At 36.7% G+C, this 115,343-nt stretch carries 118 protein-coding genes, 1 pseudogene and 1 riboswitch (1 of these 120 cut by a window edge); of the genes and pseudogenes, 70 read left to right on the top strand and 49 right to left on the bottom strand.

The genetic code is table 11. The features are described from left to right. A protein-coding gene (locus BMY13_RS13820) for a DUF421 domain-containing protein (protein WP_092505255.1) crosses the window boundary here: on the top strand, window positions 1–316 show its end. The gene continues 548 nt to the left of window position 1, outside the view; the window shows 316 of its 864 coding nt (coding positions 549–864); its start codon lies off the left edge, out of view; it ends in the stop codon at window positions 314–316. Between the two features lie 83 nt (window positions 317–399). Here the strand turns inward: BMY13_RS13820 and BMY13_RS13815 are convergent, their stop codons facing one another. Continuing rightward, window positions 400–1,986, bottom strand: a complete 1,587-nt coding sequence (locus BMY13_RS13815) for a peptide chain release factor 3 (RefSeq protein WP_092505253.1) — start codon at window positions 1,984–1,986, stop codon at window positions 400–402. Between the two features lie 327 nt (window positions 1,987–2,313). Between BMY13_RS13815 and BMY13_RS13810 the strand changes: the two genes are divergently transcribed. The 3 genes from BMY13_RS13810 (at window position 2,314) to sdhB (ending at window position 5,212) form a co-directional block, all read left to right on the top strand. Then, window positions 2,314–2,562, top strand: a complete 249-nt coding sequence (locus BMY13_RS13810) for an AMP-binding enzyme (protein ID WP_139184824.1) — start codon at window positions 2,314–2,316, stop codon at window positions 2,560–2,562. Between the two features lie 452 nt (window positions 2,563–3,014). Next, the gene (locus BMY13_RS13805; RefSeq protein WP_092505251.1) at window positions 3,015–4,313 is read left to right on the top strand and encodes a Zn-dependent hydrolase; all 1,299 of its coding nucleotides are present in this window, start codon (window positions 3,015–3,017) and stop codon (window positions 4,311–4,313) included. Between the two features lie 152 nt (window positions 4,314–4,465). Next, entirely contained in the window at window positions 4,466–5,212 is a 747-nt protein-coding gene (gene sdhB / locus BMY13_RS13800) for a succinate dehydrogenase iron-sulfur subunit (protein ID WP_092493205.1), read from the top strand. A 71-nt stretch (window positions 5,213–5,283) separates the two neighbouring features. Here sdhB and BMY13_RS19540 read toward each other — a convergent pair whose 3' ends face one another. Beyond that, window positions 5,284–5,451, bottom strand: coding sequence for a hypothetical protein (locus BMY13_RS19540; RefSeq protein ID WP_175476809.1), 168 nt, complete (start codon window positions 5,449–5,451; stop codon window positions 5,284–5,286). A gap of 209 nt (window positions 5,452–5,660) precedes the next feature. Between BMY13_RS19540 and BMY13_RS13795 the strand changes: the two genes are divergently transcribed. Then, window positions 5,661–6,110: a YndM family protein gene (locus BMY13_RS13795; RefSeq protein ID WP_092493204.1), complete on the top strand. Its 450-nt coding sequence runs from the start codon at window positions 5,661–5,663 to the stop codon at window positions 6,108–6,110. A gap of 208 nt (window positions 6,111–6,318) precedes the next feature. Here BMY13_RS13795 and BMY13_RS19780 read toward each other — a convergent pair whose 3' ends face one another. From BMY13_RS19780 to BMY13_RS13765, 7 genes are all read right to left on the bottom strand, one after another. Then, window positions 6,319–6,708 (bottom strand): YetF domain-containing protein, encoded by a 390-nt coding sequence (locus BMY13_RS19780; RefSeq protein ID WP_245736109.1) that lies wholly within the window; start codon window positions 6,706–6,708, stop codon window positions 6,319–6,321. Between the two features lie 20 nt (window positions 6,709–6,728). Further along, on the bottom strand, window positions 6,729–6,944 hold the full coding sequence (locus BMY13_RS19775) for a hypothetical protein (protein ID WP_245736108.1): 216 nt from the start codon (window positions 6,942–6,944) through the stop codon (window positions 6,729–6,731). A 35-nt stretch (window positions 6,945–6,979) separates the two neighbouring features. Then, complete coding sequence (locus BMY13_RS13785) at window positions 6,980–7,261, bottom strand: DUF3231 family protein (protein WP_245736112.1); 282 nt, start codon at window positions 7,259–7,261, stop codon at window positions 6,980–6,982. Continuing rightward, window positions 7,218–7,790 carry a DUF3231 family protein gene (locus tag BMY13_RS13780; protein ID WP_092505247.1) on the bottom strand — a complete coding sequence of 191 codons (573 nt, stop codon included), beginning with the start codon at window positions 7,788–7,790 and terminating at the stop codon, window positions 7,218–7,220. The genes BMY13_RS13785 and BMY13_RS13780 overlap by 44 nt, the downstream gene beginning before the upstream one ends. 66 nt (window positions 7,791–7,856) lie before the next feature. Beyond that, window positions 7,857–8,303, bottom strand: coding sequence for a CBO0543 family protein (locus tag BMY13_RS19955; protein WP_092493199.1), 447 nt, complete (start codon window positions 8,301–8,303; stop codon window positions 7,857–7,859). A gap of 23 nt (window positions 8,304–8,326) precedes the next feature. Continuing rightward, on the bottom strand, window positions 8,327–8,803 hold the full coding sequence (locus BMY13_RS13770; protein WP_092505245.1) for a hypothetical protein: 477 nt from the start codon (window positions 8,801–8,803) through the stop codon (window positions 8,327–8,329). Between the two features lie 4 nt (window positions 8,804–8,807). Next, window positions 8,808–9,353, bottom strand: coding sequence for a hypothetical protein (locus BMY13_RS13765; RefSeq protein WP_342729136.1), 546 nt, complete (start codon window positions 9,351–9,353; stop codon window positions 8,808–8,810). Window positions 9,354–9,737: 384 nt separating this feature from the next. On the opposite strand from BMY13_RS13765, the gene BMY13_RS13760 reads away from it, so the two are divergent. The 7 genes and pseudogenes from BMY13_RS13760 to BMY13_RS13735 all read left to right on the top strand — a co-directional run bounded on the left by BMY13_RS13760 (window position 9,738) and on the right by BMY13_RS13735 (window position 15,366). Then, entirely contained in the window at window positions 9,738–10,250 is a 513-nt protein-coding gene (locus BMY13_RS13760; protein WP_092493196.1) for a DUF3231 family protein, read from the top strand. A 26-nt stretch (window positions 10,251–10,276) separates the two neighbouring features. Then, a pseudogene (locus tag BMY13_RS13755) lies at window positions 10,277–10,447 on the top strand (DUF4025 domain-containing protein); the annotation flags it as partial. Between the two features lie 941 nt (window positions 10,448–11,388). Beyond that, window positions 11,389–11,949 (top strand): flavin reductase family protein, encoded by a 561-nt coding sequence (locus BMY13_RS13750; RefSeq protein ID WP_092505241.1) that lies wholly within the window; start codon window positions 11,389–11,391, stop codon window positions 11,947–11,949. A gap of 28 nt (window positions 11,950–11,977) precedes the next feature. Further along, the gene (locus BMY13_RS19535; RefSeq protein WP_175476808.1) at window positions 11,978–12,136 is read left to right on the top strand and encodes a hypothetical protein; all 159 of its coding nucleotides are present in this window, start codon (window positions 11,978–11,980) and stop codon (window positions 12,134–12,136) included. A gap of 120 nt (window positions 12,137–12,256) precedes the next feature. Next, window positions 12,257–13,162 (top strand): DoxX-like family protein, encoded by a 906-nt coding sequence (locus tag BMY13_RS13745; protein ID WP_092505239.1) that lies wholly within the window; start codon window positions 12,257–12,259, stop codon window positions 13,160–13,162. A 10-nt stretch (window positions 13,163–13,172) separates the two neighbouring features. Continuing rightward, complete coding sequence (locus BMY13_RS13740; RefSeq protein ID WP_245736107.1) at window positions 13,173–13,787, top strand: DUF4166 domain-containing protein; 615 nt, start codon at window positions 13,173–13,175, stop codon at window positions 13,785–13,787. Next, entirely contained in the window at window positions 13,774–15,366 is a 1,593-nt protein-coding gene (locus tag BMY13_RS13735) for a YndJ family protein (protein WP_175476807.1), read from the top strand. The genes BMY13_RS13740 and BMY13_RS13735 overlap by 14 nt, the downstream gene beginning before the upstream one ends. A gap of 80 nt (window positions 15,367–15,446) precedes the next feature. Here the strand turns inward: BMY13_RS13735 and BMY13_RS13730 are convergent, their stop codons facing one another. After that, window positions 15,447–16,151 (bottom strand): DUF421 domain-containing protein, encoded by a 705-nt coding sequence (locus BMY13_RS13730; RefSeq protein WP_092493191.1) that lies wholly within the window; start codon window positions 16,149–16,151, stop codon window positions 15,447–15,449. Between the two features lie 520 nt (window positions 16,152–16,671). On the opposite strand from BMY13_RS13730, the gene BMY13_RS13725 reads away from it, so the two are divergent. Both BMY13_RS13725 and dacB read left to right on the top strand, forming a co-directional pair. Next, a complete protein-coding gene (locus BMY13_RS13725) occupies window positions 16,672–17,883 on the top strand; it encodes a S8 family peptidase (RefSeq protein WP_092505235.1) in 1,212 nt (403 codons plus the stop codon). Window positions 17,884–18,183: 300 nt separating this feature from the next. Continuing rightward, complete coding sequence (dacB, locus tag BMY13_RS13720) at window positions 18,184–19,659, top strand: D-alanyl-D-alanine carboxypeptidase/D-alanyl-D-alanine endopeptidase (protein WP_092505233.1); 1,476 nt, start codon at window positions 18,184–18,186, stop codon at window positions 19,657–19,659. Between the two features lie 52 nt (window positions 19,660–19,711). Here the strand turns inward: dacB and BMY13_RS13715 are convergent, their stop codons facing one another. Continuing rightward, entirely contained in the window at window positions 19,712–19,996 is a 285-nt protein-coding gene (locus BMY13_RS13715) for a hypothetical protein (protein WP_092493187.1), read from the bottom strand. A 213-nt stretch (window positions 19,997–20,209) separates the two neighbouring features. On the opposite strand from BMY13_RS13715, the gene BMY13_RS13710 reads away from it, so the two are divergent. The 5 genes from BMY13_RS13710 (at window position 20,210) to BMY13_RS13690 (ending at window position 26,066) form a co-directional block, all read left to right on the top strand. Beyond that, the gene (locus tag BMY13_RS13710; protein ID WP_092505231.1) at window positions 20,210–21,673 is read left to right on the top strand and encodes a spore germination protein; all 1,464 of its coding nucleotides are present in this window, start codon (window positions 20,210–20,212) and stop codon (window positions 21,671–21,673) included. Window positions 21,674–21,684: 11 nt separating this feature from the next. Beyond that, the gene (locus BMY13_RS13705; RefSeq protein ID WP_092505229.1) at window positions 21,685–22,773 is read left to right on the top strand and encodes a GerAB/ArcD/ProY family transporter; all 1,089 of its coding nucleotides are present in this window, start codon (window positions 21,685–21,687) and stop codon (window positions 22,771–22,773) included. Next, complete coding sequence (locus BMY13_RS13700; protein ID WP_092505227.1) at window positions 22,763–23,833, top strand: Ger(x)C family spore germination protein; 1,071 nt, start codon at window positions 22,763–22,765, stop codon at window positions 23,831–23,833. Before BMY13_RS13705 ends, BMY13_RS13700 begins: the two co-directional genes overlap by 11 nt. Window positions 23,834–23,906: 73 nt before the next feature. Continuing rightward, window positions 23,907–25,040: a zinc-dependent alcohol dehydrogenase gene (locus BMY13_RS13695; RefSeq protein ID WP_092493180.1), complete on the top strand. Its 1,134-nt coding sequence runs from the start codon at window positions 23,907–23,909 to the stop codon at window positions 25,038–25,040. Window positions 25,041–25,334: 294 nt separating this feature from the next. Continuing rightward, a complete protein-coding gene (locus tag BMY13_RS13690; protein ID WP_092505225.1) occupies window positions 25,335–26,066 on the top strand; it encodes an SDR family oxidoreductase in 732 nt (243 codons plus the stop codon). A gap of 96 nt (window positions 26,067–26,162) precedes the next feature. Here BMY13_RS13690 and BMY13_RS13685 read toward each other — a convergent pair whose 3' ends face one another. Beyond that, a complete protein-coding gene (locus BMY13_RS13685) occupies window positions 26,163–26,603 on the bottom strand; it encodes an SgcJ/EcaC family oxidoreductase (RefSeq protein ID WP_092505223.1) in 441 nt (146 codons plus the stop codon). A 2-nt stretch (window positions 26,604–26,605) separates the two neighbouring features. Beyond that, complete coding sequence (locus tag BMY13_RS13680) at window positions 26,606–27,265, bottom strand: DNA-3-methyladenine glycosylase family protein (protein ID WP_092505221.1); 660 nt, start codon at window positions 27,263–27,265, stop codon at window positions 26,606–26,608. A 191-nt stretch (window positions 27,266–27,456) separates the two neighbouring features. On the opposite strand from BMY13_RS13680, the gene BMY13_RS13675 reads away from it, so the two are divergent. The 3 genes from BMY13_RS13675 to BMY13_RS13665 all read left to right on the top strand — a co-directional run bounded on the left by BMY13_RS13675 (window position 27,457) and on the right by BMY13_RS13665 (window position 30,171). Further along, on the top strand, window positions 27,457–28,665 hold the full coding sequence (locus BMY13_RS13675; protein ID WP_092505219.1) for an NAD(P)/FAD-dependent oxidoreductase: 1,209 nt from the start codon (window positions 27,457–27,459) through the stop codon (window positions 28,663–28,665). A gap of 349 nt (window positions 28,666–29,014) precedes the next feature. Further along, on the top strand, window positions 29,015–29,266 hold the full coding sequence (locus BMY13_RS13670) for a hypothetical protein (protein ID WP_092493174.1): 252 nt from the start codon (window positions 29,015–29,017) through the stop codon (window positions 29,264–29,266). Between the two features lie 80 nt (window positions 29,267–29,346). Then, window positions 29,347–30,171: a VanW family protein gene (locus BMY13_RS13665; RefSeq protein WP_245736106.1), complete on the top strand. Its 825-nt coding sequence runs from the start codon at window positions 29,347–29,349 to the stop codon at window positions 30,169–30,171. Here the strand turns inward: BMY13_RS13665 and BMY13_RS13660 are convergent. Beyond that, window positions 30,166–30,516, bottom strand: a complete 351-nt coding sequence (locus BMY13_RS13660; protein ID WP_175476806.1) for a DCC1-like thiol-disulfide oxidoreductase family protein — start codon at window positions 30,514–30,516, stop codon at window positions 30,166–30,168. The genes BMY13_RS13665 and BMY13_RS13660 overlap by 6 nt on opposite strands. Before the next feature lie 239 nt (window positions 30,517–30,755). On the opposite strand from BMY13_RS13660, the gene BMY13_RS13655 reads away from it, so the two are divergent. From BMY13_RS13655 to BMY13_RS13640, 4 genes are all read left to right on the top strand, one after another. Beyond that, window positions 30,756–31,859 carry a tetratricopeptide repeat protein gene (locus BMY13_RS13655; protein ID WP_092505214.1) on the top strand — a complete coding sequence of 368 codons (1,104 nt, stop codon included), beginning with the start codon at window positions 30,756–30,758 and terminating at the stop codon, window positions 31,857–31,859. A gap of 86 nt (window positions 31,860–31,945) precedes the next feature. Then, window positions 31,946–32,539, top strand: a complete 594-nt coding sequence (locus BMY13_RS13650) for a nitroreductase family protein (protein WP_139184823.1) — start codon at window positions 31,946–31,948, stop codon at window positions 32,537–32,539. A gap of 13 nt (window positions 32,540–32,552) precedes the next feature. Then, on the top strand, window positions 32,553–33,545 hold the full coding sequence (locus BMY13_RS13645) for an ABC transporter substrate-binding protein (protein WP_092505210.1): 993 nt from the start codon (window positions 32,553–32,555) through the stop codon (window positions 33,543–33,545). Window positions 33,546–33,549: 4 nt separating this feature from the next. Then, window positions 33,550–35,574, top strand: coding sequence for an iron ABC transporter permease (locus tag BMY13_RS13640; protein WP_092505208.1), 2,025 nt, complete (start codon window positions 33,550–33,552; stop codon window positions 35,572–35,574). 101 nt (window positions 35,575–35,675) lie between these two features. Here the strand turns inward: BMY13_RS13640 and BMY13_RS13635 are convergent, their stop codons facing one another. Both BMY13_RS13635 and BMY13_RS13630 read right to left on the bottom strand, forming a co-directional pair. Beyond that, window positions 35,676–37,619, bottom strand: a complete 1,944-nt coding sequence (locus BMY13_RS13635; protein ID WP_092505206.1) for an aconitate hydratase — start codon at window positions 37,617–37,619, stop codon at window positions 35,676–35,678. 202 nt (window positions 37,620–37,821) lie between these two features. Then, the gene (locus BMY13_RS13630; protein WP_092493165.1) at window positions 37,822–38,358 is read right to left on the bottom strand and encodes a YceI family protein; all 537 of its coding nucleotides are present in this window, start codon (window positions 38,356–38,358) and stop codon (window positions 37,822–37,824) included. A 190-nt stretch (window positions 38,359–38,548) separates the two neighbouring features. On the opposite strand from BMY13_RS13630, the gene BMY13_RS13625 reads away from it, so the two are divergent. From BMY13_RS13625 to BMY13_RS13560, 14 genes are all read left to right on the top strand, one after another. After that, on the top strand, window positions 38,549–39,004 hold the full coding sequence (locus tag BMY13_RS13625) for a DUF6884 domain-containing protein (protein WP_092493164.1): 456 nt from the start codon (window positions 38,549–38,551) through the stop codon (window positions 39,002–39,004). Window positions 39,005–39,025: 21 nt separating this feature from the next. After that, window positions 39,026–39,349, top strand: a complete 324-nt coding sequence (locus BMY13_RS13620; protein WP_092505204.1) for a hypothetical protein — start codon at window positions 39,026–39,028, stop codon at window positions 39,347–39,349. A gap of 188 nt (window positions 39,350–39,537) precedes the next feature. Next, complete coding sequence (locus BMY13_RS13615; RefSeq protein WP_092493161.1) at window positions 39,538–39,786, top strand: phage holin; 249 nt, start codon at window positions 39,538–39,540, stop codon at window positions 39,784–39,786. Then, a complete protein-coding gene (locus BMY13_RS13610; RefSeq protein WP_092505200.1) occupies window positions 39,787–40,599 on the top strand; it encodes an N-acetylmuramoyl-L-alanine amidase family protein in 813 nt (270 codons plus the stop codon). Window positions 40,600–40,679: 80 nt separating this feature from the next. Next, a riboswitch (TPP riboswitch) is annotated at window positions 40,680–40,785 on the top strand. 93 nt (window positions 40,786–40,878) lie between these two features. Further along, window positions 40,879–41,454: an energy-coupled thiamine transporter ThiT gene (gene thiT, locus BMY13_RS13605; protein ID WP_092493159.1), complete on the top strand. Its 576-nt coding sequence runs from the start codon at window positions 40,879–40,881 to the stop codon at window positions 41,452–41,454. 295 nt (window positions 41,455–41,749) lie between these two features. After that, window positions 41,750–43,171, top strand: coding sequence for a hypothetical protein (locus tag BMY13_RS13600; RefSeq protein WP_092493158.1), 1,422 nt, complete (start codon window positions 41,750–41,752; stop codon window positions 43,169–43,171). A gap of 126 nt (window positions 43,172–43,297) precedes the next feature. Beyond that, complete coding sequence (locus BMY13_RS13595; RefSeq protein ID WP_092505198.1) at window positions 43,298–44,677, top strand: Glu/Leu/Phe/Val family dehydrogenase; 1,380 nt, start codon at window positions 43,298–43,300, stop codon at window positions 44,675–44,677. A 634-nt stretch (window positions 44,678–45,311) separates the two neighbouring features. Further along, on the top strand, window positions 45,312–46,130 hold the full coding sequence (fdhD, locus tag BMY13_RS13590; RefSeq protein WP_092505196.1) for a formate dehydrogenase accessory sulfurtransferase FdhD: 819 nt from the start codon (window positions 45,312–45,314) through the stop codon (window positions 46,128–46,130). A 1-nt stretch (window position 46,131) separates the two neighbouring features. After that, complete coding sequence (gene fdhF, locus BMY13_RS13585) at window positions 46,132–49,083, top strand: formate dehydrogenase subunit alpha (protein WP_092505194.1); 2,952 nt, start codon at window positions 46,132–46,134, stop codon at window positions 49,081–49,083. After that, on the top strand, window positions 49,076–49,543 hold the full coding sequence (locus BMY13_RS13580; protein ID WP_092505192.1) for a helical membrane plugin domain-containing protein: 468 nt from the start codon (window positions 49,076–49,078) through the stop codon (window positions 49,541–49,543). Before fdhF ends, BMY13_RS13580 begins: the two co-directional genes overlap by 8 nt. A 200-nt stretch (window positions 49,544–49,743) precedes the next feature. Further along, window positions 49,744–51,492 (top strand): carbon starvation CstA family protein, encoded by a 1,749-nt coding sequence (locus BMY13_RS13575; RefSeq protein WP_092493153.1) that lies wholly within the window; start codon window positions 49,744–49,746, stop codon window positions 51,490–51,492. Between the two features lie 51 nt (window positions 51,493–51,543). Further along, entirely contained in the window at window positions 51,544–51,822 is a 279-nt protein-coding gene (locus BMY13_RS13570; protein WP_483887702.1) for a cory-CC-star protein, read from the top strand. A gap of 246 nt (window positions 51,823–52,068) precedes the next feature. Beyond that, window positions 52,069–53,001 (top strand): ArsA family ATPase, encoded by a 933-nt coding sequence (locus BMY13_RS13565; RefSeq protein WP_092493152.1) that lies wholly within the window; start codon window positions 52,069–52,071, stop codon window positions 52,999–53,001. A 6-nt stretch (window positions 53,002–53,007) separates the two neighbouring features. Next, window positions 53,008–53,991 carry a zinc-binding dehydrogenase gene (locus tag BMY13_RS13560; protein WP_092493151.1) on the top strand — a complete coding sequence of 328 codons (984 nt, stop codon included), beginning with the start codon at window positions 53,008–53,010 and terminating at the stop codon, window positions 53,989–53,991. Between the two features lie 489 nt (window positions 53,992–54,480). Here BMY13_RS13560 and BMY13_RS13555 read toward each other — a convergent pair whose 3' ends face one another. The 7 genes from BMY13_RS13555 to BMY13_RS13525 all read right to left on the bottom strand — a co-directional run bounded on the left by BMY13_RS13555 (window position 54,481) and on the right by BMY13_RS13525 (window position 58,163). Continuing rightward, window positions 54,481–55,341, bottom strand: a complete 861-nt coding sequence (locus tag BMY13_RS13555; protein WP_092505190.1) for a DUF421 domain-containing protein — start codon at window positions 55,339–55,341, stop codon at window positions 54,481–54,483. A 12-nt stretch (window positions 55,342–55,353) separates the two neighbouring features. Beyond that, window positions 55,354–55,557, bottom strand: coding sequence for a DUF1657 domain-containing protein (locus tag BMY13_RS13550; protein ID WP_092493149.1), 204 nt, complete (start codon window positions 55,555–55,557; stop codon window positions 55,354–55,356). 8 nt (window positions 55,558–55,565) lie between these two features. Next, window positions 55,566–55,916 (bottom strand): stage V sporulation protein AE, encoded by a 351-nt coding sequence (gene spoVAE / locus BMY13_RS13545; RefSeq protein WP_092493148.1) that lies wholly within the window; start codon window positions 55,914–55,916, stop codon window positions 55,566–55,568. Continuing rightward, window positions 55,913–56,929 (bottom strand): stage V sporulation protein AD, encoded by a 1,017-nt coding sequence (spoVAD, locus tag BMY13_RS13540; RefSeq protein WP_092505188.1) that lies wholly within the window; start codon window positions 56,927–56,929, stop codon window positions 55,913–55,915. The genes spoVAE and spoVAD overlap by 4 nt, the downstream gene beginning before the upstream one ends. After that, complete coding sequence (gene spoVAC / locus BMY13_RS13535) at window positions 56,929–57,408, bottom strand: stage V sporulation protein AC (RefSeq protein ID WP_092493250.1); 480 nt, start codon at window positions 57,406–57,408, stop codon at window positions 56,929–56,931. The genes spoVAD and spoVAC overlap by 1 nt, the downstream gene beginning before the upstream one ends. 19 nt (window positions 57,409–57,427) lie before the next feature. Then, on the bottom strand, window positions 57,428–57,895 hold the full coding sequence (locus tag BMY13_RS13530) for a YhcN/YlaJ family sporulation lipoprotein (RefSeq protein ID WP_092493145.1): 468 nt from the start codon (window positions 57,893–57,895) through the stop codon (window positions 57,428–57,430). Window positions 57,896–57,956: 61 nt separating this feature from the next. Beyond that, window positions 57,957–58,163: a DUF1657 domain-containing protein gene (locus BMY13_RS13525; RefSeq protein WP_092493144.1), complete on the bottom strand. Its 207-nt coding sequence runs from the start codon at window positions 58,161–58,163 to the stop codon at window positions 57,957–57,959. 171 nt (window positions 58,164–58,334) lie between these two features. Here BMY13_RS13525 and BMY13_RS13520 point away from each other — a divergent pair, with 171 nt between their 5' ends. After that, window positions 58,335–58,778 (top strand): hypothetical protein, encoded by a 444-nt coding sequence (locus BMY13_RS13520; RefSeq protein WP_092493142.1) that lies wholly within the window; start codon window positions 58,335–58,337, stop codon window positions 58,776–58,778. Between the two features lie 188 nt (window positions 58,779–58,966). Here the strand turns inward: BMY13_RS13520 and nfsA are convergent, their stop codons facing one another. The 3 genes from nfsA to BMY13_RS19530 all read right to left on the bottom strand — a co-directional run bounded on the left by nfsA (window position 58,967) and on the right by BMY13_RS19530 (window position 60,775). Beyond that, window positions 58,967–59,716, bottom strand: coding sequence for an oxygen-insensitive NADPH nitroreductase (nfsA, locus tag BMY13_RS13515; protein WP_092505186.1), 750 nt, complete (start codon window positions 59,714–59,716; stop codon window positions 58,967–58,969). A gap of 13 nt (window positions 59,717–59,729) precedes the next feature. Continuing rightward, window positions 59,730–60,452 (bottom strand): hypothetical protein, encoded by a 723-nt coding sequence (locus BMY13_RS13510; protein ID WP_092493139.1) that lies wholly within the window; start codon window positions 60,450–60,452, stop codon window positions 59,730–59,732. A 170-nt stretch (window positions 60,453–60,622) separates the two neighbouring features. After that, complete coding sequence (locus BMY13_RS19530) at window positions 60,623–60,775, bottom strand: hypothetical protein (protein ID WP_175476805.1); 153 nt, start codon at window positions 60,773–60,775, stop codon at window positions 60,623–60,625. A gap of 572 nt (window positions 60,776–61,347) precedes the next feature. Between BMY13_RS19530 and BMY13_RS13505 the strand changes: the two genes are divergently transcribed. The 5 genes from BMY13_RS13505 (at window position 61,348) to BMY13_RS13485 (ending at window position 67,658) form a co-directional block, all read left to right on the top strand. Then, entirely contained in the window at window positions 61,348–62,610 is a 1,263-nt protein-coding gene (locus BMY13_RS13505; RefSeq protein ID WP_092505184.1) for a molybdopterin molybdotransferase MoeA, read from the top strand. A gap of 22 nt (window positions 62,611–62,632) precedes the next feature. Continuing rightward, complete coding sequence (gene moaA, locus BMY13_RS13500; RefSeq protein WP_092493136.1) at window positions 62,633–63,655, top strand: GTP 3',8-cyclase MoaA; 1,023 nt, start codon at window positions 62,633–62,635, stop codon at window positions 63,653–63,655. A gap of 17 nt (window positions 63,656–63,672) precedes the next feature. Beyond that, window positions 63,673–64,083, top strand: a complete 411-nt coding sequence (locus BMY13_RS13495; RefSeq protein WP_092505182.1) for a YwpF-like family protein — start codon at window positions 63,673–63,675, stop codon at window positions 64,081–64,083. Between the two features lie 227 nt (window positions 64,084–64,310). Then, window positions 64,311–65,675, top strand: coding sequence for a TrkH family potassium uptake protein (locus BMY13_RS13490; protein WP_092493134.1), 1,365 nt, complete (start codon window positions 64,311–64,313; stop codon window positions 65,673–65,675). Window positions 65,676–65,705: 30 nt separating this feature from the next. Beyond that, a complete protein-coding gene (locus BMY13_RS13485; RefSeq protein ID WP_092493132.1) occupies window positions 65,706–67,658 on the top strand; it encodes a sensor domain-containing protein in 1,953 nt (650 codons plus the stop codon). Window positions 67,659–67,702: 44 nt separating this feature from the next. Here BMY13_RS13485 and BMY13_RS13480 read toward each other — a convergent pair whose 3' ends face one another. The 5 genes from BMY13_RS13480 to BMY13_RS13460 form a co-directional block, all read right to left on the bottom strand. Next, window positions 67,703–67,807 (bottom strand): YjcZ family sporulation protein, encoded by a 105-nt coding sequence (locus tag BMY13_RS13480; RefSeq protein ID WP_092493131.1) that lies wholly within the window; start codon window positions 67,805–67,807, stop codon window positions 67,703–67,705. A 99-nt stretch (window positions 67,808–67,906) separates the two neighbouring features. Then, the gene (locus BMY13_RS13475) at window positions 67,907–69,049 is read right to left on the bottom strand and encodes a S1C family serine protease (RefSeq protein ID WP_175476804.1); all 1,143 of its coding nucleotides are present in this window, start codon (window positions 69,047–69,049) and stop codon (window positions 67,907–67,909) included. Window positions 69,050–69,077: 28 nt separating this feature from the next. Next, window positions 69,078–70,259 carry a zinc ribbon domain-containing protein gene (locus tag BMY13_RS13470; protein WP_245736105.1) on the bottom strand — a complete coding sequence of 394 codons (1,182 nt, stop codon included), beginning with the start codon at window positions 70,257–70,259 and terminating at the stop codon, window positions 69,078–69,080. A 281-nt stretch (window positions 70,260–70,540) separates the two neighbouring features. After that, a complete protein-coding gene (lepB, locus tag BMY13_RS13465; protein WP_092493129.1) occupies window positions 70,541–71,065 on the bottom strand; it encodes a signal peptidase I in 525 nt (174 codons plus the stop codon). Between the two features lie 75 nt (window positions 71,066–71,140). Then, complete coding sequence (locus tag BMY13_RS13460) at window positions 71,141–71,494, bottom strand: PilZ domain-containing protein (RefSeq protein ID WP_175476803.1); 354 nt, start codon at window positions 71,492–71,494, stop codon at window positions 71,141–71,143. Window positions 71,495–71,650: 156 nt separating this feature from the next. Here BMY13_RS13460 and BMY13_RS13455 point away from each other — a divergent pair, with 156 nt between their 5' ends. Continuing rightward, entirely contained in the window at window positions 71,651–71,830 is a 180-nt protein-coding gene (locus tag BMY13_RS13455; protein ID WP_092493126.1) for an aspartyl-phosphate phosphatase Spo0E family protein, read from the top strand. 12 nt (window positions 71,831–71,842) lie between these two features. Here BMY13_RS13455 and BMY13_RS13450 read toward each other — a convergent pair whose 3' ends face one another. Then, complete coding sequence (locus BMY13_RS13450) at window positions 71,843–73,009, bottom strand: aminotransferase A (protein WP_092493125.1); 1,167 nt, start codon at window positions 73,007–73,009, stop codon at window positions 71,843–71,845. A gap of 111 nt (window positions 73,010–73,120) precedes the next feature. Here BMY13_RS13450 and BMY13_RS13445 point away from each other — a divergent pair, with 111 nt between their 5' ends. Continuing rightward, entirely contained in the window at window positions 73,121–73,282 is a 162-nt protein-coding gene (locus tag BMY13_RS13445; RefSeq protein ID WP_092493124.1) for an FbpB family small basic protein, read from the top strand. A 221-nt stretch (window positions 73,283–73,503) separates the two neighbouring features. On the opposite strand, the gene ric is transcribed toward BMY13_RS13445, so the two are convergent. The 5 genes from ric to BMY13_RS13420 form a co-directional block, all read right to left on the bottom strand. Next, a complete protein-coding gene (ric, locus tag BMY13_RS13440; protein ID WP_092505176.1) occupies window positions 73,504–74,196 on the bottom strand; it encodes an iron-sulfur cluster repair di-iron protein in 693 nt (230 codons plus the stop codon). Between the two features lie 78 nt (window positions 74,197–74,274). Beyond that, window positions 74,275–75,165, bottom strand: a complete 891-nt coding sequence (locus BMY13_RS13435) for a DMT family transporter (protein ID WP_092505174.1) — start codon at window positions 75,163–75,165, stop codon at window positions 74,275–74,277. A 702-nt stretch (window positions 75,166–75,867) separates the two neighbouring features. Further along, complete coding sequence (locus tag BMY13_RS13430; RefSeq protein ID WP_092493120.1) at window positions 75,868–76,350, bottom strand: YkyB family protein; 483 nt, start codon at window positions 76,348–76,350, stop codon at window positions 75,868–75,870. Between the two features lie 244 nt (window positions 76,351–76,594). Next, entirely contained in the window at window positions 76,595–77,170 is a 576-nt protein-coding gene (locus tag BMY13_RS13425; protein WP_092505172.1) for an SCO family protein, read from the bottom strand. Between the two features lie 122 nt (window positions 77,171–77,292). Continuing rightward, entirely contained in the window at window positions 77,293–78,141 is an 849-nt protein-coding gene (locus BMY13_RS13420) for a metallophosphoesterase (protein ID WP_092493118.1), read from the bottom strand. A 654-nt stretch (window positions 78,142–78,795) separates the two neighbouring features. On the opposite strand from BMY13_RS13420, the gene fadH reads away from it, so the two are divergent. After that, complete coding sequence (gene fadH, locus BMY13_RS13410) at window positions 78,796–79,563, top strand: 2,4-dienoyl-CoA reductase (protein WP_092493116.1); 768 nt, start codon at window positions 78,796–78,798, stop codon at window positions 79,561–79,563. An 86-nt stretch (window positions 79,564–79,649) separates the two neighbouring features. Here the strand turns inward: fadH and trhA are convergent, their stop codons facing one another. Next, window positions 79,650–80,285, bottom strand: coding sequence for a PAQR family membrane homeostasis protein TrhA (trhA, locus tag BMY13_RS13405; RefSeq protein WP_092505170.1), 636 nt, complete (start codon window positions 80,283–80,285; stop codon window positions 79,650–79,652). A 302-nt stretch (window positions 80,286–80,587) separates the two neighbouring features. Between trhA and cbpB the strand changes: the two genes are divergently transcribed. The 5 genes from cbpB to BMY13_RS13380 all read left to right on the top strand — a co-directional run bounded on the left by cbpB (window position 80,588) and on the right by BMY13_RS13380 (window position 85,056). Then, complete coding sequence (gene cbpB, locus BMY13_RS13400) at window positions 80,588–81,034, top strand: cyclic-di-AMP-binding protein CbpB (protein WP_092505168.1); 447 nt, start codon at window positions 80,588–80,590, stop codon at window positions 81,032–81,034. Between the two features lie 115 nt (window positions 81,035–81,149). Further along, window positions 81,150–82,610, top strand: a complete 1,461-nt coding sequence (locus BMY13_RS13395; protein WP_245736104.1) for an MDR family MFS transporter — start codon at window positions 81,150–81,152, stop codon at window positions 82,608–82,610. A gap of 272 nt (window positions 82,611–82,882) precedes the next feature. After that, entirely contained in the window at window positions 82,883–83,602 is a 720-nt protein-coding gene (dapD, locus tag BMY13_RS13390) for a 2,3,4,5-tetrahydropyridine-2,6-dicarboxylate N-acetyltransferase (RefSeq protein WP_092493111.1), read from the top strand. A 14-nt stretch (window positions 83,603–83,616) separates the two neighbouring features. Further along, window positions 83,617–84,732: an N-acetyldiaminopimelate deacetylase gene (locus tag BMY13_RS13385; RefSeq protein WP_092505164.1), complete on the top strand. Its 1,116-nt coding sequence runs from the start codon at window positions 83,617–83,619 to the stop codon at window positions 84,730–84,732. 72 nt (window positions 84,733–84,804) lie between these two features. Beyond that, window positions 84,805–85,056: a YkuS family protein gene (locus tag BMY13_RS13380; protein WP_092493109.1), complete on the top strand. Its 252-nt coding sequence runs from the start codon at window positions 84,805–84,807 to the stop codon at window positions 85,054–85,056. A 181-nt stretch (window positions 85,057–85,237) separates the two neighbouring features. On the opposite strand, the gene BMY13_RS13375 is transcribed toward BMY13_RS13380, so the two are convergent. Beyond that, window positions 85,238–86,056, bottom strand: coding sequence for a mechanosensitive ion channel family protein (locus tag BMY13_RS13375; protein ID WP_092505162.1), 819 nt, complete (start codon window positions 86,054–86,056; stop codon window positions 85,238–85,240). 250 nt (window positions 86,057–86,306) lie between these two features. On the opposite strand from BMY13_RS13375, the gene BMY13_RS13370 reads away from it, so the two are divergent. The 4 genes from BMY13_RS13370 (at window position 86,307) to BMY13_RS13355 (ending at window position 91,433) form a co-directional block, all read left to right on the top strand. Further along, window positions 86,307–86,849, top strand: coding sequence for a peroxiredoxin (locus tag BMY13_RS13370; RefSeq protein WP_092493107.1), 543 nt, complete (start codon window positions 86,307–86,309; stop codon window positions 86,847–86,849). Window positions 86,850–86,958: 109 nt separating this feature from the next. After that, window positions 86,959–87,411: a TlpA family protein disulfide reductase gene (locus tag BMY13_RS13365; protein WP_092493106.1), complete on the top strand. Its 453-nt coding sequence runs from the start codon at window positions 86,959–86,961 to the stop codon at window positions 87,409–87,411. 416 nt (window positions 87,412–87,827) lie between these two features. After that, window positions 87,828–89,576: an ABC transporter ATP-binding protein gene (locus BMY13_RS13360; protein ID WP_092505160.1), complete on the top strand. Its 1,749-nt coding sequence runs from the start codon at window positions 87,828–87,830 to the stop codon at window positions 89,574–89,576. Window positions 89,577–89,591: 15 nt separating this feature from the next. Further along, window positions 89,592–91,433 carry an ABC transporter ATP-binding protein gene (locus BMY13_RS13355; RefSeq protein ID WP_092505158.1) on the top strand — a complete coding sequence of 614 codons (1,842 nt, stop codon included), beginning with the start codon at window positions 89,592–89,594 and terminating at the stop codon, window positions 91,431–91,433. Between the two features lie 338 nt (window positions 91,434–91,771). Here the strand turns inward: BMY13_RS13355 and cydC are convergent, their stop codons facing one another. The 4 genes from cydC to BMY13_RS13335 are packed head-to-tail and all read right to left on the bottom strand — an operon-like array spanning window position 91,772 to window position 97,619. Next, entirely contained in the window at window positions 91,772–93,490 is a 1,719-nt protein-coding gene (cydC, locus tag BMY13_RS13350; protein ID WP_092505156.1) for a thiol reductant ABC exporter subunit CydC, read from the bottom strand. Beyond that, complete coding sequence (gene cydD, locus BMY13_RS13345; protein WP_092505154.1) at window positions 93,487–95,220, bottom strand: thiol reductant ABC exporter subunit CydD; 1,734 nt, start codon at window positions 95,218–95,220, stop codon at window positions 93,487–93,489. The genes cydC and cydD overlap by 4 nt, the downstream gene beginning before the upstream one ends. Before the next feature lie 39 nt (window positions 95,221–95,259). Next, window positions 95,260–96,273: a cytochrome d ubiquinol oxidase subunit II gene (locus tag BMY13_RS13340; protein WP_175476802.1), complete on the bottom strand. Its 1,014-nt coding sequence runs from the start codon at window positions 96,271–96,273 to the stop codon at window positions 95,260–95,262. After that, window positions 96,273–97,619, bottom strand: a complete 1,347-nt coding sequence (locus BMY13_RS13335) for a cytochrome ubiquinol oxidase subunit I (protein WP_092493099.1) — start codon at window positions 97,617–97,619, stop codon at window positions 96,273–96,275. Before BMY13_RS13335 ends, BMY13_RS13340 begins: the two co-directional genes overlap by 1 nt. Window positions 97,620–97,928: 309 nt before the next feature. Between BMY13_RS13335 and BMY13_RS13330 the strand changes: the two genes are divergently transcribed. Then, window positions 97,929–98,591 carry a potassium channel family protein gene (locus tag BMY13_RS13330; protein ID WP_092493097.1) on the top strand — a complete coding sequence of 221 codons (663 nt, stop codon included), beginning with the start codon at window positions 97,929–97,931 and terminating at the stop codon, window positions 98,589–98,591. 604 nt (window positions 98,592–99,195) lie between these two features. Here BMY13_RS13330 and rnjA read toward each other — a convergent pair. The 3 genes from rnjA to def form a co-directional block, all read right to left on the bottom strand. Further along, window positions 99,196–100,863 (bottom strand): ribonuclease J1, encoded by a 1,668-nt coding sequence (gene rnjA / locus BMY13_RS13325; protein ID WP_092493096.1) that lies wholly within the window; start codon window positions 100,861–100,863, stop codon window positions 99,196–99,198. 3 nt (window positions 100,864–100,866) lie between these two features. After that, on the bottom strand, window positions 100,867–101,082 hold the full coding sequence (locus tag BMY13_RS13320) for a DNA-dependent RNA polymerase subunit epsilon (RefSeq protein WP_092493095.1): 216 nt from the start codon (window positions 101,080–101,082) through the stop codon (window positions 100,867–100,869). A 584-nt stretch (window positions 101,083–101,666) separates the two neighbouring features. Further along, on the bottom strand, window positions 101,667–102,218 hold the full coding sequence (gene def, locus BMY13_RS13315; protein ID WP_092493094.1) for a peptide deformylase: 552 nt from the start codon (window positions 102,216–102,218) through the stop codon (window positions 101,667–101,669). Between the two features lie 175 nt (window positions 102,219–102,393). Here def and BMY13_RS13310 point away from each other — a divergent pair, with 175 nt between their 5' ends. The 5 genes from BMY13_RS13310 to lpdA all read left to right on the top strand — a co-directional run bounded on the left by BMY13_RS13310 (window position 102,394) and on the right by lpdA (window position 108,309). Continuing rightward, on the top strand, window positions 102,394–103,086 hold the full coding sequence (locus BMY13_RS13310) for a YkyA family protein (protein ID WP_092505150.1): 693 nt from the start codon (window positions 102,394–102,396) through the stop codon (window positions 103,084–103,086). Between the two features lie 412 nt (window positions 103,087–103,498). Next, the gene (pdhA, locus tag BMY13_RS13305; RefSeq protein WP_092493092.1) at window positions 103,499–104,581 is read left to right on the top strand and encodes a pyruvate dehydrogenase (acetyl-transferring) E1 component subunit alpha; all 1,083 of its coding nucleotides are present in this window, start codon (window positions 103,499–103,501) and stop codon (window positions 104,579–104,581) included. Window positions 104,582–104,584: 3 nt separating this feature from the next. Then, on the top strand, window positions 104,585–105,562 hold the full coding sequence (locus BMY13_RS13300; RefSeq protein WP_092493091.1) for an alpha-ketoacid dehydrogenase subunit beta: 978 nt from the start codon (window positions 104,585–104,587) through the stop codon (window positions 105,560–105,562). Window positions 105,563–105,585: 23 nt separating this feature from the next. Then, window positions 105,586–106,899 carry a dihydrolipoamide acetyltransferase family protein gene (locus tag BMY13_RS13295; protein ID WP_092505148.1) on the top strand — a complete coding sequence of 438 codons (1,314 nt, stop codon included), beginning with the start codon at window positions 105,586–105,588 and terminating at the stop codon, window positions 106,897–106,899. A gap of 3 nt (window positions 106,900–106,902) precedes the next feature. Next, window positions 106,903–108,309: a dihydrolipoyl dehydrogenase gene (lpdA, locus tag BMY13_RS13290; RefSeq protein WP_092493089.1), complete on the top strand. Its 1,407-nt coding sequence runs from the start codon at window positions 106,903–106,905 to the stop codon at window positions 108,307–108,309. Window positions 108,310–108,505: 196 nt separating this feature from the next. Here the strand turns inward: lpdA and BMY13_RS13285 are convergent, their stop codons facing one another. Next, window positions 108,506–110,014, bottom strand: a complete 1,509-nt coding sequence (locus BMY13_RS13285) for a glycine betaine uptake BCCT transporter (protein WP_092505146.1) — start codon at window positions 110,012–110,014, stop codon at window positions 108,506–108,508. Window positions 110,015–110,379: 365 nt separating this feature from the next. Here BMY13_RS13285 and BMY13_RS13280 point away from each other — a divergent pair, with 365 nt between their 5' ends. The 4 genes from BMY13_RS13280 (at window position 110,380) to BMY13_RS13265 (ending at window position 112,943) form a co-directional block, all read left to right on the top strand. Next, a complete protein-coding gene (locus BMY13_RS13280; RefSeq protein WP_092505144.1) occupies window positions 110,380–111,240 on the top strand; it encodes a polysaccharide deacetylase family protein in 861 nt (286 codons plus the stop codon). Between the two features lie 157 nt (window positions 111,241–111,397). Further along, window positions 111,398–111,502 carry a GapA-binding peptide SR1P gene (locus BMY13_RS13275; RefSeq protein WP_092493086.1) on the top strand — a complete coding sequence of 35 codons (105 nt, stop codon included), beginning with the start codon at window positions 111,398–111,400 and terminating at the stop codon, window positions 111,500–111,502. A 194-nt stretch (window positions 111,503–111,696) separates the two neighbouring features. Beyond that, window positions 111,697–112,656 carry an NAD(P)H-dependent flavin oxidoreductase gene (locus tag BMY13_RS13270; RefSeq protein ID WP_092505142.1) on the top strand — a complete coding sequence of 320 codons (960 nt, stop codon included), beginning with the start codon at window positions 111,697–111,699 and terminating at the stop codon, window positions 112,654–112,656. 14 nt (window positions 112,657–112,670) lie between these two features. Beyond that, window positions 112,671–112,943: a UPF0223 family protein gene (locus BMY13_RS13265; RefSeq protein ID WP_092493083.1), complete on the top strand. Its 273-nt coding sequence runs from the start codon at window positions 112,671–112,673 to the stop codon at window positions 112,941–112,943. Window positions 112,944–113,055: 112 nt separating this feature from the next. On the opposite strand, the gene BMY13_RS13260 is transcribed toward BMY13_RS13265, so the two are convergent. Next, complete coding sequence (locus BMY13_RS13260) at window positions 113,056–113,673, bottom strand: YktB family protein (protein ID WP_092505140.1); 618 nt, start codon at window positions 113,671–113,673, stop codon at window positions 113,056–113,058. Window positions 113,674–113,881: 208 nt separating this feature from the next. Between BMY13_RS13260 and BMY13_RS13255 the strand changes: the two genes are divergently transcribed. Together BMY13_RS13255 and BMY13_RS13250 are read left to right on the top strand one after the other, a co-directional pair. Further along, entirely contained in the window at window positions 113,882–114,073 is a 192-nt protein-coding gene (locus tag BMY13_RS13255; protein ID WP_092493081.1) for a hypothetical protein, read from the top strand. Between the two features lie 161 nt (window positions 114,074–114,234). Further along, window positions 114,235–115,044, top strand: coding sequence for an inositol monophosphatase family protein (locus BMY13_RS13250; RefSeq protein WP_092493080.1), 810 nt, complete (start codon window positions 114,235–114,237; stop codon window positions 115,042–115,044). 15 nt (window positions 115,045–115,059) lie between these two features. Here BMY13_RS13250 and BMY13_RS19525 read toward each other — a convergent pair whose 3' ends face one another. After that, window positions 115,060–115,230: a DUF5325 family protein gene (locus tag BMY13_RS19525; RefSeq protein ID WP_175476801.1), complete on the bottom strand. Its 171-nt coding sequence runs from the start codon at window positions 115,228–115,230 to the stop codon at window positions 115,060–115,062. Between the last annotated feature and the right edge of the window lie 113 nt (window positions 115,231–115,343).

Raw genomic sequence — 115,343 nt, 5'->3', positions numbered from 1 at the left:
GCTGAATTATCTTGGTTATTCGAAAGAGTGGCTTCTTGGTGAAGTTCTGAAACAAGGTGCTAAAAATTTTAAAAACGTGTTCTTAGCCCAAATTGATTCAAAAGGTAATGTTTATGTTGATTTATATAATGAAGAAGAAAAGGTGACACAAGTTAAACAGAAGCCTCTTCTTTCTGCACAATTGAGAAAAATGCAGGCTGATTTGGAGGGATTTGCAATTCAGACTAACGACCAGAATGCTAAACAAATGTATTACAATCAATCAATAGAACTCCAAGATCTTATTAATAAAATCAATCCATATCTTAAAGAGTAAATCATATAATTAGGTGGTTTTTGTTTTATCTATATAATCAGCCGTTACCAAAGCTAGCTAAGCTCATGGTAACGGCTGATTCTTTAATTAGTTTGATCATATTGATTTACTTCGAATAAATCAATTAATTCCATTTTAGGGTGTTTATCCTTGAACCAGCGTAGAGCAAATTCATTTCTGAATAAAACAATATAATTATCTTCTCGATCTCTAACTAGGATGTTTCGTTCATCAAAAAGTGATTCGTCAACTTGATCAACCTTTAGCCACCTGGGAATACGCTCTCCAATTGACTCTAACTCTACTTCCACATTATATTCATTTTGCATTCTATATTTGAAGACATCATATTGCAATTCACCTACTGCCCCTAGAATATAGGATTCAGTACGATGTCTCTTAAATAATTGAATAGCGCCTTCTTGCACAAGCTGTTCAAGACCTTTTTTAAATTGCTTTGCTTTCATTACGTTTTTAGCTGTTACTTTTTTAAACAATTCTGGAGGGAATTGAGGCAGCTCATCATATTCAAAGTGCTTTTTTCCTTCAATTAACGTGTCACCAATTCGGTAGGCATTCGGATCGTATATCCCTATAATGTCACCAGCATATGCTTCTTCAATTGTACCTCTTGAGGATGCAACAAATTGCTGCGACTGCGCCAGTTTAATCGGCTTATTGGTTCTTGCCAAATTAACACTCATTCCGCGTTCAAATTTACCTGAGCATACTCGTAAAAATGCTATCCTGTCACGGTGGGCGGGATTCATATTTGCTTGTATCTTAAAGACAAATCCTGAGAAATTCGGGTTATCAGGCTGGATGACTCCTTCTGTAGATTTCCTTGGTTTCGGTGCGGGCGCCATGGATATGAATGTATCGAAAAAAGTTTCCACACCAAATGGTGCCAGGGCACTTCCAAAGAATACAGGTGTTTGTTTTCCAGATAAAACAGTCTCTAATGAAAAATTATCTCCTGCTTCATCCAATAATTCAAGCTCATCTTCTGTTGCTTTAAATGTGGAATTAGACACTAGTTCCTGATGTTCAGGTTTATCCAAATCCTCATATGGTATATAGATTTCTTCCTCGTTACCGTTATATTGGACAAATTGATTTTTATGGCGGTCAAAAACTCCTAGAAAACGCTTGCCCATTCCTACAGGCCAGTTCATTGGGTAGGTCTCAATATCTAATACTTCCTCAATTTCTTCTAATAGATCAAATGGTTCTCTTCCTTCACGATCCAGCTTATTGATAAAGGTAAAAATCGGAATTCCACGCATACGACATACTTTAAATAATTTTTTTGTTTGTGCTTCAATCCCTTTTGTTGCATCAATTATCATAACTACACTGTCTACTGCAGTAAGCGTCCGGTACGTATCCTCACTAAAATCTTCGTGTCCAGGGGTGTCTAAAATATTAACCTGATAGCCACCATAGGGAAAATTCATTACACTTGATGTTACCGAAATGCCACGTTGTTTTTCTATTTCCATCCAGTCTGAGGTTGCAAATTTACCAGATTTTTTTGCTTTGACAGTTCCCGCTGAGCGAATTAAATTTCCAAACAAAAGTAACCTTTCCGTTAAAGTTGTTTTCCCGGCATCGGGGTGAGATATAATAGCAAACGTTTTTCGTTTGTTAACTTCATCATATAAACTCATAACAAAATCCCTTTCATTTAAAATTGTCCAATTGTAATTATTATAGTTGTAATCGGGGATTTTTGATTTACATCGGAATAATTCTCCTTTAAATTCTTTCATTTATTGATTATACCATCAAAAGATAGCATGATTACAGCTTTAAAGTCAATGAACACAAAGGTTATTAAGAATAGATATTTTCCGGTGATGACTTGGAATATATTATTAATCTTAGTGATGCGAAGATGTTAATCGTGAGATCGCGCTAAGTATTTGATTATTTTCCGGTGGAGAAAATAATTCTTCCACTGAGGTAGAAGGTGTATATATAAAAATTCGGCTGTTATGGAGACTGCTGTTATCTCAATACCTGATGAAACATGGGGGGAGGTCCCTAAAGCAATTGTAGTGCTGTATTCAAATTCGAATGTGACTGATAAGGAAATTATAAACTATTGCAGGTCTAATATGGCTCATTTTAAAGCACCCAAAGTGGTTGAATTCGTGGAAGCATTATCGAAAACAGCAACAGAGAAATTGCAGAAATACCGCTTAAGGGAAATGTACTGGGAGGGGGCGAAGAAGGTGAATTAGTAAACGTGAGAGGGAGCGCATGTCACTTCATGGTATAAAATGTAATAGTTTTTTTGAAAAATGCCAGGCATCAACGGATGCCTAGCATTATTTTTGTTTTAAAGCTTTACTACGCTGGAGACAAGGTTTGAACATTAGAGGAGGGAAAACTTGCTGACATAATTGTCGTCAAAGGAAATCCGTTAGAGGATATCTATTCACTTGCTGATAATGATAAAGTGCAGGTTGTCTTGAAAAGATGGTAAAGTAGAGAAAAGTATACAGGTTTAAATAATTACTTTTGCATAATGAGCTGGATACTAATCCATGCTTATTTTTGCAGGTAAGAAAGTATTATTACTTTCTTACTGCATAATGCAACAAAGGCTTGCACTCCAAAGCAAAATACGTTTTCATAAGAATCCCTTTAATGAATGCTAAGTTTTCTAACACTTTTTAAAGGAGCTGATACAATGGATACGAATAACTATTTATCGTTAAATGAAAAGCTGCTGAAACAATATAACGTTGAACATAATTATGACGGTGTTCTAGGGGAGCGATTAGCCTATCGATTAAATGAACTGTCACAGATTGGTCTAACGGACGATAATGGATCAGATCGTCCTGGTTTTTCAAAAGAAGAGAAACAGGCTAAAAAATTGGTTTCAAGCTGGATGCAGGAAGCAGGTCTGGATGTACGAGAGGATGGGGCAGGGAATATATTTGGACGACTTGATGGAAAAAATAATGGACTCCCTGCAATTTTATGTGGTTCACATCTTGATAGCGTACCGAATGGTGGGCATTTTGATGGACCGCTTGGAGTATTATCGGCGTTGCAAGTGGTTGAAGCTTGGAATAAAACTGGTTTTAAGCCTGAAAAACCGTTTGAAGTAGTTATTTTTTCGGATGAAGAAGGATCACGTTTTAATGGAGGACTAAATGGTAGTGAAGCATTAATCGGAAGTGCTGATCTACAGAAAAAATTAGAGCTCGTTGATCAAGATGGATTAAGCTTTGAAGAAGTGCTTAACAATGTTGGATTAACAATTGAAGGTTATTCTACGGCTAATCGAAATTTAGATGAGATTGAAATGTTTGTCGAAGTACATATCGAGCAGGGGAAGAGGCTTGAAAACAGGGAGTTACCATGTGGAATTGTCACTGGTATTGCAGGTCCGTGCTGGCTGGAATTAACGTTTACAGGAGAAGCAGGACATGCTGGGAATACACCTATGAACGACCGAAAAGATGCATTGGTAGCAGCAAGTGATTTTATATTTGAAGTAAATAAGCTGCCAGGCCAAATAAGTGATTCAGCAGTAGCAACGGTTGGAAAGCAATTAGTTGAGCCAAATGTCGTGAATGTAATTCCTGGAAAAGTTATTTTATATGTTGATGTCCGGGATATTTTTCTGGAAACAAGGGATCAGTTGGTAGATGAAGTATTGGCTGTATCAAAGAAAATATCCCAAAAACATCAAATTACTGTCGAGCATGAAGAGAAGTTGCGTGTAGAACCAGTTCCAATCGAGGAACAAACACAGAACATTCTTGAACAATCATTCCATGAACAAGGAATTGAGCCATATAAATTACCAAGTGGCGCAGGACATGACGCAATGATTATTGGCGACAAACTTCCCGTCGCAATGCTGTTTGTACAAAGTAAAGATGGTATAAGCCACAACCCTGCAGAGTGGTCTGATTTAAACAATTGCGTACAAACCGTTCATGTATTGAAAAATTTTATAGAAAAACTCCAATAAGTAGCCTATAGATTTTTAATGAAAAGCTCCAATTGACAATCTTGGTTTATCTATTTTGAATTTAAAAATTAAAGAATTAGTTTAAAATAAAGTTTTTTGATTACAATATGTAGAGACTAGAATTGTTGATTTAACTTTAAAGGAGCTTCGATATGGAAAACATTCATGTAATTATTGAGCGACAAGAAGGTCCGAATTCAAAGCCGTATGATGAAGAGTTTATGGTGCCATATAGCCCTAATATGAATATAATTTCGGTCTTAATGTATATTCGGCAAAACCCAGTTAATAAAGATGGGGAAAACACGATTCCAGTACAGTGGGAAATGAGTTGCTTGGAAGAAGTTTGTGGTATATGTTCAATGCTTATAAATGATGTTCCTCGTCAGGCTTGTTCTACCTTGGTCGATAAAATAGAACATCCAATACACTTAAAACCGATGAGTACATTTCCGGTTGTTAGAGATTTGATCATCGATAGAGAAGATATGTTTGATTCGCTTAAAAGAGTAAAAGCATGGATACCCATTGATGGTACATATGATATCGGTCCTGGTCCACGGATGAATGAAAAAAAGCGTGTAATGGCCTATGAGCTTTCAAAATGTTTTACGTGTGGTGTCTGTTTAGAGGCGTGCCCGAATGTAAACGATAAGAGTGAATTTATGGGACCATTTGTTTTTCCTCAAGTTCGACTGAAAAATGCTCATCCTACCGGAGAAATGGATAAAGATGAGCGTATTGAAGGTTTTATCGAGGATGGCGGACTACAAGGCTGCGGAAACTCCCAAAATTGTGTTCAAGTATGTCCTAAGGGTATTCCGATAACCACTTCAATTGGCGCAGTCAACAGGGAAGCTACAATTCAGTCATTCAAAAGCTTCTTCGGTGCAGATTGATTGGAATCTTCAAGAGGATGAACATAGGAAAACCTGTATCTAGAGTGATACAGGTTTTTAATACCATTAATTTAGTTTCGATTGTTGCGGTTGTTTCTGTTATTTCTGTTGTTATTATTGTTGTTGTTATCTAAATCCTCAACAAACTCATTCTCATTAGCAAACTCAACATTGTCAGCATTCTGGTTCCGGTTGTTATTGTTGTTGCGCTTATTGCGACTTTTGTCTCCGTTATCCATAACTAACCTCCTATTTTTAGACTTAAGGTAAAAAGTTACTTCTTGTTGCCGAAGTATAATTTCACCGCAAACCTTATTTTATCCATTTCACTTAAATTAATCCTATTTTTTGGGCAATATAAATATAAAGCTTTTCATGATAATCGTGATATTTTAGATGAATTGACAAACACTAATAAATACAAATTAGGAAAGGTGGTTTTTATTCTATGGATCATTTTAAAGCGTTAGGACTTAAATTTGTCGCTATTTCTATTACAGTTTTCTCGATATTCGGGATATTCTATGATGCCACCCTGTATAATCTGTTTTGGATAAGCTTACTGGTAACAGGGATATCATATTTAATAGGAGATTTATTTATCCTAAGAAAATTCGGCAATGTTACGGCATCCATTGCAGATTTTCCGCTAGCATTTCTGTCATTATGGATCCTGGGAAGTTTGTTTCTAGCAGAAGGAATTCCCATTGTAACTCTTTCTATAATGGTAGCCTTCTTCATCACCTGTTGCGAACCTTTTATACACGGATTTATACAAAATCGTTTTACTGATGGAGATGAACGTGAGGATTCACGACCGTTAAATCAATTACAAACCGAGTTTTCTGAGGAGACGAATGAATATACGATTAAAAGTGAAGAAGATAATGAAAAATAAATTTCATTTCAAACAATGGACATTACAGTTTCCTTCCCAATTTTTAATAGGAAGTACAGGGTAGTAGTTAATGAAGCTCTTACAAATGCAAATGGAAGGGAATATGGCAGAACAGTACTATGCATTGCCAATTAACTATAATACAATGGAATATTTTACTTTAGGCCCAATGACTAGGGCCGATTACATACATTAGTTTTATTATTTGTTAGATAATATCGTCTTTTTTATCGATATAAAGGGTGCCATCTGACTGAACTTCTGCATAAAAGATTTGCGAGAGGTAATTTACGTCAGCATTATTTATTTGTTCTTCCAGCCAATTTCTATCAAGGTTCAATTTAGCCAAGTTTTTAGTATTAACAACACCGTCAGAAATAATTTCTGTTGCTATAGGATAGGGGTTTGGTGTCATGCTTAAAACATTCATATCACCCTTTGTTGCTGGCAGTTTTATCTCTTTTTTCATTACCGATAGTATTCCGCTTGTTTCAAAAATGGCATAGGAAACATCAGACATAGAAAACACATTCTTTTGTCTTAGCAATGCTTTAAGTGCTTCAATATCTAATCTGGTTTTACGAAGTGAATTTTCCATAATTTTACCATCTTTAATAACTATACGGGATTTCCGGTAGTTACTTTGCTTGCGCTTTTCGATTTAATATCAATAAACCAAAAAGGATATATAAAGTCCATCAAACCAATGCCGAAAATGCTGTTCGGTATACTTGGATTTTGACTTGTAGCAAGACTTTTGGCAATGTTACCAATTACAATTGCAGATACAAAATTAACAAATGTTAATATAATTTGTAATAGTAATTTAGGCATATCCCCATATTGTTTACCTGTTCTCAATATAAATATTATTTGCTTTTAGCCATTGGTATTTGATCCAAGAAACCAAATTCTATCATCAAATTAAGTGTGTCTTCGCCATACAACGATACCTCTGCTAATAGACGTGAAAATTCAACACCGATATCTTTTCTCATAATCAAACTTAGCGTTGCACCATACCGAGATACAGTTGATGATATAAAAATCGAAATTTTATATAGCATTAAACGTTCTGAAAAAGGAGAAACTGTACTATCTGTGATTTCACTTTCCCACGTAGGAAGGTTTGGCAGTTCGTCTGCAGTCATTAGTGATTGAAAAATGTCCATGTGTTTCTCTGTAATTTCCTGCAAAGGATTGTTTTTGTACTTTTTCGATACTTCCAGGGACAGGCAGGTGAATTTTTGGCTCGAATAGCCCTTTTTTCTCCATTAGCATGACAAGCTGATTTATTAAGTTTACTAACTTATTTATAACAGTTAGGTAGTAATTGCGTACATCTGAGCGTGTTGCCTCTGACAATGCAATCGTATAAACCGGACCAGCATCTTCTGACAAAATATATTTCACAAATAGAATAACGTTGTCATTATATAGTGCTGGTGCCTTATAAATTAAATCTTCACTTGAAAAGCCTTGAGGCAAAGGATGACCGGACTGATCTAATAAACTCTTCGCTCCACGTACTTGAAAGGAATCAAGGTCAAGGGCATTTTCGAGCCACTCGACTACTTCTGGGTCCTTTGCTGTACCAATAAAGTATCTTGTCACCCCCACAGCCATTGTATTACCGAGATAGGAGTTTTCCCCAGGTGTTAAAACGTTTGTATTCTCCAACAATGTTCCCTCCTATATAGTCATTATGATTAATTTCCCCGCTCATTGATAAATTATTCGAATATGCTAATTCGCTAGATGTTTAAGAAATTTCCTGTTTAGAAACAGCAGAATTAATAGGAAGGGATATATTATGGCAGAATACCAAAGTCGCCATTCATTGTGATAAAAAATATTTACAAACAAAAGTGCAACTTCATATGATAACGCAAATATTGTTGCAATAAGAATATATAATGTTTTAGAGAGGATTCCATGGACTAAAGGGTATAAATTTACAATTATTATATTTACTGCAGGGTAAATACCAAAGGTGAAAATCAAGGTCTTAGAATCGACCCCCTTATCAAAATAGCCATACAAATTATATTTAAGATCAAGGAAAATATCTATGAGAAGATGAAGGACAATAGAAATTAAAATTGTGCCATAAATTTCTATCAATGAAATATTTTTTGGTACTAATATAGCTGCCAGGTTAAAGACGGCCACAGACACAAGTAAAAATATCATTTTGCCACATCCCTTTGTTTTCGTTATTGACTTTGATAGTTGTTATCCAGGACAGCGACACCAAAAGCTAAGTGTTCCCAAAGTAATTTTTCAATTATTTCCACTTGATTTTTATTACAATGAATGATTAGAATAAGTTCAGTTGATTTGTTATTCATTTTTATTCGGTGATTTTGTTTCAGCTTCTGGATAATAAGTTTAATTACAAATCCTAAAACAAAACCTCCTACTGCTCCAAAAATCCCCCATATAATCGGCCCCAATTCCAAATGGAATCCAACGCTCGCCCCAATTACAGCAAAAGCAGTTGCAAAGGCGGTTGCCATATCAAATAAGCTTAATCCGTCCGATTTATGAAGGGTATCAAACAATTTCATTTTTTCCTTTCTGCTGTCGAGGGGGACTGCCAGAATATTCGCCTTAGGGATATCCTCTTTTTCCAAATAAGCAAGCGCTAACTCCAAATAGACTGAATGATCGAAAGTGGCCATTATATACATTTCTTCACTTGCTCCTTTTTATAAGGTTTAAGGGTAAATTAAAATGCTTATTCTGGTATTTCTTTTTTAGGTAAGTTCTCTGTTCACTATCAAATAATTTATTATTTTCTACAGTATTTACGTAGGCATCATAGATAGAGAAAAAATAAACAGAGGGTAAAAACATTAACCACTGAGGATTCAGTATCTCCTTAGCATAATTAATATCTCCTGAAACTAAAAGATCTACACTTTCAAGAACACGTGAAAAATAAACAATGATAATCGTCCAGGTTACAAGGAAAAAAGCTACAACAATTCGGTGGATGTAAACCTGACCAGTTCCTGGCATGAAAAAAGACCACATCACAGCCACCCAGGGTTTTCGTTTATCCAAATAGTTAATCTCCATGGAGGTGATTTTAAAATTTATAAAGTTTGCATTTTCATGCTCAGCAAGTAAATAAACTTTATTTAAATCAATCGATGTCCGGTAACTATCCCATATCCCGTAAATATAGACAGGTATATATAAAAGTATCCATCTGGGTTCCAGAACCTCTTTTGCCATATCAAATTGTCCTCCAAAGGTATATACCATAGATAGATTTAGCTTCGAATTAACGTTAATAACAATTTCCCATATAAATAAGAGAAACCCCCTTAAATATTTGGAAAGTAGAAGATGTCCTAATCCGGGGAAAGCCGCTGACCACCAAGCAATCACATATGGGTTCCTTAAATGGATTTGAGTGGTACCTAATTGGCTTACATATGCTTTATATCGTCTGGCCCTATTTGTGTTTTGGTAATTTTGCAAAATATCCCCTCATTTCCACCACATTAAACGTTATTGTTAACAACTTGTCAGGTTTATATTTATTGTTTTAGTTGAATAGAAATAACGTCTTGAGTAAAACTATCTTTGTAAATAAAATCAAAGGAGTGTATTATTATGGGTATTTTGTCAGGTAATCCAAAGAAACAGCCACTTCACTATGGAGAGGTATTTAGCATGTGGTCATATTTGGTAGTAGCAAAAGGGAATTACGCTGCTTTTCAAACTTATATTAATCACACGGGTGACAAGGATTTAAGACAATTGCTAGAAGAATTAATTCAAGGTATAAAAAAAGAATCTGAAGATATAGAGGAAATTTTGAAAACGAATGGCATCCCGATTCCTCCTTCACCTCCAGAACGCTCTTTAGCTGACCTGGAAGACATTCCTTCAGGTGCAAAGTTTAATGATCAGGAAATAAGCGCAATGGTATCAGCAAGCCTTGCTGCTGGCCTAGTATCCTGCAGTACAATTATGGGCCAATGTACTCGTGAAGATGTTGCAATGCTATTTGGGCAGTACCACATGAACAAAAGTCAAGCGAGTGCAAAGGCACTTCGTCTAAATAAAGAAAAAGGCTGGTTAATGACACCGCCGCTTCATACTGATATACCTAGTCAGCAATAAATAGAGGCAATGGAGGTGCTAAAGTGTCAAAGAAACAGAATAAAGTAAATCCAGAAGAAAGCCGTCGGGTAGCTGAAAAGAATTATGAGCCATCTGATTACAAAGGCAACACGCAAATTGAAAAAGGCTTGGCCGAAACACATGAACAAGCTTCAGATGATTATTTTGAAGGAACACTTGACCAAAAACGTGAATAGAGATTTTATTAATAGTAAAGGAGAATATTTCTATGCAATTAGCATCACATAAGTTACATGATCTAAATAGAATGTTCAAATCTAAATTTACACACGTTTCTAGACAATGCGTTCCTAAACAGTAATCGTCGCGCTTATGAAATATGGCAATACATGACCTAAAAGGGTTTCTACTCATTAGTGGCTGCACCACAAAAGGTAATCCAAACGATAGCTGATATATATTAGCCAGTACAACAGTAAGAGGATTGTAGTCACTTTTCATTTAATTGAAAAGTGACTTTTTATTGTTTCACATCCATTATTCTGAAATAAATTCCATTTAGTATGCCACCTTTTATGCTCGGCAAACGATAGTAGTAATGAACCTTTCTTATTATTACTATCGATTCTCATCTGGTTTAGGTGGCATGGAAATAGTAAAATTGTCTTTTAAAAAGTTCTTCAAGTAATTTTTATTGCTCTATAATTTTAGCAGTTGATATGAACTGCGACACAATGTGGTAATATACTTGAGTGCTATGATACCGCTACGGAAATACACTACGCTTTCCGCGGGCGGCTGGTGAGCCTCACTAAATGATATTAATTGAATCTATGTCGCAGCTTTTCTCTTTTTTGTAATAGAAACAACCTGTTAATTAAAATAAAGAACTAACTGCTTATTGTCTTGTTGCTTCACTCCTATGGTGTTAATATAAATAAAGATTATTACTTAACTTCGAATGATGCGGGGGTGACTGGAAAAGTTTCTAGCATTATTATTACAAGCATATTGTATGTTTTACATACTGGCTATTAATATATTCTAGCGATGTTCTCTCTTTTAATTGTAATCTCGATTATGATATGGGAAGAGGAATGAAAGCTTTTATAAAAGCTGGAGTAAAGCTCAAGAAAGTGTTTTTAACTAAAATAGATACATAGAAAGGGTGGTCACAATGAGGAGAGCTACACCAAAGACGGTCATGCACAGCTATCCTGGTATGGTCGCACTAGTTACGGTAACCCATAATGGAAAAAGTAATATAATGGCTGCTGGATGGCATTCCTATATTTCCTTTGACCCACCGATGTATGGGGTGGCAATTGGGAGAGAACGTTATACATTTGATCTGATTAATGATGCTGGAGAATTTGCAATTAATTTCGTTCCATATGAAAAAGCTGCGTTCATTCAAGAAACAGGGGTATTTACTGGGGAGAATGTAGACAAATTTGACTATGCGAAAATATCATATGATAGCGGAATGACTATCAATGCACCAATTCTTCATGATGCATATGTTGCCTATGAGTGTAAGACAGTTGATATTAATACGTACGGTGATCATGATTGGTTTGTCGGCGATATTACCCAATGTTATCGTGACGATGATTTATTTTTGGAGAATGGACTCCCGGATTTCAGTAAACTTGAAATTCCGCTTTACTTAGGGCGTTCGCAGTATGCGAGGCTAGATCATAAGAGTACTGTTAATACATATACAATAGATAATTAGAATTTCGAATTGGAAGGGGGGAGATTAAATGGAAACATTCGGGCGCGGGTGTTTGTACATAATTATTGGGATTGTAGTACTGTTCTTTCTAGCAATGCTTACACAAAGTCATATTAACATTCCAATATTCCTGGTAATTCCATTAGTTATACTAGCTTTTTGGGTAGCAAGCAGAAAGTCCAATTAAGATTAGAATTCAATAGTTTATTAGGTTAAGCTTAAGTCTCTCGTAAGGGTTTAAGCTTTTCTAAACAGCTATATGTTAAACTGAAACTACTATTAACATGTGCAAGTTGAGGTGAACACTGTGAAAAGAAAACCAATATATGTTGAATTACCCATTGAATCAGAAATGGATAAGTTATGGAATGCAACACAAACTCCTGATCTCCATGAACAGTGGGATCTTCGTTTTTCCTCAATTACCTATCTCCCTAAAAAGGAAAACAAGCCACAGGAATTTACATATAAGACAATTATTGGTCCTGGTCTATCAGTTGAAGGATGGGGAAAAAGTGCTGGCAGTTTTCATGCGAAAGATGGGTCGAGAACATCTTCTTTACATTTTGGAACGGACCAGGTAAGCTCCATTATTCATGAAGGAAGAGGGTATTGGAAGTATATCCCTCAATCAGATTCCTCCATTACATTTTTAACACAATATAATTATAAACCCGGTCTTGGCAGGATTGGTAAATTGATTGATCAATTTATGTTTCGACCACTTATAGGGTGGGGGACTGCGCTTAGTTTTGATGTATTGAAACGATGGCTGGAGCAAGGGGATTCACCATCATCGCAGTATGTGAGGTTTTTTAGTAATTGGATTATTACGCTCCTATTTTCATTCATCTGGCTGTATCATGGGCTTGTTCCAAAAATAATTGGATTGCATCCAGCTGAGATAGGTATGGTCCAAAGTGCTGTACCTATTTCGTATATTCAAGCATCCTGGATTGTTCTAATCGCTGGAATTATCGAAGTAGTATTCGGGTTAGTCTGGCTGGTTTATTCGAAAAAAAGACAATTGTTTCGGTTACAGATTATTATTTATCCCCTGTTAACAGTGGGAGCAATTATCGCACAGCCAAGCAGTGCTGTGGATCCGTTTAATCCGTTAACATTTAACTTAGCATTATTCATTTTGTCTGTAGTGGGGTTTATGTCCAGTAAAAATGTTCCTACTGCAAAAAATTGTAAGCGGAAAAGATAGGGAGATTAAGATGTCCATTTATAAACGTGTTATGGGGAAAGATTTTTATCGGCTTCACCCCATGCTGCAAAAAAGATATGAGATCCAAAGGGGAATGTCCTTTACAGGAACAGGAATGATGGAAAGTATAAAAGGTGGACCGAAATGGCTGTTTCCCTTATTTTGGACAGGTGTGAAGTTTAAGTTACTGTTTCCGGAACATGGGGAGAATATCCCCTTTAAGATTGTAAATACTCCAGAAACTGGCAGGAACGGTGAGGAGCAGATCCGCTGGGAGCGGACATTTTATTTTGGAACGAAGAAAAGGTATTTTAATGCGCTGATGAGTTTAGACTCCGAACGGAATATTATAAAGGACTATCTCGGTGAACCGCACCTATTTTATTCAGACTTATCGCTTGATGTAACCGCAGAGAGAGCCCTGAAAATCACATCGAAGCGGCAGCGCTTGGTACTCGGTCGGCTGGAAATACCATTGCCAACGTTGTTTCAGGGTTTGGCGACAGTTACGGAGAAGTATGTGGAGGAGAAAGATGCATACTCGATACATGTAATAGTTAGAAATCCGTTGATTGGTACATTGTTTTCGTATGAAGGAGAGTTTACTGCCGATGACATTTCGTAACATTGGATTATGTAACATATTAATAGTACTCGTTATTGCTATAATTGGTCCACATCCATGGTATTTTATGATGTTGACGGTAGCTCAATTAATTTACCTTCCGCTAACACTTCATCTGGTAATGGAAAGTGATAATGGGTATATTCCAAGATATCTTCCTTATCTAGCAATACCAGCATTTGCTGCTGTTATTTTTTTGCAAATTACAAATGATACTGCGTGGGATACGATATTTGCGGTAATTTATTTTCTTTTTACATTGTTCATTGCTGGTTATGGATTCAGTCGATTTTTACATAGAGGTTTTATTCATTTGGAGGAATTTCTAATTGATATCGGCCTTATTTATATAGCAATCGGCGGGGGCTGGTTTGTTGCTTATGAAGCCAACATAGATACTGGGTTCTCCCCAATGATGACATGGCTGACAGGTATTCATTTTCACTATTCAGCGTTTTTGTTGCCTGTCTTTACTGGACTGCTTGGCAGGTTATACAAATCAGCATTGTATAGGTTAGCAGGCATAATTGTTATTGTTTCACCAATTATTGTAGCGTTAGGTATTACTTTTTCCACTTCTTTAGAACTGCTATCGGTAATTATTTATATTATTGGTATTTATGGTTTAGTCTACATATCTTTTAAAGCGTCTATTAACTGGCTGAATCGAGCGTCTTATGCTGCGTTAGGTGTGGCGATTATCTTTTCATTAGTATACGCATTTGGTAATGTTACTGGACTGTATACCGTAACAATTAATTTTATGCTTTTATTTCATGGGGTAACTAACTCCATATTGTTTGCAGCAGCAGGGATTATAGGCTGGTATGCCCAGCTTCCTTTTACCAGGATGCAAAGGTTGAGCTTTCCGGTCAGTCGAATAAGAGGGAAGGGGGTCATTGGTGAAGCAATTTTAGCTGACAGAACAGATCATAAGACCTATAAGGGATTAGTAGATGACATGAGCGTGTATGAAGGTGATATAAATACGGATACATTATCACCAGATATCATAGATTTTTATGAAAACACAAATCGATACCGGTTAATTGCTGAAGTGAAATGGCGAGCATGGTTTAAGCCCTTTGCAGCGGTATATCGTTTGATTAGCAGATATGTTAGGCAGGTTAACTTACCATTCTCCAGTAAAAAGGTCGAAATGAGTGGGAATATATTTTCGGTTAAAGATGATGCTGATGGACGAAATGAAGTAAGGGCATGGGTTCGAAAAATAAATAAGGAGACCACTTTTGTAGCATTGTATTCTTCACATGAGGAACTAGGGCGGTCTTATATGAATATAGCCTTACCTTTACCGTACGCTTCAATGGTTGGTGTACTTGAACTTACTCAATATGAGGAGGCACTTCAACTTTCAAGTACAAATAAGGATAATAATTCAGGAATATATTTAACCTTTGGCAAGTATTTATTTCGTTTACCTATTGAAGAACAATTCTATGTTAAGGAGGTAGAGACAGGAATTCTACGAGCACAGCACAATATGTGGATTTTTTCATTGCCTTTTTTAAAAATTAATTATGATATTTATCATCAGGATCTGGTAAAGCACCAATAAGTGCAATTAAGGCACTCGACGTTAAGGATGGTGTATACCCAGTCTTCTAATAATATGATTAATATGTGTTAACAATTTGATCAGTTATACAGAAACACTTTTAGGTTTTTACTCTCATCAATAGTTGCTAAAAGTACGTTGTTTAATGTTACGTTATGAATTGTTGTCAGTTCCTTAATCAGCCATTCCTCATCTTTTCCAGACTTTTTCAGTACTTCATAATCGACTTTACGCTCTTTAACAAGAGTATGAGGAAAATGGAATGGTTTTAGAGGTGGCGTCAGATTCGAATGTGTAAGTGGCTGGTATTGAGGATATAGAAATATAGATATAAATCCACCATGTTCCCACAATGCGAGTGCTACTTTTTGAATATCCTCTGTTTTTTCCTTTCGCAGTTCGGATAAAAGTACGTCTACTGATATCCGTGCCTTCTTCAGGTTTTTATACTTAATTTTTCCGTATTCAATCAGAGGTATTGGGGGAGTATTGAATATCTTTCGTATAGGAGGCCATTTTAAACTCAAAAACACTCCAGATATATATAACGCTACTACAACACTCATTGTTATCATTGATCCCTTAAGTCCTAGTCCTTCGTCTGATAGAGGATGAGCAATAATGTTTCCTATTAGTAATGCAACGACAAAATCGAGAAATCTCAATTGTGAAATCGATCGCTGACCCATGATTTTTGCTATGACAATTAAAAATATAAATCCAACTATAGCTCTTAACGCCCATTGTACTGCGGTAAGTGATTCTTGGCCACTGAAAAAATCCATTACGCTCACACCTTTAACACATTACTAACATAATTAGGATGGCTGTTTTAATCAAAATTATTTATAATTCTTTAGCAGTTTATGAAAGTATTAATCCTTCCTTACCGCATAAGTGTAACTAAGGTTTTCAACATTTAGGCTTGGTAATAAAAGCCAAGTAAGTTTTAAATTGGAGTTCTCACTTGCGCAAATATACTTATGTATTTAATTAACGAATTTTTATTGAAGTCTGCACTAGGTAATATTAACTGAAATTATAATGTCACTTACAATATTTATTTCTAACTACCTTTTTCTATTAAAATATCTAATTATTCTTAGGAAAAATGTTATTCTCAAACCGTTATTCCGAAGAAGTTTTTAGTTTTTATAGAATAGTACATTCCTAAATACAGGAAAGTGTAGGTCAAAAGTTTCCGTTATTCGACAATTTTTGACCCTTATTTCCCAAACCTTTTATAAAGGGTTTCATCTCCTTTTTTCAGAATATATATATAAATCTAAAAAAGGAGGAATAGTAATGAGAATAAAGTTTTTTAGTGGGTTGTTTATTGCGATGCTGCTGGCATTTCCAACATTAGGAAATGCGGAATTGTCTTATCAGAGTAATAAAAGTAATTTAGAAAAAGTGTCATCCATGGAGCAATCAGATGAAATTGGTTCACATGTAAAAGGAGAGGTGATCGTCAAGTTTAAGACTGGTGTAACAGAAAAGGAGCAGAAAAGGTCATTAAAAGGGATGAAGGCGGAAGTGAAACCTGATGAAGATGCCGTTAAATCACCATTTAAAGTCCTGGAAGTCAGAAATGTTGAGGCTGTGGTCAAAGCACTTAACAAAAATCCCAATGTCGAATACGCAGAACCAAATTACAAAATGAGTGCTACCTGGGATCCAAATGACACATACGCAAATCCTAGTTACCAATACGGAATATTTAATACGTATACTAACGATTCATGGGATGTTATCAGGGGAAATAGTGGGCAGGAAGTTGCTATTTTAGATACTGGTGTAGATTATCGTCACGAAGATTTAAATAGCAAAACAATTTTAGGGTATGATTTTGTTCAAAATGATTATAAACCAATGGATAGAAACGGCCATGGTACACATGTAGCTGGTACAGCAGCAGCAGAAACTAATAATGGAATTGGAATTGCTGGTATGGCACCAAATACGTCGATTCTTGCTGTTAGAGTATTAGATGCTAGAGGAAGTGGATCATTGGCAGATATTGCGGATGGAATTATCTATGCTGCTGATTATGGGGCGGAAGTTATCAATCTATCACTCGGCTGTGATTGCGATACGCAAACATTGGAAAATGCAGTTAATTACGCATGGAATAATGGTGCACTGATTGTAGCTGCTGCTGGAAATGATGGTGTTTCGACTACTTTCGAGCCTGCTTCCTATGAAAATGTTATTGCTGTTGGGGCTGTAGATAGTAATAATCAAATTGCTAATTTTTCAAATTATGGTGAATGGGTGGATGTGATGGCACCTGGTGTCGATATCGCATCAACTTATTTGCGTGATGATTATGTTTATATGTCAGGTACTTCGATGGCTTCACCACATGTAGCTGGACTTGCTGGTTTATTGGCAGGTCAGGGAAGAGATAATGACCAGATCCGTGCTGCTATTGAGAATACAGCTGATAACATCAATGGTGCTGGCTATTATTTTGAAGACGGATTAATTAATTCTTACGACGCAGTTAATTATTAGTAGAATAGAAGGAAGTGGAAGCATCGCTCAATTATGCGGTGCTTTTTTTTGGCAGTTAAGAAATTATAAATCCTTTATACTGTATAAGCCCAATAAAAGCTTTCACCATAAAGCTTGGTGATAAGCCGTGTTTTCTAAAAATAATGTAATGTGTATATAATTTCAGAGTCAAGTACATCATTGGGAATAGGCTATTCCCGGGTCAGTTATCGTAAATTTCTTTAAATATAAGGGGCAGAATAAAGGATTCTTTTACATAAAAACAGAAATCATTATTAGGGCAGAAATGAGGTGATAGGAATGACGGTGAAAAATTATAGCTTTGGTATGCTTTTCCTATTCTTATTAGTCTTCATCATAGGGTCTGCTGCAACAGATAAAAAAAATGAACCAGCAAATACAACAGAGGAGGATAATACGATGGCAGAACAGATAGAGAGCTTTATAAAAAGTGAACCGAATTTGAAAGGAGCACTTACTGGAATAAGTATCCGTTCAGCAAAAAATGGGGAGAAAATTTATGATCATATGGGTGATGTCCGTTTGCGACCCGCATCAAACATGAAACTTTTGACAGCTGCATCGGCACTCTCCGTGTTGGGTGAGAATCATACCTTTTCAACTGAGTTGGTTAAGAGTGGATCGATTAATGGTGGTACATTGTCTGGGGATCTTTTTTTAAAGGGAAAAGGTGACCCAACATTATTGCCTGCTGACTTTGATAATTTCGCGAAAAAAATAAGAGAAAGTGGTATCAATGTGATAAAGGGGGATATTGTAGGAGATGATACGTGGTATGATGATGTTCGACTGTCCCCAGATCTGATTTGGAGTGATGAGCATTGGTATTATGGTGCACAAATTTCTGCTTTAACTGCTTCACCAGATAAAGACTACGACGCAGGTACAGTTATTGTTGAGGTGAGTCCCGGTAGTAAAGGGGAAAAACCAGAAATAACTGTTTCACCTGAGACTAACTATATAGAAGTGAAGAATACGGCTTTAACCAGTGAACCAAGCGTGGAAGAGGACTTGACGCTTAAGCGTGTACATGGCGAGAATACCATAACAATTGAGGGGACGATTCCAGCTGAATCTACTACTATTAAAGAGTGGATGACTGTATGGGAACCAACTGGGTATGCGATGGAATTGTTTCAGCTATCACTTCAGAAACAGGGGATAACCTGGGAGGGTAAAGTAAAAACTGGGTCGGCTCCGGATAACGCAGAGGTTCTTTATTCCTATGAATCAATGCCACTTTCTGAGATGCTTGTACCGTTTATGAAGTTAAGTAATAATACGATTGCGGAAATATTGGTCAAAGAAATGGGGAAGGTTGTACACGGTGAAGGAAGTTGGGAGAAAGGGCTGGAAGTGGTTGAAACGGAATTGGCAAAAATGGGAATTAATATTGATACCCTCATGATTCGTGATGGTTCTGGGATATCACATGCTACTTTAATTCCTCCAAATGAGATTTCAAAGTTACTTTATACAGTCCAGAATCAAAGTTGGTTCGATTCATATCTTCATTCATTGCCTATTGCTGGTAAGGGTGACAGGATGACTGTAGGAACATTGCGAAGCCGGATGGAGGATAAAAATATCCAGGCGAAAACCGGAACAATATATGGTGTCAGTACGTTATCAGGGATGGTGGAGAGCGAAAGCGGAGAAAGTCTTATTTTTTCAATTATGCTTAATAACTTGTTGGATGAGGAGGATGGTCCGGAAATTGAGGATAAAATTGTGGAAATTATAGCAAACCAATAATGATGAAGGGAGTCTCCGTTTTATATTGGAGGCTCCCTTATTATTTCTGACATTATTGAGGTTTGTTTTGCTGTGCTTGCTGTGCCTGATTTGCTTGCTGACGAGCCTGCTGCAACTGCTGTTGTGCTTGCTGAGCTTGTGGATCTTGCTGACCAGCAGCACCAGCTTGGGATTGAGCATTTTGAAGACCTTGCTCAGCTTGCTGTAGTTGTTGCTGAGCTTGTTGAAGTTGTTGTGGATCAGCACTAGCAGAAGCTTGCTGTACCGCCTGTTGTGCTTGTTGAGCCTGTTGTACTGCTTGTTGTAATTGTTGCTGCTGTGGATTTTGTTGTGCCATAAATTAAAACCTCCATTAATTTTATTGAGCTTTTTTGTGCTCCGTAAGTATTGTTTAGCAAGTTTCAATAGATTATGTATTTTTTTCAAAAATTTTGTGTGAAAGCTAATTCTGTTTATAAATTACTTACATAAATGTTAACTAAAACAAATGCATAAGAAACCACTTTATTTTTCATACTACCTTGTAGCACTGTTTGAAGAGGATGTTCCTATGAAAAAGAAAGCATCTAAAAGGAAGAAGCAACGAGACTTCGAAAATACATTAGCTGAATTGGTAAAAAAAGATGATTTTATTGATTATCAATTTGAACACAATGACAGTTCTATTTGTCTTGGGTATTTAAAGTCGGCAATTGACACAGAAAAGTTAGAAAAGTACATACTTCCACAAATACAGCAAAATGACTATATTGATTTAAATGAAGTTATTAATGATATTCCTATTACTAAGTCACAATTAATAGATGACCCTAATAAACTACATGAAAAGCTTATTCAAGGCTATGTATTCATTTATATGGAGAATGTGAATCCACAGTATTTACTAGTACCTATTCCACTTATCAAAACACGTCAAGTTGATATCCCAGAAGTAGAATTCAGTGTTGTGGGACCAAAAGAGGCTTTTGTTGAAAATATTGATACAAATTTAAATCTAGTTCGAAAACGGATTGCTGTTCCTGAATTAAACATAGAAAAGATGAAGGTTGGTACAGTAACAAAAACGAAGGTTGCAGTTGTATCTATCGAAGGTATAGCTGACAAAGAAAATGTTAGAACTGTTATTCAGCGGATTAAAGATGTTCAGATGGACCAGGTTATAGATAGTTCTTATATCCAACAGGCGATTACTGATAACCAGAATTCGCCATTCCCTCAATTACTTGATACAGAAAGACCAGACAGAATTGCGGCGGTATTGACGGAAGGGAAAGTGGCTATCTTTGTAGATGGTTCACCACATGTCTTAATCGGCCCAACAACGCTGGTAGAGTTCTTCTCAGCTTTTGAGGATTATTTTCTAAATTGGACGCTTGCATCGGCTTTTCGTCTAATTCGATTATTTGCGGTATTTTTCTCTATTTTAATTACGCCTTTATATGTTGCGGTTCTTACCCATCATTTTGAATTAATACCTAAAACATTGCTGGGAACGTTAGTTAGTTCAAGAACCCAAGTCCCATTTCCTCCAATATTGGAGGCTATCATTCTCGAGTTGACAATTGAATTATTACGTGAGGCTGGGGCAAGGTTGCCTAGTAAAATTGGGCAGACAATTGGTATCGTTGGAGGAATTGTAATTGGAACAGCGTCAGTGGAAGCGGGTCTGACAAGTAATGTTTTGCTGATCATTGTTGCATTGGCAGCATTGGGTTCTTTCACAACTCCTGTCTATCAAATGGGTAACACGATTCGCCTTATCCGATTTCCGTTACTGGTTTTTGCACATATTTACGGGATTCTTGGAGTGGGTATTTGTATTGCATATATTATGGTTCATTTGCTAAAGCTAACATCGTTAGGAAGACCGTTTTTAGAACCAATATTTCCATTTCGATTGACCGATCTAAAAGATGCTTTTATCCGCTTACCTTTTGATAAACAAAATAAGCGTCCTTTTGCAGTAAGACCTGAAAAAGTTTTACGATCTACAAAACAAGACTATGATAAGTAGAGGGGTATGCGATGGTTAAGGTAAAAAATCAAGTGCCGGCACTTATGGTGTTCTTTTTGATATCTGCTGCACAATTAGGTGTTGGGGTCCTTGGTTTTCAAAGTGTTATCAATAAGTATGCTGGTCATGATGCTTGGATATCGGTGATTGTGGCTGGGCTTGGATTTAATATTATCATTTGGATTATGTATAGAATTCTGCAAAATAATGATGGTGCAGAAATCGTTTCCATTCACAAGTTCACATATGGTAAATGGCTTGGGGGTATTCTTTCTTTTATATTTTCTATGTATTTAATATTGACTTCGGTAGTTGTATTGCGAACATATATTGAAATTATTCAGGTTTGGATGTTCCCATATGTGAAAGTGTGGGCGTTGTTATTACTGCTTATACCACTGATTTATTATATTATATCAGGGGAGTTTAGAATTATCGTTGGTGTATGTTTTTTTGGTGTTCTCTATCCTTTCTTTTTGATTTTCACCTTATTCTATCCATTAAAGTATTCTAATCTAACAAATATATTACCAATTCTTGATCACTCCTTTACTGAAATACTGCAGTCTTCATCATTGGCCATTTTCAGTTTCATGGGGGTTAGCACTTTACTCGTTTTTTATCCTTTTATACGTGAGTCCAGAAAATCACAAAAGTTTGCTCATATCGGAAATATATATACGACTTTCTTATATGTATTTATTTGCCTGGTTTCGTACATATATTACAATCAAAGTGAACTGCAATATATTTTATGGGCTACATTAGGTCTATGGAAAATTATTGAGATGCCTTTTCTTGCTCGTTTTGAATACGTTGGTATTGCAACACTGTTTTTTAGCATCCTGCCCAATGTTGCATTATATTTGTGGGCAAGTACTAGATCGCTACACAATTTATTTGGTATTTCCCATAAAAAAATAGCAGTATTTCTACTTGTTATCGTTTATATTGCCTGCATTATTACCGGGGGAAGGGAATTTATATCCTTTATCAATAACATGACAGGTAAAATAGGAGGCATACTTTTATTTGGTTACATTCCAATATTATTTTTGATTAACTTAATTCGCAGAAAGGTGAAGAGAAATGCCTCTTAAATATATTATTTTCTTTACATTTATAGCAGTCAGTATATTTGCGAATTTTGATATGCCCAAGAAGATTATTGATCAAATTCGGATGGCCACGGTTGCAGGATATGATTATGTAGATAAAGAGACCATTCAAGGGACAGTCATATCACCAATGTTTTTACAGAAAAACCAATTAATGGATTCGGTGTATACGGATACATCCTCTATGGTTTATGAAAACAGATTGAAACTGAATGCACAAGCTTCTGAACAGCTTTATAATGGGAAATTGGAAATCGCCTTTTTTAACAAGGAGTTGGCAGAGAACGGACTTAGAGAAACACTTGATTATCTTTTGAGAGACCCTACCATAGGTTCACGTTTATACTTAGGAATAGTGGAGGAATCGGCATATGAACTATTGAACTCTATTGATAGTAGTAAGGGAGCGGGGTTTTATTTATCCGATTTATTCGAACACAATGTTCAACATGGAAACCTACCCGAAACGAATTTAAAAATGTTCTCCTCCGGGCTAGAAAGTAAGACCAGGGATCCATTTTTACCGATGTTAAGTAAGGAAAAAGGATTTCCCAGCATAGAATCTATCGCTTTCTTTAATGATGATACACTTGTTGACAGTATACCAATTGAGGATGCAAATATCTTTAAAATGCTTTATCAAAATTTTAATGACGGACTGTATAATTTAGTCACTGAGAATTACAAGGCATCAATTCAAAATGTTGATTCAACGAGGGATTTCCATGTTAGAGATGAAAAAGGCAGTATAAAAGTTACGATAGATGTTAAATTATCGGGGGTTGTAAGGGAATACACAAAGGGGAACTTAACCAAACGTATTCCCTCTTTTGAAAAAGATTTAGAAAAAGATTTTAAAAAGAAAGCAAATGAACTAATAAAACAATTTCAGGAGTTAAATATTGACCCACTTGGAATTGAAGAACATGTAAGAAGCAGCATTCGAACATACGATAAAAAACAGTTTAAAGCAGAATATCAGACACTTCCTATTGATTTGAAAATAAAATTTAAAGTTACGGAGTCTGGTACAAGAAAGTAATAACGCACATACATTATTGCAATTAGGACATCTTAATGCTTAGTTAAATTTATTTAGCAGAGGTGGACTATCTATGCGAGCAGTAACATATCAAGGAAAGTATTCAATAAGTGTCGAGAAAGTTGCTTTTCCAAAAATTCAGGATCCAGAAGATGTGATTCTAAAAGTCACATCAACAGCTATTTGTGGATCAGACCTACATTTATATCAGGGGAATTTCCCGCTACCTATAGGTTATGTTATTGGGCATGAGCCGATGGGAATTGTTGAAGAAGTTGGCAAAGATGTAACAAAGGTCAAAAAAGGTGACCGTGTAGTAATTCCTTTCACCGTTGCGTGCGGTAGCTGTCCATATTGCGAGAATCATCAGGAATCCCAATGTGATAATGCGAATCCTCATTATGATTCAGGCGGTTATTTTGGATATTCAGAGAAATTCGGCGATTATCCAGGAGGACAGGCGGAATACCTCCGTGTACCATTCGGTAACTATACACCTTACTTAATTCCAGAAGACTGTGAATTGGATGATGACTCGCTGTTATTTTTATCCGATGTTTTACCAACTGCGTACTGGAGTGTGGAGAATGCTGGGGTTAAACGAGGAGATACAGTTGTGGTATTGGGTTGTGGTCCGATCGGATTAATGGCTCAAAAGTTTGCATGGCAAAAAGGGGCATCACGTGTAATTGCAGTTGATCATATCCCATTTCGCCTCCAGCATTCAAAAAAAATAAATCGAACTGAAACATATAATTTTGCTGAATATGATGATATGGGTGAAGAATTGAAAGAGGTAACTCACGGTGGAGCAGATGTTGTTATCGATTGTGTCGGAATGGACGGCAAAAAGTCGCCCCTTGAATTTGTTGAACAAAAGCTTAAACTGCAGGGCGGCACACTTGGACCAATCCAAATAGCAACAAAAGCAGTAAAGAAATGTGGAATCGTTCAGCTCACAGGTGTTTATGGCGGGCTGTATAATATGTTTCCACTGGGTCCGTTTTTTACAAGGAATATTACACTTAAGACAGGTCAGGCACATGCCAGGTCTTATATGGATAAACTATATCATCAGATTGTTCGGGGGGAAATCGATCCTAAAGAGATCATAACGCACCATATGATGCTTGATGATGCTTCAGATGGGTATAAAATGTTTAACGGGAAAGAAGATGACTGCATTAAGGTCGTACTGCGGCCATGATATGTGAGGACTTTTCCGGGATCGAGTATGGTTCCAATGTGTCGAAATTTGTCGGATGGCTGAAGTTCACAGAGATTTCGCCGAAGTTGTCACACATTCGGCTGAAGTTCACAATTTTTCCGCTCAAGTTCACAATTTCCCCGCCGAAGTTCACAATTTTGGGTTAAAAATGAGAGTGGTCGAGTATCGATGATAACTCTCATTTCTTGTCAATGGAACTCTAATCCTAGTCCAAATATTTAGAACTTGCATTTCTAACATGATAAACTCATGAAAGTAAGGGAGGAATTATTCATGACAAAATTATCAGGAAAAACTGCTATTGTAACAGGCGCTAGCAGCGGAATTGGTGCTGCAATTGCAGAACAACTTGCAAGTGAAGGCGCTAATGTAGTACTAGCTGCACGACGTAAGGAGAAGCTGGAGGAGCTTGTAGAATCAATTAATAAAGAGGAGAACGGAAAAGCAATTGCTGTTGAAACCGATGTTGCAAAACAATCAGAAGTTGACACGCTTGCAGAAAAAGCTTCCGAAACCTTTGGCGAAGTAGATATTTATGTTAACAACGCAGGGCTGATGTTAATGTCTACTATTCAAAAAGGACATGTTAATGAATGGGATCAGATGATTGATGTTAATATAAAAGGTGTTCTTTACGGGGTTAACTCGGTTTTACCTAAAATGGTAGAGCGCTCAACAGGGCATCTTGTCAATATTTCTTCAGTGGCAGGACATGAGGTTGCAAAAGTGAATGCAGTTTACAGTGCAACAAAATTTGCTGTACGTGCACTTTCAATGGGCTTGGAAAAAGAACTTGCAAGGACAGGTGTACGTGTAACAAACATTTCACCAGGATCTGTAGCCACTGATCTTGCTTCACATGGAACAGATGAAGATCTTAAAAAGAAAGCCTCCAACTCTGATCGGAAAAAGTTAGAAGCAAATGATATCGCACGTGCCGTAGTATACGCGGTTACACAACCGGATTATGTGAATGTTAATGAAGTAACAGTAAGACCGGTATAGTTAACATAAAGGGAATGCTGAAAGAATCAGCATTCCCTTTAATTTTAGTTCTTTCGAAAAGTTTTTTGCATTTTAATCATCGAAGTTTCTGTAATATCACATTTCAGACTTCAGTTCTTCCGTAATCTCTTGAACCAGATCTGGTCGGCCATGATATTGTGCAGGTGTGTTCTGAAGCAGTTCAATTTTCCATCCCTTTGGCTGCTTTACCGCCACAATTGTCTGATAGGCATTTAATTCAGGATTCAGCTCTGTCTGGCCTGGTGGCACCATACCTACAATTGCGCGTAAGATTGCGGTATCCTCTCCGACAAAACGGACTTCTTTAACCTTCGTTACAAATGGTGGGGTAGGGTGCTCGTTAAATATTGCACTTAGTTGCGAAATCATTTCATCTTGGCCCGACATCAGACTGCCATCAAACCCAATCGATTCACCGGATTCGGTAAACTGTCCTGCCATATCATTGGCATTTCTCGTGTTCCATCCGTCAATCATTTTCTGGTAAAGCGCTTTGATTTCAGTTTTATCATGCATGATTATTCTCCTCCAATATCTTCAATCGAATTATATTTTTTTACTAAATCCAAATGCACAGTTTCCCATAAATAAAATGATGCGATTGTCAGGTGGGGGCTCCAAACCGGCTGTTTTTCGGCTAAAATTTTCCGGCGTTCTGACTTTTCAACTTCATAAAGCCATTTTGCTCCCCGCTGGATACCAATATCATCTAATGCCAGTACATTCATTCGGCCTAGTGAAAAAATAAGGAACATTTCAGCTGTCCATTTTCCGATACCTTTAATGCTTGTCAATTGTTTAATAACCGTCTGATTATCAAGTTTGTGCAGCTTTTGTAAATCAACTTCGTTATGATAAACTTTTTCAGCCAGATCACGTAAATAGATAACTTTTCGTGCTGATAAACCGATTGAACGCAATCGTTGCTCAGATGCTTTAAGAATGGAGGTAGCTGTAATGTTATTTTCCATAAGCGATTCAAGCCTTGTATATATGGCGTTTGCTGCCTGTACCGAAATTTGTTGTCCGATCATCGAACGCACCAATGAGGTGAAAAAGTCGAGGCGCATTACAACTTCGATATCTCCAATAATTTGTATGAGCTTTTTCATTTGCGAATCAGCATTGCATAATTCTTCTACAGATTTGTCATCTTGATAAATTTTAATCTTCTCCATAATCCACCTCCATATAATTATAGAATGATTTTCATCATAATTACAAAGAATACCCGGGTGAACATAGATTTGTTAGCCTATTTACAAAAACTTTGATATTATAGAGGAAGTGGACATAAGGTTTTTCCTGCATTTTATATGATTTTTCGTATGAAATTGCTATTTTACTATTTGAGGAAGGTGGATATTATATGAGTAAACCAAAAATAGTCGTTCTTGGCGCTGGTTATGCTGGGATGATGACGACTAAACGATTAATGCAAAAACTAGGACCAGATAAAGCGGAGATAGTATTAGTAAACAAACATAACTATCACTATCAAACAACCTGGCTTCATGAGGTTGCTGCAGGTACGAGGAATCAGAATCAGGCACGAATGATGATTAGTGATGTAATTAACCCAAATCGTGTAAGTTTAATCTATGATGAAGTTACTGAAGTGAAAAAAGAAGAGAATCGTGTAGTATTGAAAAATAGTGAAGTTTCTTATGACTATCTTGTTATTTCACTCGGTTTTGAAACAAATACATTTGGAATTAAAGGAATGGAAAAGAATGCATTTTCCATTACAGACATCGAATCAAGCCGCATGATTCGCGAACATATTGAGTATCAATTTGCAAAATACAGCACTTCAGTCAAGAAAAATGAAAATGATTTAACAATTCTTGTTGGCGGTGGCGGTTTCACTGGTATCGAATTTGTTGGTGAGCTTGCTGAACAAGTACCGAAGCTTTGCAAAAAGTATGATATTGATCGCAGTAAAGCACGTATTATTAATGTGGAAGCTGCACCAAGAATTTTACCTGGTTTTAATGATGATTTAGTTGCATATGCTAAGAAATCATTAGAAGATCGTGGCGTTGAAATTCGAGAAGGCGCCAAAATCTCCGAATGTAAGAAAAACAGTTTTGTTATTGGAGATGATGGTGAAGAAATTAAAGCTGGAACTATCGTATGGACTGGCGGTGTAACCGGTAATTCAATTCTTGGCAAATCAGGATTTGAAATAACAAAAGGTAAAGTTACCGTTGAATCTGATCTTCGTGCACCGGGAGAAGAAAATATCTTCATTATTGGGGATTGTGCTTGGGTAATGAATAAAGAGGAAGGTCGTCCATTCCCACCAACTGCACAAGCGGCAATGCAGCATGCTGATACATGTGCTACCAATTTAAAAGGTCTAATCCTTAATGAACAATTAGAAAGCTTTACTTTTGATGACAAAGGTACAGTAGCTTCCCTCGGTAAAAGTGACGCGATGGGAACTGTATTCTCTGAGCGCCTACTTTATGGTACACCAGCAACTGCAATGAAAAAAGTTATTGATAATCGTTACTTGTTCTTACTTGGTGGACCTAAACTTATCTTGAAAAAAGGTAAATTACGCATGCTTTAAATAAACGAGGAGGGACATTTTCATGAAAAATGGAACATTATATTTATTATTGATTACATTTGCATCAATTATTGGGTATACGGTAGCAACCCGTAGCCTCGAGGATTCAAGAGATTTTCGATAAAACTAGTCAAAACCATCTTGCTAGAATAGCAGGGTGGTTTTTAGCATCAAAGAAAGCATGAATACTTTCTTACTGTATAAGTGAAACTAAGGCTTAGTCATTAAGACTTGGCGACAAGCTTAGTTTCTAAGTATTGATTGGGGTTGTTTTCTATATCTGTGATGGATATCACTGTTTACATAGTGTTAATCATTTATAGTGTAATTATATAGAGGAGGGCTTTTTGTGAGTATTGAACTTATTATCTTGCTAGTATTTCTTTTTGTTGTTGCGTTGGTTGGAACGTTACTAGTATTTAAACAAGAAGAAAATAAAATGAAACGATATGAAGAAGAAGGGGATACCGTAGAAGATCAGCTGCGTCGATCACATGAATATGAATCATCATCGCTGAAGTCGAATCTTCCCCTACAACTTATAATTTATTCTGTTACGATTATAATTTCACTTGTGGTTTTTGCAATTTATCTCTCTTAATTTGATTATCACAAATACAAGTAGTTTATTTGTTACATGTTTTTATTTATCTATCGAATACTAAGACAGGAGGTGGTTTTTTGATAACCGTTATCTTGTCTTTTTTATTAGCTTCGACTCCTCTAACGATAATTAATGATGAAAACACTGTAGGGGAATTATCGAGGAATGATTTTGCGTTAACCTATGTAGATAGCTTGTTTGTAGACAATCAAAAGCTGGAACTCGAAATGAATATTTTAAGTGAAAAAGTATATGAAAAAGCTACAGATGCAAAACTTAATGATGAAGGTCAAATAGTGCAGGAAAAACCTGGATTGACACTTGACCGTATTAAATTCCGACAGCTTTTTCAGGATTATTTTTATGAGAATAGCAGGGAAGAAATCATTCTTCCGAAACAAAAGGTTTACCCTCGTGTTGATAGTGAATTACTTGCAGAAATCCGTGAAAAGGAAATTGGAAGTTATACTACTTATTTTAAGAAGAATAATAAAGAACGATCACATAATATCTTGCTCGCAGCTGAAGCAATAAATAATCATGTTGTTTTTCCTGGAAAAAGATTTTCTTTTAACAATGTAGTTGGTAAAAGAACGAAGGAAAGAGGCTATAAGCGAGCACCGGTTATAGTGAAAGGTGAACTGGCAGAGGACATTGGCGGGGGGATATGCCAGGTTTCTTCAACGTTGTACAATGCGGTCGAACTGAAAGGTGTCCAGATAATTGAACGGTATTCACACAGCCGAAGCGTCCCATATGTACCGCCAGGACGTGATGCAACAGTTAGCTGGTATGGTCCTGACTTTGTCTTTAAGAATAATTACAGACAACCAATACTGATTCGGGCAACAGCTGATGAAGGGAAAATGATTATCAGGATACTTTCCTCTGAATCACTATGAGTCTATTCTGCATCCGTCATGGTCACATTGATTGACAGGCACAAGCCTTCTATTCCTGGCGATTTTTTTGTAAATAAAGTCACCTAAACCTATCCATTTGAATAGATACATGATAGGCAAAGGAACCCACATAAGCGGTAGTTTCTTAGAGACTTCAATAATAGCATCAAACCCTTCAAACCACCTTTTCTGATGGTATACATGCAGGCTTTCTTCCATTGCTTTTGGGTAATTTTCGATCGTACGGAAGGATTCAAATGAAAGCTGGTTCCTCCAATCTATTTTTTTCCAGAATATTGATGAACTTGTGCACATTTTACAATAGTTATCAAAGTATATAATCATTTTCATACCCCCCTCTAGAAGTTGTTCAAAAAGTCCGATAAAGTTGATGCTTCGAATTTCGACGTGGGCAACTTATAATTCAGTACATCCAGTACAAGTTCGCTACTTCGAATTTTCGCCGCACAGGCCGTTACAAACATAGCCGACTCAATCATTTTCATCCCTTTTACACACACCCCTTTTGCTTTATTTTAACATAAATTTTGGTTAATATTTAGTTATAGAGGGGAGTTTAGGTTATGGATATTTTAAACTTAGAAGAACTTTTTAATGATAATGTGTCAGGTGAACATAAAGAGGATTTAGTTCAGATTTTGGACGAGTTTAAGCGTGGACACTATCCAAATGTTTTGTCCAAGTTAAAAGCGTTACGGGAAAATAATGAATTACATAATGTTCTTGTTAAAAAATTATGGATGGTTGAGGCAATTTGTCATGCGGAAATTGGCGAAAGCAGGGCAGCATCCGAAATTATCTCTAAACTTTATATGGATGACGATAGCGATTTGATGCTACTCGGTGAACTCGCATTTATGTGCGACTATAAATTAGCGCGCAGAATTATGTCTGCTGCCGTTAAACAAATGGAGGAAGAAGAGGAGACAGATCGAATCAAACTTGCACGGGGCTTTTTGGTATTGGCTGAGGTGGAAGAAAAGCTTGAAAAATTTGTTCGCTCTGTGAAGTATTTCCAAAAAGGGCTTGGCTATTTCGAGGAAGGTGATAACCGGGACCAGTATATGATATTGTATATCCATTTTAAAATTGGGATGCTGTATTCGATGCAAAATAAAGGGGAAGAATCTATTTCATACCTAAATAAGGTGATCGAAATGGCAGGTAACGATAATGAGGAGCTTAAGATTAAAAGTCTCGTAAGTATTGCGAAGACATACGGCAGTAAAGATCAAAATAAGCAGGCATACCCGTACTTAGAAGAAGCATTACAGCTTTTACAGGTCTCTTCATTAGTGAATACCATAGCACACGCTGAGGCATTAACAGAGATGGCATATTACTACTTTGACAAATCACAGCTTAATGAGGCGGTTCCGTATTATCAGGATGCAATTGAAAGGTATAATAATTTGCAATTTCCTTCCCATCGACAGTTAGGGATGATTCATATGCAATACGCTTATTGTCTTGAACATAAAAAAGGAAGTAGCATCCAGCATGCAGGGATAAATTACGAAAAGGCAATTGAGCGTCTTGAGCTGACAAAGGACCGTCAGCTGCTGGAAAATGCATTGGCTGATGTAATAGCATTTTTTGATAACACAAACAATACAAAGAAAAAGCGGTACTATGAAAATAAATTTGTAGAAATGGCTAATAGCTAAAAGATTACCTTGACAGGGTTCAGGATACACCGTAGTATTATAGGTGATAATGATAATCTTTATCAATTAGCTAATTTGAAGAGTAGGTGAGAAAGATCGATCTTATTGAACTAATGCGTGGCCGGCGCACGATTCTTGATTACAAAGAAGAAAAGATAGATAGGGATTTACTTACTGAAATATTTGACCATGCTGCATATGCACCGAATCATCACCTAAAGGAACCATGGAGAATTAAAATTTTTGAAGATGAAGCACGTTCTGGTTTTGGTGAAAAGATTGTAGATAGTTACATACGATACGGATATTTAAGTGCACTTTCAGACGAGAAGTTGAAGAAAGCCCGACAAAAGTATAATCAATTTTTCAATTCCGTACCACACCATGCTCTTTTTTATATGGATAAAGAGGATGATGGCGGGTACTTGGATGATGAAAACTATGCTGCGGTTTGTGCATTCATCCAGAATTTTCAGCTAGCTGCCTGGTCAAAAGGAATAGGTACGATGTGGACAGCGAAACCGACACTTTTGGACGAAGTATTTATAAGAGATATTGGTTTATCGCCTAGTGAACATCGACTAATAGCTGTTGTTCAGATTGGGTATCCTAACAAAATCCCACGCAATCGTGGACGAACACCGATACGTAATTCTATCGAGTGGATTCAAACAGAATAAAGGAGCGATTTACATGAAGAAATTAGCCATTTTTATGTTAATTTTAGTATTATCAATTTTAGCTGCATGCAGTGGTAATAGTGATGATGATAATGCGAATGAGGATAATAGTTCAAATGAGGAGCGTAAAGTAAAAATCCAAGATGCATTGGGTGAACAGACAATTGAAGGGTCACCTGAAAAAATAGTAGCACTAGAGTGGTCTTACGCAGAAAATCTGTTGGCGCTAGGAGTTCAGCCAGTTGGTGTTGCCGATTTGGATGGCTTTCATCAATGGGTAAATATCGATAAAGAATTTGATGAGAGTGTTAAAGATGTGGGAACACGCCAGGAACCAAATCTGGAAGCTATTTCCCGATTAAATCCAGACTTAATTATTGCAGTTAAATTTCGTCATGAACAGTATCTTGATAAACTAGAAGAAATTGCTCCAGTTGTTATGTTTGCTCCATATGGTGAAGAAGCTATACAAGACCATTATCAGAACATGGTTGATGAATTGAACACGGTTGCTAAAATAGTTAACAAAGAGGACGAAGCAGAGCAAGCGGTAACGGACCTAAATAACTTTGTCGATGAACAAAAGCAGCGTGTAGCAGACGCAGGGCTGGAAGGCTCGAAATATGTTGCAACACAGGCGTTCACAGCACAAAATACGCCGACAATAAGATTGTTCACCGAGAATTCTATCGTTGCCAAATTAATGAGTAAACTTAGCTTTGAGAATGCTTATTCAACAGATAAAACAGACGTATACGGGTATAGCGAAGTCACAGTGGAAGCACTGCAAAATTTTCAGGAGGATGATCTCCAATTCCTGTATATTGTACAGGAAGAAGATAATATTTTTGAAAATCAGCTTAAAGGAAATCCAGTATGGGAAAATTTAAGCTTTGTCAAAAATGGTAACACCCATCAATTACCAGGTGATACGTGGACATTTGGTGGTGTATTATCAGCAGAAGTTTTAACAAAACAGTTAGTCGATGCTATGGTAAAAGAGTGATTTGATGAATGAGGCATTACGAAAATCTATAATTGCGGTTCTCACCTTTGGGGGTGGAACCGCGCTTTTGTGCATATTAACCTTTATACATATAAATCAGGGAAGTGTATCCATTCCAACAGGTACAATTATTGATTCAATCTTTGCACCGGAAGATACATTACAGCATCATACGATTCGTACTTTACGGCTGCCACGTGCGGTCATGGGCATTATTGCCGGGGGTGCGCTTGCAGTTGCTGGTGTTGTTCTGCAAACAGTGACCAAGAATCCTTTATCATCTGCAAGTACATTAGGAATACATTCCGGGACTTATTTTGCAGTAATCTTTAGTACGGTGTTCTTCCCAGCGGCATTACTGGGAAATGGAATTATTGTCGCGTTTCTAGGCGGTATTTTAACCTTTTTAATTGTGTTTATATTATCAGGTGGTAACAGTGCCACGCCAGTACGCATGGTTTTAGCCGGAATGATTGTGACATTTCTGTTTTCATCCTTGACAAGTTTATTGCAGATTTTTTATGAAAATGAAACAGCGGGGTTATTTTTATGGGGCTCTGGTACGCTTGTTCAAAATGACTGGAGCGGCGTGAATTTTTCTTTACCGTTTGTAGTAATTGGTTTAGTAGTTATTCTGGGATTTACATTCAAAATGGATACACTGACATTAGGTGATGATGTTGCTGTTGCACTGGGCCAAAACGTAAACGTCGTCAAGTTTGTATCGATTATTGCTGCTGTATTACTGACGTCGGTAACAGTAAGTGTTGTCGGGCCCATAGGATTTGTCGGTTTGGTTGCCCCACATATTATAAAGCTTATCGGTTATCGAAAACATTTGCCATTAGTTATAGCCTCGTTTATCTGGGGAGGAAATGTACTGCTGTTTGCTGACGTATTGGCAAGGGTGATTGATCCATCATTTTCGGAACTGCCTGTTGGCGCTATAACTGCACTTATAGGGGCGCCGTGGCTGATTTATTTGGTGTTACGTATGAAGCGGTCAAAGTATGGGGAAGAAAATTCTGCAGTTATGGCTGGGAAAGCAACTATGAGTATGTCTCTGAAGGTTGTTATCCCTTTATTGATTGGTATTATTATCCTTACTATGATCGTAAGTTTGGCATCAGGAAATTATGGGTTTGAACCGGTACTGTTATGGAATACGTTTTTTGGTGAATCAAATGATTTCATGCTTGGTCTGATATTAGATTTACGTTTACCTAGGGCACTCGTGGCGTTGCTTAGTGGAATGGTGCTGGCTGTTAGCGGATTAATTTTTCAAGGTGTATTACGAAATCCATTAGCAGATCCATCTGTTATTGGAATTACTTCCGGAGCTGGCGTTGGGGCATTGCTTACAATGTATGTATTTGGCGTGTCTGCAGTTTGGGTTCCGATTGGAGCAATGGTTGGTTCATTTGTATTTTTTGTATTTGTTATGATTTTGGCGGTTCGCGCACAATTTCAGCCTACCATTCTGGCCCTGCTTGGGATAGGTGTTTCTGCGTTTGGTTCAGCTATTATCCAGATATTAGTTGTTCAGGCTGATATGGGAGTTGCTTCTGCGCTTACGTGGCTATCTGGGACAACCTATGCCAGAGGGTGGTCGGAATTACTTGATTTCCTTATTTGGCCTGTAGTGATTTTGTTCCCATTATTGTTAATGCGAATCCGTGTGCTTGATACATTGTCCTTAGGTGATGATACTGCAAAAGGATTAGGATTAAATATAATGTCTGCACGGTTTCAGCTAGCTCTAATTGCAACATTGTTGGCTGCATTCAGTGTGGCTGCTGTTGGGGCAATCGGATTTGTTGGCTTGATTGCACCACATGCGGCTCGATTACTTGTGGGGCCGTCGAACCAGCGCTTACTGCCAGTTACAATTTTAATCGGTGGTGCACTGCTAGTGATAGCCGATTTATTTAGCCGTACGTTATTAGCTCCAAATGAGATACCCTCAGGGATTCTTGTTGCGATAATTGGTGCACCATACTTCCTGTGGCTGATGAAGAAGCGTGCGTGATGGGAAAGCAGTTTAATATATGGAAAAAGCAAAAGAGTGTGCTCCAAATTAAATTGGGGGCACACTCTTTTGATACTGTGCGGACAGAACTTGCTCTTTTGTTATACTTGCTTTGCTTTTATCCAGTTTATCAGTCCGCCATGCAGGATAATATCTTTTTGGCGTGGTGTTAAATTATGTTCAACTGTAATATCTTCACCATTATCTGCGAGCGTGGCAGTCAATTTATCACCTTCCAAAAGTTGCTGGCGCAGATTCGTGAATTTGAGTACTTCTCCTTTTGATAGCTTATCGTAATCAGCTTCGTTGGTAAATTTCAATGGAAGAATACCAAAGTTTATAAGGTTTTGCCAATGGATTCGAGCATAGTCTTTTACCACGGCAACACGTAATCCGAGATAACGGGGTGCTAATGCAGCATGTTCACGACTGGAACCCTGACCATAGTTATACCCGCCGACTATAGCATGACCGCCGGCATTTTTACTTTCAATTCCTCGATCAACATAAGTTGAATCAACAGATTCAAATGTGAAATTACTGATCTCAGGCAGGTTGCTGCGGTATGGAAGAACACGTGCGCCACCTGCAAGTATTTCATCAGTAGAAATATTATCGCCAACTTTAAGAAGAACTGGAACTTCCAGCTTATCCGGCAGATCACCCATTCCGGGAATGGAAACGATGTTTGATCCTTTTACTAAATCTACTTCTTTTGCTTCTTCAGGTGGGAGTGGTCTATCTAATAGATCCTCTACGTTAGGATCACTTGGTTCACTTACTTCCGGATAGGCAAAATCCATTGTCCTTGGGTCAGTTATTTCACCTGTCAGCGCTGATACGGCAGCAGTCTCTGGGCCACATAAAAATACGCTGTCCTCACTTGTCCCTGACCTGCCAGGGAAATTTCGTGGTGTTGTCCGCAGGCTGTTTCTGCCTGAAGCAGGAGCTTGACCCATGCCTATACACCCGTTACAGCCTGCCTGATGTAATCTGGCACCAGCTTGCAATAGACTGGCAATATGAAATTCTTTTACTAGATTTGTTAGCATTTGTCTTGATGTTGGATTAATATCAAAGGACATTCCATCCGCAATGCGCCGTCCTTTTACGATTTCAGCTGCAACAGCAAAATCACGATAGCCCGGATTTGCTGATGAACCAATATATGATTGATAGATTGGGGTTCCAGCAATATCACTTACTGGCACAACATTCCCTGGACTGGAAGGTTTGGCAATCAACGGTTCCAGTTCTGACAAATTGATTTCATCATAACTATCATAGGTAGCACCATTATCTGCAACCAGCTCTACCCATTCATCTTCGCGGTCTTGCTGGGCTAAAAATCGCTTCACCTCATTGTCTGATGGAAATACAGTAGCAGTTGCACCTAGTTCTGCTCCCATGTTTGCGATGACATGTCGGTCCATAGCAGATAAATTATCGAGGCCTGGTCCGTAATACTCAATAATTTTTCCAACACCGCCCTTAACATCATACCGTCTAAGCATTTCTAAAATTACGTCTTTCGCACTGACCCAATCTGGTAAGTCACCAGTTAATTTCACACCCATTACTTCAGGCATTTTAATATAAAATGGCTCTCCAGTTATTGCCATGGCAACGTCAATTCCACCAGCGCCCATCGCTAGCATTCCCATACAGCCGTTTGCACATGTGTGACTATCTGAACCGAGGAGTGTTTTACCTGGCACAGCAAGTCGCTGCATATGAACTGGGTGACTAACGCCATTTCCAGGACGACTATAGTACAAACCAAATCGTTGTGCTGCACTTTCTAAAAATAAATGGTCATCCGGATTCTTGTTATCAACCTGAATAAGGTTGTGGTCAACGTACTGTGCAGAAGCTTCTGTCTTGGTATAGTCCAATCCCATTGCTTCAAGTTCCAGCATGACCATTGTTCCAGTTGCGTCCTGTGTTAGTGTTTGATCTATGTCAAGACTAATTTCCGATCCTGGTTCCATCTTTCCTGATTTAAGATGGTTTTTAATTAATTTTTGAGCTACATTTAAAGCCATTTCTAATCCTCCTTTTGAATTGTATCCATAGAAGTGTTTACCTCAAATGACGTAAAATAAAACAAGGGAGGTTTGGAGGTTGAGTAATAGTGGAGTGTTTCGACAATGTTCGCTAAAAAACGGGAAGTGACAGGCACCAAAAAAACAGGCACCACTAATAAAAGGATGCCACCTTTTTGGTGACATCCTTTCAGTTTGTTGGTTACGCTTCTTTATGTGCTTCGATTTCGAAGTTAATCTTAATTTCGTCACCAATTAGTACGCCACCAGTTTCTACTGCTGCGTTCCAGGTTAAACCGAAATCTTTACGGCTGATTTTAGTTCCGCCACTAAAGCCAGCAACCGTATTACCACTCATTGGATCTTTACTTTGTCCTTCGAATACTACATCAGCTGTTACAGGATTCGTTGTTCCGCGAATAGTAAGATCACCGGTAACATCATAATTGTTATCCGATTTCTTTTTGATGTCTGTTGCAACAAAAGTTATCTTTGGATGATTCTCAACATCAAAGAAATCTCCTGAACGCAAATGGTCGTCACGATCCTTATTGCGAGTATTAATGCTGCTTGCATCAATTGTTACTTCAATTTTTGAATCTGTTAAATTATCTACATCAGCTTCTATAACAGCATCAAAACTATCAAAGCTACCTTTCGCTTTTGAAATCATCATATGTTTTACTGAAAATCCTAATTCACTGTGTACTGTGTCTACACTCCATGTTGTTCTTGTCATGTAAATCCCTCCATTAATTATTCATTAGTTACTTTATGTAACTTAGTATAGAATAATAAATAGGTATTGTCAAGTAATTTATAAGAAAAATTTTGATTTCAAAATAAGTTTACCCGTATTTTCATATTAATAAACAAATTAACCGTGCTATAATAAACAGTAGAAGTCATAGATTAAGAGGTTGTGAAAAATGAGTCAGTTAAGTATAATTCCATGTGGCAGGAAAAAAGTATGGGATAAAAATCCGAGTTTAGGTGCTGTTCCGGCAAAAGAAGCTTATATTGGCACATTACATAAACTGTGCAGAAATTATGCCGAACAGTTTACCGATAAATGGGTAATACTATCTGCCAAGCATGGTTTTCTGTTCGCAGATGATATTGTTGATGGACAGTATGATGTGACATTTAATCAAAAAAATGACCAAATTATTACATTTGATAGCTTGAGAGAACAAGTTCAAGATAAGAAACTGGATATGTTTGATCAATTGGTTGTTTTAACAGGAAAAAAATATAAACCGGTTATTAATGGGTGTTTTGATGATGGTCTTTCACGGACATTTCCTCTCTCACAATATGGAGGAATTGGTTATATTCTGCAGGCATTAAAGCAATCTCTGGAGAAGAACACACCTATTCACTAATTAGATAGGAGACTAGACATAATGAATCGTGTAGTTTTGATAGCTGTTGTTTTAATAGTATATATGGTATACATCACAATTAAGCATAAGGAGACAATAAAGAAGTTGTCCTTCCCACAGCAATTAGGGGTAGCAATTTCATTCCTTGGTGTTGTTGGAATCGGGTGTTATATCCTTTTCAATAGTGTTCGTTATTTTGATGCTGCTGTATCTAATGATATATTTAGTATGATTATTCAATTTATAATTGCCTTAGTAGTATTGGTCGTAAGTGTACTTACTTTTAGTGCAATTGCTTATAAAATAACGAGTGGTATATTACCAATCCAACGAAAAAGAAAGTAAATAGCAAACGCTGTAGGCTAAATTAGCTTGCAGCGTTTTTTTTTCTTCATTAATGACACTTTTTTCGTTTGAGGTTCGATTATAGGTGTAGAACAGATGATTTTGAATTGTCCCTTACATTAGCCGTTCCTATTTATGAAAAGCTAAAAATACTATAATACTACAAGTCTATGTTAGGAGGTGACATGGTGGATAAAGGTACTGTTGTAAGAACGGCTGCACTTCTTTTGGCACTTGTAAATCAATGCCTTGTTATGTTTGGGAAATCCCCTTTGCCTATAGATAGTGAAATGTTGGAACAAGTAATGTCATTTTCGTTCCTGGCTGTAACATCAATATCCGCTTGGTTCAAAAATAACTATGTAACAAAAACAGGACTGAAACAGAAGGAAGCGATACTAGAAAAAGGTTTAAATGGGAGAAATGGAGGTATTTAAATGAAGCCAGTTTTAATAATTGACCCAGGTCATGGAGGTAAAGATCCAGGCGGCGGATCCAATAAATATTGGGTTGAGAAAGATTTGAATCTAACTATCTCACTCTATCAGTTTCAGCGTTATCAACAGTTAGGAATTCCGGTTGCAATTACACGTCAAAAGGATGTCACTTTATCACCAGCAGAAAGAACGAAGATTGTACGGGAAAGTGGTGCAAAGTATTGTCATTCTAATCATATCAATGCCGGTGGAGGGGATGGTGGTGAGGTTATCCATTCTATCTATGGTGGAGAGGATATGGCAGAAGAGGTAGCTGCTGAATTACAGCATGCAGGTCAAAATATACGCAGGATTTTTACAAGGCCACTGCCAAATGATTGTACTCGCGATTTTTATTATATGAACCGTGATACAGGGGCGGTGATAACAAACATAATTGAGTATGGATTTGCAGATTCACGAGGTGATGATATACGGCAGATTAAGGATGATTGGCAAGTATTAGCAGAATCAGTTGTAAAGGCATTTTGCTCGTATGTTGAATTTCCGTATGAGAGTATTAGGGGTGGCGTAACCCTTAAAAAATACTTGAGTTTGCCACCGGAGGCTTCAACTTGGCGAATTTATCCACTAAATGCATCTCCTGTTAAAGGGAATGAAAAAGGTTTTCTGCGCCCTGAAAAATTTGGAGGATTAACGTACCAGATTTTGGGTACGCCGCAAGCACATGTCTACTTAATTCAAACCCGGGATTTTGGAAAGGTTCAAATCTACGGTCATCCGAATACAGGAGCTAAAGTTTTAACAAAATAAGTTTTCCCTCATAATATGAAACCGTTGTAAATTTCAAATTGATACGTTATAATGCATATAATGAAAAAAGCAGATTAATAGAAGCCTACAGGGGGAGCCGATTGGCTGAGAGTGAACATGATTTATTGTTCTTACCCTTAGAACCTGTTAGTTAGTACTAGCGTAGGGATGGTGGCTTTTTTGATGGAATAAAAAGCAATGTTGTGAGCGGATTCCCCATCAGGAAGCTTCCCCTTGGCATTGCTTTTTTTGTGTTTATTTAAAGGGGAGGTAATCTGAATGAGTTCGAAGCGTACGTTGTTTATGATTGAGGTGGCAATATTTGCTGCCATGGCATTACTGTTAGATATAATACCTTTTTTAAAGTTTTCTATTTGGCCACAAGGTGGATCTGTTTCTTTTGCAATGATCCCAATATTCATTATAGCTTTCCGCTGGGGATTGAAAGGCGGTCTGGTGGCCGGCTTTTTATTAGGAGCTATGCAGGTCGTTATGTCTGGACCAATAATTTTAACACCTGTGCAGGGTTTTCTTGATTATATTGTTGCTTTCACTCTAATAGGAATGGCAGGTATATTTGTTAAACCTGTTCAACACGCTGTCAAAGAAGGAAAAGCGAAGATAAGCTTTTTACTAATTATGTTAGGCGTATTTATTGGTTCTGCACTACGCTTTTTGGCACATTTTACTGCTGGAATTGTGTTCTTTGGACATTATGCACCAGAAGGGCAGGCAGTCTGGTTATATTCTCTACTGTATAGTGGATCTTACATGTTGCCATCTTTTATTATTTGTACAATTCTCGTATTCCTATTATTCTACAAACAGCCTAGAACATTGTTGCGAACTGCATAATAGTTTCGCCCATGGAATTAGCCCTTTAAATAAAAGGGCTAATTTTCTATACTTAAGGTAGAGGTGATTATGATGAAAGAATTAATCGGACAGTGCCAGTCGTGTGGGCAAAACGTTTATTGTGAGGATGGCTTTTTTGACGGTGTTCAAAAAAATGGAAAGTTACTTTGCAATGAATGTGTAAATGAAAAAGAATCAAATTAGGAAATTATAGTTTTAACATTTCAACAAAGTTCTCACCGCTTCCTTTTAAGGTGCATAGGCTATAGCACACTTAAGAAAGGAAGTGTTATCGGTGGAGCTAACGATTTCTCATTGGCTATACGGTTTATTTACACTACTAATTATTTTCACGATGATATTCAGAAAAGGTGTAGTACTTCCTTCGTTACTCGGGACATTTGTGATTGCCTGGGTTTACAATGGAAGCTTGATCGATGGTTTTACCGCAATTTTTAATGCCAATCTTGTTGCAGCAAAAGAACTATTCAGTATATTCCTGATTATTACCTTCATGATGGCTCTGCTTCATTCATTGCGTGATTTAGGTGCCGACCGAAGGATGATTCAGCCAATCCAAAAGGTAATGATAAATGGCCATGTCTCGTTTTTTGTCTTGATTGGGGTTACGTATGTGATTTCATTGTTCTTCTGGCCGACACCAGCTGTACCGCTTATATGCGCATTACTAGTACCTGCTGCGATTCGCTCAGGTCTTCCAGCGTTAACTGCAGCAGTTGCTGTTGCATTGGCTGGGCAAGGAATGGCGCTGTCTTCTGATTATATTGTTCAGGTTGCTCCAAGCTTGTCAGCAAAATCAGCCGGTATTGATGTAAGTCTTGTCGCTGATAAAGCATTAATCCTATCCATAATTACAGGTGTAGCTGCAATAGGATTGGCATATCTCTTTTATCGAAAAACAATCCGTGCAAAAAATAGTGAGCTTAATGAAAAAGAGCTTCAGGCTCTGCAATCAACGCAAGAGTCAACGAATAAAGCGCATTCGGCACATTTAAATATGTGGAGTAAAGTATTTGCAGTGCTTGTTCCTGTAGCTCTTTTGGCAGTAGTAATCTACATGATGTACACAAAACTTCTGTCAGGGCGAATGAGTGGATTCGAAGGTGGAGACGGCGCCGCATTTATTGGTGGAGTTGCTGTTATCCTGCTTTTATTATCGACGGTTGCATTTGGTCGACAACATGCACTTGATTATATTAGTAACCATATTACAGATGGCTTCGTATTTGCTTTCAAGGCAATGGGTCCGGTTATTCCGATTGCGGGGTTCTTTTTCCTTGGCAGTGCAGATTTTTCTGGAAGTATTTTAGGTGTAGACGAAAATACGCCAGGATTACTATTTGATCTTGTTCAATCGACACAGTCCTTTCTGCCACAGAGTGCATTATTTGCAGCATTTAGTGTATTAATTATTGGAATTATTACTGGGCTGGATGGATCAGGATTTTCTGGACTGCCATTGACCGGAGCCCTTGCTGCCTCTCTGGAAAGTACCTCGATTGACTCTGGAACGCTTGCAGCTATTGGTCAAATGGGCTCAATTTGGACTGGTGGAGGAACAATTGTTGCATGGTCCTCTATGATTGCGATTGCCGGATTTTGTGGAGTTTCAGTCATGGATTTAGTTCGGAAAAACTTTATTCCGGTAATACTAGGGTTAATCATTTCAACCGTTTTTGCTGTTTTAATTCTATAAGGACTTGAATAATTGTATATAAACATGTGAATCCTCCAAGTAGAACACTAATATAAGTTTATAGCAAATTCTTATGATACACTTTAATGAATTAGGATAATTTTACTATTGATGGAGGTTTTCAATATGGCAAGCAGTACTTCAAAAATTGTTCAAGAATCGCTAGAAGCTCTGTTGGATGATAAATCATTTTTACCAGAACTGACGGGCAAAACACGTGAGAAGGCATTTACGTCACTGGTATCTATCTTATCTACTCCTAATCATGTCAATAAATCTTTTTTACGAATTGCACTTGAAAATGGCAAGGTAACACGTGTTCCTTCATTCCGAGTTCAGCATAATAATATTCTCGGACCTTATAAGGGAGGAATTCGTTTTCATGAATCAGTGAATGAAGATGAGGTGGCTAACCTTGCATCACTCATGACATTGAAGAATGCGCTCCACGAAGTACCGTTTGGTGGTGGAAAAGGCGGAGTAGTGATTAACCCCAGAGATTATAGTGATAAAGAATTATATATGATTTGCAAAAAGTATGTGCAGTATTTCAGCGAAATTCTTGGACCTGACAAAGATATTCCAGCACCGGATGTTGGTACAGGTGATCGTGAAATGGACTGGATGATGGGAGAATATAAGAGTATTCGACCTGGGAGTTCATATCGTGGCAGCTTCACCGGTAAAAGTGTCATAAATGGTGGATCATTAGGACGAAGAGAAGCGACGGGTAAAGGTGTTTATTTTACATTCCGCTATATGCTTCATAACTTTGTTAAAGATCAGAAAAAGTGGCTCTCTGAACGTAAGAACATTTTTGCTGGAACTGCATTGGACCATATGGATAAAACGTTGTCACTGGCATTCCAGGGATTTGGTAATGTGGGATCTGTAGCCGCACTTGAAGCATTCCAGTGTAATCATCTGAACAATAAAATCGTGGCGGTTAGTGACCGGAATGTAACGCTATATAATTCCGATGGATTAGATATTCCTGGTCTTGTCAAATTTACATCCAATAGTGGTGGGGACCTTCCAGTTGATGAAGAGCAGTTAAAAGAAGCGGATGTAAAAGCTACCATTAAGGACCGAGATGACGTGCTGAGCTTAAATGTTGATGTGTTATTTTTAGTTGCACTTGAAAACCAAGTGTACCAGGAAAACATGAAACAGGTTAAGGCTAGTATTATAGTGGAAGGGGCGAACGCACCGGTTACGAGTGGAGCAGATAAATATTTAAGTGAAAAAGGTGTCATTATTGTCCCAGATATTTTAGCAAATGCTGGCGGTGTTATTGTTTCTTATTTTGAATGGCTGCAAGGTCGGGAAACACAATTTTTCACTGAAGAAGAAGTTTTTAAGCGTTTATTTGATAAAATGAAGGAAACATTTGATACGATTTTTCCCCAATTTTTTGGTGATCCATTTCCGTTGCGGCAGAACTGTTACATTCACGCCGTAATGAAAATATCGACCATTTTATATAAGCAAGGAAAACTTTATTAAATGAACTAGACAGGGACATAATTAAACTTTCCATTTTAAAGACGAATAATAACAGGATAGAATTTTTAGAACGTGTATTTTCACTGGGTGGATCTAATACCTACTTGATATAAAATGCGACAGATACTAGGATTATCGATTATAGTATTTAGTTTGGCTCTCTAACCACGCATTTGAAAGATACTTGCTTTCACCGCTCTGGGAACAAAGGCGACATCTGCTCAAGCTGAAGCGTTGCCCTAAGAGGTGCGCGGAATGTATTTCCTTAAGCGGCATCGTCGCAGAAAAATTACTTTTCAAATTGCATCACAATTTAACTTTAATCAGCAACAAAAATAAATCCGAACCATAATTCAAGAATTTTGAATTATGGTTCGGATTTTACTTTGACTAAAATACTTTCTTATTGCATAAGTGTAACTAAGGCATTTGCAATTAGGGATTGTGCTGCATCAAAGTATATGAATATTAAGAAAAATTTCATAAGTCTCCCATTAACGATTGCCAGGTTTTCTAAACTATTAATGTGTTATAATATTCAGTAAATAAAGATAACGTTTTAAATGTATTTTTTTAATTGGGTAATCATGTATTAAAGATAATAATGTAAGCGCTTTAAGGAGGGGTTTAAAAAGTGAGTGAAAAAAGCCTGTCGTTATGGAAGACAACAAAGTACCACCACCATTTGAAAGCAACAGAAGAGGAAGAGATAGCCAGAGAAACCGCAATAACAATTACTGTTAATGGAGATCAGTATGCCACAATAGTTTGCACACCAAATGATGTGTATGAACTGACTCTTGGGTATCTGGCTTCTGAAGGACTTATTCGTTCAGTTGATCAAGTGGAAAATCTATCGATTGATGAAGCAAAAGGCTTTGCATATGCAGATTTATCAATTCCTGTATCATTTCCCAAACGGTCCGAGAGGTGGATTGGTTCTTGCTGTGGAAAGAGCCGGGAATTCTATTTAAAACAGGACGTAAATACTGCTAAAACAATAATGTCACAAGCAAATATTTCAACTAAGCAAATCAATCAATTAATGATGGAATTTGACTCCATGGCAGAAATATTTAATAGAACAGGAGGTGTTCACCAAGCGGCATTGGCATCCGGTGATAAGGTTATAGCTTCTTATATTGATATTGGTCGTCATAATGCGCTTGATAAGCTGTATGGATATATACTACAAAATCGCATTACCTTGAAAAATAAATGTGTTTTGTTTAGCGGTAGAATTTCGTCTGAGGTTGTATTGAAAGTTTCCAAGATTGGCGCTGGATTATTGGTGGCTAAATCGGCACCAACAGATCTCGCTTTAAGACTGGCTGATGATTTGCAAATAACCGCTGTCGGATTCGCCCGTGATAGTAACCTGAATGTATATACTCATGAGAACAGAGTTTATGGTGACACGAACCAAAATATACATTTTTTAGGGAGGAGATAATGTGCAAAATCAAGACCATATCGTTGTTACGATAAATGGTGAAGAATACTTAGCAGAAAATAACCAAAATCTATTGGATTTGATTAACACGACAGACGAATTTGTGCCACAAATTTGTTACAACGAGTCACTAGGGCCTGTGCAAACATGTGATACGTGTATGGTAGAAGTTGATGGTCAAATTGTTCGTGCATGTGGAACATCAGTAACACCTGGCATGATAGTGGATACAAGCTTTGAGCATGTAAATGCAGCTCAAAAAGAAGCTCTCGATAGAATACTAGAAAAGCATGAGTTGTATTGCACTGTCTGTGATTATAACAACGGCTCATGTGAGATTCATAATACTGTTGCAGATTTTGGGCTGGAGCACCAATCAAGACCCTTTGAACCAAAGCCATATGAGATTGATAACTCAAGTCCGTTCTACCGTTATGATCCGGACCAGTGTATATTGTGCGGGCGTTGTGTAGAAGTATGCCAGGATATCCAGGTAAATGAGACGCTCCTGATTGACTGGAAGAGAGAAAAACCTCGCGTAGTATGGGATAACGACGTACCAATTGACGAATCATCTTGTGTAGGATGTGGACAATGCGTCACAGTATGCCCATGTAATGCCTTAATGGAAACATCGATGGTTGGTGAAGCAGGGTATATGACTGATCACAGTCCAGGATTATTACGGTCCATGATTGAATTGACGAAAAAGGCAGAACCAGGTTATGGTCCATTATTTGCGGTATCTGATACAGAAGCATCGATGCGAGAAGAGCGAATTGAAAAGACAAAAACGGTTTGTACATATTGTGGTGTCGGGTGCACATTTGATGTATGGACAAAGGACCGTAAAATATTGAAAGTAGAACCACAGCAAGATTCTCCTGCAAATGGTATTTCTACATGTATTAAAGGGAAATTTGGCTGGGATTATGTGAACTCTGAGGAACGGTTAACCAAGCCGTTAATTCGTGACGGTGAATCTTTTGTGGAAGTTGAATGGGATGTAGCGATAGATTATGTTGTAAAACGTTTTTCAGAAATTAAAGATGGTAATGGTGCTGATGCACTTGGATTTATTTCGTCCTCCAAAGCTACAAATGAAGAATCCTATGTGATGCAAAAATTAGCGCGACAGGTAATTGGGACAAACAATATCGATAATTGCTCACGCTATTGTCAGGCACCGGCTACAAAAGGACTTTTTCGGACGGTAGGACATGGAGGGGATTCTGGCTCAATTGATGATATTGGTGAGGCAGAAATGGTTATAACAATAGGTTCTAATACGACAGAATCACATCCTGTGCTTGGTTCGCGCATTAAGCGTTCGCAAAAGTTATTTGGTCAGAAGCTGTATGTATTTGATTTACGAAAACATGAAATGGGACAGCGTGCTGATAGGTTTTTCCAGCCTAAAAGTGGAACTGACTTAGTTTGGCTGTCTGCAGTAACAAAATATATTATAGATCAAGGCTGGGAAAATCGTCCGTTTATTGATAAATGGGTGAATAATTTTGAAAGTTATAAACAATCACTGGCTAAGTTCACACTTGATTTTGCAGAGGAATTAACAGGTATTTCCAAAAAGGATTTAATCGAAATCGCGGAACAGGTTGTCAGTGTTGATAAGCTTGCAATTTGCTGGGCAATGGGTGTAACTCAGCATCAACTGGGCAGTGATACGAGTACAGCAATCTCAAATCTATTATTAATTACTGGAAACTATATGCGAAACGGTACAGGGGCATATCCATTACGGGGTCATAACAATGTCCAAGGCTGCAGTGATTTTGGTAGTATGCCTAACTTCTTCCCTGGATATGAACAGGTTACAGACGATGATGTTCGTGGGCGCTATGAAGATGCCTGGGGTGCAGAAATTCCAAGTGAACCTGGAAAGGATAACCATGAAATGATTAAGGCGATCCATGAAGGGAGTTTGAACGCTTTATATGTGTTAGGTGAAGATACGGGGATAGTTGATGCGAATATCAATTATGTTACTGCTGCATTTGAAAAACTCGATTTCTTCGTTATTCAGGATTTATTTTTAACGAAGACAGCGGAGTATGCTGATGTTATATTACCTGCTGTTCCGAGTCTTGAAAAAGAAGGAACATTTACGAATACCGAAAGACGTATTCAACGCTTGTACAAAGCGCTAGATCCTGTGGGAGACTCACGTCCGGATTGGCAAATTATTATGGATATTGCAAATAAGTTCGGGTATGACTGGGATTACTCTGATCCATCGGACATTATGGATGAGGCAGCATCACTTACACCATTATTTGCAGGAGTAAATTATGATAGGTTAATAGACTATAATAGCCTTCAATGGCCTGTTGACGCGGATGGGACAGATACACCGCTGCTGTACGTTGATGGGTTTCCGTTTGATGATTATAAAGCCAGATTGTATCCACTCGAATATGAATTAAAATATGATACAAATGAAGAATATGATTTGCATGTGAATAATGGAAGAGTGCTTGAACATTTTCATGAGGGCAATATGACATATAAATCAAAAGGAATTACAAATAAAATGCCAAATGCGTTTATTGAAGTTTCACCTGAATTAGCTGAAGAACGTGGGATTAAAGAGGGTGCTGAAATTAAACTAACATCGGAAGCCGGGGAAGCTACTGGAATTGCTCACATTACAGATCGTGTACGTGGTAAAGAATTGTATCTTCCATTGAATGATAATGGAAAATCAGCCGTCAATTATTTAACTGACAATAATGTGGATAAAGACACGAACACCCCCTCCTATAAGGAGATTGCTGTGAGAATGGATGTTATAAAGAAAAAGGGCAAAAGTCCATTGCCACCGAATAACTATCGACGAGGCAATCCACAACCTCAAGTTAGTGTGAAGGTAGAGCAAAAATGGGATCGTGATGACTATATATTTCCGGGAAGTCAGGTGAAACATGATGTCTAATCCGATAACAAATATTAAGCGAATGGAAATTCCAGAAGAAACTATAAAAGAACGGAATCTTGACGATGTTGCTCGGGCGGTCAGCGAAAACAAAGAGGCAATTTTAAAAGGAATTGAATTGTTAGCGACACTTAACAAAAGTGACACGTTGGATACTGTAAATGCCTTAGTAAAACATAAAGAGGATGCTTTAGAAAACGTGATGGGGGAATTAAACAAACCGCAATATTCGGGAACACTTGAGAACTTGAGTAAATTGTTTCTATTTATTGGTGAGCTCAAAGTAGATGAAATTCAATATTTTGCAGATAGACTTAATAGTGGTATGGAAGTAGCAAGTACATCTGAAGATTCCGTTAAGACGTCATATATGGATCTATTAAAGGCGCTGAAGGATCCAGAAATCAATCGAAGTATTACCATGCTGCTTCATTTTTTACGCGGGATGGGTAGAGAGTAAAAAAACTTGAGCCTCAAAATATGTTCTATTAGCACCAAATGAAAATTAAAAAAACTTTTTAATTCAAAAGATTTGCATTAATTAATATTTGTTCAGTAAGATGGAGTTGTACTATTTATTATTGTTTTCACATAGATTTTAGTAGGTATGTCTCACAATTTTTAGGAGACATACCAAATAACTTGGGGGAGGTTGAGAAGGTGAGTAGTATTTTGGTTGCGATAATCGGGATGCTTGTTTTCGCATTAGGTTATCGCTATTATTCTAAGTTTGTCGCAGAAAAGATTTTCAGATTAGATCCTAACTATGTTACACCTGCACATCGTTATAAAGATGGTGTGGATTTTGTACCTACGAATAAATTTGTTTTGTGGGGACATCATTTCACGTCAGTTGCAGGGGCAGCACCAATTGTTGGGCCGGCTATAGCAGTTTATTGGGGTTGGCTCCCAGCATTCCTATGGGTAATTCTTGGGACAGTGTTTGCTGCAGGTGTGCACGACTTTGGAACACTTGTATTATCTGTTCGAAATAAGGGTCAATCGATTGGAACGCTTGCAAATAAACTTATCGGACAACGAGCGAAGGTCCTGTTTTTATTCATTATTCTTATTCTGGTATTAATGGTTAATGCAGTATTTGCATGGGTAATTGCAAATCTGTTTATTTCATTCCCGGCTAGTGTTATTCCGGTGTTTATTCAAATTCCTTTAGCAATATGGATAGGTGTTGCGGTATATAAACGTAAGCAAAAAATGCTTGTGCCATCATTGCTGGCTTTGGCAGTTATGTATATAACTGCAGTTATTGCAAGTAGGGTCGATTTTATGCAAATAGATTTAGTCCAGTATATGGGCGGTGAAGGTGCTACAGGACTATTTGGACTTGGAGCTGTTTCATCTGCATTTTTTATTTGGATTATTATATTGATGATATATGTATACGTCGCTTCTACATTACCTGTTTGGAAGTTACTGCAGCCACGTGACTTCATTAATTCACATCAGCTAATTGTTGGTCTTGCGATTTTGTATTTGGGACTATTATTAAGCAATCCAGAAATCACAGCGCCACTAACTCATACGAATACAGATGTATCATGGTTCCCGCTATTATTTATCACGATTGCATGTGGAGCCATATCAGGATTCCATGGTTTAGTATCGAGCGGTACTTCTAGTAAACAATTAAATAACGAGTCTGAAGCACGATTTGTAGGGTATTTAGGTGCTGTTGGTGAAGGGGCACTAGCATTGATAGCAATCATTGCTGTTGTTACATTCTTCTCTAGTACCGATGAATTCCTAGCAACGTATAGCAGCTTTGCAGCAGCGGGCGGCGCAGGACTTAATGTGTTTGTTCAAGGTGCTGGTCAGCTAGCTACAGGATTAATGATACCTCCAGATGTTGCTGCTACAATTGTATCTGTAATCGTAGTGAGTTTCGCTGCAACAACACTAGACACATCGGTTCGCCTAATGCGCTATATTATAGCTGAACTAGGTGTTGAATATAAAATGCCGGCACTTACAAAAACACATGTTGCAACTTCAATTGCTGTTGTCTCAAGTGCGGCGTTAGTACTACTGCCAGAAGGTCCAAAAGGTTTTGGGTCAGGTGGATATCTGCTTTGGCCGTTATTTGGGACATCTAACCAGTTACTCGCAGGGATTAGTTTATTGCTGATTTCCATTTGGCTTAAACGACAAGGCAGAAACTATATGATCACCTTCATTCCAATGGTATTCTTGATGTTTATGACACTGTGGGCAATGTTCCAACAGGTTGTATTTCAATGGTCATGGTTTGGATCAAGCTCGAGCACATTACTCTTTGTCTTCGGAGCAATCATATTTGTGTTTGCGGTATGGATTATATTGACCGCATTTACAGCATTAACGGGTAAAATGGATCAGGATATCGATACTGATGATAAGATGATTAAGTAGGAAATTAAATTAGAGGGGGATCATTTTTTAAAAGTGATCCCTTTTCTGATTATAGAAGAAGAGGTGAGAAACGTGTTAGATAAAATTAAGATGCTCATCGAATATTATGAAGAAGTATTAAATATGCCACATCGTCAAGAAATTGCAAGGGAATTAAGAGACCAGGATGACTTGTTTTTGCTTCTATTATATTCTGAGATGATTGGTATTCCAAATCCTGTTTATTACTATACACTTGAACTATATCCATATATGATTGAGCGTTTCCATGATTGGCATTTAAGAATGGGAATGGAAAAGTCACCAATGACAGGAATCCGCTGTTGTTAATTAGAAAAGCGTAAGCGTCTTACTTATTAGCGACGTATGGACTGCGCTCAGCAATGCGGATGGATCTACGTTGCCGCACAAAGCGTTGGTCTTTAGATAATCTCTTTTACCATGAGATAAAGGGGACATTGAGTAAGCGAACATTCGAGTCCACTAGACGCTACAGCTGGACGTGGCTACGCTTTATATAAAACTGTATAGGTATTAATTAATATTGTTAGATACTCATTGAAAAGGAGCCTAAATATGCAAGTTCTAGAGAAAAAAATTATTTTTGTTGGCGGAAAAGGCGGTGTGGGTAAGTCAACTTCAGCTGCAGCAATTGCTTGGAAGTCAGCAGAGGAAGGCCATAATACATTGCTTGTATCTACAGACCCTGCGCATAATTTAGGAGATATTTTTAATCAATCAATTGGAGGAAAGACAACAAATGTTTCAAAGAATCTTTCAGCCCTTGAGATTGACCCGGAAATAGAGACTAATAATTATATTAAAGGGGTAAAGGAAAACATTAAAGGTGTAGTTCATTCTGGTATGATGGAAGAGGTTTACCGACAGTTGGATACTGCAAAGGCTTCACCAGGAGCAGATGAAGCTGCGTTGTTTGATAAACTAATTTCAATTATTTTAGAAGAAAGCGAGCATTATGATAAACTTATCTTTGATACAGCTCCAACAGGGCACACGATCCGCCTGCTTTCATTGCCAGAGCTAATGGGAGTATGGATTGAAGGAATGTTACAGAAACGACAAAAGACAAATGAAAACTATACACAATTATTAAATGATGGAGAACCGATTGAAGACCCGATTTATGATGTACTTAAAACTCGCCAGGAAAGGTTTTCAAAGGCAAGAGAAGTTTTATTGGATGGAAAAGTTACTGGGTTTGTCTTTGTGATGAATCCTGAGCGTTTGCCAATTTTGGAAACACAAAAAGCGATTGAATTGCTTGATAAATACCATCTTCATGTGAAAACATTAATTGTAAATAAAGTCTTACCAGATGATGTGGATGGTAATTTTCTACTTCAACGTAAAGGGCATGAACAGCAATATATGGATACTATAAAAGAAACTTTTACGAAGCAGCAATTGATTTATGTGCCATTATTTTCTCGCGATATAATGGACAAGCAACAACTTAATGATTTCAGTAAATATTTTGTGAAGGAGTGATTGAATATGAAAGCATTTGTACATGAATTTGGAGAAACGAAGATTAAAGATATGGCAGATCCATTTGCAGATCACGGACAAGTTACAGTGTCAATACGAACCGCAGGATTAAATCGACGTGATATCTCGATTCCAAAGCGTAGAGGAGATGAAGCGGCTGCACTGATTCTCGGGTCTGACGGTGCTGGCATAATTGAATCAGTGGGGGAAGGCGTTACAGATTTTTCAATTGGAGATGAAGTAATTATTAATCCATCACTTCAATGGTATGAAAATAGTGATGCGCCTCCAAAGGGATTTGACATCCTTGGAATGCCTGATAATGGAACATTTACGGAAAAAATTGTGCTTCCTGCTGAACAGGTGGAAGCAAAGCCAGAGCATCTCACATGGGAAGAGGCAGGAGTTCTAGCCTTACCTGCTTTAACCGGTTATCGTGCATTGTTCACAAAAGGTGGGCTTAAAGAAGGGGATACGTTGTTTATTCCTGGTGCTGGAAGTGGAGTTGCGACATATCTTATTCAGTTCGCCAAAAACGTTGGTGCAAAAGTGATTGTAACTTCGCGCAGTGCAGATAAACGTCAACGAGCCAAAGAATTAGGTGCTGATATTGTTTTGGATACAAACAGTGACTGGACAGCGGAGCTTGAAAATGAAACCATTGATTTAGTAATTGAAAGTGTGGGACGAGCTACATTTAATCGCTCATTGGAGGTACTGAAGAAGGGTGGACGTATTGTAGCATTTGGTGCTACAACAGAGGATACAATCGATTTGAATTTACGGAAGTTTTTCTATGGACAATATCAATTATTCGGTTCAACTATGGGAAGCAGGCAAGAGCTTCGTGCAATGCTGAAGCACATTGAAAGATTTAAAACACATCCAGTTGTTGACAGTACATTTTCGCTGGACAAAGCAAACGAAGCGATGAACTACCTTGAACAAGGTAAGCAGTTTGGGAATGTTGCACTTGTAGTAAGTGAATAGATAGTAAAGGCTCTCTTTTATAGCAAGAGAGTCTTTTTGCAGTTAAGAAAGCAGCATGGCTGCCGAGTGCGCAGCCACCATCTATTGTAATTGAATTTTCATACAAATAATGTTGAGAGGTTTTGCGGACACCAGGGACCTTATTTGGCTGAAATACAGGAAAATGTTGATGTTTGCAGACACCAAGGACCTTATTTGTTACAAATCCACTCTATCAGCCATGATATAAGTGAAATAAGAGCTTCTGTGTCCGGATAAATTCGAAAAGGTGACTTTTTTATAGTAATAGCGTCTCCTGTGTCCGTTAAAAAGTAAAAGGTATAGAAAAAATCTATTTCGTTAAACCTCCGTGGCTCTGCAATGCGCAGCAACCATCTGTTATGAAATTAAATTTGTAATAGAGCTAGAGTCAAAAGTATAACTATTTTCTTAATGCATAAGTGCAACTAAGGCTTATCTATATTAAGGCTTGGCGCTAAGCCAGGTTTTCTAATATTGGAGGTATGGAGATACTTTGTCAATTGCTTCCTGCATTTTCTGGCTATTTTTTTCATACATATTCTTCGTTTCCTGATTCTCGGAAGCCAATGCAAATAATTCAAGGTCTGCTTGGCTTTTTTTCATTGCAGCTAGAAGCAGTGGTTTTTCACTCGGACTAGGTACAGTAATTTTGTCATCATATAAATCTACTGTTAATTGTCCGTCGCTATCTACTTGACCTAAAAACACATTTTCAATACTGACATCCATTTTGTCCAACTCGGTTTCAAGCCAATTTGTGTTTAGTGAAGCATTTGATAAAGGCTCAAGTAATGCATGTCCGTCCATGACAACTGTTTGGGGTTCTTTTTCTGGAGCTGGTTTTAAGCCAATATCCTTAACTGTCACTGGCTGATTTTCTTTTTTAGGTAATACATTGACCTTTCCTGTTGGTTCTAAAACAGCAAATTCGACATCCGCTGCCTTATACATGTTGTTGTTACGCAATTCTTCAAGCAAATCATCGGTCGTATAACGTTCTTTTTTTAAATTTTCTTCCAATATTCTACCATTTTGAATAAATACGGTGCCTTTCCCTTGAGTTAAGTCGCGTACTCTTTTACTCTTCAATGCTATATATTCTAACCCGAATGGGATAAAGAACCATACTGAAAGTGCAATAAGTGCATACTCAAATTGAGTTGTCAAATCTGTCACATGTGTTGCGACAATACTCCCAATAACAATTCCAGTTATGTATTGAAAGATATCAAGCTGAGACATTTGTTTTTTACCAAGCATTTTGGTAATAAAAAACAGTGCAATCAATAAACTTAGTGATCGAATTAGGATTTCAACCCAGCCTGGCATTGTATCACTCCTTTAATTCTTATATTGTGGTTCTTGCTGAGATAAATATATTACTTGTTTCTCCAAATCAGTCTTTATATCAGAAATGATACTTTGAACTTCATGGAAGCATTCTCGTGCTTCTGGATTTTGTGTTTTATTTTCTAATGAGAGAAGTGTTGCTTCAACGCTTTTAATAGATGAAAAGCAGCCTTTAACTTGTGATCCTACAGTCATATTTTATTCTATCCTTTCGGTTTAAAAATAATAGCACCAATCATTCCAAATATAATAGCAGCTGAAATACCAGAACTCGTGACTTCAAACATTCCTGTTACAACCCCAATCAGACCATGTTTTTCAGCCTCTGCCATTGCCCCATGGACAAGTGAGTTACCGAAGCTTGTAATCGGGACTGTTGCACCTGCACCTGCAAAGTCAATTAACGGTTCGTATAGGCCGAAACCATCCAAAATTGCTCCGGAAACTACAAGGATACTGAGGGTAAGTCCTGGATTAAATTTAAATACATCAAACATAATTTGGCCGATGACACAAATAAGTCCTCCGACAACAAATGCCCAGAAAAAAATCATTGTATATCACTTCCTGATTCGATAGAGACTGCATGTGCAATACATGGAATTGAATCACTTTGCTGCACGCTAAGAGGTGAATGCAGGGCACCGGTTGCAACTACAAGAATTCGATTAAGCTTTTGCTGTTTCATTAGATTTAAAAAGTGTCCATACACTACAACAGCTGAACAAGCAGCTCCACTTGCACCAGCTAGAACAGGCTGACCCTCACGGTAAATAGTTAATCCGCAATCTTTAAAATTTTCTTCTGTAACAGCAACATTTCTTTTCTGCAAAAGGTCTATCGTTATTTCACGACCAACATAACCAAGGTCTCCCGTAATAATTAAGTCATAATATGACGGGGCAATATCACGTTCCTTTAGATGTTGCTCAATCGTGTCAACAGCAGCTGGAGCCATTGCGCCGCCCATGTTAAAAGGATCAGTCATACCCATATCAACAACTTTACCAATTGTTGCGGAAGTAATTCTGGGTCCATCTCCTTCTTTAGCTATGAGCGCACATCCTGCGCCCGTTACTGTCCACTGTGCAGTAGGTGGTTTTTGACCGCCATATTCAGTTGGGTATCTGAATTGTTTTTCAGTGGCTGCATTATGGCTGGAAGAGCCACTTAAAACATAGTCAGCCCCATTACTGTTTATAAGAAATGCTGACAGTGCAAGGCTTTCCATAGAGGTTGCGCAGGCACTGAATAAGCCGAAATATGGCACATCCAATGTTTTGGCTGTAAAACTTGTTGGTGTTATTTGATTAATTAAATCACCACTAATAAAAAAATTCACCTGTTCCTTTTCAATCAAACTGTTTTTTACAGCAATTTGAGTTGCTTCTTCCATCATTGTTCGTTGAGCTTTTTCAAAGGTTGATTGCTTAAGCCACATATCATCATGTAAAAGGTCAAAGTCTTTGGGGATATTCCCTTCTGCTTCAAAAGGTCCACCTACAGTGCCGGTTGAAATAATGACAGGTTTATTTTCAAAAATCCAAGTGCGATGTCCAGTCAGCATTATAATCCACCCCACTGAATGAGAATTGTTTTAATTAATGCAATAACAAAAGCAGAAAAAACGCCAAACAGAATGACTGATCCTGCCAATTTAAACATATTTCCACCGACTCCTAACACAAATCCTTCGGTACGGTGTTCGATAGCAGCAGATATAACTGCATTGCCAAAGCCTGTAACTGGAACAGCAGAACCGGCACCAGCAAATTGTCCGATTCGGTCATATATTCCAAAGCCTGTTAAAAGCATTGTAATAAATATCAAAGTAGCAACGGTTGGATTCCCAACAGTTTGCTCTGTAAAGTCAAAGAAATAAATGTAGATTGTTGAAATTATCTGGCCGATAAAACAAATGAATCCACCTACAAAAAAGGCTTTAATACAGTTTTTAAAAATGGGCCTCTTAACTTCTCTATCCTGTTGAAATGCTTGGTACTTTTGTGCACTAGGTGGTAGATTTTTCTTTTTCTTATCTGCCATAAACTGCTCACTCTTTTCCTTATGTTTGTTCATTCATAAGTTTGATTAAATGTTTAACTTCCTTTTCAAGCTTCTTCTTTGAAATGTCTCTATTTTGTATTTGTTTTTCAAGCCGTTTTGTTTCAATTACTATTTTTTGATCAGTTGATAGTTGAACTTTATGATCACGAAAAACTTTTTCCATTTTTTTATGCAAGTTTTTCCGGATTTTCGCTAATTTAAAGCGTTCATTATGATGTACCTCAATTGCAATAACCAGATCCCCCTCAGTGTTTACCGCATAGATATTAGTTATCTCCTTGTGCTGACTAAGGCTTTGCTTAGCACTATTTGAAACGGATTGATCAATTGATGCTTCAGTAGAAATGTTGGTAAAATTAACTCCATCAATCTGACCGTTCTGGGAGGGATCACTATCTGTATTTGGGTTGCAGCCAAATAGGAAAAATATTATACCAAGTGTAAACAAGATTTGATAACTATTCATAATATAATCCTCCCGTTGATAGAGGTTGGCGATAGGGAACCAACCTCATGTAGTAATGTATTTATAGTCCTTTATATTGTGGTTCTTCCTGCTCAATTTGTGATACTCTTGGTTCAACGCTCTGTAAGATTGACTCTGTTTGCTGGGCAGCATTCTCATAAAGCTGTTTCGCTTGTTTATTTTCTGTTTCTAATGCGAACTGTTCAAAACTAGCCTGTGCACTTTTAAGACCTGCTAGTGTTTGCTTAACTTGGCTTGAGACTGTCATATATATCCTCCTTTATTTGCGTTTCGCTTCACTATATATAATCTTATAAAATGCGGTTATTTATACTTTCTATATTTTACCTATTATTTATACTTAATTAATATAAAATTAAATAAATGGAAACTTTTTGGTAGGTTAATACGTCTTATATATAAGTTAGGGGAGTGAAAAATGAAAAAAGGGGTATTTGTACTATCGATTTTGTCGGTATTTCTCTTGATCTCATTTTATTGGTTTTACGAGCAGGCTGGGGCAGAACTGACAGTTAATCAAAGCAAAGAAATACAACAAGATGAATTTATTTTACATATCCGTGTGGAAAAAATGTCTGAGGGATTTCAAGTTTTTCGGTCAATCCAGTACATAGGGGAGGAACAGGTAGAGATAACACATCAAACTCCACTTATATCTGTCTCGCTAAAACATAAAAATCATGATTATACTGGAAGCAATGTTACAAGAGTGCTAACTTCAGGAAGTAGTTATCATCCTCAAGGTTCTAAAACGTTTGAAGCACCGGGCAGAGGTGAATATACATTGTTTTGTGAATCAAGATTTAACGTGGATGGTGAAGAAATAAAAATAAATTATCAAGAAAATTTAATGTTTAATTAAAAAACAGCATGCCGAATAAAAACGGATGCTGTTTTTTTACATAAGAAATTATAAATTCTATCTTACTGCATAAGTGTAACTAAAGCTTATCTAAATCAAGGCAATTAATCCAAAGTATGATGAATTCTGAGAAAGCAAAGTATGCTTTCATAAGAATCACTTTAACGAATGCCAAGTTTTCTAATATTTTATCGCTTATTTAAGTTTTTACTTTTAATAAATGGGGTAACATCCATTCGATTTGCTATTTTGTATTTACGAACCATCTGCTCTGACCATGTGTCTGTACGTGTATTATTTGATCTTGTCTGGTAATATGTTTTGAGTTCTTCATTAAAGTTATCTATTAATTCCCGTTGAAATTGATAGTCTGTATTATATTTATTCTCGTGATATACGGCATCTATGGGAAGACGCGGTTTTTTATCAGGATTTTCATCAGGATAGCCCACAGCCATCCCAAACAAAGGTACAACGTAGTCTGGAAGCTCCAAGATATCATTAACTCGATTAATATTATTTCGGAGACTACCTATAAAGCATGTTCCTAAACCCATTGATTCTGCGGCGATTACAGTGTTCTGAGCAACTAATGCTGTGTCTACTGTTGAAACAAGGAACTGCTCAGTACTTTCTATGCTCTCCTGCATAGCCTTTTGTTCTTCTGGGGTAGCTTGCTGATAGATACGATTTAAATCAGCACAAAAAACGAAGAAATGTCCATTTTCTTTTACGTAATCCTGCCCAGATACTTCCTTTAATCTTGCCTTTACAGTTTCATCTGTAATACCGATAACAGTGTATGCCATAACATAACTTGATGTGGATGCTTGCTGAGCGGCACCGATAATTGTATGTATTTGTTCAGTCGTTAACTGTTCACTTTTAAATTTTCGTATTGATCGATGATTACTTATTATATTTACTGTATCAATCATTATTGAAACTCCTTTAATCAATTGTGTTTAGTGTTAGTTCAACACTTACCGTTGTTTTTTTACTTTCCTGCCACTGATTAATATTTTCAGGTGATACCTCAGTTATATCTGGATGGGATACGATGATTGTGTCATTATCCACCCAATCGGCAGTTAAGATTGGCCATTTGTAGTTCAGAACATCTTTGTCGTTCATTTCGTTTACGAGTGGAAGTAACCTCCATTCTTCTAAGTCAATAACAGCAATGTTGGAGTATGGAGCAGGAGATGTGAGTTTCCTATGAAAACGTAGTAATATTTTTGTGTTGTCTGGTGAAGCCTTTGCCTGAATGTACTTTGCTAAATCAGCGATCAAATATGCTTGATTGTCCTTTGTTTGATCAAGTAATAAGTATGAGCATAATTCATCCTGACAGGAGAATTCAAGTAAGTAGAGATTTTTATCAACAGCACTTACACGAAACATATTCATTTTTTCTAGTGCTTGTTGGTGATTTGGAATACCTTGTAAATAAGCATTCAAAATAGGAACCATTTCCAAGTTGATCTTAACCTCTTCATCAGGAAGGGTGAACTCGATAAACTGTTCAACTTCTTCATCTTCAGTTTGTTCTTCTATAAATTCAGGACCTTGGTTAGGATCAACTAGTTTCGTGTCTTTTTGTATAATTACTGGCTCTTCACTACAAGCTACCAACAGTATAAGTGCACCTATACATAATAACCACTTATACATTATAAACACCCCCCAACATCTGCATACATCTAATTATACATTAAAGAAAACCTATTTCTAGGTCAAAACCTTTATTAGAAAATCTGACTTTTTATAAAGGAAATCTGGTTTCTTTTTTTATATAAAAAAACACCACTCGTAAGTGATGTTTTTTAGTGGTCATGTCTGTTTTAGAATAATTGAAATACATAATTAATTAGGAACCATAAAATCCCAAAGAATATGATCAAATATGTTACATATTTGATTACAGCAACTCCGACTTTACTTGAGTCGGATTTTTTTTCTACACGTTCTACTTCCACATCTTTATGTTCATCCACACTAAGCACTCCTTTTAAATCACAATTTAGTAATCACTATGATTATTTCTGGGGTGTTGGTAATTAAATACCCAGTAGGAAGAACATTAAAACATTTCTTATTCTTTGGCACTTTTCGAAAGTTCTGTTGCTTTTTATCTTCGCAATTGATATAAACTGCGAATTAACATGAAAAATACTCAACCGGGGATCATAACTTCGATATGAGTGACCGTTTCTCACTATTTAAACAGAGTTCGGGTTCTCATAACCCCGATGAAGACACGTTTCACGCTATTTGAATAGCGTCCGGGTTCTTATAACCCTGATGAGTGAGCCCATGACTAGTAAGACTGCGAAAGTGCTAGCTTGAGCAGATGTTGCATTGGTACCGGAGTGGTGCAAAAGAAAATTTTCACTGTGTCGCAGTTTCTATCAACTACGTTATGATTTCATTACTTTGATAAAGCAACAATATTTTATTAAACAGCCTATTTTTTAATTGTATGTGGTGAAATATCAATTTTGGGCCAAATTTGTTACACTGATGGTAATGATTAGTAATTGATTAGTAATGGAAGGTTTGATCTAGAATGGTAGAAATACGAAAACCAATCCCCGTGCAGGAAGCAATTGAACATGTCTGGAATCACCGTCATCAAGGGTGTACGGAATATATTTCTATTAATGATTGTGATAATAGAAGACTTGGAGAAAATATAGTGGCTAGTCATGCGGTACCACCGTTTAATAAATCGCCATATGATGGTTTTGCCTTCAGCTCTGAAGATACCTTACATGCCGGTTTAAATAATCCTGTAGAATTCGATGTTGTGGAACATATTGGTGCTGGCCAATTACCAACAATTCGACTGGAGCAAGGTCAGGCAACACGAATTATGACAGGCGCAAAAATTCCGGAAGGCGCAGATTGTGTTGCTATGTTTGAAGTTTGTAAGACATATGAGAAAAATAATATGGCCTGCATGTCAATTAAACGAACAATGAAGGCTGGTCAAAATATAATTGAAGAAGGATCAGAGGTATCTGAAGGCGAAAAACTTATTGAGCGGGGAACACTAATAAACCCTGGTGTTAAAGCATTATTGGCCACCTTTGGATATAGTGAAGTAAAAGTTGCTAAGAAACCTGTAGTAGGGGTGATTGCAACTGGTACCGAATTACTGGATGTTAATGAACCATTACAACCAGGTAAAATTCGTAATTCCAATGCATATATGATTGAATCACAGATACTTAGAGCAGGAGCTGAATATAAATATTTCGGAAAGCTTGCAGATGAATTTGAACCCAGTTATCAGACAATAAAGCAGGCTCTGGAAGAAGTAGATATATTAATTACTACTGGAGGCGTCTCAGTTGGCGATTTTGATTTAATGCCGGCCATTTACGAGAAACTTGGAGCAAGTATACTTTTCAATAAAGTAGCAATGCGGCCTGGAAGTGTTACGACTGTTGCGTCTAACGGAAACAAATTATTATTTGGTTTATCTGGAAATCCTTCTGCATGTTATGTAGGGTTTGAGTTATTCGTCCGTCCTATAATACATCATAGCTTATTTAGCAAGACACCATATTTAAAACGGATAAATGCTACATTAGCAGATGATTTTCCAAAGCCAAATCCATTTACACGATTTGTTAGAAATTATATAACTTATGAAAATGGTAAAATATCTGCCAGATTAGCAGGTGTGGATAAGTCAAATGTTGTTACATCATTAGCCCACACTACAGGGTTAATGATGCTGCCCGGTGGTACACGTGGTTTTAAATCAGGTGATGAAGTAGAAGTGCTGCTATTAAATAGCAGTGAGGGTCAACTGGAATTTTAGTTATTAAAAAGGAGTTGTTACAGTGCGAAATGAAGTATCACCAATAAAGGATCACTTTGGTAGGGCATTGAAAGACCTTCGTATATCTGTAATCGATAAATGTAATTTTCGTTGTACATATTGTATGCCAAAAGAAATATTTGGTAAGGATCATGTTTTTTTATCAGAGAATGAGCTACTTAGCTTTGATGAAATTGTTCGATTAGCTAAAACATTTGCGAAATTAGGTGTAGAAAAAATTCGCATAACAGGTGGCGAACCACTTATGCGCAGAAACCTGGATGAATTGATTGCACAGTTAACAGTAATTCCTGGAATAAAAGATATCGCGCTAACAACAAATGCTGTTTTTTTACCAAAAACAGCTAAAAAATTAAAAGCTGCTGGACTAAAGCGTGTGAATATTAGCCTTGACGCTATCGAAGACGAGGTTTTCAAACAAATTAATGGAAAAGGTGTCGTAGCCCGTCCAGTGTTAAAAGGAATTGAAGCAGCCCAGGAAGCTGGTCTGGAGGTAAAGATTAATATGGTGGCCAAAAAAGGAATGAATGAAAGTCAGGTTCTTCCGATGGCACGATATTTTAAGGGAACAAATATCATTTTACGTTATATTGAATTTATGGATGTTGGTAATCATAATGGATGGGATTTTAATAATGTTATTACTAAAAAACAAATTATTGATATGATTGATAAGGAAATGCCACTGGAGCCTGCAGAAGAGAATTATTATGGGGAGGTAGCCTCAAGATACCGCTATAAGGATGGCGGGGGAGAGATAGGAGTTATTTCTTCTGTTTCCGATTCTTTTTGCGGCACATGTACCCGGATTCGTTTGTCAGCAGATGGTAAGCTATATACGTGTCTGTTTGCATCAAGTGGTTTTGATATTCGTGAAAAAATGCGTGATGAATTGACTGACGAACAGCTTGAAGAAGAAGTGACAAGTTTATGGGGGAATCGCAGGGATCGTTATTCTGAAGAACGGTCAGAACAAAAAAATAATAATCGTAAAAAAATTGAAATGTCTTATATTGGTGGATGAAGAGAGGAAGCGGATATATGAAAACATTTAAACTTGCATCACTGGAAATCCTTGATAGCCAGGAATCAAATATGGTCCAGCAGTCTTTTCCTTTATTGGATGGTTTGGTTATTAACCGAGAAGATGAACAGAACCGCTGGGTAATCGAGGCATATCTTCTGCATAAATATTATACTTTTTTTCAAAAATTGAAAGAAAAGCAGGAAGAAGTATTAATTCAGGTGAAAATTTCAAAAGAGAGTAATGAGCCTGCAACATTTATTACAAGTCTTATCGGTATTAATGAAATTGGAGCACACATGAATGTCCTATTTAGAGGGACAATTGTGGATCAACGAAAAAGTATCGTTGAAGATAAATTGAAATCATTAATTGATGAGGGTTACAGTGGTGAGGAGTTATTGATAAAATTTAAGGAGGATATCTAAAAGGCTGGGTTGTCAAATCTAGCCTTTTCCCTTTGTTATACAGTCTAACTAGGTTCAACCCAAAATTTTCTTACTTCTTAATCATTATAACAATTTTACAAAATTAGATTTATTTAGACGGAAAATGTCAAAAATGAAGGCAAATAATACAGTCTACTGCTATAATGTTATTAATATTCTTATTTATTAACCGATATAACTAATGTAGGCTATTAAGGAGCAACGCTATGTTTTACAATAATTTAATTTTTCGCTGGATAAATAAGCTATCACCAGTACAGCTAATACTATTATTTTATTTAATTGCTGTTATCGTATCTACTGCTATGTTAGCGTTGCCAGTCGCACATCAGGATGAAGTGAATATACCATTTATAGATGTACTATTTACAGCAGTAAGTGCCATCAGTGTAACAGGTCTAAGCACTATAACGATTGCAGATACCTTTAGTACAACAGGCTTTTTTCTCCTCGCTTTAATTCTTCAGCTTGGTGGCGTTGGAGTAATGGCAGTTGGAACATTTATTTGGTTACTAATTGGTAAAAAAATTGGACTTCGAGAAAGACGATTAATAATGACAGACCAGAATCAAACAACATTTGGAGGTCTCGTACGTTTAATAAAGCAGATTGTACTTGTAATTCTTACGATTGAATTCATTGGTTTTATAATACTGGGAACTCATTTCTTACAATACTTTCCAACAGCATCAGAAGCATATATGCAAGGCTTTTTTGGAGCAATAAGTGCAACGACAAATGGTGGGTTTGATATAACAGGTCAATCCTTAATTCCTTTTAAGGATGATTACTTTGTTCAATTTATTAATATGCTATTGATTATTTTTGGGGCAATTGGTTACCCTGTTTTAATTGAGCTAAAAGAATATATGTTTGCCGGTTCAGAAAAACGAAAACACTTACGATTTACATTATTTACAAAAGTGACAACCCTAACCTTTTTGGTGCTAATTGTTGTTGGAACTGTTTTTATTATGCTTTTGGATATCGGGGGCTTTTTCTCGGATAAATCTTGGCATGAAATTTTATTTTATTCCTTATTTCAATCAATCACAACTCGCAGTGGTGGACTTTCGACAATGGATGTTAGTCAATTAACTGAATCCAACCACTTTTTTATGTCATTTCTTATGTTCATTGGTGCCTCTCCAAGTAGTGCTGGTGGGGGAATTCGCACAACGACCTTCGCACTAGTGATCATATTTATGATTACGTATGCTAGAGGCGGAGGGAGCATTCGGATTTTCAACCGAGAGGTTTATGAGGATGATTTGCTTAAAGCAGTAACAGTAACACTTATGGCTGGAATTTTTGTATTTATATCTGTTTTAGTAGTGTCAATTGTTGAGCCATTCCGATTATCAGAAATTTTATTTGAAATTACATCTGCCTTCGGTACAGTTGGCTTATCGCTTGGAATTACAAGTGAACTGTCTACGTTTAGTAAAGTAATAATGATGATTTTAATGTTTATTGGAAGAGTAGGAATTATTACCTTTTTATTCATGTTCAAAAATAGTAAAAAGAGCGGAAAGTTTCATTATCCAAAGGAAAAAATGATAATTGGATAAAGATGCAGAGGCTGCTGGGAGTGGATGTTCATGTCAAAAGAAGATGTGTTACCAATACATAATCGAGTTTTTGATAGTTTAAAAGAGGCCATTCTTTTGGTCCGAAAAAACGGAGAAATTATAAAAGGTAATAACGCTGCTCAATCCTTATTAAAGATGGAGGAGTATACATCTATTTTCGATTACTTGGATTTTAGCCTACTAACAGAAAATGAAGAAAGTCATCTTTTAATGGAACAAAAGAATAATAATGGTAAGCTTATTGAAATAAAATCCATACGTGTTGAAGATAATGTATATTGTCTTATAATGAGTGGTTTACCAATCCATGATAAAACTGATGAAGTTAAGAAATATATTAATCATTTAATTCATGCTAGTGCCGAGGGGATGGTAATGTATGATAATGAGGTTATAATTGATTGTGATCAAAAATTTGCAGATATGTTTGGATACTCAGAAAGTGAAATCAAAAACATGAAAATATCACAATTAATGGATGCTAACAGCACCTATAAATTAGCTGAAATTATCCATAACGCCCCTGATAAACCCTATGAATTAACAGGTGTCAGAAAAGATGGCACATGGTTTCACATGGAGTTCATGGAGCATCCGTATAATAATCTGGGTAACATTATTCGTGTTGCAATCATTAAAGACATCACAGATAAAGTAGAAAATGAAAAACGAATAGAATTCATGGCATATTACGACGAGCTTACTGATTTACCAAATAGAAATTTTTTCTATAAAGTATTAGGTGAAGCTATTAAAGAAGCCCACTTAAATGACGAAATGCTGGCAGTATATTTTATTGATGTAAATTACTTCAAGGAAATTAATGATACATTAGGTTACTCTTTTGGTGATCAATTACTTAAGGCGTGTAGTAATCGGTTTAAAGCATTTTTACACACGGATACATTTATCGCTAGAATGGCTGGTGATGAATTTCTTATTCTGCAAAGACGTACTACAAATAAAGAGTCTGCAATTGATTTAGCGAAGAGTTTGATATCTGAGTTTGAAAAGCCAATTAAAATTGATGATTATGAAATGTTCCTATCCATTAGTATCGGAATTAGTATATATCCCGAGAATGGACAAACACCGAATGATTTAATTAAACATGCTGATTCAGCGATGTATGTCATTAAGGAACAACACCATAATAATTATAATGTTTTTGAATCCTCAATTTCAGAGAATTTCAAAGCAATGCTGACTATGGAAAGTGAATTAAGGGAAGCGCTAAAAGAAGGGCATTTCGAATTGCATTATCAACCGCAAAAGAACCTTAACACTGGAAAAATTATTGGTATGGAAGCATTACTACGCTGGAATCATCCTGTTAAAGCATATATTCCACCAGATGATTTTATTTCACTTGCAGAAAAAACCGGACTTATTATTGATATTGGAGATTGGGTCTTAAAAGAAGCGTGTAAACAGAACAAGTTATGGCAAGATAATGGATACTCCCCTGTAATCGTAAGCGTTAATTTATCGGCCAAGCAATTTCATCAAAAGGGATTAGTAGAAAAGATAAAGAATATCCTAGACGACACTGGTCTCGACCCTTCTTATTTGGAACTTGAAATAACCGAAAGTATGGCAATGACAAATGAAGAGTATATACTGGAAACAATTCAACAATTGCGTACCCTTGGTGTACTAGTTTCAATTGACGATTTTGGTACGGGGTATTCATCACTAAAATATTTAAGTTTATTTCCAATCACCAAATTAAAAATTGATAAAATGTTTATGAACGAAAATCAAAAACAAAATCAGGCAATTGTAAAATCAATTATCCATATGTCACATTCCCTGGATATGAAGGTTATTGCAGAAGGTGTAGAAACAATTGATCAGCTTAACTTCCTCGAAGGTGAGAAGTGTGATGAGATGCAAGGTTTTTATTTTAGCAAACCATTGCCGCCTGATAAGTTAACAAAATTATTTAAGATAGTAGGGTAAAAATATGTAAAAAAAGCTTGTGCTAAGAGTAGCACAAGCTTTATTTAATAATAAAAAGTTGCACCTACGATAATAAGCAGGATAAATAGTACAACGATTAGCGCAAAATTGTTTCCATATCCTCCTTGGTATCCACCATAACCACCCATTCATTATCACCTCCTACGCGTTACACTTATACTATATGATAAACGCAACAAAACGTATGGACGTTTGACTAAATAATTTAATATGAATGTTTGTTTGAACTATTCAATCAGGGTTTTTGATAAATTTAAAATTTTTAATTGATCATTTTCATTTCCGATTGTAAGTACATATTTAAAGGTTTCTTTTTTTGTTTCTTCTTTATTTTGCAAATTAGTTTCCACAGTTACATCAACTGTTGTTTCTACTTGATTGTTCTTTTTTATCTTGCTGGAAAAATCAGAGTACTGCAAATCAATAATATGAATATATCGTTCTTGGAAATCTGAGTAAGAATTTTCTGATTGCATTGAACTACCTAACAATGTGTACGCACCTACATAATCTCTTATAATAATACTTTCAAAAAAGTAGTCAATTATGTATTCAGCGTTTTCTTTAAGTTCTTCCGGCTTTGTAGTACTGCCAATTTCGGAAGTATTAGCAAAATCCAATTGTTCATTTTGCGCCTCATTCGACCATGTTGTAATTTTTTCAATAACTTCGCTTATCGGAATACTAAATCCAATTGTTCCATCCTCGGTACCTACAGAATTAATTCCAATAACATTCCCAGTTTCTCTGTTGATTAGAGGGCCACCACTATTACCATGCGTTATTTGCGCTGATATTTGGTAAACATTTTCATAATTAAATCCGTCAACTGAAAAATTTCGTTCAGTACCAGATATTATTCCTAAAGTAACTGTATTCTGAAATCCATGAGGGCTGCCGAGTGCAATGACTTCATCTCCTGTTTCAGCTTGTATATCTTTTTCAACTGATAAGGAGTTTTGACCAGCAAGCTGTGGCACACGAATAACAGCAATGTCTGTATCTTTTCCCATACCAATTACTGCAGCAGGGTATATACGCGCGTTTGCGGTTCTAACATATATTACATCAGCATCTCTTACAACATGTGCATTGGTAATAATATCACCTTTATCATTATATAAGAATCCTGAGCCAGTGATTGTATTAAATTCATTTTGCCCTTCTATCTGCACAACATTTTTTTCAGATTCATGAATAATTGTTTTAAGATCAATACTTCTGGAGCTAGATTCTACTTTATTTATAACCGGGTTGTTTACAGAGACATTTTTGGAAGCCCAATAGTCATTGATGGAAAATAATAGGAATGCCCCTATAATAACAACAAGCGCTGACGCTATAATTGGTTTTGTCTGCATTTTACTCATGTGTTCACCTCATTAAGAACATTAGATACTATTGATTGGTATACCATTTTATTTTATCCACTTTGATATTAATGTTTTTACCTTCTTGATCTATATCAAAATGGGTGAACTCAAATTCACCAACTTCATTAGGGTAGAGTGTCTCTGGATATACATATACTTCGTTTGATAAAAATTCGCTTCCTGATTTAGATGATAATGCATATTCCACCAATATAGTATTTATAGGAATTGTTGCAACACTTTTTACTTTCCCTTTTACAACTAATTTATCTTGTTCGTTATTTTCAACATTGACTGAAACAAGCTCAATCGCATCATTTTCATTTAATTTCCGTTCTTCTTCTGCAGAACTTATTGCCTGCTCAATTCGTTGACGCTGTGCCGTTTCAAACGCTGTTTTTTCTTTATCAATAGTGGTTTTCAGGCTTTGCAGCTTTCCTGAGTTTGGAGCATACTTTAAGCCGTCTTCAACTATTACTAGCGCATCCGAAAATTGTTTATCATTTAGATTTTCGCTTGCTTTTGAAAAGGTATAATCAACAATTTGATTTCGAATGTCAGTAGTGATTTCAGCTGCTTCATCATGCTTAATCGACTCAGCTTCCCACAGCAAGGCTTTCATGTCATTAATACTGGGATTTTGATTTAATTTATGTTTAAGCTCTTCTATCTTTATTAAATTACGTTTTGATGTAAGTTTATCAATTAATTGGGTAACTGCATTGCCATTATAGTTACTTAATGAGTTCTCTGCATCATTGATTAGAGATAGTGCTTTTTGGTATTCCTGTTTCTTTAAATAGTTATTCGCTTTTTCAATGCTGTTTTCTATTTTTAAAGCTTCTTGTACATAAGTCAAGGCAATATCAGCTTGCTTAAATTCTTTACTATTTTCAAGCGCAGATTGAAGTAATTCCTTCGCTTCTCCATACTGACCCCCCATAACGCTTTCTTCGGCTTTATTGTATAAGTCGCTTGCCTCAGCCGTTTGATTTTGCATAATTACATAATAGATACCTGCAGATAAAATAACTAAAGCCAATATCGAAATGGGGATGTACCAGTACTTATTAAACGATTTACGGTTTATGAGTCGCTCGGTTGCATCTTCTGGTAGTTGTTTGCCACATTTTATACAATATAACTCATTTTCTTTTACTTTTGTGCCACAATAAGGACAGTGGTGCATAATAAAACCTACTTTCATTTACTAAGCCTATTCTGATTTTCTTTCTAGTTTATCATATTTTTGCTTTATTTAGGAAAAGGAAATTGATATGATAGGAGAAGGAGGAAGATAATTTAATTGTTACGATTATACATAATTTTAATAGAGGAGGTACACGCATATGGAACTTTGGGAAACCGCTTTTGGAATCATTTGCTTTGGATTACTTGCGTTAAATATAGGATACTGCATTTTTGATAATGAATAATAAAATTCAAATATTAAAAGGGTCGGACAATATTGATGCCTGACCCTTTTCTTCATTTTGTCATAGCCCATTGGTCAAAAGGAAAGATAATCATCTCCGATTTTCCTATGATATTTTCTTCACTAACAAACCCCAGACCATTTCTGCTATCTTTGCTTAATATTCGGTTATCACCCATAACAAAATAACTGTTTTCTGGTACCTGAATAGGACCAAATTTTCCGGTATTGCTTTTTGCATCTTTATTTATAAATGGCTGCCCATATTTTTCACCATTAATATACAATATGTGATCTTCTACTTTAATGGTCTCGCCAGGCATCGCAATAATTCGCTTAACGTAATTCTTAAGGGGTCTTTCTATAATGACAATGTCACCGCGTTGAGGTTTATCAATTAAATACGTGAACTTATTGAAAAGTACTGTTTCTCCATCTTCAAGAGTGGGTTCCATACTCTTACCATCAACAACCGATGTTGCAAATACGAATGACCTTAGGAAGAAAGCGAGTACTACTGCTATTAATATAGCTTTTACCCATTCCAGCCATTCATTTTTCTTTTTTGTTTTAGTCAATGAAGACATCCTTTCTCAATACCCGTTCATTCGAAAACATAGTATGAAAGTAATTATTTCGAGAAAAATTTTATTTTAATTCTTTTTGTTCTGTTTGGCAATTTCCTTTAGTTCCTTTATCATATTGTTCTTGTATTCGTCATCCGTATTTAACTGTAATCCTACTTCAGAAGAATTGTGGAAGTTTTTGATCCATATTATTCTTCCTGATGCATGAAAGGAATGAGACTTTAGGCTAAAGGAAAGGTTTATTTTCGTATCCTTTTTCAAATCAATTACATTTTTACAGTTAATTTTTGCCCCTTGATTACTTACATCAAGAATATGAACTTTGGTTGTTACTGTACTGTTTTCTTCTCTTTTAGTCATTTTTCCTTCAACTGGCTGATTAAACACGAAGCGATATGCTTCATTTCTTTTGTAATACATCGAAACCCTCCTAAAGTTTAGCAACCACATTTCTAAAATATCACTTTCAGTACAGCTAAAATAGGCTTTTGAATTACTTAAGCAGAAACTTGTCATTATTTATGAACCTGTGCTAAAGTTAAGTAAGCAATAAAAGGAGGTACTATATACATTAATATGTGCACTACAGAAAAGCTTCTGGAAAGAATAGAATTTTTACGTAATAAAATGACTGATGTTGCTCTTAAAAAAGGATTTACAAGTATTGAATCAATTACTATCAGTCAAGAATTAGATAGGCTTTTAAATCTATTCGATGATGTAAAGCAGACTGAACATCAGAAAAGTATAGATTAAAGTTAAACTGTATTAAATTAATTTTTCCTTCTGTAAAAAAGCCTCAAGGCGGTCAAGTCCAAGTTTGATTGTTTCGATATCATACGCGTATGACAGACGCATATAACCTTCACCTAAGGAAGAAAAGGAATCCCCTGGAACTAATGCTATTTTACCTTCCCGAACTAAATTGATTCCCAACTGAAATGAGGATAATTTATCTTTTATAGGAAACTTTGCGAAAAAATAGAATGCTCCATCTGGTTTATTGACATCAAGCCCCATGTCTATTAAACGATTATATACATAATCACGTCTTTTCTTATATTCACTTCGCATTTTAGCGGGGTCGTCCAACCCGTTCGTTAACGCCTCTAATGCGGCATATTGGCTAATGGACGTTGCGCAAGACACATTGTACTGGTGAACTTTTAGCATGTGTTTTGTTAACCATGCTGGCGCAAGGGTATATCCAATTCGAAACCCAGTCATAGCATGTGATTTAGAAACTCCATTAATGACTATTGTTCTATCCTTAACCTCGTTAAACTCTGCGATTGACGTATGTTTCCAATCATAAACAAGCTCACTGTATATTTCATCTGCTAAAATAAATATATTTTTATGCTGCAAAATTGAAACCAGTTCTTGTAATTCATTCTTAGTGAACGAAGCCCCTGTTGGATTGGAAGGGTAGGGGAGAACGACACATTTTGTCTTACTTGTGATATGTTTTTTCAGGTTTTCTTTTGTAAGTTTAAAATCATCATTGGTTGTGTCTGCATAAACAACCTCTGCTCCAGCCAATTTTATAAGTGGTTCATATCCGGGATAAATTGGTGCAGGAAGAATTACTTCATCCCCTTGAGACAAAATGGTGCGAAACGTTATATCAATAGCTTGTGATGCGCCTGATGTAACAATAATTTCCGATTTTGGGTCATAGTTAACGCCATAATTTTGTTCATAAAATTTTGAAATAACAGTTCGCAATTCAATTATCCCTGCATTATGTGTATACATAGTTTTATTGTGATCTAGTGCAACTTTTGCAGCTTCTTTTACGTGTTCTGGTGTATGAAAATCGGGTTGTCCTATTGTTAGAGACGTTACATTCTGTTCTTCAGAAACCATGTTAAAAAACTTCCGAATCCCCGATATTTCAATATCTTTAACGGAACTATTAAGATTTGGTCGCATCAGTTTAACCTCCTGTGTAAAAAAATTCATAAAATGTTCAAATAATTTTGATTTGTTATACAACATAAAGGGTATAATAGATAATGAGCAGTTATAAAGGAGTGTGAAATTATGCGCCCAATAAAATACCAAAATTTTGAAGACCTTGTACAGCAAAACAAGCAAGAGCTATTAAGAGACGAAAATGAGTTAGAACAAATTGAACTTCGTCTGGAAAAAAAGCAATCAGATAAAAAATCTAATCCAGAACACTTTTCATCCTACTATCAATGATTACTTTAGTAGTGAAAAAGCTTATAATTTGATTACTCATTTATAAGTCACTTATTCTAATGATAATCATAACATAGGTTGTTAAGCAGAAACTATCTTTAAAACCTCAAAAAACAGGGGGGAAACATTTGTATTAAATGTCTCCCCCTGTTTTTTGTTTGCAGATAAGGAAGTATAAATACTTTTCTTACTGCATAAGTGCAACTATGCCAAGTTTCAAATTACAATTTCTTGAAAAGTATATTGTTTTCTAAGTGAACGTGCTGGAATGTGTCTGCTTCCATTTCCGCCAATCGGGCATACGTTATTCGGTATGAGCTGCATGCATCTGCTGGAGGTTCAAACCCTTTGGTAATTTCCCGCATACGTTTTAGAATATTTCCTGATGCTTCATGTTCGTCTTCAAGCCCTCCATTAGCTTCATGGATATGATCTAAAAGCTTTTCACTTGGATTTTTTTCATATTCTTTAATTAAAGGAAATACTTCACCTTCTTCTTTAATCATATGTTCTTCCATATCTACTTTAAAATCGTTATATAAACGATGCAATTCTTTTAGATGTGGATGGTTTGCACCATGCACACGAAAGATCTTTGTGACAAATTGTCCTAACGCAGGGAGTTCTTCATTAAGATACGCATGATGTGTACGAACAACGTGATCAATTAATTCTGTAGGCGGAATGGCATCCCAATCAACTATTTCATGATCTTCTTGTTTCCAGCTATCAAATGCACTATTAAGTTCTCCTAGTACAACTGTTTCATCTATCTTTCCTTCTTTAAAAACATCTCCAAGTGGACGATCCCCACCACAGCAAAAATCGATTCGGCGTTCTTTGAACAAATCACTCGCTTTTGGAAATACCTTCACAATTTCAGCCGGTGTATGTTCAGTAGTAAATTGACTCATTACTATTACCTCCTATTAATGAACTTACTTCGATAATAGTGGATTTATTGTTTGCGTGTCGTGATTGATGTCACTTACTCAGGAATTTTTTAATTTAGGGCTGGAATATGCCTGAATTAAAATTACTGCACCGATAATGCACACCATTCCAATCATTTGTATAACCGAGAAGGCTTCATGAAAAATAAATACCCCAATTAATGTTGCAACAACAGGTTCGATTGTCGTTAGTATAGACGCTTTAGAAGCTTCTGTTTTGTTTAATCCATACGTGTAAATAATGTATGCAAATGCTGTTGGCAGAAAGCCTAATCCGAATGCATAAAATAATACGGTTGGGTCCAGTAGCATATGGAACTTTTCCTGATAAGGAAAAAATGGCAATAATGTGACAGCAGAAACGATAAATGTATAGGTGGTAATACTAAGACTTGAGTACTTTTTAAGTGCAAATTTACTAAAAATGCTATATAGGGCATACCCAATACCTGATCCTAATCCAAATAGAATACTCGTTAGTTGAAAGGCTTTTAGGTTTAAAGGAATTAATCCAACAACCATCGCTGTACCCAGTAGCGTAATTAAAAGTGCAATAACCTTCAGTCGAGTTAGAGGTTCCTTGAAAAGAAAAAATGATAAAAGAGTAACGAATGCTGGAGCTGTATAAAGCAATGCTGTTGCAACAGGAATTGTTGATAATTCAATAGCAGTAAACATACAGTAATTGAAAAAAATGATGCTGAAAACACCGGTACCAATAAAATATTTTATGTCACGAATGGATTTTAGTTTCAGCTCTATTGGTGAGGTAATAATTAAATAAATAACTAGTATACTAGCGGCAGACCATGCCCGGAGTGTTACAACTTCCATAGGTGTGAATCCGTAAGAATATAAGTTTTTAACATACCAGCCAATTGTACCCCAGAGGGCAGCACCCAAGATAATAAAGACGAAAGCTCTGTTCATGGCAGATCCCCCTTTACCATTCAATAATTGCAATTATATCAGATTATCATACTGTGTATATTCATAATGCGAATTGTTTATATTGGATAATATATCTTGTAGAAAGTAGTTGAATCAAATGATTGGAAGTCTAGTTGCAACCAATATAAATTATTTGTTACCAACAGGAGTAAGAGTAGAGTATGTATATATATTTATTGGAATTATAATAATCTATTTAATGGTGCATCCATTTGTAAACTGGGTGGTTTCGATGCAATCGACCATATTATTAACGTATGTCATGAGTAGTTTAGCCTTTCTAGTGTTATTTCTGTTAGGAATTATTTTAACTACAGTTCTTAATTTAACACTGTTTGCCATGACCCTGCAGTGTCTTGCAATCTTTGGAGGATGTCTTATTATTATTCATACACTCCAGCATATATTTAGGAAAAATAAAAGCATATAAAAAAGCGCTTGTGCTAAAAGCGCTTTAATAGTTGTCTGGAAAACTATAAAATTTAAGTACTGTAGATAACTGGACTACTGAATCAGCCACGTCCAGCTCCAATGTACAGGACGTGGCGTCACCGGTCAGCGCCTAACGCTGCAAAAGTTTACCTATATTGAGGCTTGCACTCCAAGGTTAAAGGGATTCTACGAAAGCAAAATACACTTTTATAAGAATCCCTTTAACGGATGTCAAGTTTTCTAATATGCTTAATAATTACGGCGCGTTTTGGTTGGGGGCCATTCCATTTTCCCAAGAGAAGAAGGGGTGAAGTAAGAAGACGTGTGTTTTCTTTGTGAAACACGATTCTGTTTATCTGTTGGGTGCCAATTAATATAGTTATAGACGATTTTTTTTGCATGTGAAAGTGACATCTTTGTTTGAGGGTTACGATAGCTTGAATCAAGATCACCTAAATGTTCAAGCTGTTTGAAGTCATCTTTTGTAGGGGGAATATGAAAAAAATAGTCGTCTACTTTTACCAAAAGTGTGGAATGCTGATTGCTAAACTTTGGATGATTTGAGAAGTGTAAACCAACTTTTTGTGCACGCTTTTCTTTTAAAAGGCGATTAATTGTTTCTTTCTTTATAAAATAGAGATGTTTGGGTTCTGGTGCTGTTTTGGCATGACGGTTAATGGAATAAAGCGCTTTGGCAATTTCGCTTAGAGGAATCGATTGCTTCCCATTCATACGTTTCTCTCCTCTCTAGGTTATTAGAGTTACTTAGTTATATCGTATCGTAAAGCTCGTCCTATTGCAATATTTAAAAAATCTAAGTTTATAAGGTTTTTTATGAGAGCTTATTATGCTTTTCTTACTGTATAAGTGCAAATAAGGCTTGTCGATAATCCAAGCTTTCTAAGAATTCATTTACTTCGGAGTACAAGATTTATTAACTGCTAAAAAAGAAGCAGGATAGACCTGCTTCAGCGTTTTAACTCATATCCTCAATATCCTGAACGATCTTCTCCATATTTGCTTGATCTCTGCCATCATATCCTTTGATAGCATTTCCTTCTGGCGTCACAATAAAAAATCTGGTCGAATGCATCACCTGATTTGAATCTGCAATCTTTTCGACTGCTGCTTTAAAGGATTTAATAGATAATTCTTTAATTGTTTCAAATTCATAGCCTGTAAGAAGATGCCAATTGTCAAATGTACCACCACGAGCTTTGGCATAATCTTTAAGGATTTTTGGAGTATCTTTTTTAGGGTTGACACTAAATGACACAAGTTGAACTTCTTCTTCAAGCCCAGCTTCTTTTAATTGTTTTTGTAAATCTGCCATATTCGAAGTCATTGGTGGGCAAACAGTAGTACAATTCGTGAAAATAAAGTCTACTACCCAAAACTTACCTTCTAAATCGCTTTTACTCACCTGTTCTCCATCCTGGTTTGTAAATGTAAAATCCCCTACTTTGTAGGAATAGTCACCTTCATATTTATCACCACATGCACTTAAAATAACAACCACTAATAAAGGAAGTATGATTTTAAATTTTGACATATTATATTTTCCTCCTAAATGAAATCGTAACTAGTGTAGCATGTTTCCAGTAAAAAAACTATGAACAAACTGTTACGATTCGGGGCTGAAACGCGGTGGTGACTGTTTAGCTATGAAATTACTCAGCTTTTTAAGGTGAAAGTATGGATCTCTGGTTTGCATAAGAACCGATACGGTAAACGGGTTGTACCTAGGCCTCTGTTTACAAATAGTGTTAATTTGTCGTTTTGTAATGTGTGTTTTCCTTGTACATATTTCTCTGCATACATTGGAGTATATAAGTGTCCGATAAAAGGTAAGCGAACTTGTCCGCCATGACTATGTCCTGAGATCTGAATATCCACTGGAAAATGAACCGTCGTGTCAGCAAAATCAGGTTCGTGTGCAAGTAACATTGTAAAAAGGTTTGGATCTGCATTTGTTAATGTCTTTTCTAAATCTGGTCTGCCAAGCATTACATCATCGATACCAGCTAATACAAATTTTTCGTTATTTACTTTAACTATTGTATGGTTGTTTTTTAATAGATTAAATTCAGCTTTGTCCATGACATTCTTTACGATGTCAGTCCCATAACCACCATGATCATGATTGCCGTATATCCAGTATTTTCCATGTTTTGCTTTGAGCTTTCGTAATTCTTGAATTAGCTCGTTATTCCAGTCATACGTGTGTGGTTTATCGACAAGGTCTCCGGTAAATACAATTAAATCCGGTTTCTGTTTATTTATTGTTTTTACTAATTCAGCAAATTGATCAAGTGAATAATGAAAACCGATATGTGTATCAGAAAACTGTACGATTTTAAAGTTGTTAAATGACTCAGGTAACTTGGAAGATGCTAGAGTCTGCTGGGTAATGTCAAGCATAGTTGGCTCCATTTCACGTGCATAGTAATAAGTACCGCCACTTAAGCCAACCAAAGCAAGTAGGCTTCCAATAGATTTCTTTAAGAAAGTGCGTCTATTCATATATGTCAAACCTTTCAGGGGTTTAAAATTCTTTTAGTTAAGTTTATAACATTGTTTTTTAATCTTCGCAGTTTATATAAACTGCGAACTAACTGCTAGAATAAATTTTATAAACTCTCGTCCCGCCGTCCGGGGTCGCTACGGGCGGATGCGCACCTAGGGCACGGCCTCAACCTCCGAAGCGGCATAATAGCACTCAAACTTTTTGAAAAGTACTTCGCAGTTTACATCAAGTACGTTAGGATTTCATTACTTTGAGAAAGAAACAATCATATAGAAAACAGCTTGTAATTATTTTCTATTATGATATTAATCATACCTTATTTTAATATGAGATTAAATAAGATTTTAATAGAAGATGCATCTTGTTTACGGTTATTTTTTTGACTTTTATGATTGTTATAAATATGATAATACATATAGACGAAGGTTGTTTTCTAAATGATTGTTGTTAGAAAACCTGGATGCTGGCACATCAAATATATGAAGACTCATGTGAGAAAGCGAAGACGATGAGTCCCCACATTGAGCGTTCTCTGCGAGCAAAGAGGGCCAGTCCAAGGGAGCGTATATTTATCGCAGTTTTTGTCAACAGCGAGGGTTTAAGGAGCAACAAAACTTACGAAAAGAACCTAATTGAAAAAGGGGGATTATATGAATAATAAAACAGTTATTGTAACAGGAAGTTCTAGTGGAATGGGAAAGTATATGGCTGAAAAGTTTGCTGTGGAAGGTGCGAATGTTGTTCTTACAGGTAGAAATGAAGATCGATTGCAAGTGACTAAAGAGGAGTTGGAAAAAAACTCAACAGGTGAATTATATATAATTTCAATGGATGTAAGAAAGCCTGAAGACGTGAAACGGATGGTCGAGAAGACAGTCGAAAAATTTGGTTCAATTGATCATCTCGTGAACAATGCAGCTGGTAATTTTATTGCTGCAGCGGAAGAACTTTCAGTTAATGGCTGGAATTCTGTAATTGACATCGTGTTAAATGGAACATTTTATTGCAGCCAAGAGGTAGGGAAGTACTGGATTGAGAATGGAATAAAAGGCTCAATCATTAATATGGTTGCTACATATGCATGGAACGCTGGGGCAGGTGTTGCTCATTCTTCTGCTGCAAAAGCAGGGGTACTCAATCTGACACGTACTTTAGCAGTGGAATGGGGAACAAAGTATGGTATCCGTGTAAACGCAATTGCCCCGGGACCGATTGAGCGTACTGGAGGAGCAGAAAAACTATTTGAATCAGAAAAAGCTGCGGAACGTACAATAAATTCAGTCCCGTTACAACGGTTGGGTAAGCCGGAGGAGATTGCTGATCTTGCTCACTTTTTACTCTCCGGCAAAGCTGCATACATTAATGGTGAAGTCATAACAATGGATGGAGGACAATGGCTTAATAAGTTTCCTTTTTAGCACTTGGCGATAAGCTAAGTTTTCAAAAATTTAAAGGTTGCTATCCCAAAGAGGATAGCAACCCAACTTTAATTGCGAAAATAGTCTTAAATAACATAATAAAATACAGTAAAGAAGTGAGATATGGAACCAGCCAGTACGAATAGATGCCATATAGCATGGTGATAAATAAACCCGCGCCATATATAAAAGATTGCCCCTAGTGTATATAACATTCCACCAATCATTAATAGCAGCATACCTGTTCCATCCATAGTTGCCATAAGCGGATTCCATACCAGAGTAATTAACCAACCCATTAAAACATAAAATAGTGTTGACAGAACAAGGAATTTTTTTACGAAAAATATCTTGAAGACAACTCCTATTAATGCAATCCCCCATACAGTCCCAAACAAAATCCAGCCCAAGTCATCGCGTAAATGCACAAGCAGGAAAGGGGTGTATGTACCTGCAATAAACAAATAAATAGAGGAATGATCAAAGATTTGAAAAATATCTTTCCATTTTCCTTCAGGCAGGCTATGAACAATCGTTGATGATAAATACATAATTAGCATCGTTGTTCCGAATATGGTAACGGACACAACTTGCCATGGGTTCCCGTTAAGTGAAGCAAATAAAATCAACAGCACAAGACCAGCAATACTTAATAATGCACCAATCCCATGTGTTATAGCATTAACAATTTCTTCTTTCTTTGTGAAAGTGTGTATTTCCATTTAAAATCCTCTTAATTATTCGACATATTATTATTGTACACTGAAATTTGAATAAAACTAGTTACAAAAGTCATAACAATTCCTGCCTCTAATTTAGAGCGTTCAGTTATGTTTTCTCATAAACTTTATACAAAAATTTGTCATTAAATTAACCGATAATATTATTAATATGTAAGAACTATATATGTTTCTCGAACATTAACTATGGTAAACTAAGGATGTGGATGTAGGTTTTAACTCCTTTTTCAAGTCTAAATAAAAATGATGTTTGCTGCCAGTATTTCTAAAAGGAGCGATTTAGTATGAGTACGATACAAGATAAGCAATTAACAGATATTGTAGTAGAAGATATAATGATATCATCTGAAAAAGTTGCCCATGTTCAGCTGAATAATCCATTGGAACACGCACTATTAGTATTGGTGAAATCCGGTTATTCCGCTGTTCCTGTATTGGATGCATCTTATAAGTTAGTAGGAACGATAGGTAAGACAATCATTTTAAATGAAATTCTAGGTTTAGAGCGATTTGAGATAGAGAAACTTTCTGACATGCGCGTTCATGAAGTAATGAATACAGATATACCATCATTATCAAGAGATGATTCGTTTATGAATGGGTTAAAAGCAGTTATTAATAATACATTTGTATGTGTTTCTGATTATGAGGGTTATTTTGATGGAATTGTAACCAGACGTGCTATTCTAAAACAAATGAAGCGAGACTTTTATACAAACAGAAATGATTAATTATAAAATTGAGTTATTGCTGCACCCTTGCAGAAAATATAAATGCGTAGGGTGTTTTTTAATTTAATAGAAACTGTGATAACCTATGGTAACTCGTCTAAAAAAAAATAAAACGATGAAACGCCCATTTGTATTGGCAGCCGTTATGCTTGGCATGTTCTTAGCTGCAATAGAAGCGACAATCGTTGCAACAGCAATGCCTAGCATTGTGGCAGATCTTGGAGGATTTTCGCTGTATAGTTGGGTGTTTTCTGCATATTTACTGACTAATGCTGCTACTGTATTAATATTCGGGAAGCTTTCTGATATCTTCGGAAGAAAGCCTGTTTTTATGATTGGCATTACAATTTTCCTGACAGGTTCTACGCTCTCAGGCTTTAGTGGAACCATGACAATGCTGATCATTTCACGGTTTATTCAAGGTGTTGGTGCAGGTGCATTGATGCCCATCGCAACTACGATAATTGGTGATATTTACAGCAAAGAAGAGCGGGCCAAAATCCAAGGACAGTTGTCTAGCGTATGGGGTATATCTGCTGTTACCGGACCATTGCTTGGTGGGCTTTTCGTCGATGTCTTAAGTTGGCGTTATGTTTTCTGGATGAATATTCCACTAGGTATACTTGCTATGCTAGGGATATTTTTCTTTTTTCATGAAAATATTGAAAAGCAAAAGCGTTCTGTTGACTATCTAGGATCGGTGTGGATTGTAATATCTGTTACATCATTGCTATTCATTTTAGTTGAAGGTGGAATAGGGATTCCGTGGAATTCCACTGAAATGTATGGATTGATTGGTTTAGCTGTGTCTGGGTTAATATTATTTATTAACCAGGAACGGCGTGCAGTGGACCCGATGATGCCGTTTGAGATTTGGAGACATCGAATAATTAGTATTGCTAATTTAACATCGCTGACGACTGGAATGATACTCATTGGTGTTTCCAGTTACCTACCTGCTTTCGTACAAGGTGTTATGGGTTATTCTGCAACAGTAGCAGGGTTTACGTTAACAACAATGTCCATTGGCTGGCCTATTGCAGCTATGGTCGGGGGCAGGCTTTTGTTGGTAATAGGATATAGAGCGACATCATTAATTGGTGGAACATCATTAATTATTGGAGCACTATTGTTTTTCCTGTTATCACCTGATAAAGGTCCGGTATGGGCGGCTGCAGGATCGTTCTTTATTGGAATAGGTATGGGTTTAACAAATACATCATTTATTGTAGGAATACAAAATGCTGTTGGATGGGAAACTCGTGGTATCGCAACTGCTGCAAACATGTTTATGCGCTCGATTGGCAGTGCATTGGGTGCAGCATTACTTGGCGGATTACTAAACAGCAGGATACAAACCTTTATTCAGAATAAAGAATTGGAAAATGAAGTCTCAGTCGATACGGCAAATAGTTTATTAGATCCACAACAAAATGCTTCCTTGTCGCATGAAGTTAAGTCTGTATTACAAGAAGGTCTTACTTCAGGATTGCATCTCGTTTACATGGGGTTATTAGTTCTGGCAGTGATCAGTTTTATCCTGATTTATTTTTTGCCAAAAAAAGGACAGGAATAGCTTGTTGCTAAGGTGATTATAAAATATAAGTTACTGGGATTACTGTACTTTTCGGTTCACCCATGTCCAGCTCCAGCGCCTATTGCCTAGCGCACTTCCGGCACCTCCTTACGATAAGTCAACATCGATTCGCATCGCTCTTCGTGTTTCCTTTATCTCATATGGTGCCGTACTGGTCATACACAATAAACATGCGCTTGCGCTTTTGTTCTTGCGAGTGCTTGTGTGGTCTGCTACAGTAAAATAAATACATAAAATTGGAGGAACAGATTATGAAAATGATGGATGCAAACGAGATTATCAGCTTTATTTCAAATAGCACAAAGAGTACACCTGTAAAGGTATATATTAAAGGTGAGCAATTGAATGAATTAAACTACGGTGATTCAATTCAGTCATTTGTTGAGAAAAATAGTGGTGTGTTATTTGGACAGTGGAAGGACATCCAATCCTTTTTGGCAAACAATAATGAGCAAATTGAAGACTACGCTGTGGAAAATGATCGCAGAAACTCTGCCATTCCGTTACTTGATTTAAAAGAAGTTAATGCACGAATTGAGCCAGGTGCAATCATCCGTGACCAAGTTGAGATTGGAGACGGAGCAGTTATTATGATGGGCGCAAGCATTAACATAGGTTCAGTTGTTGGTGAGGGCACCATGATTGATATGAATGTTGTTCTTGGTGGTCGTGCTACTGTTGGTAAAAATTGTCATATCGGTGCCGGCACAGTGCTTGCGGGTGTTATCGAACCGCCTTCAGCAAAACCGGTTGTCATTGAAGATGAAGTAGTTATTGGTGCAAATGCTGTTATTCTAGAAGGAGTAACAGTGGGTAAGGGGTCAATTGTAGCTGCAGGATCAATTGTGACAAAGGATGTTGAACCAAATACATTGGTTGCAGGTACACCTGCTAAAGTATTGAAAGAAATCGATGATAGTACAAAATCAAAAACAGAAATCAAACAAGAGCTTCGTAAATTAGATAACTAAAGCAGGGGATTAGCATGAATTTAGTAGAAATCAGAAGGGAACTGCATCAAATTCCTGAGTTGGGTTTTCAGGAATTTAAAACGCAAACCTATTTGCTGGATAAGATTAATGCAATGCAAACAGATAGGGTAGAAGTAAAAGAGTGGCGAACTGGAATCATGGTCCGTGTTTCAGGAGCTAATCCCAATAAAACAATTGGATTTCGCTGCGATATTGATGGCTTGCCGATTACGGAACAAACAGATTTTCCATTTCAATCCACACATGAAGGTCAAATGCATGCTTGTGGACATGACTTTCACATGACAATTGCGTTAGGATCACTTAAACACATTATTGATCACCCGATAGATAATGATGTTGTGTTTCTGTTTCAACCCGCTGAAGAAGGACCTGGTGGCGCATTACCGATGATGGAGTCAGATAGTTTTAAGGAATGGAAGCCGGATGTTGTCTTTGCTTTACACATTGCTCCTGAGCTACCTACCGGAACAGTGTCCAGTCGCCCGGGATTATTATTCGCAAATACGAGTGAATTGTTCCTTGATTTTTCTGGCAAAGGGGGACATGCTGCATACCCACACTTAACTAGGGATATGACTGTTGCAGCAAGCTCCTTTGTTGTGGAATTACAGCAAATTGTCGCAAGAAACCTTAACCCATTGGAAAGTGCTGTCGTTACAGTTGGTAAGATGGAGAGTGGGTTTGTGCAAAATGCAATTGCTGAGTCAGCAAGGTTGGAAGGGACAATCCGTACACTCGAACCTGCTACAATTAATGTAATTAAGCAAAAGCTGGAAAGATTGATTCAAGGGTTTGAAATTTCCCATGAATGCAAGATTGCTATTGATTATGGTGCAAATTATTATCAGGTATACAACGAGCAGCAGTATGTTGATATATTTGCTGAAACTATGACAACTAACAATATTAATTATCAGGAGGCTAATCCTGCAATGACTGGAGAAGACTTTGGCTATATGCTAAAAGATATTCCAGGATTCATGTTCTGGCTTGGCGTTGAGTCTCCATTTGGTTTACACAATGCTCAACTAACCCCTGATGAAGATGCGCTAGAGATAGGCGTCAAGGCTGTTAAAAATACAATACAAGCTTTATCTGCTCGTTGATTTCTGTATATCATTTTATCTTCTGGAAAAACTAGATGCGTAAATGCTTTGTATCTAGAGGAGGTATTATGAATGGCGCGTATTGGTGTTGAAGAAAGTCTTTCAGATGTGAAGGATGGTCTAATGGAAATGGGACATGATGTAGTTGATCTGCACTCAGAGGATGACACAGAATATTGTGATTGCTGTGTTATTACAGGACAGGATAAAAATGTAATGGGTATGTCTACAACAAGTATTGCCGGCCCTGTAATTAATGCAGAAGGATATAGTGCTGAAGAGGTCTGCCAAATGGTAAATCAGAAATTAAATGGAAACGAGTAATATAGTAAAATCCCAGTTCGTATAATACGAACTGGGGTTTTTGCTTGCAGTTAAGAAAGTATAAATACTTACTTACGGCTTTCGCAATTAAGGCTTGCAATCCAAAGTATAAGGGATTCTAAAAAAGCAAAATACGGTTACATAAGCATCCCTTTACAAATGCCAAGTTTTTTAATTTTATTTAATCTTTTTGAATATTAACCTGGTGTGGAAATGGTATCTCAATATTTGCCTCATCAAACGCTTCTTTTATTCGCTTAAGCATGTCGCGCTGGCATCCGAACTGTTCTCCGTTTTCAGTTTGTCCCACAACACGGAGGACAACGTCTGATGAACCCAAACCTTGAACACCTATCGGATTAGGACCATCCTTAAATCGTTCATCCTGCTGGAATTCAGCACAGACCTTTTCCAATAAACTAATAGCTTCATCAATATTTTCATCATAGCTAATTCCGATATCAACCAGTGCACGCATATTTCCACGTGAATGGTTGGCAACACCAATGATTTCTCTATTTGGAATAAAATTTAATGTTCCATTAAAACTGCGGATTTTTGTTGTTCGTAAGCCAAGTTCCTCTACAATCCCATCATAGCCACCAGCTGTAATATAATCGTCAACTTCTACTTGTCGTTCAAGTAATAGGAAAAAACCTGTTACAACATCACTTACAAGTCCCTGAGCACCAAAACCGATTGCTAAACCAACAACACCTGCACCCGCAAGTAGTGGTCCAATTGGGATAGTAAATATTGCAAACAACATAACAATAAATACAAAAATCATTACATAAGAAAACAAGTTGACTAATAATTTTTCAAGCGTCTTCACACGACTCTCAGATATTTTTTGATTAGAGCCAGCTCTATTTATTGTTCTCTTAATAATTTTTTTGCCAATTGGAATAAAAATAATAAAGGCTAAAATGAGTAAACCGATTTTTAAACCAATATTTATCAGATTAGTTACATCTACCTCGATTCCGAAAATCTCCATATGTATCCTCCTTTCTGTATTTTTAGTGTATCTAACTCGACAGACTCTATTAATTTACCACATTTATTTAGTTTTAAATCATATACACCCATAAAAAGGTTATACTGGAACAGATTTTTGTCAATAATAAGAACATATTATGTAATTTATATGTACATTTTTACAAGACTAGGGTTTCATATTGACTGGTTTATAGAGTGTTCTATAATAAAAATTAGATTGATAAAATATCTAAGCGGAGGGATTACATATGGCAGAAAGAATGGTAGGAAAACAGGCACCACGATTTGAAATGGACGCTGTAATGCCTGATAAGGAATTTGGTAAAGTTAGTTTAGAAGAAAATATGAAAAATGATATGTGGACAGTTCTTTTCTTCTATCCAATGGACTTTACATTTGTATGTCCAACAGAAATAACAGCAATGTCAGATCGATATGATGAATTTGAAGATTTGGATGCAGAAGTGATAGGTGTTTCAACCGATACAATTCATACACATAAAGCCTGGATTAACACATCACGTGATGATAATGGACTGGACCAGCTTGGTTATCCTCTAGCTGCAGACACAAACCATATTGTTTCCAAGGATTATGGGGTGTTAATTGAGGAAGAAGGTGTTGCATTACGTGGATTATTTATCATTAATCCGGAAGGTGAATTACAATACCAAACAGTATTCCATAACAACATTGGTCGGGATGTTGATGAAACGCTGCGTGTTCTACAAGCTCTTCAAACTGGTGGACTTTGCCCAGCAAACTGGAAACCTGGCCAGGAAACATTATAAAAAATTATCATATATAATAAATGTATAAAAATTATTAGAGCTGGATCATCGCATACGTTATGGGAATTGAAGTCAGCCTTTTTTGCTTATTTAACAGGAGGTAGACATTATGAGGTTAAGAGATCAAATGCCCGAATTAGAAGGAGCTACAAAGTGGTTAAATAGTAAAGCGATTAAAAAAGAAGCTTTAATCGGAAATAAACCAACACTAATTCATTTCTGGTCGGTAAGCTGCGGAACTTGTAAAGAGGCAATGCCAAAAGTAAATGAATTCCGTGATGAATACAAACGCGACTTGAATGTAATTGCGGTTCATATGCCACGTTCAGAAAAAGACTTAGATCTTGATCAGATTAAAAAGGTTGCGAATGAACATGATATTACACAGCCAATATTTGTAGATAACGATCATACATTAACAGATTCGTTTCAAAATAAGTATGTACCTGCATATTATGTATTTGATTCTGATGGAAAATTAAGACACTTTCAGGCTGGTGGAAGCGGGATGAAAATGCTTCGTAAGCGCGTCAACCGAGTATTAGGTAAAACAGAGAGATAATTACTAGTTAGACAGCATCTATTTATAAATAATGGTTCTGCGATTATAAAGGAAAAAAACAACAAAAATCCAGACGCGAAATGCGGAAAGCCAAATGGATCCTCATTCCGCTAAAAGGCAGAAAAGCTGTACCATGATTCTAACTTAGCCTTAAAAATAGGAATTTAATGGGGATAGCAGAACGAGGATACGGCAGGACAATAAATTGAATACTGATTCCGCTATAAGGAAGTTTAAAATGCTCAGAATCCATCTGAGCGTTTTTGTTTTATTTACACCAGTAAGAATTAACTTAGTCAAATATGCTTTATTTTGTAATAAATAAAAAAGTTAAAAAAATTAAACAAAAGAGTGGAAATTTATTTCGGAACCCGTTATATTAGATATTACGTAAAACATCAGGGGGAGGGAACATATTGGATACTTTTAAAAAGTTAAAGCATTTTTATTGGCCATACAGAAAGTTTTTCTTTACTTCATTAGTTTTCTTATTATTTGTGGCAGCTATTACTGTTGTATACCCAATAATATTGCAGATAACGATTGATGAAGTAATGAGAGCGGGCAGGTATTCACTGATACCTTATATTTCAGTTGCGTTTTTTCTTATAATGGTTTTTAAAGGATTTTCAACTTACTATCATCAATATCTTGGAGAATTCTTTGGTATCAGGTCTGTTTATGTAATAAGGGAAGCATTATATGAAAAGCTTCAGGTACTATCATTCAAATATTATGATAATGCAAAAACAGGAGACTTAATGTCACGGTTGACAGCAGATGTTGAGATGTTTCGTTTTTTCCTTTCTTTTGGATTTTCAGAATTAATTAGGATCACATTACTTATCCTTTTCAGTTTAAGTGTTATGTTCTACTATTCTATTCCACTAGCATTGGTAACGATGGCTGCTATGCCGTTTTTGGCAATAGTAGTATTCCAATTTGATAAACGTGTACACCCGGCGTTCAGGGGGATTAGAAAATCGTTCGGTCGTTTGAATACGCGTGTCCAGGAAAATATTAGTGGCATGAATACAGTTAAATCTTTATCCAGGGAGAACTTTGAAATAGGGAGATTTTCCAGCAGTAATGACAACTATAAGCAGAACTTTTTGACTACTGCAAAAATATGGGCAAAGTTTATGCCGCTTATGGAATTCATTGGAAATGTATGTGCGGTTGCATTGTTAGCATTTGGTGGTTATCTGGTTATTAATAATCAGCTGGAACTCGGAGAATTAGTAGCATTTTTTAGCCTTGTTTGGTATATATTAGGACCACTTATGAACTTGGGATTTGTCATTAATCAGTTTTCTCAAGCTAAAGCTTCTGGAGAACGTTTATTGGAGATATTAGAAGCAGAAGAAGACATTGTCGAGAAGGATGATGCGATAGATACACCAATAAACGGTCATGTAACATTTAATGATGTCACATTAACGTATACAAAAGACGATGATACAGCACTTAAAAATATAACGTTTGATGCACCTCCAGGAAAAGTGATTGGCCTTGTTGGTTCAACAGGATCAGGGAAAACGAGTATCACACAGTTAATAACACGCTTTTATGAACCGGAAAAAGGTGACGTGCTGGTTGATAACCGTCCTGTCGATAATTATAAGATTAAGACGCTGCGAAAACATATAGGTTTTGTTTTACAGGAGTCCTTCTTATTCTCAACTTCAATTAGAGAGAATATCGCCTACGGTTCACCAGATGTATCGGATGAACAAATAATTGACGCAGCCAAAAGGGCACAAGCGCATGATTTTATAATGGAGATGCCAGAGGGATATGGAACGATGCTTGGTGAACGAGGAATGGGCTTGTCGGGTGGTCAGAAACAGCGTATAGCTATTGCTCGGGCAATTTGCATCAACCCTAGTATATTGGTACTCGATGATGCAACATCTGCTGTAGATATGGAAACTGAATTCAAAATCCAGAAAGCACTAAAAGAAGTGATGAAGGGTAGAACCACCTTTATCATTGCACATCGGATTTCGTCTCTAAAACATTCTGATGAAATACTGGTCTTGGAGCACGGTGAAATAGTTGAACGTGGTACTCATGATGATCTAGTAAATAATCATGGTCCATACCAGCGTGTATATGATATTCAGTACCAGGATCGTGAAGCAATAATGAATACTGTAACATAAAAGGGGGGACATGAAATGGCAAAAGAAAAAAAGTTACCAAAAGAAAATCGTCATCTGAAGCGATTCTATTATACAGTCGATCAAGCGGTCGAGAAGCCCTTTAACTGGCAGCAAATGTGGCGATTACTTGGTTATTTAAAACCATATTCCAAAACATACTTACCGGGTGCTATGATAGCTATGCTGGTTTCTACTGCAGTACGTTTACTTGTACCAATATTAATTGGTAAAGTTGCAATTGACGTAGCGATAGCCAATGAGGACCCAACAATGCTCACCTATCTTGTTATAGGTATTGGGATTTTGTATTTAATAAGTTATGCAGGAAATGTTTATCGAATAAAGTGGGTTAATATTTTAGGGCAGAATGTTATATATGATATACGACAGCATTTGTTTTCTCATGTTCAACGGCTTTCGCACCGCTTTTTCGATTCACGCTCAGCAGGATCGATATTAGTTAGAATTATGAATGATATCAATTCGTTACAGGAGTTATTTACAAATGGAATTATTAATCTTCTTATGGATGTGGTTACGCTAACAGGGATGATTGTAATCTTAGTTGCATTAAGTCCTAAACTGGCACTTGCAGTTATGATTATTCTGCCGATTATGTTTTATATTTCAACAAAACTCAGGAGAAGTATCCGCCGTTCGTGGCAGGATGTACGAATACAGCAATCGCGATTAAATTCTCACTTAAATGAAAGCATACAAGGTGTTCGTATTACGCAATCTTTCTCACAGGAAAAAGAAAACGAAGCATTCTTTGAGGGCATAAATACAGATAGCTTCGAGAGCTGGCGTGTGGCAACGAAGAAGAGTGCAATGTTTCGTCCTTTTGTCGAAATGAGTAATGCAATTGGAACAATTATCCTGATTGCTTATGGCTCCCATTTAATTTTATTAGGTGAAGCCAATGGCGGAATTGAAATTGGTACATTTGTAACGTTCGCTTTTTATTTAGGAATGTTCTGGGAACCAATTTCAAGATTAGGTCAAATGTATAATCAGCTTTTAATGGCAATGTCCTCATCAGAACGTATCTTTGAATTTCTGGATGAACAGCCAAATGTGAAAGAAAAAGAAGATAGTATTGATTTAATAAATATGAAAGGGCGAATTGAATTTGACCGTGTTCAATTTTCTTACGATAACGACCGCATTGCACTGCATGAGATTTCATTAGACATTAAACAGGGCCAGAATATTGCACTGGTTGGGCATACAGGAAGCGGTAAGTCTACTATATCCAATTTAATCAGCCGTTTTTATGACCCAACTGAAGGAACTGTTAAAATTGATGGACACGATTTACGAGACGTAAAGCTAGATAGCTTGCGCCAGCAAATTAGTGTAGTTTTACAGGATACCTTTATCTTCTCAGGAACTATTATGGAAAATATCAGGTTTGGTCAACCTGATGCATCAGATGAAGCAGTAATCGAAGCTGCAAAGGTTGTTGGGGCTGATGAATTTATTCAGCGACTTGCATACGGATATGAAACAGAAGTAGAGGAGCGAGGAAATATATTATCAGCAGGTGAGCGGCAATTGTTGTCATTTGCTAGAGCACTTCTTGCTGATCCAAGAATATTAATTTTGGATGAAGCAACAGCAAGCATTGATACGGAAACAGAAATGAAAATTCAGGAAGCTCTTCAACGATTATTAAAGGGTAGGACTGCAATCATTATTGCCCATCGCTTATCGACAATTAGAGAGTCTGATAACATTTACGTATTGGAAAATGGAAAAGTACTTGAGAATGGCAGTCATGATGAGTTAATGAAGCAGGAAGGGGAATATTTTGATCTTGTGAAATCACAATTTCAAATGCTCGATGCAATATAAACAAAAGCAACTTCTCAACTGAGAAGTTGCTTTTTAATTTCGACTATTATAGTAAAAGGTTGTTATCGTTGACAATAGATATAAACTGCGAAGTACTGTGGAAAAATATTCAACCGAGTCTCATAGCCCTGATGAAGACACGTTTCACACTATTTGAACAGCGTTCGGGTTCTCATAACCTTGTTGAGTGAGCCCATGGCTAGTAAGACTGCGAAAGTGCTAGCTTGAGCAGATGTTGCATTGGTACCGGAGTGGTGCAAAAGAAAATTTACACTGTGTCGCAGTTTATATCAACTGCAATGCTTAAAAACCACAAAACCTACGATAAGTGTCCTGGTTTAAAGTAATTCTTTCTCGATCTGTTTCATTTTATAAAGGTAGCCTTTTTGCTGCATTAATTCATTAAATGTGCCGGATTCTATTATAGTCCCGTGTTCCATTACAATAATTTGATCCATATTTTCCAAGTTTGTTAAGCGATGACTGATAAGAACAAGCGTGTCATTTTTAGCTTGTTCGAAAAGATTTTTATAAATGGATTGTTCTGTAATTGCGTCTACAGACGAAGTGGGTTCATCCAGTAACCAAAGATGTCCATCTTTCAGCATTGCCCGGGCGATCGCAAGTCTCTGCTTTTCCCCGCCAGAAAGATTTTCACCTTTTTCATTTACCTTGTCTTCTAAGGAGAAGTGATCAAGCATTACTGTTGCTAAGGTAGCTTCCATTTCTGCGTCAGTTAATCCATCTTTGGCAAGCTCAAGGTTAGAACGTATTGTACCAAAGAAAAAATGGTTTTCCTGTAGAACAACTTTAGCATTTTTCCAAATTTCTTCTTGGTTTATTTGATTTATTGCTACATCATCTAAATAAATATTGCCTTGATTTGCTGGGCTGATTTTTAACAGCAGCTGTAGCAATGTTGATTTACCAGAACCGCTTGGCCCGACAATAGCTGTCTTCGAACATGCTGGTAGCTTTAAATAAATTTCCTCCAAGGTTGGTCTGGTTTCTTTCGGAAATGAAAAGGAAACATTAGTCATTTCAATGGAATGAGCGTTACTTTGCTGTAATTGCTCCTTATAATCTTGTTTTACTTTGTTTTTACTTTCCCAGTCAACTACAGAAAATAAGCGTGTTGCGGCCTGTTTACTGTCTTGTATATGGATTGGGAAAACTGCCATTGGAGAAGCATCTTCAAAAACAGTAAGGGAAATCATTATGAGCATTGCCAAGAAGATACCATCCAATTGACCGTCTACTACTAAATAGGCTCCTAATGCTAGTACTAGCCAGGATATAAAAAGCGCTACAAATGTGTTCATAGATTGACTATATAGCGTGTTGATGTTTTCGCGTTCTTGCTCTTTAATATAAGCGTCAGACGATTGCAATAGATTCTCTTCTTTCTCATGAAGCTTCTGGTATATCTTTAAATCACGAAAACCATGAAGAAATTCAGTAACTTCTGTTGTTAAATTTCCTCTTCCCTCCCGCACATGACTGTCTATTTTAGCTTGCCTGACAGCAAATAACGCAGGAATGACAAAAGCTGTTAATAGGAGGCCAATGAGTAATACAAGCGCTATATAAATTGAAACGAAAGACGTGAATAAAATCGTACATAAAAAGACGATCATTAAAACGATCGGCGGGTAAAATACCCTTAAAAAGAAATTCTGAAGACTTTCGACATCTCCAACAATTCTTGATAGGAGGTCTCCGCTGCGATATTTTTGAAATATTCCTGGTGCCAGGGGCTCGAGTTTCTCGAAAAAAGAGACACGGAGATTACTTAAAATCGTAAATGTTGCCCGATGAGAAAAGTATCTTTCAGCATAGCGGCTTATTGCTTTCGTAAATCCAAGCAGCTTTACCGTAGATGTGAGAATAATTAGGGCATATAAAGGAGGTGCCAATGCTGCCTTGGAAATTAAATATCCACTGGCAGCAAAGAGACCTACAGCAGAAATACCAGCAATAAAGCCAAAAATAATTGAATAGAGAATGTCTTTTTTTTCAATCATCATTAACTTAACAACAAGTGTTAAATCTCTCATTCTGGAGTCCCTCCCTGCTGGATAGATACCATATCACGATAGGTCGCTATCGATTTAATAAGCTCTTTATGGGTTCCCTCGGAAATTAACCTTCCATTCTCCAGGAAAAGAATTTTATCAGCGTTCTTGATGGTATGAAGGCGGTGTGCAACAGTGACAACAGTTGAGTTTTGCGACAACTCATTTATAGAATCCTGCAAAATCTTTTCTGTGTAAAGGTCTAACCCTGTTGTTGGCTCGTCGAATAGGATAATTGATGGTTTTTTCAAAAATGCACGTGCGATGGCGACCCTTTGTTTTTCTCCACCTGAAAGACCTCTACCTGCTTCACCGACTTGTGTATCATAACCATTTTCAAGTGAATGTATCATTTCTGCAATTCCTGCTTTTTCAGCAGCTTTCTCGATGCTTGTACGTGATGCATCCGTTTTTCCGCCAATTGCAATATTTTCTGCAATAGAGCCTGAGAAAATATAAGGGTGCTGGGAAATATAACTTAAATGATTAAACCAGTCTTGTTCTTGATAATCAGTCATCAAGCTATTATTATTTATAATTACTTTTCCTTCTGAAGGAGTAATTAGACCTGCAATTAAATGTAAAAGGGTTGATTTTCCAGAACCAGTTTGACCAACAATTGCTATTTGATTATAAGGTGGAATTATTGTATCTATATTAATTAAAGAAAACTGATCCTCTCCATAACTGTAAGCCACTCCCCGAAGCGAAATGGCTGGGGGAGAATTCTCTGATAAAGTCTTATTTCCCCATGGAATAATCTGTTCTGTTTCCTCCAATTCCTCTGCTACTTTATTTGCTGCCCCCATACTGCTACGGCTATTATGAAAGCTACTGCCTAACTCCTTAAGTGACGTATAGAACTCTGGAACCAATACTAGAATAAAAAACGCAGTAAAGAATGATATACTTTTATAAATTATCAGCTGAATCGCTAGTTCCAGCGCTACAATTCCAATACTCAGCATGGAAATTAGCTCTAACATAAAGGAAGAGGTGAAGGCAACTTTCAATATTTCCATTGTAGCGTCCCTGAACCCTAGACTGCTTTTCTTGATAGCTTCCTTTTGTTGTTTTGCCCGGCTGAATAATTTCAGAGTGGTAAGCCCCTGTAACGTATCCAGGAATTTTCCGGAAAAGGATGCGAGCTTATCTAACTGCTCTTCAGATTTCTTTTTTGTTTGCATTCCAATAATAATCATAAAGAGAGGTATAAATGGGGCAGTGATTATCAATATGATCCCGGTGTTTACATGCTGTGTGAAGGCTACCACAAGAATTAAGAGAGGTATGAAAGCTGTTTGAATAACCTGAGGAAGGTATTGACTGAAATAGCTTTCTATTTCATCAACAGCATCCATCATGACACTTACCTTTTGCCCTGATTGTCCCTGTAACGAATTCTGTACAGGATTTCCTGAAAATTTACTTAAAAGCTTCTTTCGAAAATCCGTCTTGGCTTTGGCGGCCATTTGTACTCCCTCACGACCGCTTATATAAGTCAATATTGTTCTAGCCAAAAGAGCTAGGAGTAGTCCTCCCAGCATAGGAAGGACTCCAGAAAACGACATTCCTTGCAGGAAAACACCGTCGATAACTGCAACAAAAAAATACGCCTGTAAAATAATCATCGCACCTGTGATAATGGATGAGGCAAACAGAAGTGATATGCTTTTTTTCTGTGTGAAGGCAATATCTTTTAAAGTACTCATATTGGCTGAAATCTCCTAACTTAAAATTATTCTAGCAGGTTATTTTTTGCCTTTAACATATTCAGCATTAAATAAAAACAGTCTCAATAGTAAAACGAGTGAAGGTATTAATAAACATAGGCCGGCTATGAATGCTACTATTAGGGCAATCCCCATCGATTCGTGGGTAGCTCCTTCTACTATAGTAATGTAAGGGTTAAGAATATAAGGTAAATGAGCTATTCCATAGCCGAAAAAGGCAAAGAAATACTGTAACATTACACTAATAAATGCAATGCCATAACGCTTACCCTGATAAATTAAGCCTATTGCCAACATGAAAAAACCGACTGACAAGCCAAACATCCACCATAGGTCAAGCATTTTTTCATAATGTCTCTCATTATGCTGACTTAATGCAATAAAGGTTGTTAGACTGGCTATTATCGTTGGTACACTCCAGAATAATGCATAAATTCGTACTAGCTTTAATGCAGGGTAGTCACGTGCGCGAGCAGCATAAAATGTCAAGAATGCAGCACTGATAAAAAGCACTGACACAATTGCTAGAAATACGACACTCCATGAATATGGACTTGTAAACAATTCTAAATACTTCAGTGACACTTCTCCATTTTTCTCAACAATAAAGCCACCTTCTGACAGTGTTAATGCAGTAGATAAGGATGCTGGGATTAATAATCCGGTTGCACCATATAAGAACATATAAATATTGCTCTGTTTCGAACCATAGTTTTCAAATGCATAGAACGAACCTCGTATCGCAAGTAGTATGATTGCAATACTACCAGGAACTAGTAAGGCTGTTCCATAATAATAAGCCGTTTCCGGGAAGAATCCAACAATACCAACAAAGAAAAAGACAAAGAATACATTAGTTACTTCCCATACAGGAGATAAATACCTTGAGATTAATTGATTCATAATATGGTCTTTTTTCGAGATTTTGGCATAATATGCAAAAAAACCAGCACCAAAGTCAATCGAAGCTACTATTAAATAGCCATATAGGAACAGCCATAATACCGTAATTCCTATTAATTCATAACTCATTATTCATCACCCTTTTCTATGGATGGATACTGTTTTTCGAGTTCTTCTTCGACCGGATTGTTACGGAAGAGTTTACGTAATGTGACAATACACAAAGTACCTAATACGATATATAAACCTAAGAACAAAAAGAACATCAGACCTATATAAGGGGAGGAAGTAGCTGCTTCGTCAACCGTCATATAGCCTCGTATAATCCATGGTTGGCGTCCTTCTTCAGCGTAAATCCAGCCAAACTCTATTGCGAGGAAGGCAAGTGGCCCACTAAATAGGAGAGACCATAAAAACCACTTGTTAAGTTCATTCCATTTTCTTATCATACTAAACACAAGATAGAGAAAAGATACTCCTAAGAGAGCCATTCCAATAGTCACCATTAAGTCAAACATATAATGTATCCAAAGGGGTGGTCTCTCTTTCTCAGGCGTTTCTTCCAGCCCTGTTACTTCAGCATTGAAGTCACCATGTGCAAGAAAACTCAAAAATTTAGGTATTCGAATTTCACCTATTATCTCATGCGTTTCATTCAGCCAGCCAAACACTACTAGGTCCGCACCTTGTTCAGTTTCAAAATGCCACTCTGCAGCAGCCAATTTTTCAGGTTGGTGTTCAGCAAGAAACTTAGCTGATGTATCTCCAGTCAGCAAATTTGCCGCCGCGAATATAAACATAATCGTTACAGTTAGCTTTAGCGCCTTTTGATGATAGGCTGATGCTTTTTTCTTTAGAATTGTAAAAGCAGCTATAGCAGCAAGAAGTGCAGCACATGCTAAGTATGCAGAACTTAACACATGGAACACCTTTGATGGAGTAGCTGGATTTAGCATAGCAGCAAGTGGATTAACAGCCAAGAATGAGCCATCTTCCATTGCAAACCCTTCCGGTGTATTCATAAATGCATTTACGGTTGTTATAAAAACGGCCGATAGCCCTCCACCGATTACTATTGGTATGGATAAAAACCAATGTGTAAATGGTTTTTTAAACCTATCCCAAGTGTATAAATAGATACCTAAGAATATAGCTTCAAAGAAAAATGCAAAGACTTCCATAAAGAGCGGCAGGCTTATGACATTTCCTGCAACCTGCATAAAGTTAGGCCAAACTAATGATAATTGTAACCCTATTGCTGTTCCGGTTACAACACCTACCGCAACTGTAATGACAAATCCTCTTGCCCATCGTCTGGCCATCATCTTGTAATGCGGATCATTCTTTTTAACTCCGACAAACTCTGCTATCGAAATCATCAAGGGAACTCCAACGCCAAGTGTTGCAAATATTATATGAAATCCTAATGTCATTGCGGTAATCAATCTACTCATTAAGACTGTATCAAGATCCATTGTGTAAGCCTCCCCTAATAGTAAAGTATTTATTATACACATATTCAATACTGAGCATGTGTCGTTGACAATCTATTCATTTAAGATTTGATTAAGCAAAGGGAGATAAGCCGTTTAGGTTAACGGATATAGTTTTCCCTATGTAGATAGTATAAAACATTTTGTTATGGTAAAAGCCCTTTGCTTATGACAGTTAATTGACATTTTTTAATACTAATAATAAAGGTTAAAATTATCTTAAATCAATTTCACTTGTAATAGTAGTGTGGTAGACTAATTAAAAGTACGTTGAGTGATGGAGGAAATATTATGAAACGAGAATTCGCAGTTATTGGTTTAGGTCGATTTGGCGGGAGTATTTGCCGTGAATTAAGTATGGAAGGTATGCAAGTGCTCGCAGTTGACATTGATGAAGATAAGGTAAATGAATTTAAAAACATTGCATCACATGCAGTTATAGCAGATTCTACAGATGAGGTTACTTTAAAAGAGCTAGGAATCAAAAATTTGGATCATGTTATTGTTGCAATAGGTGATAATATTCAGGCAAGTATCCTCACAACTGTTGTTTTAACAGACCTTGGCATTAAGAAAATAACAGTAAAGGCTCAGAATGATTACCATGAGAAAATATTAAATAAAATTGGTGCTGATCAGGTTGTTCACCCGGAACGAGATATGGGGAAGAGAATTGCACATAACATAATCTCGAACAACATACTTGATTATCTGGAGCTATCCGATGACCATAGTATTGTTGAGGTGAAAGCTGGTGAAAAGATGCGCGGTAAAACATTAGTTGACCTTGATATTCGAGCAAATTATGGGTGTAACGTTGTTGCAATTAAGCATGGAAAAGATATTAATGTTTCACCAACCGCAGATGAAACTCTAGAGGAAGAAGATATCCTTATTGTTATTGGAGCAGATAAAGACATATCCAGATTTGAGAAGCACCTTATTATTGACTAAGCTTTATCTATGGGTATAGGTTGATAATTGTTAAAGAGCTCTCTTCTTACTATTATCGTTTCTCAACAAAAAAAAGTGGCATTAAAATTTAATTTTAATGCCACTTTTTTTATTGCAGATTCGATTGTATTAGTGAAGAAGGATTGAAGAAAAGCGCAAGCGCCTGTTCAGCGCTGCGGGTAGGTCGACGTTGTCGCGCAAAGCGTCGGTCTTAGTCGATCTTCCTTTTCCCAGAGATTAGATGAACTTGACTTATAGCCAATGATGGCGAAAGTCAAGATGGATCTTATGCTTGGAAAGCGAAAAGAATACACGAAGAGCGTAAGCTGCCCACAGGATGTGGTGGTTTTAGTCGAACATCCTTTATTTCTTATCGTAGACACGGGGAAGGAAGTCCCTAGGCGCTGGCCGGTGAGTACGCCATGTCCTGTGGCGTCACCGGCACTAGTACGTCCTGTACGCGGCTGATTCGGGAGTCCAGTTATCTACATCCCTTTAATTGTATAGTTTCCTACACAATTAAAAAGGGATGACATTATTCGTTAGCCATCCACAACTATAAGATGTGTTAGGCTTCATAAAAAATGTCATCCCAATTATTTGATCAGATTTCCATGATAATCGGTAATACCATAGGTCTGCGTTTCGTTTTTTCATAGAGGAATGGTGCGATAGTATCTGTTATTTCATTCTTGATTTCCGACCATTGTGTTGTCCTGCGTTCCATTACCTTGTCTAAATGATTTGATACAAGCTTCTGCGCTTCATTTATTAGGTCTTCAGATTCTCTCATATAGACAAATCCACGTGAGATAATGTCAGGTCCTGATGCAATTTTAAATTCTTTCATATTAATACTTACAACCACCATGACAAGTCCTTCTTCCGATAGAATACGGCGGTCACGCAATACAATATTTCCAATATCACCGATGCCGCTCCCATCCACATAAATAGAACCTGATGGTATTTTTCCTGCTACCATTGCATTATCTTTGCCTAAGGCAAGTACATCACCAGTATCCATAATAAATGAATTTGCTGGCTCTACTCCACATGCTTCGGCAAGCTTAGTGTGTTCTTTTAACATTCTGTATTCACCATGAATCGGCATGAAGTATTTTGGCTGGATAAGTCTTAGCATTAATTTCTGTTCTTCCTGGCTGCCATGTCCGGATGTATGAATATTACTTAGCCGGCCATGAATCACTTCGGCTCCAGCACGGTAAAGTTTATTAATTGTACGGCTTACACTCACAGTATTTCCAGGGATAGGGGATGATGAAAAGATAACTGTATCACCAGGAATAATTTGTATTTGGCGGTGTGTACCGTTAGCTATTCGAGATAATGCTGCCATTGGTTCCCCTTGTGAGCCTGTACAAAGAATGGTAACTTCATTTGCCGGAAGACGGTTAATCTGATTAGCTTCAATAAATGTGTCTTTTGGAGCTTGGATATAGCCCAGTTCCTGTCCGATTCGAATAGAAGTTTCCATGCTCCGTCCAAAGACGGCTACTTTACGGTTGTGTTTAACAGCTGCTTCAACCACCTGTTGCAGGCGATAGATATTTGATGCAAATGTTGCAAAGATTAGTCGTCCATCAGCTCTAGCAAAAATATCATTAATATTATCAGCAACAACACTTTCGGACATTGTAAATCCTGGTATTTCACTGTTTGTACTGTCTGAAAGTAAGCAAAGTACGCCTTCTTTACCTATCTCAGCCATTTTTGCTATATTAGCAGGCTCGCCAACCGGTGTGAAATCAAATTTAAAGTCACCTGTATGAACTACATTCCCAGGTGGAGTTTTTACTACAACACCATATGAATCAGGAATGCTATGGGTAGTATGGAAAAAGGAAATGGATGTTTTACGGAATTTTATAACATCTTCTTCTTGAATTGTATGCAATTTGGCATTTCGTAATAAGCCATGTTCATCTAATTTGTTTCTGATTAATCCGATCGCAAGTTTTCCAGCATAAATTGGCACATTTATTTCACGCAAGAGGTACGGAATTCCACCGATATGGTCCTCATGCCCGTGTGTTACGAATAATCCTTTAATTTTATCTTGGTTTTGAATCAGGTAGGTGTAATCTGGAATAACATAATCAATACCAAGTAATTCATCTTCAGGAAACTTAATTCCGGCATCGATTAAAATTATTTCATCTTGAAATTGAACACCATAAGTGTTTTTCCCAATTTCACCTAGTCCACCTAATGCAAAAACCGCTGTTTGGTCATTCTTTACGAATTTCATTGGTTAGACAGTCTCCAGGTTAAAATGTTCGGATTGTTTTTCATAATTTAAATGTGCTTCGTCCAATGGATGGATAAATTCAATATTTATATTATACTTGCGATCGTATAATTTGTTTCGTACCTCTTTTTCTGAATCTGCCTCAACATATAGGCTTTGTGTCCGTTCGCGTACAGGGACTTCTCCTGGTAATTCTTGATAAAAAACTTTAAAAATCATTTCATCTCTCCTAACTTCTTTTTTATTCTATTTTAAAATTTGCATTCCGTAATAATAAATTCCTATCCATTTGATAATACTGAGCATTACTTAATAAGCTGATGGCATTTAGGCGAACAGCTGTTTCATAACAATTCACATGTGTGTTCTAACCAATCGCTTTAATAATATGCAATGGTATAATTCGCTGTAAATTTGATTTGGTAATATTCTCCAATACATGATGGTTAACTCTGGTGGTAGTCCTTTTTACAAGTAGTAGGTACACGTCCTCTGCCTAAAAAATCCTTCCAGCGCTTTTTAAGCTTTTCTTTTAGGCGTTTTAACATGAGGTCTACATCTCCTTTCGATTATTTAAGAAAAGCACCAAAAAACGTTCTACCGATCCAACCCTCTTATTCATAGTATAATACTGTTTGAGGAAATTTGAAATAAAAACACTGCAATTGTTTAAAAAAAAGACTCTTTTTCTATATCAATGATTGATTTCTACGTGTTTTCCTTATGTATATTTTTAGCCTATAAATGATTCTTATACCAAAATATAATAATAGGGACGTGTGAATGTCCCCGTATTTTAAAAATTATTCAATGGCTTTGGCGTTATCTGTCACAGTAAATGGATTATCTTTATTAATATGATCGTAAAACATAACACCGTTCAGATGATCGATTTCATGCTGAAAGACTATTGCTGCATAATCCCTTAGACGTAACTTAAGTTCTGTACCGTCCAAACCAGTTGCTTTTACGGTAATTCTTGCGTATCTAGGTACATATCCTTCTACATTTCTATCTACTGACAAACAGCCTTCTCCAGAAGATAAATATGCTTCTTCAACCGAGTGACTAATAATTTTAGGGTTTATTAGGCCATAGCTATATAATTTTCCCTTTGAATCTTCGAAGTGAATTGCGACCATTCGTTTATTTACTGCCAATTGTGGTGCGGCCAACCCTACACCAGGCCTTAAATCATAGTCTCTTGCTATTGTTTCATCTTGACTATTTTTTAAAAAGGTAAGCATATCATTTAAAAGCTGTTTATCTTCGTCAGAAGGAGGAACTGGTACCTCATCTGCTTTTTCGCGTAATGATGGATGGCCTTCTCTGACTATATCATCCATAGTTATCATGCATTGACACTCCTTACAGTTCATAGTGATAATATTTTAACATAATATGAATTTTTACATCATAAATTTACTATAGGACAAGTATAAATTAATTAATTTGAACCTATTTTGTCTGAAAAATGTGTTATACTAAGGTATAAAATTTGCAGCTTAGATTGAAGGAGGATATTGACTCGTGGCGTTTAAAAAGTCGTTCTTTATTTTATTATTATTTATATTAGCGTTACTTACTGCATGTAGTGGGGCATCAACCTCAGAGCAGATTTATGATCATTTGGAAAAGGCAGTGGAACTAGAAGACACCTTTGTTAAGCAGCAGGATCCAATCGTGGAATTGGAAAAAAAGGAGCAGGAAATATATAGCCAAATTATTGACCTAGGGATGAATGAGTTTGAACAAATCAAGGAACTTTCCAAGCAGGCGATTGAAAATATAGATGAGAGAAAAGAGAAAATCGAGCTGGAAAAGGAAAGTATAACAGCCTCCAAAGAGGAATTCACAAAAATTGAAAGCATGATTGAAGATTTGGAACAAGAAGATGCACAAAAGAGTGCCCAAGAGATGTATAGTGTAATGACCGACCGGTATAAAGCATACGATAAATTATATCAAGCGTACTCCAAAACTCTAAAGCTTGAAAAAGATTTGTATACTATGCTGCAAAAGGAAGACTTGGAGCAAAAAACATTAACTAAGCATATAACAAAAGTTAATGATAGTTATCAACAGGTAATTGCAGCGAACAAAACATTCAATGAACGTACTACTGAATATAATGCATTAAAAGAAGAATTTTATTCTGCTGCTGGAATAGATGCGGAATATGAAAATAATGCACCAACAGGTGAAAAGAACAGTACTGAATAGTCGAGTAAATATTGTAAGTAGGTGGAACCAAATGAAAATTCATTTGGTTCTTTTTTATTTGTATACTATTTGCTGTCAATTAATACAGTTTTAATTTGTTACTATAACAGATGGTTCCTTAAATGAGTGAATTTTATGTAAGCGATACAACCCTTTTGTCAAAAATAAATAAATAAGACAAAGTGATTGACCAAATTGGTATATATAAGCTAAACTTTAACTAGATTATGAATTGTACCATTAAATTTTCCTATTCTTATGTAACAGTTTAGTCCTTATTTTTAAATGTGATTAGTAAAATTTAATATAGGGAACAAGAATAAGAGCAAAAGGGTACAGATTTTTTCATATTTTGGGAAGGCTAAAAAAGAAAATACAAAATAGGTATTCAGAAAGGAAGAGGTGAACTATTTTGAAACACGTACTTGAAAGTGTTGAAAGTCAGTTCGAAATGTTCCAGATTCTTAATGAAGATGGAAAGATTGTTAATAAAGACGCAATGCCTGATCTTTCAGATGATGATTTGAAAGAGCTTATGCGCAGGATGGTTTATACTCGTATACTTGACCAACGTTCGATTGCACTGAACCGTCAAGGACGTTTAGGGTTTTATGCTCCTACTGCAGGACAGGAAGCATCTCAGTTAGGGAGTCAATATGCATTAGAAGCAGATGATTTTTTACTTCCGGCATATCGTGATGTTCCACAACTTATTTGGCAGGGTCTTCCATTATATCAAGCTTTCTTGTTCTCAAGAGGGCATTTCCATGGTAATCAGTTTCCTGAGGAAGTAAAAGGGTTGAGCCCGCAAATAATTATCGGTGCCCAGTATACACAAGCTGCTGGTGTTGCACTTGGAATGAAGAAGCGTGGAAAGAAATCAGTTGCCGTAACATATACAGGTGATGGTGGTACATCCCAAGGCGATTTCTATGAAGGTATAAACTTTGCAGGCTCATATGGCGCGCCAGCAATTTTCTTTATCCAAAATAACCACTTTGCAATTTCAGTACCAGTTGAAGAGCAAACAAATGCAAAAACCTTAGCACAAAAATCGGTTGCTGCTGGAATTGAAGGAATTCAAGTTGATGGTATGGATGTATTAGCTGTTTATGCTGTTACAAAAGAATCGCGTGAACGAGCAATAAAAGGGGAAGGTCCTACATTAATTGAAACGTTAACTTATCGTTATGGACCACATACCATGGCAGGGGACGACCCGACCCGCTATCGTTCTGACGATCTTAATGATGAGTGGGAGAAAAAAGATCCTCTTGTTCGTTTCCGTAAGTTTTTAGAAGAGAAAAAATTATGGTCGGAAGAAGAAGAGAACAAAGTAATAGATGAAGCAAAAGAAGATATTAAAAAAGCTATTAAAAAAGCAGATGAATACCCGAAACAAACTGTAATTGACTTAATAGAGAATATGCATGAGAAACTTCCACCAAATTTGCAGGAGCAAATGGAAGAATATAAAGAAAAGGAGTCGAAGTAGACCATGGCACAAAAGACTATGATTCAAGCAATCACTGATGCAATGTACAATGAATTAAAAAATGATGAAAATGTGCTTGTATACGGTGAAGATGTCGGTCAAAATGGCGGCGTTTTCCGCGCTACAGAAGGATTACAAGATGAGTTTGGCGAAGAACGTGTATTTGATACGCCACTAGCCGAATCAGGAATTGGCGGACTTTCGATTGGTCTTGCTCTGCAAGGTTTTCGTGCGGTACCGGAAATTCAATTCTTCGGCTTCATCTATGAAGCAATGGATGCTGTTAATGGTCAAATGGCGCGAATGCGTTATCGTTCCGGCAGTACGCAATCAATGCCAATAACAATACGTTCTCCATTTGGTGGTGGTGTGCACACACCTGAACTTCATGCTGATTCACTTGAAGGGTTAATTGCACAGCAACCTGGTATAAGAGTTGTAATTCCATCAACACCATATGACGCAAAAGGACTATTAATCTCAGCTATACGCAACAATGATCCAGTACTATTTTTGGAACACATGAAACTATATCGTTCTTTCCGTGGTGAAGTTCCCGATGAGGAATATACAGTTGAACTTGATAAGGCGGATATTAAACGGGAAGGTAAAGACGTTACACTTGTTGCTTATGGCGCAATGGTTCATGCAGCCCTAAAAGCAGCTGATGAACTTGAAAAAGATAATATTGATGCTGAAGTAATTGATCTTCGTACTGTATCACCGGTTGATGTAGATACAATCGTTGAGTCTGTTAAGAAAACCAATCGAATGGTTATGGTTCAGGAAGCACAGCGTCAAGCAGGAGTTGGAGCACACGTTATTTCAGAGATTCAGGAACGAGCAATACTCCATCTGGAAGCACCGATTTTACGAGTAACGGCTCCAGACACTGTTTATGCATTCTCACAAGCTGAGGAAATATGGCTGCCAAATCATGAAGACATCGTAGAAAGAGTAAATCAAGTAATTAACTTTTAATTAAAGGATTGGAGGTAGTAATAATGGCTTACAATTTTAAGCTGCCTGATATTGGTGAAGGTATTCATGAGGGCGAAATAGTAAAATGGTTTGTTAAAGAAGGCGACGAAATTAAAGAAGATGATGTGCTTTGTGAAGTGCAAAATGATAAAGCTGTCGTTGAAATCCCTTCTCCGGTTGAAGGAACTGTTGAAAAGGTTCATGTTGAAGAAGGTACAGTATCAACTGTTGGTGATACTATCATTACAATTGATGCAGAGGGCTATGAAGATCAGGAAGATGACGCTGAAGAAGCGGAAGAGACAAAGGAAGAGTCAAAAGCCAGTAGTGAACAGGAATCTGATAAAAAACAATCTGCAGAAAAAAAGAATAATGAGTCAGACGATAAAGAAGAAACGAAAGATAAATCTTCCGACGATAAACGTGTAATTGCAATGCCGTCCGTACGTAAATATGCTCGTGAAAATGAAGTATCTATTCAGGACGTACAGGGTTCTGGTAAAAATGGACGTATCCTAAAAGAAGATGTAGATAAATACTTAAGTGGTGACCAGAAAGCAGAAGATACAGAAGATGTAGCATCTGACGAGCAAGAAGCAACGGCAGCTAAAGGAGCAGAATCACCTAAAGGTGAATATGCCGAAACCCGTGAGAAAATGAGTGGAATTCGCAAGTCTATTGCTAAAGCAATGGTTAATTCAAAAACGAAAGCTCCACATGTTACACTTATGGATGAAGTAGATGTAACAGAGCTTGTTGCTCACCGTAAGAAATTCAAAGCAGTAGCAGCGGAGCAGGATATAAAATTAACGTATCTGCCTTACGTTGCAAAAGCATTAGTCTCAGCATCTAAGAAATATCCAATTCTAAATGCTGCTGTTGACGATGAAACTGATGAAATCATTCACAAGCATTATTACAACATTGGAATTGCTGCGGATACTGATAAAGGCTTATTAGTGCCAGTTGTAAAAGATGCAGATCGCAAATCGATTTTCACCATTTCACAAGAGATTAATGAATTGGCAGAAAAGGCTCGTAGTGGTAAACTTGCATCTGAAGAAATGAAAGGCGCATCAAACACAATTACTAACATTGGTTCAGCTGGAGGACAATGGTTTACTCCTGTTCTTAATTATCCAGAGGCAATTATTCTAGGTATTGGACGTATTGCTGAAAAACCAATTGTACGTGACGGCGAGATTGTTGTTGCTCCTGTTCTTGCAGTGTCATTTAGCTTTGATCATCGTATCGTTGATGGTGCCACAGCACAACTTGCATTAAATCAGATCAAACGATTATTGAACGATCCACAATTAATTATGATGGAGGCGTAGATTATGGTAGTAGGAGATTTTCCAATTGAGTTAGACACGTTAGTAGTTGGAGCAGGACCGGGTGGCTATGTAGCTGCCATCCGTGCTGCCCAAACCGGTCAAAATGTAACAATTGTTGATAAAGGTGCACTTGGTGGTGTTTGCTTAAATGTTGGGTGTATCCCATCTAAAGCAATGATTCAAGCTGGTCATCTGACTGAAAACGCTCATGGTAATGAAGAATTAGGTATTAAAACGGAAAATGTATCCGTTGATTTTTCCAAGGTTCAGGAATGGAAAGGAAAAGTTGTTAATAAACTAACTTCTGGCGTTGAAAGTCTTTTGAAAGGGAACAAAGTTGATATTGTTAAAGGCGAAGTATACTTTGTTGATAAAAATACAGTAAAAGTTATGGATGAAAAGAATTCACAGACTTATACATTTAACAACTGTATTATTGCAACAGGTTCAACACCAATTGAAATTCCAAGTTTTAAATTTACGGATCGCGTTATTGACTCTACCGGTGCATTAGATCTAAAAGAAATTCCTAAGAAAATGGTAGTTATCGGAGGCGGTTATATCGGAACTGAGTTAGGCACTGCATATGCTAACTTTGGAACTGATGTAACAATCCTTGAAGGTACAAAGCAGATTCTTGGCGCTTTTGAAAAACAAATGCAGCAAGTAGTAAGCAAACGCCTTAAGAAAAAAGGTGTAACAGTTACCACAGAAGCAATGGCAAAAGGTGTTGAAGAGTCTAAAGATGGTGTAACAGTAACCTATGAAGTTAACGGCAAAGAAGAAACCGTTGACGCTGACTATGTATTGGTAACAGTTGGCCGCCGTCCAAATACAGCGGAAATTGGTTTAGAGCAAGTAGGTATTGATGTAGATGATAAAGGACTTATTAAAATTGATAAACAATGCCGTACAAACATAGACAATATTTATGCAATTGGTGATATTGTTGATGGTCCTCCATTAGCTCATAAAGCATCATATGAAGGAAAAGTGGCAGCCGAAGTAATCGGTGGAGAGAAATCAGAAATTGATTATATTGGAATTCCTACTGTTGTATTCTCAGATCCTGAGTTAGCTACAGTTGGCTATAGTCAACAAGAAGCAAAAGATGCTGGATACAATGCAAAGGCATCCAAGTTTCCATTTGCTGCTAACGGTCGGGCATTATCATTAAATGATAGTGATGGATTTATGAAATTAATTACCAGAGAAGAAGATGGTCTGGTAATTGGGGCTCAGATTGCAGGTCCAAATGCTAGTGAAATGATAGCAGAAGTAGGATTGGCAATAGAAGCAGGAATGACAGCCGAAGATATAGCGTTGACAATTCATAACCATCCAAGTCTTGGTGAAATTACGATGGAAGCTGCTGATGTAGCATTAGGAATGCCAATACACACAATGTAAATCATACTTTTTAAAGAGAGCTGTCATAGTGCAGTTCTCTTTTTTTTGGCAGTTCGATGCAACTATGTATTTATTGTTCTGGATTAAGATGGCTTAAAATTAAAGTTTTTTAACATATAGAGCCCAAAAAAAGCAGTTCAGTTAAGGGTACAAAATTCGTTTTTGTACTCCAACTGAACTGCTTGTATATTTCTATTTAATGTCTTTTCCGCCGTAAATCGATTTCTTTGGCCTCTTCTTTAAATGATTTCATTAACGAAAATATAATCAAAATCATGATTATCGCAAATGGAAAGGCTGCTATAATCGAGGCTGTTTGTAAAGCTCCGAGTCCGCCTTGCCACAACAATACCGCTGCAGCACTTGATTGGATAATTCCCCATACAAACTTAACAGTATTTGGTGGGTATAAGCTTCCACCAGTCGTTTGCATTCCCAATACAAATGTTGCAGAGTCTGCAGATGTGATAAAAAACGTACTGATTAATAAAATTGCAATGATTGACATTACAATGCCGAATGGAAATTGCTCAAGGACCACAAATAAAGCCGCTTCAGAGCCAAGATTATCAACAACTTGCTGAATTTCTGCACCCTGAAAATGTTCCAGGTTGATTGCCGATCCACCGAATACGGAAAACCAGAGAGCACCGAAAATGGTAGGCACTAAAAGAACGCCTAGTACGAATTCTCGAATTGTTCTGCCTTTGGAAACACGGGCAATAAATGTACCTACAAACGGTGCCCATGCAATCCACCATGCCCAATAAAAGATAGTCCAATCTTGTATCCATGAGTCATCCATATCAAAAGGAGTCATTCTAAAACTCATGCCTGGCAGGTTTTGCAAGTAACTGCCAAATGTTGTAGTGAATAGATTCATGATGAAGTTTGTAGGACCTGCAAATAATAGAAACAGCATTAAAGCAATTGCTAAAACGATGTTTGTATTACTTAGATATTTAATTCCTTTATTAAGACCTGTCATAGCAGACGTCATATATAGTACAGTAACAATTCCAATAATAATAAGTTGCAGCGAAATTGTTTTATCTAAACCAAATACGTATGATACACCTCCAGAGATTTGGATAGCCCCAAAGCCTAGGGAAGTAGCAACACCAAATATTGTTGCAAACACAACTATAAAGTCAATAAGGGTTCCCCAGGCTCCTTTCATTTTATCGCCGAATATAGGTTCAAGAATTGCACTTACAACTCCTGGAGATTGCTTTCTGAATTTAAAATATGCTAGTGCTAAAGCAATTGTGGCGTAAATTGCCCATGGATGCAGCCCCCAATGAAAGAAGCTGTAACGCATAGCAGTTTTAGCGGTTTCATTTGATGTAGGCTCTCCAAATGGTGGCAAATGATAATGCGATAATGGTTCAGCAGCACCCCAGAAAACTAATCCAATTCCCATACCTGCACTAAAAAGCATCGCAAACCATGTTAAATAGGAATATTCAGGCTTATCCCCTGGTTTTCCAAGTTTTATATTTCCATATTTGGAAAAAACCAAATAGATTGCAAATACCAAGAATGCAGTTGCACTCATCAAGTAGAACCAGCCAAATTTGTCTACTATATCCCCTTGGATTTCTGTTGTTACTTCACTCATATTACTATTTGGAAGGATTCCCCAAATAATAAATAATACTGCGACGATGGCTGAAATGTAGAATACCTTTGTCACTTTTTTCATATGAACATTCCTCTCTATGTAGATTATTTTCACAAAGTATATTTGAAGGAATTAAGTACATTTACGTATTGAAACATACGATAATAAATAGTTCAATTCTTACGTAAATAATTAGTACATTGTGCTTATTGTTTCCCTTAGATTTAATATAATTCTCTGTATATATGCTTTTACGTATTCCCACACAAGGAAAAATTAAACAATGACTCTTAGAAAACTACAACATTTGTTAAAATTATGTCGGAATGCTTATGCAGTTAAGAATTTTTATTTTTTCTTATCTGCCGAAAAAAGTATGGTCATTACCCACTGATATCATATATAATTAAAATAATGCCATATACGCATATAATAGGGGGACAGCAATGAAAAAATTGATATGGATATTGTTGGTATTACTTGTATTTGTTACAGCTTGTGAGGAAAGTAAAACAATCAATTCAGATGATAAAGTTCCGAATCAGGAAAATACTAAGGAACAAACAGATGATGTTGATGAGGAAGTAAAAGCTGAAGAAGATAGCGAGAAGGAAGATGCAGAAAAAGAAGAAGAAAAAATGAGTGAACCAGAAGAAGACAAGCCGCTGGAAGCACAGTATATAATTAATGAGGAAAACTCTTCGGTAATGCCTTTGAATGATAGTATAAATGAAAAGGTAGTATTGTTAACTATTGATGATGCGCCACATAAACATTCATTGGAGATGGCAAAAACGTTAAAAGAATTGAATGCGAGTGCGATCTTTTTTGTGAATGGACATTTTCTGGATACTACTGAGGAAGAAGAAATTTTAAAGAAAATTCATGATATGGGTTTTGAAATCGGAAATCATACATATAACCATCCTTTATTACCAGATTTGTCTAAGGAAGAACAGAAAAAGGAAATTATTAGCTTAAATGATAGGATTGAGGAGATTATTGGGGAAAGACCAGAGTTTTTCAGAGCCCCAAATGGTGAGAACACTGACTTTTCAAAAGAAGTAGCGAAAGATGAAGGCATGGTCGTAATGAAATGGACGTACGGTTATGACTGGGTAACAGAGTACCGTTCAAAGGAAGCCATCACAGATATTATGCTGGAAACCAATTTATTAAGTAAGGGTGCCAATTTACTAATGCACGACCACGAATGGACGGCTAAGGCATTGAAAGATATTGTAACTGGACTACGAGAAAAGGGATATGAAATGGTAGACCCTTCATTAATACAAACCGAAGAGTAACATATAACAGTCAGGTATTTTAATATCTGGCTGTTTATTAATTCACAAAAACATATATAGTGTAATATGTTATACTAATTAGGGGTTGATTCTTTAATTGTGACACATTATAATAACAATACAGTGTTATAATTAACTGGAAAAGGAGTTGGGACAGGTGGGGACAATCGTTTGTCAAGATTGCCAGAAAGTAATTGACCATTATGATGATGAAAAAGTAACTACTCTTTATGGTTCATGTCCGACTTGTAATAAAAAATAAATTAATATTGATACATTAAAGCTGCATGGATATCCGTGCAGCTTATTCTTTAGCAGTTAAAAAAGTATAAATCCTTTCTTACTGGATAAGTGCAGCTAAGGCTTGGCGATAAGCCAAGATTTTAATGGTTATATATTGTATTAGCAATTACTAATTATTAAATGATAGAATAACAAGAAAAAGAGGTGATTATATTGAGGTGGGAAACAAAAGTAACAGAGCTATTGGAAATTGAATATCCTATTATTCAGGGGGGACTTGCATATTTAGCATATGCTGATTTAGCGGCAGCAGTATCAAATGCTGGTGGTCTGGGGCAAATAACGGCAATGAGTCTACCTGGTCCAGATGAATTACGTAATGAGATAAGAAAAGTGCAAACAATAACAAATAAACCTTTTGGTGTTAATTTTGCTATTGGACAACATGGGCGGTCATTTGAGCATATGGTACAAGTGGCTATCGATGAAAAAGTACCAGTCGTATCAGTAACTGGTGGAAATCCAAAAGGTGTGCTTGACATGGTAAAAGATCTTCCAATCAAGAAACTTGTGCTTGTTGCTGCGCGCAGGCAAGCTGAAAAGGCAGAAGAGCTAGGCGCAGACGCAGTCATGGTAGTTGGACAAGAAGGAGGAGGCCACCTTGGACGTGGTGATGTTGGTACGTTTGTATTAACGCCACAAGTTGTTGATTCTGTTTCTATCCCGGTGATCGCTTCAGGAGGAATTGTGGATGGACGAAGTATGATGGCCGCACTTTCATTAGGAGCTGAAGGTATTGAAATGGGTACACGCTTTATTGCGACAAAAGAATGTATTGATGCACATCCTGCATATAAACAGGCACTACTTGAAGCTGACGAAAATTCAACAGTCGTAATAAAACGTACTTTAGGAACCCCGGCAAGGGCACTGAAAAATCCATGGACGGACAAAATTTTAGGTATAGAGAAAGAGCGTGGTGATTACGAGGCACTTAAAACATACATAAGTGGGGAAGCTAATAAACAATACATCCATAAAGGTAAGGATACAGAAGGATTTGGCTGGGCTGGTCAAGGTGCAGCAAGAATCCAGGATATTCCTACTGTGAAAGAATTAATTAATTCGATGATTAGTGAAGCTGATATCATTAAGGAAAAATGGATAGATTGAGGTGATTAACAGTAATGAGTTATCATTACCCGCTAGACGAATCTTGGTCAAAAGAGGAAATTATTGATGTTGTTAATTTTTTTGCATTGATAGAACAATCATATGAACAGCAAGTTAAACGGGAAGAAATTCTAGCAGCATACCGAAAATTCAAGGATATTGTACCATCTAAAAGTGAAGAGAAGACCTATTTTGCGGACTTTGAAAAGGCTTCGGGATATGCAAGTTATCCTGTTGTAAAAAAAGCTAGAGAATCTGAACAAAAAACAATTACAATAAATAAGTAAAAGACCTTTCATTATGAAGGGTCTTTTACTTTGGCAGTCATGGCTTTTCGTCATTAAAGTCTTGGCGATAAGCCAAGTTTTCTAATATTAATAAGGCTCATACGTGCTTTTATTAATTCATTGAGATTTTATAAAGAGGTGTCAGTTTATTAAATGTATCTTCAACTTCCTTTAAAAATGCCTGTCCATCTTTCAAAACCGGATCACCAGGTTTGAAATGTCTGCCAATTAGAAATTCTGCTTTTTTAACATTTTGAAAGCGGGTAAGCGCCTTTTCCAAATTAATCTCATCAAAACGTGTCGCATCTTTTTTGGTATGATCCAAGGAAACAACATAATCATCTGGAATTGTCTGTTTGATCTCTTCCATGTGTTTTAAAAATGTTTTAGCCATTTCCTGTTTTCCTGGCAGTTCATAAATATATGCAAGCCATACAAATAAATGGTCATCAAATAATCCGATTTGAAAATGCGGATGTTTCTTGTAACCTCGTTTATTATGACAAAATGCCATCCATGTATCATTAGGCGGGTTCTTTGTACGTCTTAGGTGCTGTGCAATATGTATATGCATTTCACTATCTGTCATTTCTGAAACAGGTTCAGTCAGTTCTTCACCTAGAGCCTTAAATTTTGGCTGTATGTTTTCTCTGATGGCTTCCATTCGCTCATCAAGGCCATCAATCGTAAAGATATTAAAATCTTTTTCCGTAAATCCCTTAAATACCATATAAATCATCCTTTCTAAGGTGAACCATCATAGATTATAATAATTATTATTAAGTAAAAATAGGATTCAGTCAAGTTATACCCCGCGAACAATGTTTAAAAAGATTGAAAATTGGGGAATGTAAAATCAAAAGTTACTATTTACCATGAACTATTTGGGAAAATATATCATATATATAATAAAAGCCAACTGAAAGGTTGTGGGTAAAGTGAAATATGTAATGGAGGCACTGAGAAAGAAAGAAGCACAAGAAAAATTGCCCGTTATTCGAATGGAAATTGATTATGAACTTGTAACGCTACACGATGCAATGGAAGCCAACGATAAAATTGAAATGATAAAATCAAAAGAACGTTTAGAGCAATTACGATTGCAAATGTTGGAGATTGAAAATGATTAATAATGGAAAATGACCCCATGTTTACATATGTTCATTGATAGTTTATGAACAATATTGGGGTCATTTGTATGTATAAGTTTATAATCACCAGATTAAAAAAATGATTCAACGCATCCAATTTGGTATCATAGATATAGATGAAATGTAATGGAGGCTTATAAATGAATTTGGAGATGCGTGATGTAATATACAAACAAGCAAAAGAATGGGTACTTCAAGCAGGCAATACGATTAGAGAAAAAATGCATGATCGGATGGAGATTAATACAAAATCCAATCCAAATGACCTGGTAACAACTATGGATCAAAATACAGAAAACTTTTTTGTATCAAATATTAAAAAAACATATCCTGATCACTTTATAATTAGTGAGGAAGGGTATGGTGATCAACTGGAAACACTTGACGGGACCGTCTGGATAATAGACCCAATTGATGGGACGATGAATTTCGTCCATCAAAAGAGAAATTTTGCAATATCTGTAGGTATTTATCATGAAGGTGTAGGAGAAATTGGTTTTATATATGATGTAATGGCTGACGTGCTTTATAGCGCCAAACGCAATGAAGGTGCATTTAAAAACGATGATGCTTTACCAAGCCTTGTTAATAAAAAGCACCTTTTGGAGTCTATCGTTGGCTTAAATCACTTTTGGCTTTGTGAAAATAGATTAGTGGATGAACAGGTGATGCAGGATTTTGTAAGAACAATTAGGGGCACTAGAACATATGGTTCTGCAGCACTTGAATTCGCCTATGTTGCAGAGGGAATAATGGATGGATACTTAACAATGAGTTTATCTCCATGGGACATTGCTGCAGGAATAGTTATTGTTAATGAAGTAGGAGGCGTGACGACAACTATCTATGGCGAAGAAGTTAACATGCTTGAAAAAAATTCGATATTAACATGTAATCCGGCTATAAAAAGTGCTATTGTAGATGATTATATGCTGAAAGGAAAAAAGTGACTCCAATTAGTGAAGTCACTTTCTTTTTCGCTTGAGTGATAATCCGTATCCCATAAATCCGAAACCTAACAGTATAAATAATAAGACAAACCAAACATTGCGAAATGCAATGGAAATTCCGACGAGAACAAACATGAGAATTACCAATGTCGCTAACGATAGCATGGGAATATTAATATTTTTCATAAATTACACCTCTTTTTACTTGAACTAGTATATATTAATTCCGGGTATTGTTCAAAAAATTAATTTTAAGAAATCAGACAAATTTATAACTAGCATATAGCAAAAAGATTTAG

The organism is Virgibacillus subterraneus (assembly GCF_900110695.1).
Taxonomy (GTDB): Bacteria; Bacillota; Bacilli; order Bacillales; family Amphibacillaceae; genus Lentibacillus; species Lentibacillus subterraneus.
This window is presented reverse-complemented; position numbering and strand designations above follow the sequence as displayed.

Bases quoted from the DNA above. Each gene is read 5' to 3' on its own strand.
- BMY13_RS13485 (WP_092493132.1), top strand. From the start codon at position 65,706: ATGTCAAAAGAAGATGTGTTACCAATACATAATCGAGTTTTTGATAGT.
- BMY13_RS13340 (WP_175476802.1), bottom strand. From the start codon at position 96,273: ATGAGTTATGAATTAATAGGAATTACGGTATTATGGCTGTTCCTATAT.
- BMY13_RS13620 (WP_092505204.1), top strand. From the start codon at position 39,026: ATGAATCGTGTAGTTTTGATAGCTGTTGTTTTAATAGTATATATGGTA.
- BMY13_RS13740 (WP_245736107.1), top strand. From the start codon at position 13,173: ATGTCCATTTATAAACGTGTTATGGGGAAAGATTTTTATCGGCTTCAC.
- BMY13_RS19955 (WP_092493199.1), bottom strand. From the start codon at position 8,303: ATGATATTTTTACTTGTGTCTGTGGCCGTCTTTAACCTGGCAGCTATA.
- BMY13_RS13505 (WP_092505184.1), top strand. From the start codon at position 61,348: ATGGTAGAAATACGAAAACCAATCCCCGTGCAGGAAGCAATTGAACAT.
- BMY13_RS13725 (WP_092505235.1), top strand. From the start codon at position 16,672: ATGAGAATAAAGTTTTTTAGTGGGTTGTTTATTGCGATGCTGCTGGCA.
- dapD (WP_092493111.1), top strand. From the start codon at position 82,883: ATGAAAATGATGGATGCAAACGAGATTATCAGCTTTATTTCAAATAGC.
- BMY13_RS13610 (WP_092505200.1), top strand. From the start codon at position 39,787: ATGAAGCCAGTTTTAATAATTGACCCAGGTCATGGAGGTAAAGATCCA.
- BMY13_RS19535 (WP_175476808.1), top strand. From the start codon at position 11,978: ATGGAAACATTCGGGCGCGGGTGTTTGTACATAATTATTGGGATTGTA.
- BMY13_RS13285 (WP_092505146.1), bottom strand. From the start codon at position 110,014: ATGAAAAAAGTGACAAAGGTATTCTACATTTCAGCCATCGTCGCAGTA.
- BMY13_RS13715 (WP_092493187.1), bottom strand. From the start codon at position 19,996: ATGGCACAACAAAATCCACAGCAGCAACAATTACAACAAGCAGTACAA.
- lpdA (WP_092493089.1), top strand. From the start codon at position 106,903: ATGGTAGTAGGAGATTTTCCAATTGAGTTAGACACGTTAGTAGTTGGA.
- BMY13_RS13525 (WP_092493144.1), bottom strand. From the start codon at position 58,163: ATGACAGTCTCAAGCCAAGTTAAGCAAACACTAGCAGGTCTTAAAAGT.
- cydC (WP_092505156.1), bottom strand. From the start codon at position 93,490: ATGAGAGATTTAACACTTGTTGTTAAGTTAATGATGATTGAAAAAAAA.
- BMY13_RS13450 (WP_092493125.1), bottom strand. From the start codon at position 73,009: ATGCGACCAAATCTTAATAGTTCCGTTAAAGATATTGAAATATCGGGG.
- BMY13_RS13760 (WP_092493196.1), top strand. From the start codon at position 9,738: ATGGGTATTTTGTCAGGTAATCCAAAGAAACAGCCACTTCACTATGGA.
- BMY13_RS19540 (WP_175476809.1), bottom strand. From the start codon at position 5,451: ATGGATAACGGAGACAAAAGTCGCAATAAGCGCAACAACAATAACAAC.
- BMY13_RS13555 (WP_092505190.1), bottom strand. From the start codon at position 55,341: ATGCCAGGCTGGGTTGAAATCCTAATTCGATCACTAAGTTTATTGATT.
- nfsA (WP_092505186.1), bottom strand. From the start codon at position 59,716: ATGATTGATACAGTAAATATAATAAGTAATCATCGATCAATACGAAAA.
- BMY13_RS13705 (WP_092505229.1), top strand. From the start codon at position 21,685: ATGGTTAAGGTAAAAAATCAAGTGCCGGCACTTATGGTGTTCTTTTTG.
- BMY13_RS13490 (WP_092493134.1), top strand. From the start codon at position 64,311: ATGTTTTACAATAATTTAATTTTTCGCTGGATAAATAAGCTATCACCA.
- BMY13_RS13380 (WP_092493109.1), top strand. From the start codon at position 84,805: ATGGCGCGTATTGGTGTTGAAGAAAGTCTTTCAGATGTGAAGGATGGT.
- rnjA (WP_092493096.1), bottom strand. From the start codon at position 100,863: ATGAAATTCGTAAAGAATGACCAAACAGCGGTTTTTGCATTAGGTGGA.
- BMY13_RS13370 (WP_092493107.1), top strand. From the start codon at position 86,307: ATGGCAGAAAGAATGGTAGGAAAACAGGCACCACGATTTGAAATGGAC.
- BMY13_RS13435 (WP_092505174.1), bottom strand. From the start codon at position 75,165: ATGAACAGAGCTTTCGTCTTTATTATCTTGGGTGCTGCCCTCTGGGGT.
- BMY13_RS13420 (WP_092493118.1), bottom strand. From the start codon at position 78,141: ATGAATAGACGCACTTTCTTAAAGAAATCTATTGGAAGCCTACTTGCT.
- BMY13_RS13460 (WP_175476803.1), bottom strand. From the start codon at position 71,494: ATGTATTACAAAAGAAATGAAGCATATCGCTTCGTGTTTAATCAGCCA.
- spoVAD (WP_092505188.1), bottom strand. From the start codon at position 56,929: ATGCTGACTGGACATCGCACTTGGATTTTTGAAAATAAACCTGTCATT.
- BMY13_RS13640 (WP_092505208.1), top strand. From the start codon at position 33,550: ATGAATGAGGCATTACGAAAATCTATAATTGCGGTTCTCACCTTTGGG.
- BMY13_RS13810 (WP_139184824.1), top strand. From the start codon at position 2,314: ATGGAGACTGCTGTTATCTCAATACCTGATGAAACATGGGGGGAGGTC.
- BMY13_RS13495 (WP_092505182.1), top strand. From the start codon at position 63,673: ATGAAAACATTTAAACTTGCATCACTGGAAATCCTTGATAGCCAGGAA.
- BMY13_RS13750 (WP_092505241.1), top strand. From the start codon at position 11,389: ATGAGGAGAGCTACACCAAAGACGGTCATGCACAGCTATCCTGGTATG.
- BMY13_RS13320 (WP_092493095.1), bottom strand. From the start codon at position 101,082: ATGATTTTTAAAGTTTTTTATCAAGAATTACCAGGAGAAGTCCCTGTA.
- BMY13_RS13630 (WP_092493165.1), bottom strand. From the start codon at position 38,358: ATGACAAGAACAACATGGAGTGTAGACACAGTACACAGTGAATTAGGA.
- BMY13_RS13395 (WP_245736104.1), top strand. From the start codon at position 81,150: ATGAAACGCCCATTTGTATTGGCAGCCGTTATGCTTGGCATGTTCTTA.
- BMY13_RS13560 (WP_092493151.1), top strand. From the start codon at position 53,008: ATGAAAGCATTTGTACATGAATTTGGAGAAACGAAGATTAAAGATATG.
- spoVAE (WP_092493148.1), bottom strand. From the start codon at position 55,916: ATGATTTTTTTCTGGGCATTTGTTGTCGGAGGACTTATTTGTGTCATC.
- BMY13_RS13480 (WP_092493131.1), bottom strand. From the start codon at position 67,807: ATGGGTGGTTATGGTGGATACCAAGGAGGATATGGAAACAATTTTGCG.
- trhA (WP_092505170.1), bottom strand. From the start codon at position 80,285: ATGGAAATACACACTTTCACAAAGAAAGAAGAAATTGTTAATGCTATA.
- BMY13_RS13475 (WP_175476804.1), bottom strand. From the start codon at position 69,049: ATGAGTAAAATGCAGACAAAACCAATTATAGCGTCAGCGCTTGTTGTT.
- BMY13_RS13550 (WP_092493149.1), bottom strand. From the start codon at position 55,557: ATGACTGTAGGATCACAAGTTAAAGGCTGCTTTTCATCTATTAAAAGC.
- cbpB (WP_092505168.1), top strand. From the start codon at position 80,588: ATGAGTACGATACAAGATAAGCAATTAACAGATATTGTAGTAGAAGAT.
- BMY13_RS13700 (WP_092505227.1), top strand. From the start codon at position 22,763: ATGCCTCTTAAATATATTATTTTCTTTACATTTATAGCAGTCAGTATA.
- BMY13_RS13250 (WP_092493080.1), top strand. From the start codon at position 114,235: ATGAATTTGGAGATGCGTGATGTAATATACAAACAAGCAAAAGAATGG.
- BMY13_RS13685 (WP_092505223.1), bottom strand. From the start codon at position 26,603: ATGCATGATAAAACTGAAATCAAAGCGCTTTACCAGAAAATGATTGAC.
- BMY13_RS13425 (WP_092505172.1), bottom strand. From the start codon at position 77,170: ATGTCAAAATTTAAAATCATACTTCCTTTATTAGTGGTTGTTATTTTA.
- BMY13_RS13735 (WP_175476807.1), top strand. From the start codon at position 13,774: ATGACATTTCGTAACATTGGATTATGTAACATATTAATAGTACTCGTT.
- BMY13_RS13510 (WP_092493139.1), bottom strand. From the start codon at position 60,452: ATGTATAAGTGGTTATTATGTATAGGTGCACTTATACTGTTGGTAGCT.
- BMY13_RS13565 (WP_092493152.1), top strand. From the start codon at position 52,069: ATGCAAGTTCTAGAGAAAAAAATTATTTTTGTTGGCGGAAAAGGCGGT.
- BMY13_RS13330 (WP_092493097.1), top strand. From the start codon at position 97,929: ATGAAACGAGAATTCGCAGTTATTGGTTTAGGTCGATTTGGCGGGAGT.
- sdhB (WP_092493205.1), top strand. From the start codon at position 4,466: ATGGAAAACATTCATGTAATTATTGAGCGACAAGAAGGTCCGAATTCA.
- BMY13_RS19775 (WP_245736108.1), bottom strand. From the start codon at position 6,944: ATGCCTAAATTACTATTACAAATTATATTAACATTTGTTAATTTTGTA.
- thiT (WP_092493159.1), top strand. From the start codon at position 40,879: ATGAGTTCGAAGCGTACGTTGTTTATGATTGAGGTGGCAATATTTGCT.
- BMY13_RS13260 (WP_092505140.1), bottom strand. From the start codon at position 113,673: ATGGTATTTAAGGGATTTACGGAAAAAGATTTTAATATCTTTACGATT.
- BMY13_RS19780 (WP_245736109.1), bottom strand. From the start codon at position 6,708: ATGGAAAATTCACTTCGTAAAACCAGATTAGATATTGAAGCACTTAAA.
- BMY13_RS13430 (WP_092493120.1), bottom strand. From the start codon at position 76,350: ATGAATGGGAAGCAATCGATTCCTCTAAGCGAAATTGCCAAAGCGCTT.
- dacB (WP_092505233.1), top strand. From the start codon at position 18,184: ATGACGGTGAAAAATTATAGCTTTGGTATGCTTTTCCTATTCTTATTA.
- BMY13_RS13805 (WP_092505251.1), top strand. From the start codon at position 3,015: ATGGATACGAATAACTATTTATCGTTAAATGAAAAGCTGCTGAAACAA.
- BMY13_RS13710 (WP_092505231.1), top strand. From the start codon at position 20,210: ATGAAAAAGAAAGCATCTAAAAGGAAGAAGCAACGAGACTTCGAAAAT.
- BMY13_RS13625 (WP_092493164.1), top strand. From the start codon at position 38,549: ATGAGTCAGTTAAGTATAATTCCATGTGGCAGGAAAAAAGTATGGGAT.
- def (WP_092493094.1), bottom strand. From the start codon at position 102,218: ATGATAACTATGGATGATATAGTCAGAGAAGGCCATCCATCATTACGC.
- BMY13_RS13675 (WP_092505219.1), top strand. From the start codon at position 27,457: ATGAGTAAACCAAAAATAGTCGTTCTTGGCGCTGGTTATGCTGGGATG.
- BMY13_RS19525 (WP_175476801.1), bottom strand. From the start codon at position 115,230: ATGAAAAATATTAATATTCCCATGCTATCGTTAGCGACATTGGTAATT.
- BMY13_RS13520 (WP_092493142.1), top strand. From the start codon at position 58,335: ATGAAAAAAGGGGTATTTGTACTATCGATTTTGTCGGTATTTCTCTTG.
- BMY13_RS13470 (WP_245736105.1), bottom strand. From the start codon at position 70,259: ATGAAAGTAGGTTTTATTATGCACCACTGTCCTTATTGTGGCACAAAA.
- BMY13_RS13635 (WP_092505206.1), bottom strand. From the start codon at position 37,619: ATGGCTTTAAATGTAGCTCAAAAATTAATTAAAAACCATCTTAAATCA.
- BMY13_RS13280 (WP_092505144.1), top strand. From the start codon at position 110,380: ATGAAAAAATTGATATGGATATTGTTGGTATTACTTGTATTTGTTACA.
- BMY13_RS13770 (WP_092505245.1), bottom strand. From the start codon at position 8,803: ATGTATATAATGGCCACTTTCGATCATTCAGTCTATTTGGAGTTAGCG.
- BMY13_RS13695 (WP_092493180.1), top strand. From the start codon at position 23,907: ATGCGAGCAGTAACATATCAAGGAAAGTATTCAATAAGTGTCGAGAAA.
- BMY13_RS13265 (WP_092493083.1), top strand. From the start codon at position 112,671: ATGAGTTATCATTACCCGCTAGACGAATCTTGGTCAAAAGAGGAAATT.
- BMY13_RS13660 (WP_175476806.1), bottom strand. From the start codon at position 30,516: ATGATTATATACTTTGATAACTATTGTAAAATGTGCACAAGTTCATCA.
- BMY13_RS13375 (WP_092505162.1), bottom strand. From the start codon at position 86,056: ATGGAGATTTTCGGAATCGAGGTAGATGTAACTAATCTGATAAATATT.
- BMY13_RS13355 (WP_092505158.1), top strand. From the start codon at position 89,592: ATGGCAAAAGAAAAAAAGTTACCAAAAGAAAATCGTCATCTGAAGCGA.
- BMY13_RS13385 (WP_092505164.1), top strand. From the start codon at position 83,617: ATGAATTTAGTAGAAATCAGAAGGGAACTGCATCAAATTCCTGAGTTG.
- cydD (WP_092505154.1), bottom strand. From the start codon at position 95,220: ATGAGTACTTTAAAAGATATTGCCTTCACACAGAAAAAAAGCATATCA.
- BMY13_RS13655 (WP_092505214.1), top strand. From the start codon at position 30,756: ATGGATATTTTAAACTTAGAAGAACTTTTTAATGATAATGTGTCAGGT.
- ric (WP_092505176.1), bottom strand. From the start codon at position 74,196: ATGAGTCAATTTACTACTGAACATACACCGGCTGAAATTGTGAAGGTA.
- BMY13_RS13765 (WP_342729136.1), bottom strand. From the start codon at position 9,353: ATGGCAAAAGAGGTTCTGGAACCCAGATGGATACTTTTATATATACCT.
- BMY13_RS13580 (WP_092505192.1), top strand. From the start codon at position 49,076: ATGTCTAATCCGATAACAAATATTAAGCGAATGGAAATTCCAGAAGAA.
- BMY13_RS13795 (WP_092493204.1), top strand. From the start codon at position 5,661: ATGGATCATTTTAAAGCGTTAGGACTTAAATTTGTCGCTATTTCTATT.
- BMY13_RS13785 (WP_245736112.1), bottom strand. From the start codon at position 7,261: ATGACTGCAGACGAACTGCCAAACCTTCCTACGTGGGAAAGTGAAATC.
- BMY13_RS13680 (WP_092505221.1), bottom strand. From the start codon at position 27,265: ATGGAGAAGATTAAAATTTATCAAGATGACAAATCTGTAGAAGAATTA.
- fadH (WP_092493116.1), top strand. From the start codon at position 78,796: ATGAATAATAAAACAGTTATTGTAACAGGAAGTTCTAGTGGAATGGGA.
- BMY13_RS13530 (WP_092493145.1), bottom strand. From the start codon at position 57,895: ATGAATAGTTATCAAATCTTGTTTACACTTGGTATAATATTTTTCCTA.
- BMY13_RS13300 (WP_092493091.1), top strand. From the start codon at position 104,585: ATGGCACAAAAGACTATGATTCAAGCAATCACTGATGCAATGTACAAT.
- BMY13_RS13645 (WP_092505210.1), top strand. From the start codon at position 32,553: ATGAAGAAATTAGCCATTTTTATGTTAATTTTAGTATTATCAATTTTA.
- BMY13_RS13815 (WP_092505253.1), bottom strand. From the start codon at position 1,986: ATGAGTTTATATGATGAAGTTAACAAACGAAAAACGTTTGCTATTATA.
- BMY13_RS13730 (WP_092493191.1), bottom strand. From the start codon at position 16,151: ATGGATTTTTTCAGTGGCCAAGAATCACTTACCGCAGTACAATGGGCG.
- BMY13_RS13335 (WP_092493099.1), bottom strand. From the start codon at position 97,619: ATGGATCTTGATACAGTCTTAATGAGTAGATTGATTACCGCAATGACA.
- spoVAC (WP_092493250.1), bottom strand. From the start codon at position 57,408: ATGGCAGATAAGAAAAAGAAAAATCTACCACCTAGTGCACAAAAGTAC.
- BMY13_RS13365 (WP_092493106.1), top strand. From the start codon at position 86,959: ATGAGGTTAAGAGATCAAATGCCCGAATTAGAAGGAGCTACAAAGTGG.
- BMY13_RS13595 (WP_092505198.1), top strand. From the start codon at position 43,298: ATGGCAAGCAGTACTTCAAAAATTGTTCAAGAATCGCTAGAAGCTCTG.
- BMY13_RS13690 (WP_092505225.1), top strand. From the start codon at position 25,335: ATGACAAAATTATCAGGAAAAACTGCTATTGTAACAGGCGCTAGCAGC.
- BMY13_RS13455 (WP_092493126.1), top strand. From the start codon at position 71,651: ATGTGCACTACAGAAAAGCTTCTGGAAAGAATAGAATTTTTACGTAAT.
- BMY13_RS13295 (WP_092505148.1), top strand. From the start codon at position 105,586: ATGGCTTACAATTTTAAGCTGCCTGATATTGGTGAAGGTATTCATGAG.
- BMY13_RS13445 (WP_092493124.1), top strand. From the start codon at position 73,121: ATGCGCCCAATAAAATACCAAAATTTTGAAGACCTTGTACAGCAAAAC.